Origin of the sequence: Bradyrhizobium sp. JYMT SZCCT0428, from assembly GCF_018131075.1 — a bacterium.
Classification (GTDB): domain Bacteria; phylum Pseudomonadota; class Alphaproteobacteria; order Rhizobiales; family Xanthobacteraceae; genus Bradyrhizobium.
Genome location: NZ_JAFCLS010000038.1, coordinates 1 through 83,287 on the forward strand (window position 1 = coordinate 1; position 83,287 = coordinate 83,287).

Annotated in this window: 76 protein-coding genes, 1 tRNA gene and 4 pseudogenes; 34 read left to right on the top strand and 47 right to left on the bottom strand. The window is 60.3% G+C overall.

The features are described from left to right. Positions 1 to 211 precede the first annotated feature (211 nt). The 3 genes and pseudogenes from JQ575_RS31080 to JQ575_RS45040 all read left to right on the top strand — a co-directional run. Positions 212 to 478, top strand: a pseudogene (locus JQ575_RS31080) (DUF1214 domain-containing protein); the annotation flags it as partial. Between the two features lie 196 nt (positions 479 to 674). Further along, entirely contained in the window at positions 675 to 950 is a 276-nt protein-coding gene (locus tag JQ575_RS31085; RefSeq protein ID WP_212037001.1) for a hypothetical protein, read from the top strand. A gap of 80 nt (positions 951 to 1,030) precedes the next feature. Further along, on the top strand, positions 1,031 to 1,129 hold the full coding sequence (locus tag JQ575_RS45040; RefSeq protein ID WP_312016054.1) for a hypothetical protein: 99 nt from the start codon (positions 1,031 to 1,033) through the stop codon (positions 1,127 to 1,129). Here JQ575_RS45040 and JQ575_RS31090 read toward each other — a convergent pair. Beyond that, entirely contained in the window at positions 1,126 to 1,392 is a 267-nt protein-coding gene (locus JQ575_RS31090) for a hypothetical protein (RefSeq protein WP_212037002.1), read from the bottom strand. The genes JQ575_RS45040 and JQ575_RS31090 overlap by 4 nt on opposite strands. A gap of 379 nt (positions 1,393 to 1,771) precedes the next feature. Between JQ575_RS31090 and JQ575_RS31095 the strand changes: the two genes are divergently transcribed. Beyond that, complete coding sequence (locus JQ575_RS31095; RefSeq protein WP_212037003.1) at positions 1,772 to 1,951, top strand: hypothetical protein; 180 nt, start codon at positions 1,772 to 1,774, stop codon at positions 1,949 to 1,951. Between the two features lie 2,391 nt (positions 1,952 to 4,342). Here the strand turns inward: JQ575_RS31095 and JQ575_RS31100 are convergent. Continuing rightward, a complete protein-coding gene (locus JQ575_RS31100; RefSeq protein ID WP_212037004.1) occupies positions 4,343 to 4,519 on the bottom strand; it encodes a hypothetical protein in 177 nt (58 codons plus the stop codon). A gap of 196 nt (positions 4,520 to 4,715) precedes the next feature. Here JQ575_RS31100 and JQ575_RS31105 point away from each other — a divergent pair, with 196 nt between their 5' ends. Continuing rightward, complete coding sequence (locus JQ575_RS31105; RefSeq protein ID WP_212037005.1) at positions 4,716 to 5,006, top strand: hypothetical protein; 291 nt, start codon at positions 4,716 to 4,718, stop codon at positions 5,004 to 5,006. A 326-nt stretch (positions 5,007 to 5,332) separates the two neighbouring features. On the opposite strand, the gene JQ575_RS31110 is transcribed toward JQ575_RS31105, so the two are convergent. The 8 genes from JQ575_RS31110 to JQ575_RS31145 all read right to left on the bottom strand — a co-directional run bounded on the left by JQ575_RS31110 (position 5,333) and on the right by JQ575_RS31145 (position 11,426). Next, positions 5,333 to 5,545, bottom strand: coding sequence for a hypothetical protein (locus JQ575_RS31110; RefSeq protein ID WP_212037006.1), 213 nt, complete (start codon positions 5,543 to 5,545; stop codon positions 5,333 to 5,335). A gap of 873 nt (positions 5,546 to 6,418) precedes the next feature. Beyond that, a tRNA-Arg gene (locus JQ575_RS31115) sits at positions 6,419 to 6,495 on the bottom strand. A 218-nt stretch (positions 6,496 to 6,713) separates the two neighbouring features. Next, entirely contained in the window at positions 6,714 to 8,270 is a 1,557-nt protein-coding gene (locus tag JQ575_RS31120; protein ID WP_212037007.1) for a heme peroxidase family protein, read from the bottom strand. Positions 8,271 to 8,475: 205 nt separating this feature from the next. Continuing rightward, entirely contained in the window at positions 8,476 to 8,745 is a 270-nt protein-coding gene (locus JQ575_RS31125) for a hypothetical protein (protein ID WP_212037008.1), read from the bottom strand. A gap of 220 nt (positions 8,746 to 8,965) precedes the next feature. Then, positions 8,966 to 9,934 (bottom strand): tripartite tricarboxylate transporter substrate-binding protein, encoded by a 969-nt coding sequence (locus tag JQ575_RS31130; RefSeq protein WP_212037009.1) that lies wholly within the window; start codon positions 9,932 to 9,934, stop codon positions 8,966 to 8,968. Between the two features lie 46 nt (positions 9,935 to 9,980). Then, a complete protein-coding gene (locus JQ575_RS31135) occupies positions 9,981 to 10,352 on the bottom strand; it encodes a cupin domain-containing protein (RefSeq protein WP_212037010.1) in 372 nt (123 codons plus the stop codon). 46 nt (positions 10,353 to 10,398) lie between these two features. Beyond that, a complete protein-coding gene (locus tag JQ575_RS31140) occupies positions 10,399 to 11,037 on the bottom strand; it encodes an RraA family protein (protein WP_212037011.1) in 639 nt (212 codons plus the stop codon). Further along, entirely contained in the window at positions 11,034 to 11,426 is a 393-nt protein-coding gene (locus JQ575_RS31145; protein ID WP_212037012.1) for a hypothetical protein, read from the bottom strand. The genes JQ575_RS31140 and JQ575_RS31145 overlap by 4 nt, the downstream gene beginning before the upstream one ends. Before the next feature lie 133 nt (positions 11,427 to 11,559). Between JQ575_RS31145 and JQ575_RS31150 the strand changes: the two genes are divergently transcribed. Beyond that, positions 11,560 to 12,177: a hypothetical protein gene (locus tag JQ575_RS31150; protein WP_212037013.1), complete on the top strand. Its 618-nt coding sequence runs from the start codon at positions 11,560 to 11,562 to the stop codon at positions 12,175 to 12,177. 196 nt (positions 12,178 to 12,373) lie between these two features. On the opposite strand, the gene JQ575_RS31155 is transcribed toward JQ575_RS31150, so the two are convergent. Both JQ575_RS31155 and JQ575_RS31160 read right to left on the bottom strand, forming a co-directional pair. After that, entirely contained in the window at positions 12,374 to 12,580 is a 207-nt protein-coding gene (locus JQ575_RS31155; protein ID WP_212037014.1) for a hypothetical protein, read from the bottom strand. 72 nt (positions 12,581 to 12,652) lie between these two features. Further along, positions 12,653 to 13,654, bottom strand: a complete 1,002-nt coding sequence (locus JQ575_RS31160; protein ID WP_212037015.1) for a 2-dehydropantoate 2-reductase — start codon at positions 13,652 to 13,654, stop codon at positions 12,653 to 12,655. Positions 13,655 to 13,804: 150 nt separating this feature from the next. Between JQ575_RS31160 and JQ575_RS31165 the strand changes: the two genes are divergently transcribed. Continuing rightward, positions 13,805 to 14,407 (top strand): YidB family protein, encoded by a 603-nt coding sequence (locus tag JQ575_RS31165; protein WP_212037016.1) that lies wholly within the window; start codon positions 13,805 to 13,807, stop codon positions 14,405 to 14,407. Between the two features lie 60 nt (positions 14,408 to 14,467). Then, positions 14,468 to 14,746 (top strand): GlsB/YeaQ/YmgE family stress response membrane protein, encoded by a 279-nt coding sequence (locus tag JQ575_RS31170; protein WP_212037017.1) that lies wholly within the window; start codon positions 14,468 to 14,470, stop codon positions 14,744 to 14,746. Between the two features lie 147 nt (positions 14,747 to 14,893). Here JQ575_RS31170 and JQ575_RS31175 read toward each other — a convergent pair whose 3' ends face one another. Then, a complete protein-coding gene (locus JQ575_RS31175; RefSeq protein WP_212037018.1) occupies positions 14,894 to 15,676 on the bottom strand; it encodes an SDR family NAD(P)-dependent oxidoreductase in 783 nt (260 codons plus the stop codon). 280 nt (positions 15,677 to 15,956) lie between these two features. On the opposite strand from JQ575_RS31175, the gene JQ575_RS31180 reads away from it, so the two are divergent. The 3 genes from JQ575_RS31180 to JQ575_RS31190 are packed head-to-tail and all read left to right on the top strand — an operon-like array spanning position 15,957 to position 19,074. Next, positions 15,957 to 17,021 carry an acyl-CoA dehydrogenase family protein gene (locus tag JQ575_RS31180; protein ID WP_212037019.1) on the top strand — a complete coding sequence of 355 codons (1,065 nt, stop codon included), beginning with the start codon at positions 15,957 to 15,959 and terminating at the stop codon, positions 17,019 to 17,021. A 34-nt stretch (positions 17,022 to 17,055) separates the two neighbouring features. Further along, positions 17,056 to 18,216, top strand: coding sequence for an acyl-CoA dehydrogenase family protein (locus JQ575_RS31185; RefSeq protein ID WP_192736508.1), 1,161 nt, complete (start codon positions 17,056 to 17,058; stop codon positions 18,214 to 18,216). Positions 18,217 to 18,255: 39 nt separating this feature from the next. After that, positions 18,256 to 19,074, top strand: coding sequence for an enoyl-CoA hydratase/isomerase family protein (locus JQ575_RS31190; protein WP_212037020.1), 819 nt, complete (start codon positions 18,256 to 18,258; stop codon positions 19,072 to 19,074). A gap of 169 nt (positions 19,075 to 19,243) precedes the next feature. Here JQ575_RS31190 and JQ575_RS31195 read toward each other — a convergent pair whose 3' ends face one another. The 4 genes from JQ575_RS31195 to JQ575_RS31210 all read right to left on the bottom strand — a co-directional run bounded on the left by JQ575_RS31195 (position 19,244) and on the right by JQ575_RS31210 (position 24,426). Further along, on the bottom strand, positions 19,244 to 21,358 hold the full coding sequence (locus tag JQ575_RS31195) for an acetate--CoA ligase family protein (RefSeq protein ID WP_212037021.1): 2,115 nt from the start codon (positions 21,356 to 21,358) through the stop codon (positions 19,244 to 19,246). Between the two features lie 164 nt (positions 21,359 to 21,522). Further along, the gene (locus JQ575_RS31200; protein WP_212037022.1) at positions 21,523 to 22,287 is read right to left on the bottom strand and encodes a hypothetical protein; all 765 of its coding nucleotides are present in this window, start codon (positions 22,285 to 22,287) and stop codon (positions 21,523 to 21,525) included. A gap of 11 nt (positions 22,288 to 22,298) precedes the next feature. Then, positions 22,299 to 23,093 (bottom strand): enoyl-CoA hydratase, encoded by a 795-nt coding sequence (locus tag JQ575_RS31205; protein WP_192736504.1) that lies wholly within the window; start codon positions 23,091 to 23,093, stop codon positions 22,299 to 22,301. Between the two features lie 127 nt (positions 23,094 to 23,220). Then, positions 23,221 to 24,426, bottom strand: a complete 1,206-nt coding sequence (locus tag JQ575_RS31210) for an ABC transporter substrate-binding protein (protein WP_212037023.1) — start codon at positions 24,424 to 24,426, stop codon at positions 23,221 to 23,223. A gap of 506 nt (positions 24,427 to 24,932) precedes the next feature. Between JQ575_RS31210 and JQ575_RS31215 the strand changes: the two genes are divergently transcribed. Further along, the gene (locus JQ575_RS31215) at positions 24,933 to 25,655 is read left to right on the top strand and encodes a thermonuclease family protein (RefSeq protein WP_249167017.1); all 723 of its coding nucleotides are present in this window, start codon (positions 24,933 to 24,935) and stop codon (positions 25,653 to 25,655) included. 27 nt (positions 25,656 to 25,682) lie between these two features. After that, complete coding sequence (locus JQ575_RS31220; RefSeq protein WP_212037025.1) at positions 25,683 to 27,179, top strand: M48 family metalloprotease; 1,497 nt, start codon at positions 25,683 to 25,685, stop codon at positions 27,177 to 27,179. A 164-nt stretch (positions 27,180 to 27,343) separates the two neighbouring features. Here JQ575_RS31220 and JQ575_RS31225 read toward each other — a convergent pair whose 3' ends face one another. The 7 genes from JQ575_RS31225 to JQ575_RS31255 form a co-directional block, all read right to left on the bottom strand. Continuing rightward, positions 27,344 to 27,637 (bottom strand): hypothetical protein, encoded by a 294-nt coding sequence (locus tag JQ575_RS31225; RefSeq protein WP_212037026.1) that lies wholly within the window; start codon positions 27,635 to 27,637, stop codon positions 27,344 to 27,346. A 255-nt stretch (positions 27,638 to 27,892) separates the two neighbouring features. Next, entirely contained in the window at positions 27,893 to 28,348 is a 456-nt protein-coding gene (locus JQ575_RS31230; protein ID WP_212037027.1) for a host attachment family protein, read from the bottom strand. A 333-nt stretch (positions 28,349 to 28,681) separates the two neighbouring features. Continuing rightward, positions 28,682 to 29,488 carry a CarD family transcriptional regulator gene (locus JQ575_RS31235; protein ID WP_212037028.1) on the bottom strand — a complete coding sequence of 269 codons (807 nt, stop codon included), beginning with the start codon at positions 29,486 to 29,488 and terminating at the stop codon, positions 28,682 to 28,684. A gap of 444 nt (positions 29,489 to 29,932) precedes the next feature. Then, entirely contained in the window at positions 29,933 to 30,271 is a 339-nt protein-coding gene (gene fdxA, locus JQ575_RS31240; RefSeq protein ID WP_192736497.1) for a ferredoxin FdxA, read from the bottom strand. A gap of 162 nt (positions 30,272 to 30,433) precedes the next feature. Then, entirely contained in the window at positions 30,434 to 30,703 is a 270-nt protein-coding gene (locus tag JQ575_RS31245; RefSeq protein ID WP_212037029.1) for an RNA-binding S4 domain-containing protein, read from the bottom strand. A 76-nt stretch (positions 30,704 to 30,779) separates the two neighbouring features. After that, a complete protein-coding gene (locus tag JQ575_RS31250) occupies positions 30,780 to 34,322 on the bottom strand; it encodes a helicase-related protein (RefSeq protein WP_212037030.1) in 3,543 nt (1,180 codons plus the stop codon). Positions 34,323 to 34,862: 540 nt separating this feature from the next. Next, the gene (locus tag JQ575_RS31255; RefSeq protein WP_409364841.1) at positions 34,863 to 35,711 is read right to left on the bottom strand and encodes a DUF3108 domain-containing protein; all 849 of its coding nucleotides are present in this window, start codon (positions 35,709 to 35,711) and stop codon (positions 34,863 to 34,865) included. Positions 35,712 to 36,070: 359 nt separating this feature from the next. On the opposite strand from JQ575_RS31255, the gene rpmB reads away from it, so the two are divergent. Beyond that, on the top strand, positions 36,071 to 36,379 hold the full coding sequence (rpmB, locus tag JQ575_RS31260; RefSeq protein ID WP_192736494.1) for a 50S ribosomal protein L28: 309 nt from the start codon (positions 36,071 to 36,073) through the stop codon (positions 36,377 to 36,379). 226 nt (positions 36,380 to 36,605) lie between these two features. On the opposite strand, the pseudogene JQ575_RS31265 reads toward rpmB, so the two are convergent. Together JQ575_RS31265 and JQ575_RS31270 are read right to left on the bottom strand one after the other, a co-directional pair. Further along, positions 36,606 to 37,032, bottom strand: a pseudogene (locus JQ575_RS31265) (T6SS phospholipase effector Tle1-like catalytic domain-containing protein); the annotation flags it as partial. Continuing rightward, the gene (locus JQ575_RS31270) at positions 36,957 to 38,591 is read right to left on the bottom strand and encodes a Z1 domain-containing protein (protein WP_212037031.1); all 1,635 of its coding nucleotides are present in this window, start codon (positions 38,589 to 38,591) and stop codon (positions 36,957 to 36,959) included. The gene JQ575_RS31270 and the pseudogene JQ575_RS31265, both read right to left, overlap by 76 nt. A gap of 40 nt (positions 38,592 to 38,631) precedes the next feature. Between JQ575_RS31270 and JQ575_RS31275 the strand changes: the two are divergent. Together JQ575_RS31275 and JQ575_RS31280 are read left to right on the top strand one after the other, a co-directional pair. Then, positions 38,632 to 39,387, top strand: a pseudogene (locus tag JQ575_RS31275) (phospholipase effector Tle1 domain-containing protein); the annotation flags it as partial. Positions 39,388 to 40,559: 1,172 nt separating this feature from the next. Next, positions 40,560 to 41,681 carry a DUF2336 domain-containing protein gene (locus tag JQ575_RS31280; protein WP_212037032.1) on the top strand — a complete coding sequence of 374 codons (1,122 nt, stop codon included), beginning with the start codon at positions 40,560 to 40,562 and terminating at the stop codon, positions 41,679 to 41,681. Positions 41,682 to 41,830: 149 nt separating this feature from the next. On the opposite strand, the gene JQ575_RS31285 is transcribed toward JQ575_RS31280, so the two are convergent. From JQ575_RS31285 to cobS, 7 genes are all read right to left on the bottom strand, one after another. Then, the gene (locus JQ575_RS31285) at positions 41,831 to 42,931 is read right to left on the bottom strand and encodes an LLM class flavin-dependent oxidoreductase (protein ID WP_212037033.1); all 1,101 of its coding nucleotides are present in this window, start codon (positions 42,929 to 42,931) and stop codon (positions 41,831 to 41,833) included. Positions 42,932 to 43,168: 237 nt separating this feature from the next. Beyond that, complete coding sequence (locus JQ575_RS31290; RefSeq protein WP_212037034.1) at positions 43,169 to 44,281, bottom strand: NADH:flavin oxidoreductase/NADH oxidase; 1,113 nt, start codon at positions 44,279 to 44,281, stop codon at positions 43,169 to 43,171. Positions 44,282 to 44,382: 101 nt separating this feature from the next. Then, on the bottom strand, positions 44,383 to 45,345 hold the full coding sequence (locus JQ575_RS31295) for a tripartite tricarboxylate transporter substrate binding protein (protein WP_212037035.1): 963 nt from the start codon (positions 45,343 to 45,345) through the stop codon (positions 44,383 to 44,385). A gap of 71 nt (positions 45,346 to 45,416) precedes the next feature. Beyond that, the gene (locus JQ575_RS31300; protein WP_212037036.1) at positions 45,417 to 46,487 is read right to left on the bottom strand and encodes an esterase-like activity of phytase family protein; all 1,071 of its coding nucleotides are present in this window, start codon (positions 46,485 to 46,487) and stop codon (positions 45,417 to 45,419) included. A gap of 4 nt (positions 46,488 to 46,491) precedes the next feature. Then, on the bottom strand, positions 46,492 to 48,393 hold the full coding sequence (gene cobT, locus JQ575_RS31305) for a cobaltochelatase subunit CobT (protein WP_192736486.1): 1,902 nt from the start codon (positions 48,391 to 48,393) through the stop codon (positions 46,492 to 46,494). Continuing rightward, entirely contained in the window at positions 48,390 to 48,800 is a 411-nt protein-coding gene (locus tag JQ575_RS31310) for a GNAT family N-acetyltransferase (protein WP_212037037.1), read from the bottom strand. The genes cobT and JQ575_RS31310 overlap by 4 nt, the downstream gene beginning before the upstream one ends. A gap of 3 nt (positions 48,801 to 48,803) precedes the next feature. Next, the gene (cobS, locus tag JQ575_RS31315) at positions 48,804 to 49,802 is read right to left on the bottom strand and encodes a cobaltochelatase subunit CobS (protein ID WP_192736484.1); all 999 of its coding nucleotides are present in this window, start codon (positions 49,800 to 49,802) and stop codon (positions 48,804 to 48,806) included. Positions 49,803 to 50,116: 314 nt separating this feature from the next. Here cobS and JQ575_RS31320 point away from each other — a divergent pair, with 314 nt between their 5' ends. Further along, on the top strand, positions 50,117 to 50,779 hold the full coding sequence (locus JQ575_RS31320; protein WP_212037038.1) for a DedA family protein: 663 nt from the start codon (positions 50,117 to 50,119) through the stop codon (positions 50,777 to 50,779). Here JQ575_RS31320 and JQ575_RS31325 read toward each other — a convergent pair. Then, positions 50,772 to 51,986 (bottom strand): citrate synthase family protein, encoded by a 1,215-nt coding sequence (locus JQ575_RS31325; protein WP_212037039.1) that lies wholly within the window; start codon positions 51,984 to 51,986, stop codon positions 50,772 to 50,774. The two genes, JQ575_RS31320 and JQ575_RS31325, sit on opposite strands and share 8 nt — an antisense overlap. A 73-nt stretch (positions 51,987 to 52,059) precedes the next feature. Here JQ575_RS31325 and JQ575_RS31330 point away from each other — a divergent pair, with 73 nt between their 5' ends. Further along, positions 52,060 to 53,151 (top strand): citrate synthase/methylcitrate synthase, encoded by a 1,092-nt coding sequence (locus tag JQ575_RS31330; RefSeq protein ID WP_212037040.1) that lies wholly within the window; start codon positions 52,060 to 52,062, stop codon positions 53,149 to 53,151. 166 nt (positions 53,152 to 53,317) lie between these two features. Here JQ575_RS31330 and JQ575_RS31335 read toward each other — a convergent pair whose 3' ends face one another. Beyond that, the gene (locus tag JQ575_RS31335) at positions 53,318 to 53,974 is read right to left on the bottom strand and encodes a J domain-containing protein (RefSeq protein WP_212037041.1); all 657 of its coding nucleotides are present in this window, start codon (positions 53,972 to 53,974) and stop codon (positions 53,318 to 53,320) included. Between the two features lie 108 nt (positions 53,975 to 54,082). Between JQ575_RS31335 and JQ575_RS31340 the strand changes: the two genes are divergently transcribed. The 4 genes from JQ575_RS31340 to pyrF all read left to right on the top strand — a co-directional run bounded on the left by JQ575_RS31340 (position 54,083) and on the right by pyrF (position 56,575). Continuing rightward, on the top strand, positions 54,083 to 54,361 hold the full coding sequence (locus tag JQ575_RS31340) for a BolA family transcriptional regulator (RefSeq protein ID WP_212037042.1): 279 nt from the start codon (positions 54,083 to 54,085) through the stop codon (positions 54,359 to 54,361). Positions 54,362 to 54,394: 33 nt separating this feature from the next. Beyond that, a complete protein-coding gene (locus JQ575_RS31345) occupies positions 54,395 to 54,910 on the top strand; it encodes an AAA family ATPase (RefSeq protein WP_212037043.1) in 516 nt (171 codons plus the stop codon). A gap of 198 nt (positions 54,911 to 55,108) precedes the next feature. Continuing rightward, a complete protein-coding gene (locus JQ575_RS31350) occupies positions 55,109 to 55,504 on the top strand; it encodes a hypothetical protein (RefSeq protein WP_249167011.1) in 396 nt (131 codons plus the stop codon). Between the two features lie 168 nt (positions 55,505 to 55,672). Next, a complete protein-coding gene (gene pyrF, locus JQ575_RS31355) occupies positions 55,673 to 56,575 on the top strand; it encodes an orotidine-5'-phosphate decarboxylase (protein WP_212037044.1) in 903 nt (300 codons plus the stop codon). Between the two features lie 22 nt (positions 56,576 to 56,597). Here the strand turns inward: pyrF and JQ575_RS31360 are convergent, their stop codons facing one another. The 3 genes from JQ575_RS31360 to JQ575_RS31370 form a co-directional block, all read right to left on the bottom strand. Then, positions 56,598 to 57,944, bottom strand: a complete 1,347-nt coding sequence (locus tag JQ575_RS31360; protein ID WP_212037045.1) for a hemolysin family protein — start codon at positions 57,942 to 57,944, stop codon at positions 56,598 to 56,600. Between the two features lie 64 nt (positions 57,945 to 58,008). Beyond that, positions 58,009 to 59,151 carry a 3-dehydroquinate synthase gene (gene aroB, locus JQ575_RS31365; protein WP_212037046.1) on the bottom strand — a complete coding sequence of 381 codons (1,143 nt, stop codon included), beginning with the start codon at positions 59,149 to 59,151 and terminating at the stop codon, positions 58,009 to 58,011. Then, the gene (locus JQ575_RS31370) at positions 59,148 to 59,822 is read right to left on the bottom strand and encodes a shikimate kinase (protein WP_212037047.1); all 675 of its coding nucleotides are present in this window, start codon (positions 59,820 to 59,822) and stop codon (positions 59,148 to 59,150) included. Before JQ575_RS31370 ends, aroB begins: the two co-directional genes overlap by 4 nt. A 189-nt stretch (positions 59,823 to 60,011) precedes the next feature. Between JQ575_RS31370 and JQ575_RS31375 the strand changes: the two genes are divergently transcribed. The 5 genes from JQ575_RS31375 to JQ575_RS31395 all read left to right on the top strand — a co-directional run bounded on the left by JQ575_RS31375 (position 60,012) and on the right by JQ575_RS31395 (position 65,552). Beyond that, on the top strand, positions 60,012 to 60,158 hold the full coding sequence (locus JQ575_RS31375; protein ID WP_209839018.1) for a histidine kinase: 147 nt from the start codon (positions 60,012 to 60,014) through the stop codon (positions 60,156 to 60,158). A 17-nt stretch (positions 60,159 to 60,175) separates the two neighbouring features. Beyond that, complete coding sequence (gene xerD / locus JQ575_RS31380) at positions 60,176 to 61,168, top strand: site-specific tyrosine recombinase XerD (protein ID WP_212037063.1); 993 nt, start codon at positions 60,176 to 60,178, stop codon at positions 61,166 to 61,168. 186 nt (positions 61,169 to 61,354) lie between these two features. Next, on the top strand, positions 61,355 to 62,317 hold the full coding sequence (locus JQ575_RS31385) for an acetyl-CoA carboxylase carboxyltransferase subunit alpha (protein ID WP_212037048.1): 963 nt from the start codon (positions 61,355 to 61,357) through the stop codon (positions 62,315 to 62,317). 259 nt (positions 62,318 to 62,576) lie between these two features. After that, positions 62,577 to 64,094, top strand: a complete 1,518-nt coding sequence (locus JQ575_RS31390) for a L,D-transpeptidase family protein (protein WP_212037049.1) — start codon at positions 62,577 to 62,579, stop codon at positions 64,092 to 64,094. 1,206 nt (positions 64,095 to 65,300) lie between these two features. Beyond that, positions 65,301 to 65,552: a hypothetical protein gene (locus JQ575_RS31395; RefSeq protein WP_212037050.1), complete on the top strand. Its 252-nt coding sequence runs from the start codon at positions 65,301 to 65,303 to the stop codon at positions 65,550 to 65,552. A 151-nt stretch (positions 65,553 to 65,703) separates the two neighbouring features. Here the strand turns inward: JQ575_RS31395 and JQ575_RS31400 are convergent, their stop codons facing one another. Together JQ575_RS31400 and JQ575_RS31405 are read right to left on the bottom strand one after the other, a co-directional pair. After that, complete coding sequence (locus tag JQ575_RS31400; protein ID WP_212037051.1) at positions 65,704 to 67,092, bottom strand: ATP-dependent endonuclease; 1,389 nt, start codon at positions 67,090 to 67,092, stop codon at positions 65,704 to 65,706. 77 nt (positions 67,093 to 67,169) lie between these two features. Beyond that, positions 67,170 to 67,982: an HNH endonuclease gene (locus JQ575_RS31405; protein ID WP_212037052.1), complete on the bottom strand. Its 813-nt coding sequence runs from the start codon at positions 67,980 to 67,982 to the stop codon at positions 67,170 to 67,172. Between the two features lie 91 nt (positions 67,983 to 68,073). Here JQ575_RS31405 and JQ575_RS31410 point away from each other — a divergent pair, with 91 nt between their 5' ends. Together JQ575_RS31410 and JQ575_RS31415 are read left to right on the top strand one after the other, a co-directional pair. Continuing rightward, complete coding sequence (locus JQ575_RS31410) at positions 68,074 to 69,324, top strand: hypothetical protein (RefSeq protein ID WP_212037053.1); 1,251 nt, start codon at positions 68,074 to 68,076, stop codon at positions 69,322 to 69,324. A 352-nt stretch (positions 69,325 to 69,676) separates the two neighbouring features. Next, positions 69,677 to 70,717 (top strand): alpha/beta hydrolase, encoded by a 1,041-nt coding sequence (locus JQ575_RS31415; protein ID WP_212037054.1) that lies wholly within the window; start codon positions 69,677 to 69,679, stop codon positions 70,715 to 70,717. 55 nt (positions 70,718 to 70,772) lie between these two features. Here JQ575_RS31415 and JQ575_RS31420 read toward each other — a convergent pair whose 3' ends face one another. Beyond that, entirely contained in the window at positions 70,773 to 71,210 is a 438-nt protein-coding gene (locus tag JQ575_RS31420) for a DUF6641 family protein (protein ID WP_249167012.1), read from the bottom strand. A 689-nt stretch (positions 71,211 to 71,899) separates the two neighbouring features. Between JQ575_RS31420 and JQ575_RS31425 the strand changes: the two genes are divergently transcribed. Beyond that, complete coding sequence (locus tag JQ575_RS31425) at positions 71,900 to 72,439, top strand: YetF domain-containing protein (RefSeq protein WP_312016055.1); 540 nt, start codon at positions 71,900 to 71,902, stop codon at positions 72,437 to 72,439. Positions 72,440 to 72,602: 163 nt separating this feature from the next. Here JQ575_RS31425 and JQ575_RS31430 read toward each other — a convergent pair whose 3' ends face one another. The 5 genes and pseudogenes from JQ575_RS31430 to JQ575_RS46220 form a co-directional block, all read right to left on the bottom strand. Then, positions 72,603 to 73,589, bottom strand: coding sequence for a L,D-transpeptidase (locus tag JQ575_RS31430; protein ID WP_212037066.1), 987 nt, complete (start codon positions 73,587 to 73,589; stop codon positions 72,603 to 72,605). A 1,101-nt stretch (positions 73,590 to 74,690) separates the two neighbouring features. Then, positions 74,691 to 75,802, bottom strand: a pseudogene (locus JQ575_RS31440) (lytic transglycosylase domain-containing protein). A 532-nt stretch (positions 75,803 to 76,334) separates the two neighbouring features. Continuing rightward, positions 76,335 to 76,841, bottom strand: a complete 507-nt coding sequence (locus JQ575_RS31445) for a hypothetical protein (protein WP_212037056.1) — start codon at positions 76,839 to 76,841, stop codon at positions 76,335 to 76,337. Positions 76,842 to 77,200: 359 nt separating this feature from the next. Beyond that, the gene (ligD, locus tag JQ575_RS31450) at positions 77,201 to 78,085 is read right to left on the bottom strand and encodes a non-homologous end-joining DNA ligase (protein WP_212037067.1); all 885 of its coding nucleotides are present in this window, start codon (positions 78,083 to 78,085) and stop codon (positions 77,201 to 77,203) included. Positions 78,086 to 78,182: 97 nt separating this feature from the next. Then, positions 78,183 to 78,569 (bottom strand): hypothetical protein, encoded by a 387-nt coding sequence (locus JQ575_RS46220; RefSeq protein ID WP_312016056.1) that lies wholly within the window; start codon positions 78,567 to 78,569, stop codon positions 78,183 to 78,185. Between the two features lie 389 nt (positions 78,570 to 78,958). Between JQ575_RS46220 and JQ575_RS31460 the strand changes: the two genes are divergently transcribed. The 4 genes from JQ575_RS31460 (at position 78,959) to JQ575_RS31475 (ending at position 81,786) form a co-directional block, all read left to right on the top strand. After that, the gene (locus JQ575_RS31460) at positions 78,959 to 79,132 is read left to right on the top strand and encodes a DUF3072 domain-containing protein (RefSeq protein ID WP_249167014.1); all 174 of its coding nucleotides are present in this window, start codon (positions 78,959 to 78,961) and stop codon (positions 79,130 to 79,132) included. Between the two features lie 283 nt (positions 79,133 to 79,415). Continuing rightward, positions 79,416 to 80,513 carry an MBL fold metallo-hydrolase gene (locus JQ575_RS31465; protein ID WP_212037057.1) on the top strand — a complete coding sequence of 366 codons (1,098 nt, stop codon included), beginning with the start codon at positions 79,416 to 79,418 and terminating at the stop codon, positions 80,511 to 80,513. 20 nt (positions 80,514 to 80,533) lie between these two features. Next, the gene (locus tag JQ575_RS31470) at positions 80,534 to 81,109 is read left to right on the top strand and encodes an SCO family protein (RefSeq protein WP_249167022.1); all 576 of its coding nucleotides are present in this window, start codon (positions 80,534 to 80,536) and stop codon (positions 81,107 to 81,109) included. A 332-nt stretch (positions 81,110 to 81,441) separates the two neighbouring features. Continuing rightward, a complete protein-coding gene (locus JQ575_RS31475) occupies positions 81,442 to 81,786 on the top strand; it encodes a response regulator (RefSeq protein WP_212037058.1) in 345 nt (114 codons plus the stop codon). Between the two features lie 1,219 nt (positions 81,787 to 83,005). Here the strand turns inward: JQ575_RS31475 and JQ575_RS31480 are convergent. Further along, a partial coding sequence (locus tag JQ575_RS31480) for a hypothetical protein (RefSeq protein WP_212037059.1) occupies positions 83,006 to 83,287 on the bottom strand: 282 nt, incomplete at its 5' end.

Here is an 83,287-nt window from a genome sequence, read left to right on the forward strand (position 1 = left end):
TCGGCGTAAACAAGAACCAGCTCCTAGCTTCTGATTTCACATTTACATAGTTTCGGCCATGTTTTCATGGCTATAAGCAAGCCACGGGGCAATTCTTGAAGTCGCAATCCGTGAAAGCCTGCGGGAAAGTAACCGCCACCGCGTCTGGAAAGAGGACGCCTTCAAGGTGTCGCGGGCGGCGGATCAGATTTTCGGAACGCAAACTGACGATGACAACCAGACTCGCTCGATGTTGCAGACGCCCCAGCGTTACCCGCGCGCGGGAAGCCAGACGTATCCTTCACCTGCCGCCGTTGCGGAAGTGGACGGCTCGACGACGATCTTTTTCGGCCCAACTAAGCATGCCGCAGCGAAGGATGGCAACTGGATACAGACCACCCCTGGCAAGGGTTGGTTCACCCTCCTTCGCCTCTACAGCCCGCGTGAATCGTTCTTCACTAAGGCTTGGCGGCCCACGGAAATAACGTTGGTCCGCTGAGCCGATGCACAAATACAAGTCCCGGCCAAAGATAAGCTTGGCCGGGACGCAGCATAACGCTGACGAGTGCCACCTACGATTCCTGCAAGCTCGCACGCCAGCAAGATAAGGCGAACTGGCTTAAAATTGCTGAAGAGTGGCAAAAGCTGGCCGAGGAGGTAGATGCGGCTACTGCGACACGCAACGGGTCGAACAAATGAACCGGCTTCGTCGATTCCTCGAAAAAGTGTCGTTTGGCCAATCGCCCTCTCGTGTGGCTTACGCAACGAGCACGGCGGCTTTATCCAAATTGCTGCCCGATGCCGAGTGGACTGAAGATACAACTTTCAACGCAGGCGATGCAATTCTCGCTGATCCCACTCTAAAGAAAGTTTACAAGGAGGCGATTTTAAATGGGTGCGCCATGACGGAGGGGAAAATGGACTACCTTTTTTGTCGCGACCAGCACCCGGCTATCTGGTACCTTGGCTGAAACTTCAGCCGCGTCGCCCTAAGAGAGTTTTGAATACGTGATCGAGTTTCCAAATCCCAGTCGATCGGACGCGGCGCGCCGTGCATTTCTGGGGCTACGATAGCGCTAGCGAGGCCTCGTTTTTTATAAATGAAGACGCTTTGACCAAGACGCTAGCCTTGATGAGGCCGGGTTCTTAAGTGCTTTTGACGCGAGCCGCGATTTGATTATTGTCGCTGCCGCCAAAAAGTATGTCAGGAACACTCAGGGTTCTTACGAACTTGTCGCCAATGATTTTTGAACTGGATCGGCCCGCGCTAGCGGCTCGACGGATGTCGTTGAAAAAACTCACGTCCATGGATTGACGATCCTCTAAACCGTCTACCGCGAGGTTGAGAAAGTCATCCCCAACAGCAATCTGTGGCGCCGCGCCGATTAGCTTTGCCCATTCCCAGTACGACACGGACGCTTATTCCAGCCGGCATTATGGCCGCACCGGATAATGATAAATCGGTCATCACAGGTAGGCGCGGCCGCGCATAACGCCCTTCGCTTTACCGTCAACCGCCAGTTTTCATTTTGCCCACGTGATTGGTCAATTTCATTCAAGACCAACCTCGCGAATCCATAATATTCCGGGCGTTCAAATAGCATTTCAGTGATGTGCCAAGTCACGTAGAAAAATGCACCTCCAATAATCGCGATCCACTAGTTCCGCCCAAAGGCGCAAGTCCATGCGGTGACTGTGATCGGCATCACGGTCGCGGCAAGAGCGACTAGTTAGGATCGCTAATTGGGGAGGCGGAATGGGTCCGCCCTCAACTAGCCATGGAGACTGACAAATGCACGTTGATAACCAGCAGACTTCACTTACCGAAGCCGAATTAGACCAAGTGAACGGCGGCGGTTTTATCCTGGCAGAGATAGGGGTCGTCCTCGGTCTTGCGATAACTGGCGGCATAGCTGCCGGCATCATTTACACGGACAACGTAGGGACTCTAAAAGGCGGCTTGCATCGTTAACGTTGATGCGCAGCATCAACGTTGTTCTCGATATCCGAAAAGGACGTAAGCTACAACTTTCGTTTACCTCCGATGCTTGATCAGTAGAGGCAAGGTTCAAGCCCGCCCCTTCACGCCCGGCGTGTTTTCTCCTTGCCCGGCGAGGTTAGCCTGATACTTGTGGCCCTCACGCGGCCAGAGCAATGTTCACTTTCCGCACTTCGCGCCGCCCTAACCGGCGGGGCTTATTGCACGGAATTTTGCCGGAACGTCTGTGACTGCCCGGCATTGTTTTAGCTTGCGGCCGCGTGGCCCCGGCGCTGAAAGTGACGTTCAACCGGGTTAGGATTTCTTGGCCACGGGAGAAGCACGATGAGCAGGATGCGCTGGCCGATGATGCCCGCCTTTGTTGCGATGGCCGTTATGGCTCTTTTGTTAATTTCGGGGCCGTGGAGTCCGAGATTAGTCGAGAAGGATCCGGCCGGTACGGCTGTTGCCGATGTTGGCGGTCCGCCACGACCGTTAGCGCCGGGAACTCCGATTACTCCCACTGCGTCTGTACCTGAAACTACCCGATAACGGCTACGAACCGGCGGTCACCGCAACGTTGCCCCCCAAGTGACGGGCCGCTCCCGAGGGCTCTCTTTTTCCCGGCCCGCCGGTTCACGCCAGCGGATTTCTCTCCAGGGGTTTGGATATGCTCTCTACGGCCCACACGCGGGCCGTAGCGATGATACCTCTCGACTTAGCCCCGCCCCACCGGCAGGACTTTTTCTTGGGACGCACGCGCAACGCCGCGCCAGCCGAATATGTTGGCTGGGCGGCGTTGGCTTAGGTACTGGGCCCTGAAATCCCCCAGCGTCGTTAGTTCGCTGCGAGCGTGCTGAGGGTTCGATAACAGGTCCGTGAACGAGGTGAGACGCCCGCGGGCCAGTTGCCGCCTGTTCCCCAAGTAACAGCCGCGCCGGCTGAGGGATCTCTATGGAGACGACATGGGAGAAATGGATCGCCGCCACAGAGGACACCGCGCCATGAAATACGATCAACTCAACGACGAACAACTTTCCATCATTACTGGCGGCACGCCCCGAAACGGGGCCGCGGAAACCCCAGGAACGGCAAGGGCACCGGTGGCGGCGACGGACTAGGATGGCTTCGCAACTTTATAAGTGCGGTCGATAAAGCTCTGCGGTTTTGAATGCAGAAGCTGTCTGACGGTCCCGCCGGCTGGCTTTCTCAAGTTTGTGACATGAGTCACGGAAGGCCCTTGCTCCGAATGTCATAGTTCGCGTGCGCTGACCGGCGCACTTGATCTTAAACCTGTTCATTCGGGAGACATCACAATGACCACTCTGAAAAGTGCGATTAAGAACAATCTCCTTTCGGACCCCTGGACGCGGTCGCGGGCGGTCTGAATCCGCAGCCGCTTCCGCCGCGCTGGAATTCACTCAGCAACTTCTCTCACTTCGCGATCAACCAGCACTTCTCGCTGCCCTCTTTCAGCTTCCTGAAGTTCCGCTAGTGCATCGCGGAGCCCGCCGGTTATTCACGCCGGCGGGTTTTCTCCTTGCCCGACGAGGTTAGCCTGATACTTGAGGCCCTCACGCAGCCAGAGCAGTGTTACTTTATTGTTTGTTTGATTTTGCGTCGGGGGCGGGCGGGGTTGTCGACACGCTGCTGCCCTGGCCTTGACCTACGGTCGGACGGTTGGGGAGGTTGCGGTACTAGCGGCGCTTCCGCTCCCGCTGGAGCTACCGCTGGAACTTGCGCTGCCACTTGAACTTGCACTGCCACTTGAACTAGCGCTCCCGCCCGAACTGGCACTGCCTTGCGCGTTTACCAAAGATGTAGAAGCAAGTAGAGCGGAAAAGGCGACTGCGGCGATCCTGTTCATCTTCGGAATCCTTTGATGAGAGTCACGAGTTAACTGACATGTGCCCTGGTATGTTCCGGTCTCGCCGGGCCGCCCTGTTCAATTAGCGGCAATTCGAAAACCCGCCGGTTCCCACTGGCGGGTTTCTCTTTTGTTACCTAGTTTCCACGCATGCCAGACGATGACCAAGACATCCGCCGATCGCTCGCCAGAGCGTTCGACCGAGCGTGGGAAACCTACTACCGCTCCGGGCGGGTGACATTCAATCAGGATGTCGCTCGGACTGAATTGGCAAGGCGTCTTGTGCAGCTTTCGAAACAGGGCATTCGGGACGAAGGAAGCCTCACCAGAGCTGGACTGAACCATCTGTGTCAGCTCCCGCCCGACGGCGGGAAGATCGAACCGTAGCTGCGGCCTGACGTGGGATCAGGCCGCCTCTGGAATGGCCTCGGGTATGGCCGCAGTGATGGCGCGCAGGCGTCGCGCGAGGGTGGCGACCGTGACCTTGACGTTGTCACGTCTTGCCACCAGGGTCCGTGCTAGCAGGAATACCGATGGTCGAAAATGTCAAAGACCTGTGAGCGTTCCTCCTCCGCGGCGATATCGCCATCCAGCAGACCGATGGTGCGGTCGAGATCAGCCAGCAGGATTCTGATCACCCTGGCTTCTCGGATCGCTATTGCACTGGCTGTTTCAGTATGACGCTGCTTGTTCACTGGCGGCTCCCGGAGACCTGGCGTCAATGCCAAGTGGTTTAGGCTAACGATCGCAAGAACCTTGCCAGTTACGGTAACCGCCGATTAACCGTTCGCGGGCAAACTTGCCGGTGACCTTCTGGTGGTCACAAGTAAACGCGTAGGAGCCGTCGCTGTGGGCATCAGCGGCGGCTTTTGCATAGGACTGGGGACGGGAGTGACAGGCGCCGAGCTTAAGAAGCTACGCGAGGACCTTGGCGAGGCGATCGGCCGGCTGCTGAGTGTTAGCGATATGGCCAAGCTTTGCGGTCTCCCGCCGGAGAGCGGCGGCGGCACAATTCTCGAGTGGGAAAACGGCTACGGACCGATTGGCCCAGTAGAGGCGCTTTTGTCACTACTGGCAGCCGGCTCGGATCATTACCCGATCGGCGAGGAAATCATCAGCGAGAGCGACGCCGCCTTTTATCGGTCGATGATGCGGGCCGCGATCATTCGCCGGATCAGTTAAACGCCAGCCTCAGGCGCCGGCAACCTTCGCTAGCCGGTGCGATAGGCGTCCAACGCGTGAGCCAGGAAAACACCTAAGCTGAGGAAGGCCAACACCGCTGCTACGACCTCGGTCACCGGCGGCTCCCCTGGGTCACTGCCATGCCAACGATGGCGGCGGTGAGGAAGTGGCGATAAATCGCATTGAAGATGGAGTTTAGCATGGTCGGTCCCCCGTCGTTTGATGACGAGAGGATGGGGCCGATTTGTTTCCAGGTGATTGCGCGGCGGGGTGGAAAGGTTTGGCGCGATTGGCGAGACGTTGAAAACCGTCGGCGATCTTCGCCGTCAGTCCATGGTCGGGAAGTTCCGGATCACAAATGAGATCTGACCGTCCGGCAGTTGCCGCCACTTCTCGATGACAGGGGTGAAACCGCTCTGCGGTGCCTGATCAATAATTTCGCGGGCCTTGCTACGAGCCGCCGCAAGCGGCAACGTGAATGTTTCTGACAGCCGTTCGCCGGTCATGCGGTCGGCTAAATCACGGGGGCGAACTAGCATGTCGGAACTCCAATCCACGGGCCGCGGACATCTGACCGCGAACTAAAAGTAGGCAATCGACCGCAGTCATCTTGTCCCCGCTTTCCACTGGGCGAGCCAGCAAAAAATAGGCGTATGCCGACATGCATTTTTGCTTTTCCCCTTGCGATACGGTTGCAATTAAAAAGCCAGTGGACTGCGGTGCAAGGCCCGTGCACATCCCCAGCACATCATGAGAGCAAATTCGCAAGACGTCATTCCGTCATCGACCACGGGCGCCCAGCGTAGAAATCAGTAACGCTATGGCGATCAAAGCTACTCTCATGATCCTGCCCCTCAGCCTAGTCTTTCGCAGTTACCTTCGGAGATTGCATCACGCCGCGCTGAAAAAGCAAAGACCCCGAAAATTGGAGCCACGCCGTGGAGTTGGAATGGCAGTTTCGTTGAGCCCTGGGAATACCGGGCCTGCAGGCGCTCGGGGGCGGGAATCGATCAATGTAGCGACGGAGATTAGGCGCTAACGATACGCGATCGAAGATCGCCTGAAATGAAGTAGGTAGCTTACCCAGTGCTTACCGCACTTCGAAACGGTTCCGCCAGAATAGAGAACACATTGAATTCATTGGCGCTCCCTAGGGGAATCGAACCCCTGTTTCAGCCTTGAGAGGGTCATGCCCTGATCCACCAAACCATGCGCCACTCGCGTGAATCGCCGTTGCAGGGCGCATCAACCGAATATCTCGCCGGGCTGTTTATCGCATACCAATAAGAGCAAGTGACCGCAGGAGCAGTGCGGTCCGTCGCCAGTCAGTGGATTGTTGCCCCTGCTGTTGCCCCTACGTCAAAATGGCGATATTGACAGCTGCCACACCGAAACTAAACCATTGATTTAAATGGCGATCCCGGCATGACTCGAACATGCGACCTACGGTTTAGGAAACCGTCGCTCTATCCGGCTGAGCTACGGGACCGCGAACCCACCGAACAGGCAGGCTTCGCGATTCCATACCAGAGCGGAAGCCTGATCGCCAGCCTGCGATTGCACCGCGATTTGGAACGCGCAACCGCTGGATTCCCGGTGATTCTGCCGCCTGGAGCCCCGTTCCGAGGGAGTCGGAACGGGGCTCCAGATTCTTGTTTTGACGCGATTTCTTGACGCAAAGCGGACGCCACTTCGCTGGAGAACGCTCTACACCGTCGAAATGCCGTCGATCGGGCTGATATCGCCGACGAACCGCAAGAGGTCAGCCATGGTGAATTCGCCCGGTGTCTTCGACGGCAGCGTCGGCTTCCAGTTCTTGCCCTTGAGCCACAGATACGACTGGTGGTCGCCATGCACGAGGCCGACGAAGACTTCGGCGATGATCGTGGCGCCGACCGGTCCGAGTTTTTCGCCGCCGCCGCGTTGCTCGGCCTCTTTCAGGATGTAGTACCACAGCGGGGTGTGCTCGTGCAGGCCATGCTTCTTCGCCACCGCGCCGTCGGTACCCTTGGCGATCTCGGTCGAAGTCAGCGGGTTTTTGATCCGCATCGCCTTGGCGACATCCTGTCCCGACGGCAATCCGAGCAGCACGCCGCGCTTCAAATTGCGGAACGGCAGGCTGCCGCCGCCGCCCGGCAGCGTATGCAGTTGCGGCACCACGAACGGATCGAGCTTGCGCGAGGGATTGAGCCTGACGTCAGCGGGATTGGTGGCCAGCACTTCATGGTAACGCCGCCAGTCGATGATCCAGTTGCTGGACAACAGCGGGATCGGTAGCGGCGGCACCGGCGGATTGGGCGCGAGATCGCCGATGATGCCGCCGGACAGACCGGTGAAGCTGAACAAGAGTTCGAGTGAGGCCGGAACGATTCCGCCAGGACCGGGCGTGAAGATACGGTTGTGGCTGTAGACCTCGCGCACCATGCTATGGCCGAGCCGGTAGGCGGCCGCGGAAAACTCGACCGGCATATAGGGTGTCTTCTTGAAGCGGTAGAAGCGGCGCCCCTGTTCGAGGATTTTCGCAACGATACCCTTTTCGGTGATGCGCTCGACGAAATCGTGCAGCACCATCCACTGATAGTGCCAGGTCACGATCTGGCGGGCCTCCGCAAAGATCTCGCCAACCGGCGTTCCCTTCGCCGCCAGTTGATCGCACACCTTGTTGTGGAATTTCAGCATCGCCAGATGGGTCTGCGCGACCACGAGGTTTTCGTCGTTACGATGGTCGCCGATCAGCGCAAAGCCTTCAGGATTGCGCGGCAGATCATTGCGAGGGGTGATGGTTACATTGCCGGCCGGCACACTGATGGTCTTGCCGATCAGAAGTTTCGGACCAGGCGTCTTGCCGTCGAGGTCGCCGGGATTGCGCGCGTAAAGCTGCCGGCTGCCATCCGGACCAAGGCCATAGACATTGTCCAGATCGAGCGCGGGCGTGCGGAAATTTTCGACCGCGTTGGGATCGGATTCCTTCTCGCCGAACGACGTCAGATCGAGCGTGATGTCGTGATCGACGAACTGCCCGAGATAGGTGAAGCCGGCCGGCACCTTGGTGTTGTTCCCGGCGGGGTCGCCGGGGTTCGGGTCTTTCATCGCGTCGGCGAGTTCCTGCAGCGGCTTGTCATCGACCGCCAGCGGCTCCAGGGTCGGAAACATCCGACCGAACATGCCGGGATCGTCATGCCCGGAAAGCGTATCAAGAAATTGTCGTGTCGGATGACGGCCAGCTTTGCCATGGCCGGGCTGGACATTCACTTCTGTTGCCATCACGTTTCTCCAATCAGGAAAATGCTGCGAGGAGAGGGGCGCCAGTTGAGTCGTCTCAGTTCCTTAAAATACCATTCGAAATTTCAGCATTGCCCCTCTGGGTGAGTGACATCAGCTATAATCCCATAGATTGTGGCAGATTGTTGCGTGGTTCACACTTCGCCGCGAAGTTTGCTGCGTCAATAGCGCTCAGGGTCACTAGCGCTCAGGCGATTTCGAACTCTTTGCGGATTTCGGCGTCGGTGTAGAAGCAGATGCCGCCGTCGAGATCGTGGACCAGCCACTCACCGAGATAGACGATCTGCGCGCCGCTCCGCCGCTCGTGTCGAAGCTCGAGCTGTCCGTCGTCGCTGCGTTGAAGCGAGCAGCTCGACTGCACCCAGTTCGGCCATTCGTAGAGCGGCTGCCCGGTGAACTGCCAGGCGATCAAGGCCGTATTGCTGGGACGGGGCTTCAACGTGAGTGTGCTGTTCACAACGATCTCCGAAACGGTGACTTTTCGTAGCCTGACAACGCGCGGTAGCCATAAAGGTTGGGCGCGGTTCCCGGAACTTCGCCACGAGTCGGCCGCTTTTCCTATGCGTCTTTGGGATAGGTCCGGAATCATACGGGCACGTTGCGGCAGGCGCCGCAGCCGACCTGCCGGGCGGCCGCCGGACTGCGTCCCGAAAAATCAGGAGGATGAGAACCGGTCCCTACGCCTTGATGTTGTTCTCGCGCACGACCTTGCCCCATGCGCTGACCTGCTTGGCGAAGAACGTGCCGAAATCCTTGGCGTCGGCCAGCAGCAGCGTCATTTGCTGCGTCTCGCGCAGCTGCGCCGCGACCGCGGGCTCGCTCAGGATTTCGCGGACCGGCTTCGCGAGGCCATCGATGACATCAGGCGGCGTACCCTTGGGCGCAAAAATGCCCCACCAGGCCAGCGTCTCGGAATCGGGGTAGCCGGCTTCGATCCCCGTCTGCGTGTCCGGGAGCGATGGCATCCGCTCGCGTCCCAGCTGCAGGATGGGACGAAGCGTATTGGTCCCCAGCTGCGCCATGATCAGCGCCGCCGATCCCGCGATCAGGTCGACATGTCCGCCGAGCACGTCGTTCATGGCCGGTCCGCCGCCGCGATACGGCACATGCGTGATTTCCACGCCGGCCTGCTTCGCGAGCATCGTCATCGCCAAATGGCCGAGGGTGCCGATGCCGACGGATGCGTATTTGATCGAGCCTGGCTCCTTTTTCGACGCGGCAACGACATCGGCAAACGTCTTGAAGGGCCGGCCGGCGTTCGCCGCGATCACATAGGGCGCGGTGCCGACGAGAAACACCGGCATCAGATCCTGCTCGACGTCGACCTGCGGCTTTTCAAGAATGGATGGGATCACCGCGTGAGAATCGAAGGTCACGAGAAACGACGAACCATCAGGCGGGCTCTTGGCCACCTGCGCCGCGCCGAGCGAACCGGCGGCGCCCGACTTATTCTCCACCAGCACGATACGGCCGAGCTTGGTTTGCAAATGAGACTGCAGCAGCCGCGCCAGCGCGTCAGTGGAGCCTCCCGGCGGGAATGGCACCACCAGCGTCATGTTCTTCGCCGCTTGCCCCAAGGCCAGCGACGGCGCGAAGGTGAATGCGGCCGACGCCGCCAGCATCGACCGTCTCGTGATCTTCTTCATTTCTCTCCCCCTGATTGTTGCTGCGTTTGTTTTTTGTTTCGCAGGTCTATTGATTACCGAAGCCCGATCCCGGCTTTTTGTATTCCGGCCGCGGCGGACTGAAGATATCGAGCACGCGGGCGCCCTCCGGCCCGGCGCGCATGGTGTGCGGCACGTTTCCCGGCGTGCGCCAGAAATCGCCCTTCTTCACCGTAATCTCCTCATCGCCCTGCACCCGCACGGCTGAGCCTTCGAGCAGCACGCCCCATTGCTCCTCGGGGTGATGATGCAGGGTGCCTTGCGAATGCGGCGCCAGCGTCACCACCGACAGCATGGCCTGCTCGCCGGCGAAAATGCGCGTGGTGAGACCCGGCGCGAGATCGCGAAACAGACCGTCATCCGGGTTGTCCAGATTGTGAAACTCGTCCCTCTGACTCATCGTCGCTTCCTCAACGTCAGTTGTCCCAATGTCCGTTGCGTCTCGATCATGATTTGCCGTAGGAGCCCTGATAGCGGCCTTCGCGGATCGCCACCAACGTTTCCTCTTCTCGCCTGGTCTGGGCGCGCACGGCCTCGAGCAACGAAGGCGCGATCGCAGCCGGAAAGGACACCACGCCGTCCTCGTCCCCCACCACGATATCACCCGGCGATATCACCGACCCGCCGATCGAGACCGGCACATTGATTTCGCCGGGGCCGCTCTTGTAGGGGCCGCGATGAATAACCGAACGGGCAAAGCACGGAAAGTCGGACGCGGCGAACGCGGCAACGTCGCGGATCGCGCCGTCGATCACATAGCCCGCTGCACCCCGATACTCGGCAATGTTCTTCATGATCTCGCCGACCAACGCCCGGCTCTCGTCGCCGCCGCCATCGACCACGATCACGTCGCCGGGCCCTACCAGTTCGAGCGCCTTGTGAATGGCCAGATTGTCGCCAGGCCGGGTGCGGACGGTAAAGGCAACGCCCACCAGCCTGCCGCTGCGATGGAACGGCCGCAGCCCCACGGCGCCCGGCAGCCGGGCAAGGTTGTCGCTGATAATCGATGTCGACGCGCTCCTGAATGCCTCGATCAGGTCAGACGCCGGCTTTGGCACGCTATCCATGGCAATGGTGACGCTCATGCAGTTGGTTTCCCGTGATGCTTCTTCTTGTTCGCGGACATCTTTGATAGCGCCAAACCCAGGCAATCAAATACCTTTTTGCACAGATTGATATGCCCAAATTCTATTCCAATGGGTATTGCATCGGGTTCGCGTGAACTCGCCGGGAAATCCGGCGGCGGATCGAACGGATTTTCATCGGATGTGAGCTCGCGCCCTTCGTTGTGCACGATGTTCGCGCGAAACCGCACCGGACCGGCGCTGGGAATAAATGGCAAAGTCCTGCCACAATGCATCAACAGGGGTGACTGCGGCGCAAGCCGCCTCCGGCCGGCTTCCGCCCAATGGTCCAAGCCCCTTTCGCGTTGAATTTCCAGACTAAATTCCAGCGAACCGCCGGTGAGTTCCATCGATCGCAGGCAAGAAACCAGTGCTGGGAAATCGCGAGGTTCCGGGGGTGACAAGGCCTCTCAAAATGGCGACAATCCGTTTAATCCATGACCGCAAATCAACTTTGGAACTCACGTTGAGGAAACTTCGTCCGTGATTGCGTTACCATCATCGCTGCTCGCTATCGCAGCCGTCGCCGGCCTCGTCGTGCTGGGCCCGGTGCATGCGCATGCGCAGTGGTGGCGCGGCACGCCGGTCGATTTCGAATCTTGCGCTGACGCCGCCGAGAGGGCGAAGACCAAGGAAGACAGGACGTCAGCGCTTGCCGAATGCAACGCGAAGTTCGCCGGCCGCCGCAAGCCTGGCGGGGGCTACACCTATTACGACTTCATGCAGGACCGGACCTTCGACATCGCGGGGCCCAACCCGACGCCGGAAGAGCAGAAGAAGATCGACCAGCAATATACCGCCTATCTCGAAAGCCAGCGCCGCAGCAGCATCGCGGCGGCCTTGACGGCCAAGCAACAACAGCAGCAGGAGCAGGAATCGCAACGCAGCGTGCAGCAGGTGGCGTTGCGAACCGAAGTCGAAAAAATCCCGGTGCCGGTGGCAAGCCCGGTCAAGCAGGCCGCGCGCATCAAGGCTTCCAACTGCAAAAAAGATTCCTTCTCCTGCGAATGGCCGCGACTGTCGCAAAGCATCGACGATCTGAAGAAGCTGTTCGGCGCGACGCCGAGCAACCCGACGCCGAGCAAGCCGAAGCGGGGCTGACTTTCTTACCTCGCCCCGCTTGCGGGGAGAGGTCGGATCGCATCGCAGATGCGATCCGGGTGAGGGGGGTACAGGTCCCTCAACTTGCATCAGCATTCGTGGATAGATGCCCCTCACCCCAACCCTCTCCCCGTAAGAACGGGGCGAGGGAGAACTCCTGTCAATCCGTCATCACCATCGCATCAACAGCACCAGTTCACCGGGCTCGCTTGCTCCGGCGCAGCGGCTTCGTCACTGGCGCGACCGCTCTATGGGCCCGCGCCGCGGCGGCCCGCTGCTCCTGCAGTCGTGCCTCATAGCCCGGCGACGGCGTCGCAACGGGCGGCACGGCATACGCGGGAAGCACGGATACAAAGCCGAGAACGGCGGCGATCGCCAGAGAGGCTGTTCGTGTCGGTTTCATGCCGCTTCTCCCAGTGAACGCTCCAGGCAAAATTCGCGCAGCACCGGCGCCATTTCATGGCAACCCGTCGCTTCAGCTGCGGATCTGATCCGGTGTCAGCCCCGGCGAACCCTGGCCGGCGGCCTCGGCTTTGCGGATCAGTTCGACGACCCGGCGCGACAGCGGCACGTCCAGCCCACGCCGAGCGGCAATCTCGGTGATGACGCCCTGAAAATAGTCGATCTCGGTGCGGCGGCCGCGCTGCAGATCTTCCCACATGGAGGAGCGCGCCTCGGGATCGATCTTCATCGTCCGCCCCAGCACGGCTTCGAAGATCATATCCGGCAAACGCAATAAAGGCGGCAACCAGCCTGCCGGCAGCGGCGTCGGCGAAACCGGTTTGATGCCCTCTGCGCGCATCGCCGCCAATCCTTCCGTCACCTGGTCCGCAAACAACCGCCGCCAAGGCCGCTCCGCGAGTTGGCGGCGCAGCGGCAGATCGGCCAGCGCATTGAGCGCGTTGTTCAGATTGAGCAGCAGCTTGCCCCATTGCACGCCGTCGATATTGCCGGTCGGGCGCATGTTCAATCCGGGCACTGAAAGCTTTTCGGCGGTACCGGCGGCGTCCTGTTCGATCGCGATGTCGCCCGACGTCGCGCGATGAAACCGCCCTTCGCCTGCCGTGACCACATTGAACGGCACCATGCCGCCGAGCACGCGCCGGCCGGGCAAGCGATTGCGCAGCACCGCGGCATTGCCGACGCCGTTCTGCAGGCTGACGACAATGACATCTGATGGCGCGTGCCGTGCGATGATATCCGCCATGTCAGCGGTGTCGGCGCTTTTGACCGTGACCAGCACAACGCCAGCATCCGCAAAGATCGACGGATCATCCGACAATTTCAGCGCCTTCGCTTCGATCGTCCGGTCAAAACCTTCAAAGCTCGTCGGCCGCAGGCCTTTGGCCTCGATCTCGGCGATCACGCGCGAACGTGCCAGCAATGCGACACGGCGGCCGCCGGCCGCCAGCATGCCGCCGACGAAGCAGCCGATGCTGCCCGCGCCCGCCACGCCAATCGTTCGGCCTGCGTTCATCTTCAAGTGTCTCTATTGCCGGCCCTTCGATAGCAGAACCGGCACCCGGTGCCTATCGAAGGCGCAACCGCTTGTCCGGGCGCGCCTTGTAACCGTCATGGGCCACCGTTATGTTTCGCCCGGGGGCTGACCACGCTGCAGGAGACGACCATGGGTTTACTCGACATACTCAACGGCATGCAGAACGGCCCGCGCGGCCCCGGCAATCCGAACGCGCAATCGGACAGCAAGGAGGGCATGTCGCCGATGACCATGGCGATCCTGGCCCTGCTGGCCTGGAAAGCCGTGAAACATTTCGGCGGCAGTCAGCCCGGTGCAGCGCCCTCGGCGCCTTCTGCCCCGCCGAAACTGCCCGGCAACGTGACCGCAGGCCTGCCCGGCGGCCTGGGCGGCGCTGCGGGTGGAGGCGGTCTCAGCGATATGATGAAGGGCGGCCTCGGCGGCTTGCTCGCGGGCGGCGCCGCCGGCAGCATCCTCAGTGGCGGTCTCGGCGACCTGCTCAAGCAGTTTCAGGAGAAGGGCCAGGGCGACGCGGCGAGTTCATGGGTCAGCAACGGCCCCAACAAGGACATCGCACCGGGCGATCTCGCCAGCGCGCTCGGCGCCGACCAGATCGAATCGCTGACCTCGCAGACCGGCATGTCGCGCAATGATCTGCTGCAGGGTCTCAGCCAGTATCTGCCTGACGTGATCAATCACCTGACCCCGGACGGAAGGCTGCCGGACGAGAACGAAATCTCAGGCCGGCTTTGATACCGCGGCGCGCTCGCGCGCCGCATTCTCCCTCATAGAACATTGCAAAGGACCATCGCCATGGGTGGCATTATCTGGGTCATCGTCGTCGGCTTTGTCGCCGGAATTATCGCGCGCCTGCTTTCGCCCGGCCCCAACAACCCGAGCGGCTTCATCCTGACCACGGTGCTCGGCATCGTCGGCGCGTTTCTCGCGACCTTCATCGGCCAGGCGCTGGGCTATTACAGCCCCAATCAGGGCGCCGGCTTCATCACCGCCACTGTCGGCGCGCTGATCGTGCTGTTCATCTGGAACCGGCTGGTGGCCAGCCGCGTGATTTCGGATCCGGGTAACAGATAGAAAAACTATCCGTCGTCCCGGCGAACGCCGGGACCCATACTCCGCGACCGTCATTGTTTGCAGAAGGTCTCTAACGCCGGAGCTCTTACAGCAACGTCACGGCGTATGGGTCCCGGCTCAAGGCCGGGACGACAAATGATTGCATCCTCACAAAACCAAATGCATCCCCGCGTCCATGCGCACGAATTCGCCGGTCATCTGTCCCGACGCCGGCAAAGCGAGGAAGCAGACGAGCTGCGCGATATCGTCAGCCGTTGAGGCCGTCTTCAGCGGCACCTTCGCGATCACCGAATCCCGCACCGCCTTGGCGCCGGCCTCGCCGCGGCCCTTGGTGAACCAGGGCGTATCGATGTAGCCCGGGCATACCGTATTGACGCGGATCAACGGCGCCAGTGCGCGCCCCAGCGATTGCGTCATGGTGTTGAGCGCGCCCTTGCTCGCGGCATAGGCCACCGACGAGCCGCCGCCGGAAATGCCTGCTACCGACGACACGTTGACGACGGCGGATGCCCGCCCGGAGGCCTTGGCACCCGCTTCGAGCTGCGCGCGCGCGGCGCGGATCATCTGGAACGGGCCGATGGTGTTGACGGCGTAGATGCGCTGGAAATCTTCCGCCGTCAGATCATCCATCTTGTCGTGCGGCACGTGCTTGGTGGTGCCGGCATTGTTGACCAGCACGTCAAGCCGTCCCCAGGCTGCGGCGGCCGCGGCGATCTTCTTGCAGTCCTCGTCGCGCGAGACGTCGCCCTGCACCACGATGACTTCGGCGCCCGCCGTGCGGCAGAGGTCAGCGGTCGCTTCGGCCTCGGCCTTGCTGTTGGAATAATTGACGACGATACGCGCACCGCCCTTGGCCAGAATGGCCGCGGTCGCAGCCCCAAGGCCGGATGCCGAACCCGTTACGATCGCGCACAAACCATCCTTCGACATCCGCATTTCCTCTTTTTGTTTTGAAACTTTGTTCGAACCGTCCATTTCCGCGTCTACCATATCGTGCGGCAAGGTCCCTGCAAATCGGGGAAGTCCGTTGCGCGGAATTTATTCTTCGCCTGTCGATCTGTATGCCGCCGCCGCAGGCAGCCCTGCGGGCAGCGCTTGTCAGGGCTATGGCTTTTCCGCATCATAAAGCGCAAGAAAAGACTGCACCCAAGCTTGGCGGAACAGCCGGGCCCAGTGCCAATAAGCTGTGCCAATCAGGATGAGGAACGCTGTGGCGGAGAGTGAGAACATCGTTGCCGAGACCGCGGAGAAGATCTTCGCCGATCTCGCCGACGCCCAAACCATCAATCGCGACAAGAATGGCGCGTGGAAGGCCCCGCTTTGGCAGGCGCTGAGCGAGTCCGGCCTGCCGCTGTCCTGGGTGCCGGAGGATTGCGGCGGTTCGGGCGCGAGCCTTGCCGAAGGCTTTTCCGTTCTCAGCGCAGCCGGACGTTTTGCGGTCGCGGTACCGCTGGCGGAGACCATGCTGGCGGGATGGCTGCTGGTGCAGGCGAAAATCTCCTCGCCCGACGGCGAAATGACGGTCGCACCCGCAAGCCCGAAGGACCGCATCACGCTCAACGCCGATGGCAGCCTGTCCGGCAAGGCCCGCGGCGTGCCGTTTGCGAAGGCCGCCAAACATATCGCGGTGATCGCCGGCGATGCCAAGGGTCTATCGATCGCGCTCGTCGATGCCGGCAAATGCCGGATCGATTCCGGCCTCGGTCTCGGCGGTGACCACAGCGACACCGTGACCTTCGACAAGGTGCAACCGGTCACGACCAAGCCGGCGCCGAAAGGATTTGAGCAGACCCATCTGATGCTGATGGGCGGCGTCGCACGTAGCTTGCAGATCGCGGGCGCGCTGGAATCGATGCTGGAAATTTCCGTGCGCTATTCCAACGAACGCGTCGCCTTCGAGAAGAAGATTTCGAAATTCCAGGCGGTGCAGCACAATTTGGCGCGGCTCGCCGGCGAGTCGGCAGCGGCGCTGGCCGCGGCGACCTCGGCCGCGGATGCCATCGCCAACGCCACTTCATTCAACGACGAAGTGTTCCTTGAAGCCGTCGCGGCGAAAATCCGTTGTTCGGAAGCAGCCGAAAAGGGCGGCGGCATCGCCCATCAGGTGCATGGCGCGATCGGCTTCACCATCGAGCACATCCTGCATCGCTATTCGCTGCGGGCGCTCGGATGGCGCGACGATTTCGGCTCTGAAAGCTACTGGGCGGTCGAACTCGGCAAGCTTGTAGCTAACCGCGGCGCCGATGAATTGTGGCCGCTGGTGGCCTCGCGCTGATTCTCATAACCGTTTGCCTGCATAGAGACGCACCATGACCGCAGCCCTCCGTTTCGATCCGATCCGCCTGCCGCCCGAATGCGAACAGCTTCGCAAGGAAGTGCGCGCCTTCCTCGCCGAGGAGATCGCCGCCGGCACCTTTGATCCGCACCAGCCCAACCGCGAAGACACCGACGCGCCGGAATTTTCCCGCCGGGTCGGCGCCAAGGGCTGGCTCGGCATGACCTGGCCGAAGAAATATGGCGGCCATGAGCGCTCGTTCCTCGAGCGCTATGTGGTCACCGAAGAGATGCGCGTCGCCAACGCGCCGACGCGGCGCTTCTTCGTCGCGGACCGTCAGAGCGGCCCGGTGCTGCTGAAATACGCGCCCGAGAACATCAAGATGGACATCCTGCCGCGCATCTGCCGCGGCGAGGTCTGCTTTGCGATCGGCATGAGCGAGCCGAACTCGGGCTCCGACCTGTTCGCGGCCAAAACCCGCGCCACCAAAACCGACGGCGGCTACCTGATCAACGGCACCAAGATCTGGACCTCCTCGGCCCACATCGCCGACTACATGATCGCGATCTTCCGGACGTCACCGCCCACGAAAGAAAACCGCCGCCACGGCCTGACGCAGTTTCTGGTCAAGATGAAGCAGCCGGGCATCGAGGTGAACCCGATCCAGCAGATCACCGGCCAGTACGAGTTCAACGAGGTTGTTTTCACCGATTTCTTCGTCCCCGAGGATCACGTGCTTGGCGAAGTCGACGGCGCCTGGAAGCAGGCGACCTCCGAACTTGCCTATGAACGCTCGGGCCCCGAGCGTTTTCTGGAAACCTATTACGTGCTGACCGAACTGGTCCGCGCGGTCGGCAAGAACCCGGACACCCGCAGCGCCGAGGGCATTGGCCGGCTGGTGGCGCAGTTGCACACGATGCGGCGCATGTCGGTGTCGGTGGCGGGCATGCTGCAGGCCGGCAAGGAGCCGGTGGTGGAAGCCTCCATCGTGAAAGACATCGGCACGGTATGGGAGCAGGCGCTGCCGCACCGGGTGCGCGATCTTGCGGCGTTCGTCGAGGAAACCGCCACCAACCGCGAGACGCTGGAAAACCAGCTTTCATTTGCGATCAAGACCGCACCAAAACTGACGATCCAGGGCGGCACCACCGAAGTGCTGCGTGGCATCATCGCCCGCGGACTTGGCTTGCGCTAGCGCGCAACTTGGCTTGCGCTCATTCAACGAGGAAACAAAATGACAAAATACACTGATATCGGCGTCGAGAAGCACGGCCATGTCGGCCTGATCGAAATCCAGCGGCCGCCGCTGAACTTCTTCGACATCTCGCTGATCAACCAGATCGCGGATGCGCTGGAGGAGTTCGACAAGGATATCGAAATCCGCTCCTCGGTGCTCGCCGCCCAGGGCAAGGCGTTCTGCGCCGGCGCCAATTTCAGCGATCCGAAGCGGCAGGAGCAGGAAGCCGCCGAGGCGGCAGCAGCCAAAAAGGGCGATCCCGCCGACAGCCTCGGTTCGATCAACAGTCTCTATCTGCACGCGGTGCGGATCTTCCGCGCCAAGAAGCCGGTCGTCGCGGCCGTGCATGGCGCAGCCATCGGTGGCGGCCTCGGCCTTGCGGTCTCTGCGGACTTCCGCGTCACCTGCCCCGAAGCGCGCTTTGCCGCCAACTTCACCAAACTCGGTTTTCATCCGGGCTTCGGGCTCACCACGACGCTTCCCGAACTGGTCGGCAAGAACAACGCCGAGCTGATCTTCTACACCAGCCGCCGCGTGACCGGCGAGGAGGCCACCAGAATGGGCCTCGCCAATATCTGCGTGCCGCAAGATCAGGTGCGCACTGAAGCCATGAAGCTCGCAGCTGAAATCGCCGAATGTTCGCCGCTCGGCCTGCTCTCGACCCGCGCCACCATGCGCGCCGGTCTCGCCGACCGCGTGCTGGCCGCGACCAACCACGAGCTCGCCGAACAATCGCGCCTGCGCGCCACCGAGGACTTCAAGGAAGGCGTCAAGGCGACGGCCGAGCGAAGGGTCGCGAACTTCAAGGGGCGGTAGGCTCTTAGACAGCGTCGTGGGCGCGCACCGCTCTCTCAACACGTCGTCCCGGCCTTGAGCCGGGACCCATACGCCGTGCACTCTCGGTGAGAGTACCGGCGTTAGATACCTTTCAAGACAAATACGGCCGCGGCGTATGGGTCCCGGCGTTCGCCGGGACGACCCGTTGTTAGTTCTTGCGTATGGCTAACGCATCGACAACCGTCACGCCCTGCCCCTCGGCATGCACCAGCACCGGATTGATCTCGATCTCCGAAATCTCACTCGCATGCTGCGCCGCCAGTACCGACAGCTCTGATATCAATCGCGACAATGCCGCCACATCGGCCTTCGCGGCGCCACGAAACCCGTTCAGCAGCGGCGCTGCTTTCAGAGCTCCCAGCATCGCTGTCGCCTCCTCAGCACTCACCGGCGCCGGCCTGTAGATCACATCGCGAAACAATTCCGTGGTGATGCCGCCGAAGCCGACCATGATGACCGGCCCGAACACCTTGTCGGTCAGCGTGCCGACGATGATCTCGACGCCCTTTCTGGCCATCGGGCCGACCAGCACGCCCTGGATCGCAGCATCTGGCCGGTGTTTTCGCGCGTTGTCGAGCAGCATGCCGTAGGCCGTAAACGCCTCGCCCTTGGTCGTGATGTTGACGCGGACGCCACCGACCTCGCTCTTGTGCGGAATGTCGCGCGACTGGATTTTCATGACCAGCGGGAAGCCCGCGCGGGCGATCGCGGCATCCAGTTCGGCGCGCTCCGTCGCCAGCATTTCGTCCGGCAATGCAATGCCGGCGTCACGCAGCAGCGACTTGCTGTCGAATTCCGACAGCGCGGTCGATTTCAGATGCGCGGATAGATCGCGCGGCGGCAATGCCGCCACATCCGCCGGCGGCGCCAATTTGAAATTCGCGAATTCGACCAGCCGCCGCATCGCGACGCCGACATGCGTGAGGCCCGACAGCACCACGACGCCGGACTTCGCGAGTTCTCCGCGCGCGAACGCCGACGGCAGCGTGTAGGAATAGAACACGATCGGCTTGTTCTGCGCCGATATCACCGGCTTCAGCTCGGCCTCCTTGAACCACATCCGCACCTCGCTCGACAGCGACAGCACCACCAGGATGGCGTCGACTTCGTCGGAGACGGCGAGCAGATCGATGGTCTTCTGCAGGCCGCCGCTGCTGACGCCTTGCGCGGTAACATCGACCGGATTGCCCGCGGCGCCATAGGACGGCATCCACTTCCTGATTTCACTCTGAACTGACGGCGACAGTTCCGGGACTTTGAGGCCTTGCATCGAGACCGTATCGGCGCCCCAGATCCCGCCGCCGCCGGACACGGTCAGCACTGCGACGCGGTCGCCCTTCGGCAGCGGATTCGTCGCCAGCACCGCCGCGATCGTCACGGCCTCATCGAGATCGTTGGAGACGATGAAGCCATATTTGGCGAACACCGCGTCATAGGCAGCCGACCATCCGGCCATGCTGGCGGTGTGCGAGGCCGCCGCGCGCTCGCCCGCACCGGAACGCCCGACCTTTGTCACGATGACGGGTTTTCGCATCTCCGCGGCGCGGCGCGCGGCGGCGAGAAATTTGTCGACGTCGCGGATGCCTTCGATGAACAGCAGGATCACGTCGGTGGAAGGGTCCTGCACCATGTAATCCAGAAATTCGCCGGCGCCGAGATCGCTTTCATTGCCGGCGCTGACGCAATAGCTGATCGCAACGCCGAGCGCCTTGGCGCGATGCTTGATGGCAAAGCCGATGCCGCCGCTTTGCGCCACAATGGCGATCCGCCGTGTGGTCGCGACCAGCGGCACATGACCCGGCTTGACGTCGACCGTCGGGCTGAAGGTGGCCGCGACCTTCTGCACTTCGCTGAGGAAACCCTCGGCATTGGGACCTGAAATCCGCATCCCGGTGCGCTTCGCGATCGCGACGATCTTGTCCTGCATGACAGCGCTGTCGCCGCCTTCCTCGGCAAAGCCCGAGGAGATGATGACGGCATTCCTGACACCGACCGCGGCACACTCCTCCAGCGCGCCCACCACGGCGCGGGCGGGAATGATGATGATGGCGAGATCGACCGGCGCGCCGATCTCGGCGATGGTCTTGTAGCATTTCAGCCCGTCGATATCGGGATAGTTCGGATTGATCGGATAGATCCTGCCCGGGTATTCGTTCTTCCGCAGCATCGACAGCAGCCGCCCCGGAATCTTCTCATGATCCCGCGAGGCGCCGATCAGCGCGATGCTGTCGGGTGCGAAGAAGCTGTCGAGCGGATGCGGCATGGGGTGGTCCTATGTCTCCGTCATGGCCGGGCATAGCCGTCTGAAGGACGGCGTCGCTTCGCTCGCCTATGCCCGGCCATCCACGTCTTTTCTTGCTGCTGGACCTTAAAGACGTGGATGCCCGGGACAAGCCCGGGCATGACGACTGGGTGAACGCGCGTCAATCACGCGGTAAGGTTAAACCTCACCCCGCACAGATCAAACCCGTCGCCTACCACCTTGCAGCCCTTCGCCCTGGCCGCCTCCCGCACCTTGGCGATATCGGCCACCTTGAACGTCAGCCCGCTCATCAAATCGGCAGGCCCCTTGACGAAGTGGAAGCTGGCATTGGGCAGTTTCAGCTCCGGCTCGCCCTTCGCGTTCTTGCTGCCGGCGACGCCGATGATCTTGCCCCAATGCGCGGCCAGCACCTCCGGTTCCGGACTTTCCATCTCGACGTCGGTTAGCGCGAGCGTCACGTCCTTGGCGATCGACTTCAGCCAGTCGGGACCGGCCGGCGGATAGGTTCCCAGAATGTCGTCGCTGCCTTCGGTGTGGTTAAATTCGATGAAGGCGGCGCGGCAATCGCGCGGGTGCAGTTGCACGCCGTGATACGGCGCGTGCGTGATCACGTTCGCGGTGCGCACGCCCATCTCGTTCGCGCGCCTGCCGTATGCATCGGGGTCATCGCAGCAGAAGATCGCCATATAGCCGCCGCGGCCGCCATTCTTGTCGATGAAGCGCCCCGCCGCCGTACCCGGCTGGAACGGCGCCACCACTTCGAGCAGGATCGTGTCGACCGGCAGCAGCGCATTCTCCAGGCCGTATTTGGCGACATTGCCGTCGCGGAAGCACTCGTTCAGCCCCATGATCCCTGCAATATCCGAAATCACGGGCTCCAGCTTCGGCGCCACCAGGCAGATCTGCCGCAGCCTCATATAGCCGGCCATTTCCAGCCCCCTCAGTGGTTCTGGAACACGGGCTTGCGCTTCTCGACGAACGCCTTCGCCGCTTCCTTGTGATCGAGGGTCTCGCCCGAACGCGAATGGTGGATCGCCTCGGCGTCAAAGCATTCTTCCAGCGACATCGTCTCGGCGTTGTTGATGTTGCGCTTGATGTAGCCGAGCGTGATCGACGGGCCCTGCGCCAGCGACAGCGCCAGATCATACGCGACCGCCTCGACCTCGGCGTCGGGCACCACCTTGGTCACCATGCCGAGGTTGTAGGCTTCCTGCGCACTGAGCACCGGCGAAGTCAGATACAATTCGCGCGCCTTGGCGCTGCCGAGCATTTGGGTGAGGAAATACGTGCCGCCGTAGTCGCCGGACAATCCGACCTTTGCAAACGCCGTCGTGATCTTGCAGGACGCGCTGGCGACCCGAAGGTCGCAGGCGAGCGCGATCGAGAGCCCGGCGCCGGCCGCGGCGCCGTCGACCTGCGCCACCACAGGCTTTTGCATCTGGTGCAGGATGCGCGAGACTTCCATGCCGCGGCGGAGATTGACCATCTTGGCCTCGAACGACAGCGGCGCCCGGCCCTCCGCCATCGATTTGACGTCGCCGCCGACGCAGAACGTGCCGCCGGCGCCCTTCAGCAGCACCGCGCGCACCTCGTGATCCTCGGCCGCGCGCCGCGCCGCCTCGACGAGCCCGCGCGTCATGTCCGGATTGAGCGCGTTGCGCCGGTCGGGACGGTTCATGATGATGGTGAGCAAGCCCTGGTCGAGCTGCTGGAGGACCATTTCGTTCTGGCTCATGTGCGGGTTCTTTCGTGGTTATTGGTTGGCTCTCTCGACGTCATTGCGAGCGTAGCGAAGCAATCCATGTCTCGGCATAACGGATAGATGGATTGCTTCGTCGCTTACGCTCCTCGCAATGACGGGGCTATTTTTTAACCAGCGGACATCGCGACAATTCCAGCGACTGGAATGCCTCATTGCCGGGAATGGTCGCCAGCAGCTTGTAGTCGTCCCAGCGGCCTTTCGATTCCGACGGCTTCTTGACCTCGAACAGATACATGTCGTGCACCATGCGGCCGTCCTCGCGGATCTTGCCGTTCCTGGCGAACATGTCGTTGATCGGCGTCTCCTTCATGATTTTCATGACGGCCGCCGAATCGGTGGTGCCCGCGGCCTTCACCGCCTTGAGGTAATGCGTGACGGAGGAGTAGACGCCGGCCTGCGCCGACGTCGGCACGCGCTTGATGCGCTCCATGAAGCGTTTTGAGAACGCGCGGGTATCGTCGTTGAGATCCCAGTAGAACGCTTCGGCAAGCAGCAGGCCCTGCGCGGTTTCCAGCCCGATGCTGTCGATATCGGTGACAAAGGCGAGCAGCGGCGCGACCTTCTGGCCGCTCTTCATCAATCCGAACTCGGCGGCCTGCTTGATGGCGTTGATGGTGTCGCCGCCGGCATTGGCGAGGCCGATCACCTTGGCCTTGGAAGACTGCGCCTGCAGCAGGAACGAGGAGAAGTCGGAGGTGTTGAGCGGATGCCGCACGCTGCCGAGCACCTTGCCGCCGGACTTCGTCACGACATTGGCGGTATCCTTTTCCAGATCGTGACCGAACGCATAGTCCGCGGTCAGGAAGTACCAGCTGTCGAGGCCCTGCTTGACGGAAGCCAGGCCGGTCACATTGGCCTGGCCGAACGTATCGAACACGTAGTGGACGGTCAGGGGACCGCAGGCTTCGTTGGTGAGCCGGATCGAGCCGGGGCCGTTGAAGATCACGATCTTGTTGCGCGTCTTGGCGATCTCGCCGGCGGCCAGCGCGGTCGCGGATGCCGCCACGTCAAACAGCATTTCGACGCCCTGATTGTCGAACATGTCACGGGCAATGTTTGCGGAAAGGTCGGCCTTGTTCTGGTGGTCGGCCGCGATGATCTCGATCTTGCGGCCGAGCACCTCGCCGCCGAAATCCTCCACCGCCATCTTCGCCGCATATTCGCTGCCGGGCCCGGTGATGTCGGCGTACAGGCTCGACATGTCGAGGATGCCGCCAAGCTTGAGCGGCGGCTTGGCCTGCGCCAGCGCAGCCGTGCTCGACATCGCCAGAACAGCGGCGAAAATGCCTGTGATAACCCGCTTCATGAAGGCCTCCCTTTTTCTTGCGTGCCGCATTACCTGCGGCTTTGAATTTCACTCGGCGCGATCATGCCGCATGGCACCCATAGCGGCAAGGCGCGTGCGAAGCGTGTCTCGCATGCGTTTTTCCGTTAAGCGGAATGGGATCTCTTGGTAGGGTTCGTCATGGCCGGGCTTGTCCCGGCCATCCACGTCTTCCTTCGCGCACAAGCAAAGACGTGGATGCCCGGCACAAGGCCGGGCATGACGACGTTGGTACCAGGCGCTATTTCATTGATCTCTTTTTGCGAGACTCTGAGGACTTGCAAAGCAGCATCTCGAAGGACGAAGCCAGAGAGGACCACCGCGGCGGCCTCATGGTTCGACACGGCGCATGCGCGCCTCCTCACCATGAGGATTGATGATGCGCTATGATGCCAACACAAGGAGCCGACACCAACGGTATGAGACGCGTGGACCAAAACCGTCACAGTTCGCACATCGCGGTCATGCTGATATGTGGCTTGGCCGTCATGGCCACCACTCCCGCCAACGCCGCCGGCTGCATCTTCGAACCGCAAGGCGAAGGCCGCGTCGCCGCCGTGATCGACGCGCGCAGCTTTCGCCTCGATGACGGCCGCGAGGTCCGCCTCGCCGGCATCGTGCCTTCAGCCCCGGACAAGAGGAACGGCGCGGCAGCCCTGTCATCGATCGTCACCGGGCACGATGTGACGCTGCGCGGCGACGACGACGCCCCGGACCGGTATGGCCGCCAGTCCGCCTTCGTATTCCTGCCGGGTTCCGAGACGACAGTACAAAGCGAACTGCTGCGCCGCGGCGAGGCACTCGTTTCGGCCGAAATGGCCGACAAGGACTGCGCCGCGGAACTGGCGGCCGCCGAGGCCGAGGCGCGGCACGTCAAAAGGGGAACCTGGGCCGATCCGGCGGCCATAAAAAACGCGGAAAGTCCCGGCGATATTTTGGCCGGGATTGGGCGCTTTTCGGTGGTCGAGGGCAAGGTTTTGTCCGTGCGGCAGGCAGGGGCAACGACCTATCTGAATTTTGGCCGGAACTGGACTCGGGACTTTGCTGTGACTATTTCAAGGCGCATGATGCCGGCGTTCGAGGCGGCCGGGCTGTTGCCTAAGTCCTTCGAAAATCGACGAATTCGTGTCCGCGGCTATGTCGAGGCGCGGGGTGGGCCACGGATCGACGTGCTCCGGGTGGGACAGATTGAAGTACTCGGCGGGAATTAGCTCGTTTCAAAAGAAGAGTGGGCTGACGTGACGAAGCGTTCAGGATGGCGCGAGGGAAGTACAGGCCGCGGCCTTTTGGCTGCGCCGGCCGTGCTGTGCGCTGCTTTGACGCTGTCGGCCTGCGGCAGTGTCGGCGGCCGGTTCGAGACCGCCTCGCCGACGACGACCACGTCGCCCGCCAAACCGAACCGCACCGTGGCGCAGACTCCGGCGAGCGAGCGCGAGCATGAGCGCATCCTCTCCTCCTATGGCGGCGCCTATGACGATCCGAAGCTGGAAGCGCTGATCAGCAAGACCGTCGACCGGCTGGTCGCGGCCTCCGACCGTCCCGACCAGGCCTATCGCGTCACGATCCTGAATTCCGGCGCGGTCAATGCGTTCGCACTGCCGACCGGCCAGCTCTATGTGACGCGCGGCCTGATCGCGCTCGCCAGCGACACCTCGGAATTGTCCTCGGTGCTGAGCCACGAAATGGCGCATGTTCTGGCCAAGCACGCCTCGATCCGCGACGACAAGGCAAGGCAGGCCGCCGTCGTCACCCGCGTCGTCACCGACATGAGCAACGACCCGGATCTGACCGCGCTGGCGCTTGCGAAAACGAAACTGACGATGGCGAGCTTCTCCCGCGCCCAGGAGTTCGAGGCCGACGGCATCGGCGTCGGCATTTCGGCGCGCGCGCATTTCGATCCCTACGGCGCCTCGCGCTTCCTGAGCGCGATGGAGCGCAACGCGGCGCTGAAGGCCGGCAAGACCTCGCTCGACCCCCGCGCGCAGGACTTTCTGTCGTCGCACCCGGCAACTCCGGAGCGCGTGCAGAATGCGCAGAACTCGGCCCGGCAGTTCTCGTCGCCGGAAGGCGGCGAGCGCGACCGCGAGACTTATCTCGCCGCGATCGACAACATCGTCTATGGCGAAGACCCCAGCGAAGGTTTTGTGCGCGGGCGGCGCTTCCTGCATCCCAAGCTCGGCTTCTCGTTTGCCGCCCCCGACACCTTCACGCTCGACAACACCGCACAGGCCGTGATCGGCGTCCGCGAAGGCGGCACGCAGGCGATGCGCTTCGACGTGGTGCGGGTGCCGGCGGAGCAGTCGCTCGGCGATTACCTCAATTCCGGCTGGATGGAAGGCGTCGAGAAGGCCTCGACCGAGGACCTCACCATCAACGGCTTCCCGGCGGCGTCGGCCTCGGCGAGTGGCGACCAGTGGCAGTTCAAGGTCTACGCGCTGCGCTTCGGCAGCGACGTCTACCGCTTCATTTTTGCTGCCAAGCAGAAGACCACCGAAAGCGAGCGCAACGCGCGCGAGACCGTCAATTCGTTCCGCCGCCTGACGCTCGAGGAGATTCAGGCGGCACGTCCGTTGCGCATAAAAGTCATCACCGTGCAGCCCGGCGACACCGTGGAATCGCTCTCGCACCGCATGTCCGGCGTCGACCGCCCGGCCCAGCGCTTCCGCATCCTCAACGGCCTCGACGGCAACGCCCAGGTCAAGACCCGCGACCGCGTCAAGATCGTGGTGGATTGACGCGCGACTTGTCCGCCGTAGCTCGAAGAGCGAAGGCGGAAAGTGCATTCGGTCTCGCCAGCGAAGCGCAAATCGTCGGGCGTCATTGCGAGCGGACGGCATCGGCATAGCCGATAGATGGATTGCTTCGTCGCTTCGCTCCTCGCAATGACGGATGACGCGCCTCAGTGCCTGCTCGGCTCAAGCACCACGACCAAGCCCGTCATTTCCGGCTCATGCGGCCTCAGACTTGTGAGCGTCGCATCGCTCCAGTCGGCGAGACTGACGACTTCGCCGCTTTGAGCCTCCGTCTCCGGCGCCCCGGTGGGTTCGAGAACCTTGAGGCCGCGGGTATCCAGAAAGAACGTGTGGTCTCCGAACAGATTGTTCAGCTGGGGGACCGCCGGATGATCGTCGGGAAGAACCTCGGCCTGGAACTGGCTCAGGGTTTGTTTAACCTGTGTCGAGCTTAACTTCATGATCTGCTCCTTCTAGTGCGCGATTTTGGTCTGTCTCGGTGTGTTCCCCTCCTTCTGCTCCCGCGTGCATCAGAAGAGCCCGAGGCAAGGCAAATCCAGTTCGTTCCCGGGCGTGCGATCGTGGATGGGGTGCAGCCGAGGCTCGGTTTGTTGCCGGCCGCATGCCTCGAATGAATCCGCGCAGGAAACGTTCCCGCCATCACGGCAAATTTCCAGAACGCCTTCGACTCGCGAGCGCGCTCCAGCGCGCACCGCTCAAGCGGCAATAAGCCGCTCGATTTCGACCACCGGATGCGATGTCAGTTCCTTTGGAATTTCCGCGATCACGCGCGCGATGACCTCCGCGTGGAGGGCCTTGCGAAGATTGCCCAGCACTTTCGGCGGGGCGATAATGACAAGCTTCTGGAATAGATTGGCGTGGGCATGGCGATACAGCGCGTCGGCAAGCTCGCCGGCAAATCGCTCCTCGGCAATGTGGTGCCAGTCTGTTTCTTCCATGGCGCTCCGGCCCACACCAACACTTGCATTGGAGCGCCCCGGACGATCGGTACCCTGCTCGCGGGTCGGCGGATTGTCGCGCTCGATAATGCGTTCGACGACTAGCCGAACCTGATGCGCGGTGCCTTTGTTGCGCAGGAAGAGCGCCTTTTGACCGTCGCCGACCAGGATAAGCGCGTTGTGGGGAATTTGCGGTGTGAGTTCCGTGGCCATTCTTGCTCCAATCGCTTGCGTTGAATGACAACGCCGGAGCCAAGATAGGTTTCCGCAAGGAGCTCCCGGCGTCGGCATCGACATTCGCGTCAAATGCACACGTCGTTTCTGGTATCCCTCACACTGTCGTCCCTGCGAAAGCAGGGACCCATAGCCGCCGATGGCTGTATCGCGCTGAGCTGGAGCCACAGCGTATTCCGACAACACGCAGTCGTGGCTATGGGTCCCCGCGTTCGCGGGGACGACGTGTTGATAGATTTTCGGCCAATCACAAAAAACAAAAAGCCCGGTCTTTCGACCGGGCTTTTCGCAATTCAATCTTTGAAGCGTAGCTTACGCCGCCTCGTCCGCAACGGCAGCATCGTCACCGTCGGCATCGGCTTCATCACCTTCACCGTCAGCTTCGCTGCCGGCTTCGGTCTTGGCGCCGCGACGCGGGCTCTTGGCGAGCTGGCTCTCGATTTCCTTGACCGCTTCGGTCTCCGTCGAATGCTGGACGACGGCGATTTCGCGCGACAGGCGATCGAGCGCCGCTTCATAGAGCTGGCGTTCGCTGTAGGACTGTTCGGGCTGCGATTCCGAGCGATAGAGATCGCGCACCACTTCGGCGATCGCAACGATGTCGCCCGAATTGATCTTTGCTTCGTATTCCTGCGCCCGGCGCGACCACATCGTGCGTTTGACGCGTGCGCGGCCCTTGAGCGTCTCGAGCGCCTTCTTGACCAGTGCCGGATCGGACAGCTTGCGCATGCCGACATTGGCGACCTTGGCGGTCGGCACCCGCAGCGTCATCTTGTCTTTCATGAAATTGATCACGAACAGCTCAAGCTTGGCGCCTGCGATCTCCTGCTCCTCGATCGCCAGGATCTGGCCGACACCGTGAGCGGGATAGACCACGAATTCATTGGCCTTGAAGCCCTGACGCTGGGTCACGACCTTCTTCGGCTCCTCCACGCGCGGGGCGGCGGCCTTCGGGGGCACCACGGCGGCCTTCGGCGCCGCAACAGCGGCCTTGGGCGCAGCAACGGCAGCCTTGGGAGGAACGGCGGCGGCTTTGGGGGCAGTCTTGGCGGCGACCTTCGAGGCAGTGGCCTTCGAAGCCGTCGCTTTCGCGGCGGTTTTTGCAGTCTTGTCAGGCATTGAGCTTCTTTTGTTTTTCGAGGACTTTGTGGCCGCAGCCTTCTTGGCTTCCTTTACAGAAGCTTTGGCACGGCCTTTGGTTGCGCTGCGGCTGGCCGCGGCGGCTTTTTTCGAAGTCGAAGTCTTTGAAACACTCTTTTTACGCGTTTTCTGTGACACAGCCTGCGCGCGGAACTGCCACGCCCCTGTTCGATGTTTTTTACGGGACCACCGGGAGGGCCTAAGTTACGCAAGGCCGGATCCGGCTTGTAATGTGCCCAATATAGCACATTTTCCGCAAAAATCAATGATTTACGCCCTGTTTCGGACCTTCTCAGGGACCTTTCGGTCATAAGTCCGTCAACAAGGTTAAATCGGCAGGCTGTGTATGGGTCTGGTGGCCCCGAATTAGGTTCAAATTAGGTCCGGAGCGTTCTCACTGGTCTGGAAGGGTGATCCGGCGAATCAGTCTCCGCTACCGGGTTCCTTGGAAAAATATTTCTCGAACTTGCCTTCCACACCCTCGAATTCTTTCGCGTCGGGCGGCTGGTCCTTCTTCTGGGTGATGTTGGGCCAGGCCTTGGCGTATTCGGTGTTGACCTCGAGCCACTTCTCCAGGCCCGGCTCGGTGTCCGGCTTGATGGCGTCGGCGGGACATTCGGGTTCGCAGACGCCGCAGTCGATGCACTCGTCGGGATGGATGACCAGCATGTTCTCGCCCTCGTAGAAGCAGTCCACGGGGCAGACCTCAACGCAGTCGGTATATTTGCATTTGATGCAGGCATCAGTGACGACGTAAGTCATCCATAACTCCGAAAGAATTGGCTCCGAAACGATCAACTTTTTCCGGGGTTTGCGTAGCGCATGAACTGCGCAGCCGCAAGGGAAGAGCAAGGCAACGACAAGCAGGCCGCAGCGCCGGAGAGCTTGGGTCTTCAAGCGCCCGACGGGCTCGTTGGCAGATAGTCATTCCCTGCGGTTCTGCAAATCCTCGTAAGTTACGCGCGCGGCCGCGGCATCGCCCCGCCGCTCGGCAAAGCCTGCGACTTTCAGCACCCGCACCGAATTGTCGAGCCCGATGGTGACGACGTCGCCGAGTTTCACGGCATGTCCCGGAGCTTTCTCGCGCACGCCGTTGATGCGGACGTGGCCGGCCTCGACCAATGCGGCAGCGCTTGTGCGGGCCTTCACCACCCGCGCATGCCACAGCCATTTATCGAGACGCTGTCGCTCCAATCAACCTGCTCGAACGTAGCGCTTTCAAGCGAAGTGGGTACCGGTTCGCGTGAAGAAAACGCGTCAAAAAATAAGTCTAGCGATCCTTGTTGCCGGCGAGCTGTTCCTTCAGCGCCGCCAGTTTTGCGAACGGCGAATTGGGATCGATCGGCCGGTCGCGCTCGCGCGGCGCGGCGCTGGTGGCGTATTGCCGATGCGACGGACCAGAGTCGCGCTTGTCGCGGCCGCCCTTGTCACGCCCGCCGAAATCGCGGCCGCCTTTATCGCGCCCGCCACCCTTGTTGCGGTCACCCTTGTTGCGATCGCCGCCGAATTTCTCCGGACGACCACCGCCCTTGTTGTCACGGCGGTTGTCATTGTCGCGGCCCTTGCCTTCAAAGCGCTCGCGCGGCGGACGGCTGTCGGCACGCGCCTCCTGCGGCGCGCCCTCGGCCGGCGGCGTGGCGTTGGCATCAACAGGCGCGCCTTCGCGCGGCTTGCGGAACTCGTTGTGACGGCGGCCGCGGCGATGACGCTGCTCGCGTCCGGGCGCTGCGGCCTCGCCGCCTTCACCGGCGGCAGCCGCGGGCGCAGCGCCGTCCTGCGGAGCTTGCGCGCGACCTTGCTGATGGCCGTGACGACGCTGGCGGTTGCGGTCGTGGTGCGGACGGCGTTCTTCCGAGCGGCCACCGGGCCGCCAGACTTCCACCATTTCGGGCACGACAGGCGCATCGGGCTCAGCGGCAGCTTCTGTTGGTGCGGCGTCCGCAGGGGCGGCGTCGCTGGCGACGGTCTCGGTCGTGGCTTCAGCGGCAGGCGCTTCTTCAGGCGCAGCAGCCGCTTCCGCGACCGGCGCTTCCACGACAGGTGTTTCCACAGGCGCGGGCTCTGCGGCGGCTTCGACAACGGGTTCAGCTTCCGCCGCGGGCTCTTCGGCCGGCGCCGGCGCGAGCGTGACCTCCGGCAGCAAGGCGGCCGATGGCGCGGGGTCGCCGGAGACCGGCTGGGCGATGGTCTCGTCAGCGGTCTGCGCGGGCGCTTCCGCCGCAGCTTCCACCGGGGCGTCTGCCGCGGCTTCGGTCGGCGCCGCCGCATCGGTCACAGCCTCAGCGCCCTCAACAGGCGCGGCTTCCACCACCACCGGCTCAGTCGCCGCGACCGGCTTCGGCGGCAGCGGCGCACGGCGCTCGGAGCGATAGCCGAGCGCGCGCAGGATCGAGGCGAAATCCTCGCCGGCCGATCCCGTCAGCGAGGTCATCGCCTGCGTCACCACAAAGCTGCGGCCATCGAACGCGCCGGCGGGCTTTTCGCCCGGCGAACTTTCGCGCCAGGCCAGCGCAGGCCGAATGAGATCGGCAAGACGCTCCAGAATATCGACGCGCACCGCACGCTCGCCGCACTGGCGATAGCCGAGCACGCGATAGGCGTCGCGCGCCAGCGCCTTGTCGACCGCGAACGAGGTGCGGCCGCTTGACGCCAGATGCTGCGCGCCCGACAGCGCCGACATATCGACATTGTCCTGCTTCTCGGCCCACAGCAGCGAGGCGAGAGAGCGCGCGGCAGGCTTCAACAGACCCGGGAAATAGATGTGATAGGCGCCGAAGCGCACGCCGTATTTGCGCAGCGTCGCGCGCGAGGGCTGGTCGAGATCCTTCATCTCGGCGGTGATCTTCGAACGCTCGAGCACGCCGAGCGCCTCGATCAACTGAAACGCGATGCCGCGCGCGATGCCGGTGATGTCCTCGGCCTTGGCAAGCCCGAACAGCGGGCCCAGCAATTTCTCAATATGCGTTTTGAGCCACAGATCGAGCCGCGTCTGCACGGCTTCGCGCGCCGCGCCATTGAGGCGATCGTCGGAAATGATGCGCAGGCGCGGATGCAGCGCGTCGTCGGCCGCGACCAGTTTCGCCACCGCATCGCCGGTCCAGCGGATGGTGCCATCTGACGTCAGCACGAAGGCGTCGTCGGGCGCTGCGGCGAGTTTCTCGGCGCGCGTGTCGATCTCGCCGGCCAGCACCTGCTGTGCTGCCGCCTGCAACGCCTTGGCGTCGCTTCCGGCCTCCGCCGCATCTGGTGCAAAGGTGAATCCGTCGAGGCGGCCGATCACATGGCCTTCAACGATCACTTCGCCGGTCTTGCCGATTTCCGTATTCAAAACACTGTTCTCCCGCAGGCGGCGCATCAATACACTGGTACGGCGGTCAACGAAACGCTCCGTTAGCCGATCATGCAGCGCATCGGACAATTTATTTTCGACCTCGCGCGTGATCCCCTGCCAATGATCGGGGTCACCCAGCCAGTCCGGCCGGTTGGCGACGAAGGTCCAGGTGCGGATTTGCGCGATCCGGCCCGACAGCGTGTCGATATCGCCGGTGACGCGGTCGGCCTGGTCGACCTGGGCGGCGAACCATTCGTCGGGAACCCGGCCCTTTTTCATCAGGAATCCGTACAGCGTGGTCACGAGTTCGGCATGGGCGGCGGGCGCCAGGCGCCGGTAATCCGGGATTTGGCAGGCGTCCCAAAGCCGTTCCACGGCCGCCGGCCCGTGGGCCATCTCCCGCACATCGCCGTCGCGTGCCGCATGATCGAGCACGCGCAGATCCTCCGCGATTGGCGCGCGCGTGAGCACTTCGTGCTGCGGCGAGAGCGCCAGCGAGACCTGCAGGCTGCCGAGCGAGGCGAAATCCAGCTTGGAATTGCGCCACTGCAGCATTTTGACGCTATCAAACGTGTGGTTCTGCAGCGCGTTCACCAGTTCCGGCTCGAACGGCGCGCAGCGGCCGGTGGTGCCGAAGGTGCCGTTGCGCGTGGCGCGGCCGGCGCGCCCCGCGATCTGTGCAAACTCGGACGGATTCAGGCGGCGGAACTGGTAGCCATCGTATTTGCGGTCGGACGCGAACGCGACGTGATCGACGTCAAGGTTCAGGCCCATGCCGACAGCGTCGGTGGCGACGAGATAATCGACGTCGCCGTTCTGGAACATCTCGACCTGCGCATTGCGTGTGCGCGGTGACAGCGAGCCGAGCACGACAGCCGCGCCGCCATGCTGGCGGCGGATCAACTCCGCAATGGCGTAGACTTCATCGGCCGAGAACGCGACGATCGCGGTCCTTCTCGGTTGCCGCGTGATCTTGCGGTCGCCGGCGAATTCGAGCTGCGACAATCTGGGACGCGTGACGATCGACGCGCCCGGCAGCAGCCGCTCGATAATGGGCCGCATCGTCGCGGCGCCCAGCAGCAGCGTCTCGTCGCGGCCGCGGCGGTGCAGGATGCGATCGGTGAAGACATGCCCGCGTTCGAGATCCGCCGCGATCTGGATTTCATCGACCGCGAGGAACGACACGTCGATGTCGCGCGGCATCGCCTCCACCGTCGACACCCAGTAGCGCGGGTTCTTCGGCTTGATCTTCTCCTCGCCGGTGATCAGCGCGACGCTCTCGACACCTGAGCGAGCCACGATCTTGTTGTAGACCTCGCGCGCGAGCAGCCGCAGCGGCAGGCCGATGATCCCGGACGAATGCCCGAGCATCCGCTCGATCGCCAGATGCGTCTTGCCGGTGTTGGTCGGCCCCAGCACCGCGGTAACGCCGGCGCCGGGAGCGCGTTCATGTCCAAACGTGGACGAGTAGGAGAAAGCCATAATTTGCAGGTGTTTCTTTTATTTTTCGCCGTCATTGCGAGCGCAGCGAAGCAATCCATCGCGCTACAAAGGAAAGTATGGATTGCTTCGTCGCTTCGCTCCTCGCAATGACGGAAACCGTCGGTTTGTGTGTCAGTTTGCGACGGTGATGCGGTCGCGGCTTAAGCTCTGGAACGAGTCTAGAACGAATCGCGAAGGAATCGCTGACTCTTACTTAAACTGGCTTCGTTCACCGCAACATCCAGCGTTAGCGCTCATGATGCGGCACTAGATCAAGTTTGCCGGTGCTCCACAAGGCAGGGTTTTCAAGCGAATTCCTTTAAAATTGAGAGGGCTCGGAGTCGAATCAGAAGCGGTGAAGAGTCAATGGGATTCATCTTCATGAGTTGCATCGATCTCGCCGCGAGCGACAGTGCGCTACCTCCCCCCTTGCGGGGGAGGGCGGGGAGAGGGGTGGCCAAAAGCGAGACTGCCCGTGAGAACCCCTCTCCCCGACCCTCCCCCGCAAGGGGGGAGGGAGCGATAGAGCGCGCTGCTACATCACTGCGTCTTCGCCACCCGGGGCGGCGCGGCCGTTGTGACAAAACTCGTGGCTTCCAGCATCGCGGGGCCGAACGGGGTCGGGATCGTCATGCGGAATGGAACCAGGATGCGCGTGCCTGCGATCGGCACGAAGGCGATCTCGATGTTGCGCTGGGCGGCGAGGTGCTTGATCACGGGCCGATCGGGGATATAGCCCGCAATCGGCGTGAAATAGACCGAACAGACCACGGCCGGCCCATGATAGCCGCGCTCGGCCTTCACGTTTTCCATGCGCTTGTAATCGAGCTTGAGGTCGTAGCGCAGCCGGCCATCGAAGATGCCGGTACCGGTGCGGCAGGCCTCCGGCGACAGCGGATCGGCCGTTCCGGGCACGCGGATCATCGCGCCCGTCATCGGATCGAGCACGTTTTTCCGATGCGCTTCGGTGACGACGATGCGGTCCGGATCGACAGGCGGTTCCGGATCGATGGAAAAATCCTTCACCCCGCCGTTTGCGATCACGAGGCGGACGGTCTCGGACTTCTTCGAACTCGTGGTGGTCGCGGTATAGGCGTTGGCGACCAGCGCGCCGTTGACAACGCGGCCCTGCGAGGCGCCGGAACCCTTGCCGCCCGAAAACGCCTGCAGCAGGCCGGTGGAACCGCCCTGCGCGGAGGCGGAAAACGCGTCATCGCCGATTTCGATGGTCCAAGTGCCCTTGCCGACGGGAATGCCCGCCAGCGACGCCTCGTAATGGGCATCGAGCCGGCCCTGCGCGGAGGCTTCCAGCGGCGCCAGCCACAGCAGTACGCCGGCCGCAAGACTGCCCAACAGGCCGAAACGATGCGAAATGGCACGTGTGGTCACGTAACTGACGGTCCTGCTGGCGCGAGCTCTTGCTTATGTAGTCAGAAATATCCGGCAAACAACGCGTAGTGGCCTCCTCGCGGTGGCTCAATCCGCGGGGAACAGAGATGTCGGCGGGGATTGCGCCCTTTATATGGTCCTAACGTCTTGATATCCTTAAACCCTTGTAATGGCTTCCAAACCGGCAATGCCGGCTTCTTAAGAGTGCGCAAAATCTTAAGCGAAACCCCGCAAAACCTTGACGCCTAGGGCCTGTCGCCCTATACGTCCGCGGTTCCTGGAAATGGACATGATTTTGGACCCCCGCGCGGCGCCATGATGCGCTGCCAGGTTGCGGGGATGGAAGAGGATTTTGTGCGATGTCTCGGCGCTGCGAACTGACGGCCAAGGGCCCGCTGGTGGGTAACAAGGTGAGCCACTCGAACATCAAGACCAAGCGGCGCTTCCTGCCGAACCTGGTCAACGTCACCTTCATCTCGGACGCGCTCGGCCGCAACGTGCGCCTGCGCGTCTCGACCAACGCGCTCAAGAGCGTCGACCACAATGGCGGCCTCGACGGCTATCTTCTCAAGGCCAAGGCCGACGTGCTGTCGCCCCGCGCGCTCGATCTCAAGCGTGCGATCCAGAAGAAGGTCGGCAAGCCGGAATACGTGAAGAAGGCGAGCTAGGGGTTTAGCTCCGCTTCAACGCGGGCTTTAGAGTTTTGAACGGCTGGGTCGAAGGACCTAGCCGTTTTTGTTTTGTTGGGATCAACGCGCACCCGCAGCCTTGCTGCAACGCCGATGCGCGCGAACTGCGCGGCGTTGTCGAACGGCGAGGGCGGCTCGGCATCCTCGGCGGCGGCGGCGTCAACGCGCCCCCTGTATTTGGCGCGCAGCTTCGGCGCCTCGTCGCTGGAGAACGCCTTGTAGGCGATCAGGCCGCTGCCTGCGAGATTGGCCTGCTCTTCCGTGATCAGGCCGATCTTGTGAATCAGCCCCGCCAGCACCCGCACGGTGTAGGCGCCGCGGGAAAAGCCGAACAGGTAGATCTGGTCGCCCTCGCGCCAGTTCTGCACCAGGAAGCAATAGGCCGCCAGCACGTTGTCATCGAGCCCATAGCCGGTGGCGAGCCCCAGGATGGCGTTGAAGTTCTGCCTGAGCCGGTGCCACGTGTTCGGCCGCGCCAGCGTGCCGACGCCGGGATCGTAAAACACCAGCTGCCGGGGCTCGGTCTTCTCGGTCTTGCGCAGGCAGCGATAGAGCTTCAGCACATTGGAGATGTTTTCGGAAATCTCGTTGCCGGTGCCGTCGCAGCAGATGACGATGTTTCTGGAATCCATGAGGGTGCCCCGGAGAGATGCGAGTGTAGGCGCTTAAGGCACGCTAGGGGATCATTGCTTTCCTTGATAATCTGCTCGACTTCGGGGGAGTAATCAAAAATGGGGAACGTCATTTCCCCTTTATCTAAGAGCACGTTTGCCTTGTCGATGCTGCTTGACGCTACGGCTGCGATGCGTTGATCCGCGAGCCAAACCGGAGATCCCTTCTTCGTCTTGATTGCTTCCAGTGCGAGTCTGTGAAAAACGAAGCAGCGTTGCCAATCGAGATACAACGGCTCGGGGATTGTCAGCTCAAAATGTGAAAGATGTTTTTTGCGCGATCCAAACATTCGTGCGCGCTGAATATAAGTATCTTGCTGTATTTTGTGCTTTGAATCTCGTGTGAAAAACATGGACAGCAAATTGTCGAATGTCACTCCGCGCGAAACAATATTGCCTCCGATAATAAACGTGAACATCGCAGCAGGTGACGTGGCGGATTTGAAATCGACGTTCTTGTCCCTCTCGCTGTTCATAATGATTGTGGTGGTCTGATCGCAATTTCGGACAATATAGCCAAGAATTCGACCGGCTTGTTCAACCCCGTAGAGTTTGGCAGCAATTTTGTCGAGTTCGTGTGTGTAGGTCTCGAATTTTTTCGAATGCACATCCGACAAGGCATTCATCACATCATCGATCGGCTTCTTATCCGATTTATGGTCGAGTTTCTTGCCGCTCGTATGAATCAGCATCGAAAAATTTTCGTCGGCGCCTGTAGATAAATTTAAAGCCGCTGCGCGAACGAGAAATCGAAAAATTGCTTTCCGCAGATACTTGGGGCTGTCGTCGGTGTCAGGCAGGGTTTGGAGCGAGAAGGTTACGTCGGTATCGAGTGGGAAGAAAACGTCTTGGCCGGTGTAGGCTTCATGCGGCGGAAAATTGACCCATTTCTCATTGTCATTATCAAAAGTGTTGTTGAGGTCCAATCGCGCGGGTGTTGCAGTCACACCAATGTAAATTCCATCATTGCTAATGAGCTTCTTTATTAGCGCGTTGATGCTAGTTACGTCACCTTTATTGATTAGGGCATTGGGTGTTGCAAAGTCAGCCTCATCGTCGATGACGACCTTTTCACGAACTCTCTCGAGCTTTTGGTTTAGCTTGGTGAGATCACTTGCGTTCTTTTTGCAAAAGACAACGTGATAACCGGTCGCGAACGAGTATTCGGGATCGATGACGTCAGAAAAATTGCGCGCCGCTGGCGAGAGATTGGATCGCTGAAAACGATCGAGGTTTTGCTGAAGTAGCTGCACGCTGTCGTTCAGCAGGTGGATAATGATGCGGTTTCCGTCGTCGAGAAGCTTGGCGGTAAGACAGATCATCATTTCCGTCTTGCCGCTCTGCGGTTCGCCGTAGATAACGAAAGAATTCGTTTCTGCTTTGAGCGTGTCTTCCGCACTAGATACGGCCGTCTCGATGCACGACGTCTGTTTGCCGAGCTTTTTGAGGCGATTTAGCTGAGCCTGATATCGGTCACGCTGAGTCGCGATTACTCGCAGATCGTCTACATTGAAAGCCAACTATTCCCCCTAAGTTGAACTCCATATTCGTTCGATCATAGCGAGTATCACCTCGGCGCGCTGGCCCGTCATCCGCTTCGTCGGCGTCTGGGATACGGTGGCGAGCGTCATCGTGCCGCGGCCCGACCGGTTCTATCTCCCGAGCCTGGAGGAACTGGCCTGGACGCTGCAGAACCCGAGCGTGCAGATTTTCCGCCAGGCGATCTCGATCGACGAGCGGCGCTGCATGTTCCGCCTGAAGAAGTGGGACGCGCCGCAGACCTACAAGCCGGTCCGCTTCAACGACATCAAGAACGCGCCGCAGGATATCCTGCAGGTTTGGTTTTCAGGCGTGCATGCCGATATCGGCGGCGGCTATCCCGAAAAGCAATCCGGCCTCTCCAAATATCCGCTGCTCTGGATGATCGACGAGGCCGAGAAAGCCGGCCTCAGGTTCAACCACGCCAACGTCAACCAGCTCGCCTGGGGCTATCAGCGCAAGAACAGCCCGTTCTCCTATGTCGCGCCTGATGTGCGCGGCGAGGTGCACAATTCGCTTGTTGGCGCATGGTGGATTCTCGAATTCCTGCCGAAGAGCGCGAAGTACCGGGAGTGGCCGAAGCGGCAGGTGTATTTCGGGTTCTACATTCCGGATGCGGAGCCAAGGGTGATTCGGGAGGGCGCGGTTGTGCATGAGTCGGTGGTGAAGCGGATGGCCGAGGTGAAGGATTATCGGCCGGTGAATTTGCCGGAGAAATACGAGACCTGGCCGATGCCGGTGAAGGCGGAAGCGGTGGAGATGCCGGCGGAGGTGTGAGCCCGAACGCGCGCCAAGTGAAAGGCGCGTTCCCTCCCCCCTTGCGGGGGAGGGTTAGGGAGAGGGGTGGCGGCAGCGGGACTGCCGGTGTGACGCTTTCCCTATCCGCGCGTGCGATGGCGAGACGACAGCAATCCATCAGACACCGCCGATGACGCCACCCCTCTCCCCCGCCCTAAGAGCGAGCTTCGCTCGTCTCGACCCCGCAAGGGGGGAGGGAGCGACCGTTCGGGCGGCTCGATCGGCGTCATTGCGAGCGAAGCGAAGCAATCCATGGCGCGGCATAGCGGCTATGGATTGCTTCGTCGTTTGCGCTCCTCGCAATGACGTTTTGCCGCGGCAAATTGACCCGACGGGCAGATCACTTCTGTTTTACGGAAATCATGTCAAGCCCAAAATTTCCGAAAATCAAAAATAATCCTCTTCCCTTCCACCCCAAATCACCTGCACATCAGTAGTCATCCCGTCCCACTCAGAGGGGCGTCGGCCGTCGTCATGACGAGGGACGGGGATGCGGTGGACGCTGACGTTGCGATTGACGGTCGCGGCTGAGGCGTACGGTGAAAGCGTGTGGTCCTGGCGCCCGTAACGGCGTCAAGCTCTGAGGAAGCTAACGCTTCCGAGGGGTGACGGTGGCAATAGAGGCCGTCTCACCGGGGAGAGCGCGTCATAAGCCGTAAAGCCACTGCGCAGGGAATGTCGGATGTTCTCCGCTGCCCTGTATGCTCATGTGCCGCTTTTTTAGCACAGAACGCACATGAGACCGCGGGTGCAGCGCGCATCCGGCATTCCCTGCGCCCTCTGGATTTTCGGGGGCGAACGATTTGAACAACCCGGGCGAAACCTGCCGCGGGAATGTAGAGGTGTGTTTGCCACCACTCGCGCCGCACGGACGGTCGGCTCCCTCCCCCCTTGCGGGGGAGGGAACGGAGTTGGGCTCGCAATGACAGCAGTGCAAAAATCCTACCCCACCTTCACCATCAGTGCGCCGCCAAACGCGGCGGCCCAAATCTCCGTAGTTTCACTGAGTAGCTCGCCCAATGGATTGCTTCGCTTCGCTCGCAATGACGGTGAGAGGCCGGCCCAACATCCCGAATTTTACCGACTGTTCAGCTATTCACCATACCCTTTTCGCCTGTGCCAGAATTGGCTTCGAACGCTCAGGACGAGCGATGCTAGAACAATCCATCGCCGATGAGGTCGAGGCGGCCATCAAGGCCGGCTCGGCGCAAAAACACCTCGAGACCTTTCGCCGCGTCACGGACCTGTTCCTGACCTCGGCCGACGGCTTCAATGGCGAACAGATCGAGCTGTTCGGCGACGTGCTCGAACGGCTGATCAGGACCATCGAGCTGCGCGCCATCGCCGACGTCAGCGCGCGCATCGCGCTCGCCGAAATGAGCAACCAGCTCGCGTCGGTGAAGCAGGCGCCGCATGCCGTGATCCGCCGCCTCGCCCACAACGAGGATATTTCGGTCGCGGCGCCCGTGCTGACCGAATCCGCGCGGCTGTCCGCGGAGGATCTGGTCGAGCTCGCGCAGAGCAAGAGCGAGGCGCATCTCCTGGCAATATCCGGCCGCTGGTGGCTCGCCGAGATCGTCACCGACGCGCTGCTGGCGCGGCATTATCCGAGCGTCAGCCGCAAGCTCGTCGCCAATCCCGGCGCCAAGGTTTCCACGAATGGTTTTGCGGTGCTGCTGGCGCAGGCCGAACACGATCCGGAGCTTGCGGTCGAGACCGGCATCCGCGTCGACCTGCCGGCGCATATCAGGCGGCAATTGCTGCGCGACGCCACTGAAGCCGTGCGCACGCGGCTGCTGTCGCGCGCGCCGCCGCATCTGTTCGAGGAAATCCGCGGCGCGATCGCGGCCGCCGCCGACGGCGCCAGCCGCGAAATGTCCCGCGTGCGCGATTTTGCCTCCGCCAAGCGCTACGTGACGCTGCTCGCCAAGAACGGCCAGCTCAACGAAGGCGCGCTGATGAGTTTTGCCAGGCAGCGCAAATACGAGGAGACGGTGGCAGCACTCGCCGAATTGTCGCGCTCCGGCATCGACGTCATCCGCCCGCTGATGCAGAGCCTGCGCGACGAAGGCCTGCTGGTTCCCTGCCGCGTTGCGGGGCTGAGCTGGGAGACCGTCGCCGCCGTGCTCGACAGCCGTTTTGCATCAGGGAATATGGGCCCGCACGAACTGGCGCAGGCCAAATCGCAATACGCCAAGCTGACGCTGGACAACGCACAGCGCATGCTGCGGTTCTGGCAGGTGAAGGCGACCGATGCACCGGGGGTAAACTGAGGGATGCGCCAAAGCGCATCCGTCATCCCGGGATGGTCCGAAGGACCAGACCCCAGGTGCGCAATTGCGCACCGGGGGATCTCGAGATTCTCAGGTGCGCAATTGCGCACCAAAGTTCGATGCTACGCATCGCCCCGGAATGACAATCGTCACGCCGCGCGAATGAGACTCGCGTCGAGGTGCTTCAGCCGCGGCATCACTTCCTGCTTCAGCAGGCGCAGCGAATGGTGCCACGCTTCCGGCTTGTGCTTGTAGTCGAAGCCAAAGACCAGCAGCGTGCCGAAGCCGCCGACCTCGTGATAGATCTTCTCGATCTTCTCGGCGCAGGTTGCAGGCGAGCCGACGATCCAGTTGCGCTTCGCGCAATAGTCGGCGGTGACATCCGAGTCAGGCACGTCGGGCGCGTGCTTGAGGTAGTCCTTGAAACCGAAATGCCCGAGCAGGGGGAGAAAATACTCGGTCATCATCCGGCCCATCATGTCGCCGACCGACAGCCGCCAGGCCTCCTCGTCGGTATCGGCGATGAACACCTCGCGCACCAGCCGCCAGTCCTGCCGGTTCGGCTTGCGGCCGGTCTTGGCGGCGCCGATCTCCACCGATTCCCAGTGGCTGCCGACATAGGCCGGGTTGAGGTTGAGGCTCATCGGGATATAGCCGCGCTCGCCGGCGAGCTTGAGCGTATCCGATCCCTTGGAGAGGCCGGCGACGCCGATCGGCGGATGCGGCGCCTGCAGCGGCTTGAGGTGGGGCTTGAGGAAGTCGAACATCACGTCGGGCTTGTTCACGGTCCAAAACTTGCCCTGGTGCGACCACGGCGCGTCCTCGGTCCACATTTTGAGGATGATCTCCAGCGCCTCGCGGGTCATGTCGCGGTTCTGGCCGGACATGCCGTCGACGTTGAACATCGCCCAGTCGCTCGGCAGGCCCGACGCGGCGACGCCGAAGTTCAATCGGCCGCCGGAGAGATGGTCGAGCATCGCGACGCGGTTGGCGAGTTCGGCGGGGTGGTGATAGGGCAGCAGGAAACCGCCGGGGCCGAGGCGGATATTTTTGGTCTGCAGAAACGCCTGCGCGAGGATCAAATCGGGCGAGGGGTGCGGCTCCCAGGGCGCGGTGTGGTGTTCGCCGATCCAGGCTTCCTGATAGCCGAGCTCATCGAGCCATCGTAGCGTCTGCAAGTCCCAGTCGTGACCCTCCTTCAACCCGCACTCCGGCGGATGGGACGGCATCGTGAAATATCCGATCTCCATGGGGCGTCCTCTCGCTGTTTTTTCAAAACGCGTCTGTCGCGCGCAAGCGAGAGCATAGCACGCCGGGCGTGTGGCCGAGATATGACGAATTCGTCAGGCAGAAATTCGCGCGGCGTCATCGTCATTCTGGGGCGATGCGAAGCATCGAACCCGGAATCTCGAGATTCCCCGATGCGCATTGCGCATCTGAGGTCTGGTGCTAGCGCACCATCCCGGAATGACATTGCGAAGAGTCGCTTACCGCGTGCCGAACGTGGTGGCGCCGAACAGCGCCTTTTGCGTCGAGGGTTGCGAGCGCCAATATTGCGGCGGTGCAAACACTTCGCCGCCGAGTTCGGCGGCGGCGTGCCAGCCCCAGCGCGGGTCGTAGAGCATGCCGCGGGCCAGCGCGACCATGTCGGCCTTGCCGGAGGCCACGATCTCCTCGGCCTGTCTGGCTTCGGTGATCAGTCCGACCGCAATCGTCGTGAGGCCGGTCGCCTGCTTGATGGCCTCCGCGAACCGCACCTGATAGCCGGGGCCGAGCGGAATTTTTTGCAACGGCGAAACGCCGCCCGACGACGCGTCGATCCAGTCGACGCCGCGCTGCTTCAACGCCTTGGCATATTCGATGGTCTGCGCCAGATCCCAGCCGCCCTCGACCCAGTCGGTCGAGGAAAGCCGCAAGCCTACCGGCTTGTCGTGCGGAAACGCCGCGCGCACTGCGTCGAACACTTCGAGCGGAAAGCGCATGCGATTCTCCAGCGACCCGCCATATTGATCGGTGCGCTGGTTGGAAATCGGCGACAGGAATTGATGCAGCAGATAGCCATGGGCGCTGTGCACCTCGATGGCGTCGATGCCGAGCCGCTCGGCGCGCCTGGTGGCAGCAACGAACGCATCGCGCACGCGGACAAGACCCGCGGCGTCGAACGCCTTTGGCGGCGTCTCGCTCTCCTTGTGCGCAATCGCCGACGGCCCTTCCGCCTGCCAGCCGCCTTCGGAAACCGGGATCAGCTGGCCGCCGTCCCACGGCGTGTGGCTCGACGCCTTGCGGCCGGCGTGGGCGAGCTGGATCATCACGGCAGCCTTGGAGCGCTTGCGCACCGAGGCCAGGATCGGCTTCAGCGCCGCCTCGTTGGCGTCATTGTAGAGGCCGAGGCAGCCCGGCGTGATCCGGCCGATCGCCTCGACCGCCGTTGCCTCGATGCAGAAGATCGAGGCGCCCGACAGCGCCAGCGAGTTGATGTGCGTGAAGTGCCAGTCATTGGCGTCGCCATCATCAGAGGAATACTGGCACATCGGCGCCACCATGATGCGGTTGGCGAGCTTCAGGCCACGCAGCTGGATCGGGGAAAACAGGTTGCTCATGGGGATTCCTGGGGGATATCCGGACCGGGGGAAAGCATGCTGGCCTCCTCTGTAGCGAGCCGCCCCCTTCCCCTCAACCCGCCGCCGGCGCAACCCTCCCCTTACGGTTTGATTCCGGCGGCCTTGATCAGCTCAAAATTGGCCGCGATCTCGCGCTTGAGGAGTGCGTCCATCTCGCCGGGGGTCATCGGCATCGGCTCGATGGCGAGCTTTTTCAGGCCCTCCTGCGTCACCGGATCAGCCAGCACCTTGGTGCCCGCCGCATGCAATTTGTCGACGATCTCGCGCGGCGTCTTCGACGGCACCAAGACGCCAAACCAGATCGCGCTGTCGGCATCCTTCAATCCGACATCGACCGGGCTCGGCACATCGGGTAGCTCGGTGGCGCGTTTGGCCGTCGACACCACGAGCGCGCGCACCTGGCCCTGCTGGATCAACGGCAGCGCGGTCGCCAGCGGACAGAAATAGAAGTCGATCCGGCCGCCAAGGATATCGGCGATCACCTCGCCGCCGCCGCGATAGGGAATGTGGGTGGCCTCGAAGCCGGCGGCGAGGCGGAATTTTTCGGAACTGATATGGACCGCGCTGCCGATGCCGACCGAACCGTAGGAGATCGATCCGGGCTTCGCCTTGGCGTCCGCGATGAAATCCCCGATGGTTTTCCACGGACGCGAATTCGGCACGATCATCACATTGGCGGTGGAGCCGATCATCAGCACCGAGGCGAGGTCGCGCGCGGCATCGAAGGCCAGATTCGGAAAGATCGCCGGTGCGATCGTCAACGCGTTGGAATTGGAGAGAATGCTGTAGCCGTCCGGATCAGCCTTCGCCACCAGGCCCGACCCGACCGTGCCGCCCGCGCCGGCGCGATTCTCGATCACGATCGGCTGGCCAAGCTCAACCGCCAGGCGATCGAACAGCAGCCGCGGCACGACGTCGGCCGCGCTGCCCGCGCCAAAGGGGATGGTCGCCTTGATCATCCGGGTGGGCCAGGTTTCCGCCTGCGCAGCGAAACCAGAGAAAACGATCGAAAGAATGAAAACTACGCGAATGGACCTGGTCATCAAATGCTCCGGTTTCACTGCCCGCATCGCTGCAAGAACCGTTCCGCAAGCAGCGCTACTCCCCGCCTGCCTCAATCCACCAGCGTGAACTGCAGCAGCAGATTGCGCTGGATCATCGAGAAATTGTCGTCGGAGATCAGCGTCAGCACCGTATCGCCCTCGTCGGTCACATGGGCGTCGATGCCTTCCAGATTGTCGATCTCACTGCCGAGATCGGCGTTGAAGATCGTGGGACCATCGATCACAGCGCCGGGGGCGATCGAGTTGGGCGCGATGCGCCGGATCCGGACGCCGATGCCGCCGAGCATGGAAAATTTGCGCTCCAGCAACAACAGCTGCCCCGAGGGCAACAACACCGCGTCGCTGACGTCGAAATTCTCGGTGCGGCGGATGCTGAACTGGCCGGGCGTCTTGCCGCCGATCAGGAAGGCCATGATGTTACCGTCGGCGTCGAGGCCGCGCTCGGAGATCGCGACCAGCGTCCCCGCCAGGGCAAAGCCCTTCGGCACCATCACCAGCGCCTCGAGCCCCTTGTTGAACGGCAGCTTGCGCGCCGCCGGCGGCAACGGCAGCGGCTCGCCGAGCGAGCGCGTAAAACCCTTGGCGAAATCGAACCGCAGTATCTGATTGACGCGTTCCAGGCTGACATAAACGTAAGAACCATCGAGTGCGATCGCCTCGGTATCGTACCAACCGCGCGCGGTGATCGGCTTGCCATCGGGACCGAGTATCGGCGACGCTTCGACATCGTCGAGGCCGGTCATCTCGCGGCCCTTGTAGACGATGCGGCCGGTAAACCAGCCGCCCTTGTCGCTGATGGCGATGAAGCGCTCGCCCTTGGCATCGAGCCGCAGCCCCGACAGGCCGCCGAAGCCGCGAAACCGCGAGGTCAGAATCAACCCGCTGCGGTATTCCAGCGAGCCAAACCGCACATGTGAGCGGTCGCGGGTATCGAACGACGGTAGCGGCCTTGCATTGACCTCGATCGAGACCGGCGCGGTGACCGAATATTCATCCGGGATTGCCGGCTTCGGCGGCCGCTGAACTGCGGTCTGCGCATGCGCGATGGCCGGCAGCGCCACGGCCGAGAGCCCCGCCGCTGCAGTTGTCAGAAAGCGACGGCGGCTCACCGGTGCGCGCATACTCTCAGGAATGCAGACGGCGTGGCCGGCGCGTTGTCGTGGGCGCGGCGCCGTGGGTCTCGCTGAAGAGCTCGGCAAGCTTTTCGGTGATGGCGCCGCCGAGTTCCTCGGCATCGACGATGGTAACCGCACGGCGATAATACCGCGTGACGTCGTGACCGATACCGATCGCGATCAGTTCGACCGGCGAACGGGTCTCGATCTCCTCGATGATGTGGCGCAGATGCCGTTCGAGGTAATTGCCCGGATTGACCGACAGGGTGGAATCGTCGACCGGCGCGCCGTCGGAAATCATCATCAGGATCTTGCGCTGCTCGGGACGTCCGAGCAGGCGCTTGTGCGCCCAATCCAGCGCCTCGCCGTCGATATTTTCCTTCAAAAGCCCCTCGCGCATCATCAGCCCGAGATTTTTCCGCGCGCGGCGCCAGGGGGCATCGGCGGATTTGTAGATGATGTGACGCAAATCGTTCAGCCGGCCGGGATTGGCCGGCTTGCCGGCGGCAAGCCACGCCTCGCGGGATTGCCCGCCCTTCCAGGCGCGCGTGGTGAAGCCGAGGATCTCGACCTTGACGCCGCAACGCTCCAGCGTCCGCGCCAGAATGTCCGCACAGGTCGCCGCCACCGTAATGGGACGGCCGCGCATCGAACCGGAATTGTCGAGAAGCAGCGTCACCACGGTGTCGCGGAAGGTCGCTTCCTTCTCGTGCATGAACGAGAGCGGGTGATAGGGATCGGTGACCACGCGCGACAGCCGCGCCGGGTCGAGGATGCCTTCCTCAAGATCGAACTCCCAGGCGCGGTTCTGCTGCGCCATCAGGCGGCGCTGCAGCCGGTTGGCGAGCCGGGCGACGATGCCCTGCAGATGCGCAAGCTGTTTATCGAGATAGCTGCGCAGCCGTTCCAGTTCGTCATGGTCGCAGAGATCCTCGGCCGCGATCACCTCGTCGAACTTCGGCGCGAAGGCGTGATATTCCGGCCCGCGCGGTTCGTTGGCGCCGCGAGAATTCGGCCGCGTCGCCTCGCCCGGGGTCTCGTCGTCGCCGAGCTCGCCATCATCGAACGTATCTGACGTGGAAGCCTGCGCGCTTTCCATCGCGCTCTCCGACATCTCGTCGGTCGAGGCCTGGGCCTGATCGGCGCTCATTTCCTGTGCGGCGTCAGAGTCGGGCGAACCTTCGGCGCCGGACTGGTCGTTCTCGCCGTCCTGATTCTCCTCGTTGTTCTCGTCGTCATCGGCATCAGCGTTGCGGTCGTCGCCAAGGTCGAGCGCCGACAGCAGATCGTGTACGAGGTCGCCGAACTTGGCCTGGTCCTCGGTAACGCGGCTCAACTGATCGAGGCGCGCGCCGATCTTGTCTTCCAGCACCGGACGCCAGAGGTCGACCATCTTCTTTGCCGCCGTCGGCGGCGCCATGCCGGTCAGCCGTTCGCGCACCAGCATCGCCAGCGCATCCGACAGCGGCGCGTCGGCGCGGTCGGTGATCTCGTCGAATTTGCCGCGATGGAAATGATCGTCGAGCATCGCGGTGAGGTTTTTCGCGACACCGGCCATCCGCCGCGAGCCGATCGCTTCGACACGCGCCTGCTCGACCGCCTCGAACACGCCGCGCGCCTGCGGATTGCCCGGCATCAGCTTGCGGTGGACCTTAGGATCGTGACAGGCGAGTTTCAGCGCGATCGAATCGGCATGGCCGCGCACGATCGCGGCATCGCGTTTCGTCATCTTGCGCGCGGGTTCGGGCAGCCGGGCCTTGCCCGGCGCAAGGCCCGGACGTTCGGCCGCGAACGTCACTTCGAGTTCGGGGGCTCTTGCGATCGCGCGCAGGCACGACGTCACCGCGCGCTTGAACGGCTCGGTCGGCGCTTCCTTGGATCCAGTGCGGAATTTGGAGTTGGATGTGCTCATAGCGCTTTCGTGAACCAATGGCGCGTCACGCCTTCAGGATAACCTTCGATCGAACCGAATTCCTCATAGCCGCAGGCGCGGTAGAAACCCGGCGCCTGAAAACTCATCGTATCGAGATAGGACCGCGTGGCCCCAAACCGTCTCGCTTCGTCTTCAATCGCCTTGATCAGCTTTGTTCCAAAATCCTTGCCGCGGAGTTTCTGCTCCATCCAGAAGAGCTGTATGAACAGCACCGTGGTCCAGACCTCACCGACAATCCCGCCGACGATCTTGTCGCCTTCGCGCAACGAGATGGCGAGGCGCTTGTATTTCTGCTTCCCCATCTTCTCGGTGTTGTAGCCGATCAATCCGCCGAGCACCGCCTTCTTGGTCTTTCCAATGGTGCGCTCGACGGAAATGGTTGGCATGGGCTAGCTGAGCGCCACGTTGACCGAACTCTCGGCCAGCTCCGCATTGAAGCAGCGCTGATAGAATTCAGCCACCAGCGGCCGTTCCAGCTCGTCACACTTGTTGAGGAAGGTGACGCGGAACGCAAAGCCGATATCGGAGAAGATGTCGGCGTTCTCTGCCCAGGTGATCACCGTACGCGGGCTCATCACCGTCGAGAGGTCGCCATTGGCGAACGCGTTACGGGTGAGATCGGCGAGCCGCACCATCTTGTTGACGATGTCGCGGCCTTCCTGCGTGCGATAGTGCTTCGCCTTGGCGAGCACGATTTCGACTTCCTCGTCATGTGCCAGGTAATTCAGCGTGGTGACGATCGACCAACGGTCCATCTGACCCTGGTTGATCTGCTGGGTGCCGTGATAGAGGCCCGACGTATCGCCGAGACCGACCGTGTTGGCGGTCGAGAACAGGCGGAACGACGGGTGTGGCTTGATCACCTTGTTCTGGTCGAGCAGCGTCAGGCGGCCGGAGACTTCCAGCACGCGCTGGATCACGAACATCACGTCGGGACGGCCGGCGTCGTATTCGTCGAACACCAGCGCGATGTTGTGCTGCAGCGCCCAGGGCAGAATGCCGTCGCGGAATTCCGTGACCTGCTTGCCGTCACGCACGACGATGGAGTCCTTGCCGACCAGATCGATACGGCTGATATGGCTGTCGAGGTTGACGCGCACGCAGGGCCAATTCAGCCGCGCGGCGACCTGCTCGATATGGGTCGATTTACCGGTGCCATGATAGCCGGTGACCATGACGCGGCGGTTGTGGGCGAAGCCGGCAAGAACCGCGAGCGTGGTGGCGCGATCGAAGCGGTAATCCGAATCGACTTCCGGCACGTGCGGGTCGACTTCGGAATAGGCCGGCACTTCAAGATCGGTATCGATCCCGAAAACCTGCCGCACCGATACCTTCATATCGGGGATACCGACGGGCTCTTGAGTTTTGGTCATGGCGGCGGTCGTCATCAATCCTCCGAGGTCCCGGGCGTTCCCGAAACCAGATTTGTTGAATGGCTGCGGATGGGTGCTGGCTGCGAACCTAGCAGAGAGCAACGGCCGGCAGAAGCCCGCGACGCAATGAAAGTTCCGCTGCCTTATCATTGAGATAGGCACTGAACTCGATTTTTGGAGGGCAGCTCTGCGAATCACGCCGTACTTTTGCCCGGCGGCCGGGCCAGCCGCCCCGGAACCGGCGTGCCTAGGGACGGCCCTTCCCGGCCCCCTGGCGAGTTGTTAGGTCTGGGCCATCAGGCAAACCACGCGACCGCATCGGGAATTTTGTGGCCTCCTTCCTCGATCCTCTGATCGCTTTTGTCTCGGCCCATCCGGGGCTTGCCTACCTGACGCTGTTCCTCGCCGCCCTGCTGGAAGCCGTTCCGGTGATCGGCTCGCTGGTGCCGGGATCAACCATCATCCTCGCCTTGAGCGCGCTGGTCCCGGGCGGCGAACTGAAATTGTGGGCGGTGCTGGCGGCGGCGATTGCCGGGGCCGCACTCGGCGACGGCACCGCGTTCTGGGTCGGCCATCGCTCGCAGCGCGAGATTCTCAGTGTCTGGCCGCTGAAGAACTACCCCGCCGTGGTGGCGCAGAGCGAAGCCTTCTTCCAAAGCCGTGGCGCGCTTGCGGTGTTCTTTGCGCGCTTTGTGCCGCCGATCCGCGCCTTCGTGCCGGTCACGGCGGGCGCGCTGGGCATGCCGCCGCTACGGTTTTACGGCGTGAATATTCCGGCCATCCTGGTCTGGGCGATGGCCCATGTGCTGCCGGGCGTATTCGCGGTCTCGGCATTGCACGAATATTTCGGGCTGCCGCATCATCACGGCACGGCCAAGCATCTCTGGATGCTGGCGGTGCTGGGCGGTGCACTGGTTGCGGCGCTTGTGATCTGGATCATCCGCCGGCGCCAGGGCGGCGGCGTGATCGAGCCGGCCAGGCCGGTCAAGTAAGCCGGGCGCGTCCCGGGGCGGGGCCGACATAGCGCGCACGCGGGCGGATCAGCCGCTCCTGGCGCAATTGTTCGCTCGCATGCGCGATCCATCCGACCGTGCGGGCCATCGAAAACAGCACCAACTCATGGCCCGGCGGCAGGCCCAGCGTGTGCACGAGCACCGCCAGCGCATAGTCGATATTGACGAATTCGCCGGTCGCTTCCGCAATGCGTTCCGGGATTTCGTGGGTCAGTTTGCGCTCTGCGCCCGAGCGCGCCAAAGCCTCCAGCAAGGCCTGCGCGCGGGGATCTCCGAATTTGTAGACACCATGGCCGAAGCCCGCGAAACGTTCGCCCAGCGCCACCCGTTCGCGAATCAGGGGCGCGACGTCGCCCTTGGCCAGCGTCTTGAGCAACTGCGCCGCCAGCACGCCGGCGCCGCCGTGCTTGGGACCTTTCAGGGCAACGAGGCCTGCGATCATCGCGTCATAGAGGTTTAGGCCGGTCGACGCCGCGCAGCGCACGGTGAAGGTCGAGGCGTTCAATTCATGATCCGCCAGCAGCACCAGCACGCGGCGGATCAGATCGGCGGCGTGCTTGTGATCGGGCGCCCATGCCCTGGCGATCTGCAGGTGCAACGGCTGCGGCGATGTCTTCGCGTTCAGCATGGTCGCGACCACCAGACGCAGGATGCGGCCGCCGACCATCGCGCGTCCCTCGGGCGCGCGGGTAAAGGCGCGCGGATCGGCAACGGCCGCGAGCGCCAGCACCGCAATGGCGCGATCGATCGCGTTGGCGCCGCGGGTGGCCTCGGCCACCGCGCGCATTTCATCCGAGATCGACGGGCAATTGTCCGGAGCGAACGGATCGACGCCGGTGACGTCCCACAACAGCGTCGCGGCGTGTTCGAGCGTATCGCGCTCGGCGAGGTCGACGCAGTTCACGCCGCGATAAATCGGGCCGTCCTCGGTGATGGTCGCGATCGCCGAATCCATGACAGGCAAATCCGCATCGAAACTGCGCATCCCGCGCGGCTCGGGCGCCGGCGCCCGCCGCTCCTTGAGCGTGCGGACGTCCTCGGCCCGGTAGCGATGGCTGCGCGAATCGGCCGACGGCTCGGAGCGGATCAGGCCGCGGCTGACATAGGCGTAGAGCGTCGCCTGCGAGATCGCGAGTTCGGCGGAGGCCTCGCGGGCCGAGAGATAAAGGCCGGCGGATTTTTTCATATTGATTTACATAATCAAGATTGATCAATCTGTCGAGAGGACCGACCTTTGCGGTGCACAAAGGAGATCCATCATGAACATGCAGCTTTCAAAGACCCCGATCGGCCTCGATGGCGTCCCCGCCGCCGAAACCGTGCTGAGCCATGTCGATGGCGAGCACGGCGAACTGATCATTGCCGGCGAGCGCGTCGGCGAACTGGCCCGCAAGACCGGGTTCGAGGGCGTGACCGCCCGGCTCTGGAGCGGCGGTACCGGCCAGCCGGTCGGCGAGGCCGCGGTGCGTGCCGCACTTGGCGCGGGTCGCGAACGCGCCTTCGCCCGGCTGCCGGAACTGCTCGGAATCACGCGAGGCCTGTCGATCGTCGATGGTTTCCGCGCAGCCATCGCGGGGCTGCGCGCGGAAGCGGGACTGACGCACGAGGCCACCATTGTCGGCGCATTTCCTGTCATCGCAGGCGCGCTGGTGCAGCGCGCCAAAGGCAATGATCCCGTGCAGCCCGATCCGACCGCGAGCCATGCCGCCGACACGCTGTCGATGATGCTCGGCCGCAAGCCCGACGCGCGCGAAGCGGCGGCGCTCGATGCTTATTTCGTCACGGTGTGCGACCACGGCATGAACGCCTCGACGTTCACGACGCGCGTCATTGCCTCGACCCATGCCGATCTGTTTGCGGCGGTGACGGGCGGCTATTGCGCGCTGACGGGGCCGCTGCATGGCGGCGCACCGGAGCCGGTGCTGGAAATGCTCGACGCCATCGGCTCGAGCGAACGCATCAAGCCGTGGGTCGACAGCGCACTGGCGCGCGGCGAGCGGCTGATGGGCTTTGGTCACCGCGTCTATCGGGTGCGCGATCCCCGCGCCGACGTGCTCAAGGGCGCGATCGAGCGGCTCGCCGGCGGCGGCATGGATCTGCCGTTTGCGGGCGAGGTCGAGGCCTATATCCGTGATGCGCTGAAGCGGAAAAATCCGGACCGTCCGCTCGACACCAATGTGGAGTTTTTCACCGCGATCCTGCTCGACGCGCTGAAAATCCCGCGCCAGGCATTTACGCCGATCTTTGCGGTGGCGCGCGCCGCCGGATGGACCGCGCACGCCCGCGAGCAACAGCGCACCGGGCGGCTGATCCGGCCGAGTTCGGCGTATATCGGCCCGATGCCGGGGTGAGAGGGCGAGTTTGGAGGGCAACAGCGGAGCCATTATCTCCGCTGTCGTCCCTGCGAACGCAGGGACCCATAACCACAAGGGGTTATTGTTTAAAGAAGGTATCGGCCAGCGCCGCCGTAACGCACGGCCACGGCGTATGGGTCCCTGCGTTCGCAGGGACGACGGCTCACGCGCCGCGCACGACGGTCTTGAGATAATTATACGCCTTGATGATCTCGATCAGGCGATCCTCGGTGGAGCGGTCGCCGCCATTGGCGTCGGGATGGTGCTGCTTCACCAGCAGCTTGTATTTTGCCTTCACCGTTTCCAGCGTCGCATCGGGGCCGAGACCCATCACCTGCAGCGCCTTGCGCTCGGCGTTCATCACTTTTCGGGTTTCGGGCTTGGTCTCGCCGGCAGCGCCTCCCGGACCAGGCCGCCAACGGCCGCGGCCGTTGAGCTCCGAGAACATGCTGAACGGATCGGAAGCGGCGTCGATATCGGGCTCGGCGCCGGCCTTGCCCTTCTTGCCGCCATTGGCGCCCATCTTCCAGGTCGGGCGATGGCCGGTCAGCGCATCCTTCTGGTAGCGCGCGACTGAGTCGGCGCTCATGCCCTGGAAGAAATTGTAGCCCTGATTGTATTCGCGGACGTGGTTGAGACAGAAGTGCCAGTACTCTTTCGAGTTCTCGCGGCCCTTGGGCGCGCGGTGCGGGCCCTTGTTCTTGCACTCCGGCCATTCGCACATGGCGGATTCTTCGCGCGCCGCAGCCTGCTGCTTCGCGCTCAGCTTGTTGGGCTTGATGCGAATGGAGTCGAAGAATTTGGATGAATCGATTGGCATGGCTGACTTTGACTACGCAATGCCCAAGGCTTCAAGTCTTGACATTGCGAATACCTCTGTTCCGATCTGGCATTGACGAAAAACGGTCCCGGACGTAATGCCGCCGTCATGAGCACCAAGGACGATATCATAAACAAGTTGCGTGAAACTTTCGCACCCGAAAGCCTCGACGTGACGGACGAATCACATCTGCATGAGGGCCATGCCGGCCACAGGCCGGGCGGCGAGACGCATTTCCGGGTATATATTGTGTCGCCGGCCTTCGAAGGGAAGAGCCGGATCGAACGCCATCGCATGGTCAATGCGACGCTCGAGGCGGAACTGAAGGGGTCCGTGCACGCGCTGGCGATCAAGGCGCAGGCACCCGGGGAAACTACGGGCCGCTGATTATATCGCCCCTGCCACAGATATAAGCGTCCGATGACCACGCTGAAGCTCATTATTTTGGCCGGGCTTCCCGGTTCCGGGAAGAGCACGCTGGCGGAAGGGCTTTCGCGGCACTTTTCGCTGCCGCTATTGTCGGTCGATCCGATCGAGGCGGCGATGTGGCGCGGCGGCCTCTTGCGGGATCAAACGGGGATCGCGGCCTATGAGGTCGCACAAGCCCTGGCAGCAGAACAATTGCGGCTGGATCATTCCGTCCTGATCGACGCCGTCAATCCGGTCGAGGCCCCGCGCGCGGCGTGGCGAAAGCTTGCGGCAAAATATCGCGCGGATTTGAAGATCATCGAATGCATCTGCGTCGACTCGGCGATCCACCGCCGCCGAATCGACGCCCGTATCCGCAATATCGACGGGATGGCCGAGGTCGACTGGGCCAGGGTCGAACAACGGCGCGCCGAATACGAGGCGTGGACCGATGCAAGGCTGACGCTGGATACCTCGGCGGAGCCGCCGGAACGGTTGCTCGCGGAAGCGATCCGCTATCTGGCCTGAGCGCACGCCATGGCGAAGCGAAGATCGGCCAAGGACGGTGGCAGCGCATTCATCTTTGTGAGACAATCAGTCGCGCGGTGGTGCGGTTTCCATGAGAACGCGGGGTCGGACTGAACCCCGGATGCCATCGCCATGTGATGGGGTCGTCCGATGCGCTATTGGGCACATCAGGGGTTGGCGGCAGCCGTTGCGGCGTTGATGGCCACGTGTCCCATCAAGGCTTTCGCGCTCGACATGCCCGGTCCCGCCGCTCAGGAGGTGCTGGTGAAAAGCATCCTGGTGACGCTGAACGACGCGGTCGCCGCTGACAATTTCACCGTCCTCCACGCCAAGATCTCAAAACCGTTTCGCGAGCAGTTCCCGCCGGACAAGCTGCGGGCCGTGTTCAAGGACCTGGTCGAGAAGCACGCCGTGTTCGACGCCGTGGTGGCGCAAAAAATGATTCCCGACGAGGACGCCAGGATTGACGAGCAAGGCGTGTTGAAACTGAAAGGCCGTTTCCAGACGGCGCCAAAGCAGGTGAAATACCAACTTGGCTTCATCGAATCCGAAGGGACGTGGAAGCTCAGCGGCGTTGCGATCGATATTGAATAGGATTTTCCAATAATGCGCAGCCACCAAGCGGAATGAATACGACGAAACCGCAAAGGGCTTCGTGCCGGGACAATAAGCGGTGTGAAACTCGAACTTCATTCCCCTTGGCCCGCGGAGAATGTTATTCGGACGCTGCGGTGACGGTATCTTCTTCCGGAAAGGCAATCGATGGACGCTCCTTCATGGATTGAGCTGGTCGAACACAACGTTGCCAGATTTGGCGACCTCGTCGCCGGCATCGACCCTTCGCATTCCGACATCCCGGAGTTTTTCGGCCACGACAGCGGCTGGATCGACCGGTTCGTCAACTTCACGATCGAATCCATCGAGGGGCGCATCGGCTTCGTCAAATTCCAGTCGGCTTATTTCGAAGCATGCGGATTGACCGGCCTCAGCGCGCTCGCTTCCGGAATCAAGAAAGCTAAGGCCGCAGGTATCGGCGTCATTCTCGACGCCAAGCGCGGCGATATCGGCGCCACCGCCGCCGCCTACGCCCGCGCCTATCTTACCCCGGCTTCCGCCGGCGGCAGCGGCGACTTCGAAGCCGACTGCCTGACCGTCAATCCCTTGATGGGCCCGGACACGCTCGAACCTTTCGTGGAATGCGCGAACCGCTTCGGCAAGGGACTTTTCGTGCTCTGTCGTACATCAAACCCCGGCGCTGGCTGGCTGCAGGACAAGATGACCGGCAATCGCCTTGTTTCCGACCGCCTCGCCGATCTCATTGCCGCGATGGGAGCCAACGCCAACAGCGCCTCCCGTTTGAATGCGGTGGGCGCCGTGGTGGGCGCGACCGTCCCGCATGAAGGCCGGCGTCTGCGCCAGTTGCTGCCCCGCTCGATCATCCTGGCGCCCGGCCTTGGCGCGCAAGGCGGCGATGCTGCGGCCATTCACTCATTGCGTGGCAGTACGCCAGGCGACCTGCTGATCCCGGTATCGCGCGGCCTGACGCGGGTAGCGGATCGCGCCATTTCCGCAGAAGATTATCGAGCGCTCATCATTGGCAGGATCGACGACTTCAAGGCGGCGATTGCCTATGACTATCTCGGAAATCGCGCCATCCCGGCTTGACCGCGGGTCCCCGCGTAACGCTCTAAAACGCCGTACCCGCCCGCCTCGGCTTCTGTTCCTCGGCCTCGCGCGGCACCGGCACGATCCGCAAGGCGGTGATGCGGTTGCGCTCGCGGCGCAGCACGCGGAAGCGGAAGCCGTGGAACGTAAAACTCTGGCCGCGCTCGGGGATCGAACGCGCCTCGTGAATGACGAGACCCGCGATCGTGGTCGCCTCCTCGTCGGGCAGATGCCAGTTCATGGCGCGGTTGAGATCGCGGATCGGCACCGAACCATCGACCACCACGGAGCCGTCGGGCTGGGCGCGGACGCCGGCCACCACCACGTCGTGCTCATCGGAAATGTCGCCGACGATTTCCTCCAGAACGTCTTCCAGCGTCACCATGCCTTCGACTTCGCCATACTCGTCGACGACGAGCGCGAAGTGGGTCTTGCGGCGGCGGAACGCCTTGAGCTGTTCGGACAGAGGCCGCATCTCCGGCACGAACCAAGGCGGCAGCATGATGGCCGCAACGTTGATACGCGAGGTATCGCCCTCGGAGGCGCGGATCGCGCGCAGCAGATCCTTGGCGTGCAGCACGCCGATGATGTTTTCAGGTTTCTCGCGCCACAGCGGGATGCGGGTGTATTCGGTCGCCAGCACCTCGCGCACCAGTTCGTCCGGCGGCAGATCGGCATTGATCATCACCATGGCGGTGCGGTGGACCATGACATCAGACACGGCAAGGTCGCCAAAGCGGAACACATTGTGGATGTATTCGGCCTCGCCGCTTTCGATGCCGCCGTGCACGGCCGATTCCTCCACCAGCCCCTCGATCTCGGAGTCGGTGAGGATCTCATGCTGTGAGGATTCCTGCACGCCGAGCAGGCGCAAGATTCCGCGTGACGCGCTGTTGAGCAGCCAGTTCAGCGGCCAGAAAACCAGATAGGACAAATAGAGCGGATACGCGATCCATTGCGAAACCGGCATCGGCTGCCGGATCGCCAGCGTCTTCGGCACCTGCTCGCCGATCACGATATGCAGCGAGGAGAACACCAGAAAGCCCGCCGTGAACGACACGAAGTGCAATGTGGCTTGCGACATTCCGAGCGGGATCAGCAACGGCTCGAGCAGCGCCGAAACGGTGGGCTCGCCGACCCAGCCGAGGCCAAGCGAGGCCATGGTAATGCCGAGCTGACAGCACGCGAGATAGGCCTCGATGTTGCCCATCATGCTGTGCAGCAGGCGCGCGCCGAACCGGTCCTGCTCGACCATCGCCCTGATGCGAAACCCGCGGCTCTTCACCAGCGCAAACTCGGCCGCCACGTAGAACGCGTTGGCGGCGAGCAGCAGGAACGCAAGCAGCAGGTTGAACGCGGTCGAACTCATGCCTGCCTCGCGACGGCACCAGGCCCGCGCGACGGCTCCATGATGCGCCCTGACAGTCCCGTTCTCATTCCGACAGCTTCTGTTGCAGGAAGGCGCGAACCGATGCCGGTTCGACGTCGTTTGCGATCACCGCGCGCCCCACCGCCTCCAGCAGGATGAAGGTGAGCTTGCCGCGCTTGACCTTCTTGTCCTGCGCCATCAGCGCCATCAGCGTATCGGCATCCGCCAGCCCTTCCTGGGCGAAGCCGGCGATGTCCTGCAACCGGGTCGGCAGGCCGACCGAAGCCAGATGACGCTCGACGCGCGCGGCGTCGGCTGGCGAGATCATGCCGAGGCTTGCGGAAAACTCCGCCGCCAGCACCATGCCGACCGCAACGCCCTCGCCATGGAACAGGCGATCGGAAAAGCCGGTTGCGGCCTCCAGCGCGTGACCAAAGGTGTGGCCGAGATTGAGCAGCGCGCGTTCGCCGGTTTCGCGCTCGTCGCGCGACACGATCGCCGCCTTGGCGCGGCACGAGGTGGCAATCGCATGCTCGCGCGCCGCGCTGCCGGAGAAGATGCCGGAGTGGTTGGTCTCGAGCCAGGCGAAGAAAGCTTCATCACCGAGCACGCCATATTTGGCGACTTCGGCATAGCCGGAGCGGAACTGGCGCGGCGACAACGAGTCCAGGACGGAGGTATCGGCGATCACAAGCACCGGCTGATGAAACGCGCCGAGCAGATTTTTTCCCTGCGGCGAGTTGATGCCGGTCTTGCCGCCGACGGAAGAATCCACCTGCGCCAGCAGCGAGGTCGGCGCCTGCACGAAATCGACCCCGCGGCGCAGGATCGCCGCCGCGAAGCCGGCGAGATCGCCGACGACGCCGCCGCCGAGCGCGATCACGAGGTCGTTGCGCTCGATTTTGGCTGCGATCAGCGCCTCGGAGACCTTCTCCAGTCCGGCGTAGGTTTTCGACCCCTCGCCTTCCTCGACGATGACATGCGACGTCGGGATGCCGGCCGCGGCCAGCGACGCTTGCGCCGCTTCGAGCCAGTGCTTGGCAACGGTGCGGTCGGTGACGATGGCGGTCCGTACGCCCGGCCGCAGCGCGGCGACGCGCGCGCCAAGAGTCTGCAGTACGTCGCGGCCGATGATGATGTCATAGGCGCGGTCGCCGAGCGCGACGTCGACGGTGATGGAATCGGAATGTTTCAGGGGTGCCGTCATGAGGTAGCGCTTATCCCGTCCGTTGTAGCCGTTACTGTCGTCGTTGACTCTTTAATCGTTGACTCCTGGGCCGGCGGCGCGACGACGCCACACAGCCTGCCACGCAAGGCGTCCAGGCATTCATCGACAATCCGGTCATGCGGCACGTCGCGCGACAGGATCGTAAGATCAGCCCCCTGATAGACCGGCTCGCGGGCTTCGAGCAGGCGGGTGACCGTCGCGACCGGATCCTCGGTCTGCAGCAGCGGCCGGTCGGCGCGACGCTTGACGCGCTTCATGATCACGTCGATGTCCGCTTTAAGCCAGATCGACACCGCTTTGTCGGCGATCCGCTTGCGGGTTTCCTCGCGCATGAAGGCGCCACCGCCGGTCGCGATCACCGCCGGCCCACCCTCCAGCAGGCGGGCGATCACGCGCGCTTCGCCGTCGCGAAAATAGGGCTCGCCGTGGGTTGCGAATATCTCCGGGATGGTCACACCGGCATGGGCCGCCTCGATCTCGATATCGGCATCGAGGAATGGCAGCCGCAGCCGGGCCGCCAGCCGGCGGCCAATGGTGGATTTGCCGACGCCCATCATACCGACGAGCACGACCGAACGCCGCCCCAGTGCCGCCGCGATCTCGGCCTCCTGGGGGGTGCTTGCTGGTGCCGGTAAGGCGGTCTCGGGCATCCCAAACTCTGTCATCAGCGGATTTTCCGCGTTTCTGCGCCACCTATACTACCCCCGCCGATACCCATGCCAGAGACTCTTGCAACGCCAAGGGGAACATGTAGGTAGTCAGGCGCGTCCAACCCCGATGATTTCAATGGTTAATTCGCGGCCCAAAGTCACTTTCAAGCCCGCCCTCAAGGCGCCCTGATGCCCAGTCTGTTCCGCTTTTTGACGGTGGTCGGCATTATCGCCGGGATCGGCTATGGCGTGGTCTTCGCACTGGCGAATTTCGTCAATCCGAAGCCACGGGAGATGATCGTGACGATCCCTCCGGATAAGTTCCTCAAGAAATAGGCGCTATGGTCTCAAGGATGGGCCCCAGGAACACTTCCAAGACCACTTCGAAGACCACCTCGAAGACGAATTCAGACCAAAAGCTGACCAACCTGTTCCTCGACATGCTCGCGGCGGAACAGGGGGCGGGCGACAATACGCTCGACGCCTATCGCCGCGACCTTACGGATTTTTCCGAATTTTTGGGCCGTACCGGCCAAAGTTTTGCCGGTGCCGAGACCCAGACGCTGCGCGATTATCTCGCCGACCTCGACACGCGCGGCTTCAAATCGTCCAGCGTGGCGCGCCGGCTGTCGGCGATGCGGCATCTGTTCCGCTTCCTGCTCAACGAACGAATCCGCAGCGATGATCCCGCGGCGATTCTGTCCGGTCCAAAACGCGGCCGCAGCCTGCCCAAGGTACTGTCGATCGCGGATGTCGACCGCATGCTGACGCGGTCCAAGGAACTCACCGAAACCGACGCCTCGCCTCAGCAGCGGCTTCGCGCGCTGCGGCTGCATTGCCTGCTCGAAGTGCTCTACGCCACCGGCCTGCGCGTTTCCGAACTGGTGGCGTTGCCGCTGTCGGCGGCGCGCCGCGACGCCCGCATGATCGTGGTGCGCGGCAAGGGCAACAAGGAACGGCTGGTACCGCTGAACGAGGCGTCGCGGCAGGCGATGGCCGATTATCTCGCCGCGATGGAAGCGCTGAAGCCCGAGAAGAAGAAAAACGCTCCCGCCTCGAAATGGCTGTTTCCCTCCTTCGGCGAAAGCGGACACCTGACGCGACAGCATTTCGCGCGCGACCTCAAGGAGCTCGCATCCGCCTCGGGGCTGGCGCCGCGGCTGGTCTCACCGCATGTGCTGCGTCACGCCTTCGCCAGTCACCTGCTGCACAACGGCGCCGACCTGCGCATCGTGCAAACGCTGCTCGGCCACACCGATATTTCGACCACGCAGATCTATACCCATGTGGTCGAGGAGCGGCTCAAGAGCCTGGTGCGTGACCTGCATCCGCTGGCGGAGAAGTAGACTTCCGCGTATCCAGCAAGTATCCGCCTTGACTTCGACGCCTTCTCCCCCGAAACAGCCTCACGCTATCGCTACCCGCCATGGGCCTCCGCCCAGACCGTCAGCTAAATCGTTGAAGAGACTAATCTTCTTTCTCAAAGACGAAACCACTTCGCCCGCAGCTAAGTTCCTCCCTATATTGGTTTGATGCCGGATCAGATGCGCAGCTACCTCGACTTCGAAAAACCCGTCGCCGAACTCGAGGCCAAGGTCGACGAGTTGCGCGCGCTGGCCGCGACCGGCAGCGACATCGGCGATGAGATTGCGCGAATCGAGGACAAGGCGTCGCAGGCGCTGACCGACCTCTATGCCAGCCTGACGCCGTGGCAGAAGACGCTGGTGGCGCGCCATCCGCAGCGGCCGCACTTCACCGATTTCATCAACTCGCTGATCACGGAATTCACGCCGATGGCGGGCGACCGCAAGTTCGGCGAGGATGAAGCGCTGATGGGTGGCTTCGGCCGCTTCCGCGGCGAAGCCATCTGCGTGGTCGGCCAGGAAAAGGGCGCCACCACCGAAAGCCGCATCAAGCACAATTTCGGCATGGCGCGCCCTGAAGGCTATCGCAAAGCCGTTCGCCTGATGGAGCTGGCCGACCGGTTCGGCATCCCCGTGCTGTCGATCGTTGATTCGGCCGGCGCCTATCCCGGCATCGGCGCCGAGGAACGCGGACAGGCGGAAGCCATCGCGCGGTCCACCGACGCCTGCCTGTCGCTCGGCGTACCCAATGTCGCGATCATCACCGGCGAGGGCATGTCCGGCGGGGCGATTGCGATCACCACCGCCAACCGCGTGCTGATGTTCGAGCACGCGATCTACAGTGTGATCTCGCCTGAAGCGGCGTCCTCGATCCTGTGGCGGGACGGCACCAAGGCCCAGGAAGCCGCCACCAGCATGAAGATCACCGCCCAGGACATGCTGCGATTCGGCGTCATCGACCAGATCCTGAAAGAGCCCCCCGGCGGCGCCCATCGCGATCCCGCCGCCATCATCGCCGCCACCGGCGACGCCATTGCCCAGGCCTTCAACGACCTCCGCAACCTCGATGCGGATGCGGTGCGCAAGCAGCGGCGGCAGAAATTCCTCGATATCGGCCGCAAACTGGGCTGAACGGGCTCGATTCCCTGCCCAAAGCGGCAGGCCCGATCGCAGAATCGCCGATTTTTCGCCAAATCGTTGAATTTAGCCGCAATTATGCCCCGACCGCGTTCTTTATGGTCTGTTGACCATGCCCGCCAAGGTACCGGCTTGTGCGGCGGGTTCGAGTTGCGACAAATCGGCCTAAAGGGTAAGATTTTATACATCGGCTTCAGGGCATGACGCTGTGGTTGGGGTGCGAAAATCGCCCGATGGGTGTGGAGCTTAGCTTTTGATTTATCGCTCGCTGGTACGCGCGCTCGTCACGTCGGCTGCCCTCGCGGCCGGCGTTTTGCTGACTGGCTGCAACAGCGACGAGATTTCGCTGGCCAACAACGCCAAGGCCAACCAGCCGGTGCCGCCGAAACTGATCCAGGCCATGGTCGAAAAGGACATGGACCTGAACTCGCCGATTCTGGTCCGGATCTTCAAGCAGGAAGCCGAACTCGAAATCTGGAAGCAGGATCGCGCCGGGCGTTTCGCGCTGCTCAAGACCTATCCGATCTGCCGCTGGTCGGGCGATCTCGGACCGAAGGTCAAAGAGGGCGACCGTCAGGCGCCGGAAGGCTTCTACTCGATCTCGCCGGCGCAGATGAATCCGCAGTCGGCCTATTATCTGTCGTTCAACACCGGCTATCCCAACGCGTTCGACAAGGCACTCGGCCGCACCGGATCACAGCTGATGGTGCATGGCGATTGCTCCTCGCGCGGCTGCTACGCGATGACCGACGAGCAGATCGCGGAAATCTATTCGCTGGGCCGCGAATCCTTCTTCGGTGGCCAGAAGTCGTTCCAGCTGCAGGCCTATCCGTTCAAGATGACGCCAATCAATATGGCGAAGCATCGCAACAATCCGAACATGCCGTTCTGGCGAATGATCAAGCAGGGCTACGATCATTTCGAGGTGACGAAGCACGAGCCGAAGGTCGATTTCTGCGAGAAGAAATACGTGTTCGACGCCATCAGGGCGCCCAACGCCACGCGCGACCCGGCGTTCGACGCGTCGGGAAAATGCCCGGCCTACGCGATATCAGATGAAGTCGCCGACGCCGTGCGCGAGAGGCAGCAGGCCGAGGCCGCTGAAACCGCCAAGCTGATCTCGAAGGGTACGCCGGTCGCGCGGCTCAACACCGGCATCGACGGCGGCATGCACAAGATCTTCGCCGCGCGCGTTCCCGAAGCCAGCACCGGGCTCTCGGAAGGCGGCGACAGCCAGGGACTGGCGGCGCTCTCGCTGGCCCGCGCCCCCGGCACCATCCCCTCCCACGTCAACCCGCCGCGCGCGCCTTCCGACAATCTCCTGCTCGGCGCGCCGCAGGAGCCGAAGCTTGCTGCCGTCGCCAGCGCGCCAACGGCCGGACCGACAGCCTCGACCCCGGCCCCGACACGGGTCGCGAACGCCGTGCCGGCCACCCAATCCGACGGATGGTTCTCCAGCCTGGCCCGCAAGGTAGGCATTGGCGGCGGCGATGCGACCGCGAGCACCTCGAGCACACCGCCGCCCGCGCCGGCGAAGCCGAAGGTTACTGAAGCCAAGCGGTCCGAGCCAGCGCCGCGCGCAGAGGCTGCGGTACCGAAGGCGTCAGCGCCGAAGGCCGAACCCAAGCAAGCCGCAGCCCGGCCGCCGCTGAAACCGTCGGTGACCGATACCGCGGCTCCAGCCGCCGCGGCGGCTCCCGCGCAGGTCGCCGGATCGGCGCCGATCGTCTCGTCGAACTCGTTCGAGAGCCGCTTCGGGGCGGTGAAGTAAATCGCTGTCGTCCCGGCGAAGGCCGGGACCCATAGCCACCGATCTCAATGTTGCGCGAAATTAGTGGGGCTTTGGTCCCATCCATAACCAACATTCGTGATTATGGGTCCCGGCCTTCGCCGGGACGACGATAGAGGTGCCGTCAGCGCACGACGACAAGCAGCTCAGCCGTATTTGCCGTGACAATGCTTGAACGCTCACGGCAAGTGAATTTCCGGAGCGTCATCAGTAGCTTTGCTGCCTTGAAATTTGCGTGTCAATCATTTGTCAATCAGGCAGCCTTTTCTGCTGTGCTTTCCTGCCTCAACAACCTCCCCAGCTCTACGAGCCTCGTCTGTGCGTTCTGTTGTTTCGCAGTGTTTCGCAGCGCCCCAAATATTTGAACGCATCGTCGGGCTTCGTCGTGGGCTGCCGGGCTTGTACAGGGGCAGTGCGTTGGTTGCGATCCAGATTTCACCGGTGAAAATGTGGATGGCTTGATGATGATGGTAACGTCGCTGGCCAAACAATCGAATTGATCGAAATGCCATTAGACGTAGCGGCTGAGTGGTGGGCGTTCCATTTGGAACGGTGTGGGTTTCTTGCGGCAGTTAGACTTTTTGTTGGTCAGCACGTCCATTCCGCTGACGCACTGCATAAATAGGCAGACTGTCCCACAACAGCCTTGGATACCAAACCTGTCGAGCTAGGCACACGCCGCAGAAATTCAGTTAGGGTGTCAATCAAAATCGAGGTGGACGAGTCACAAGCGAACGGTAAATCATTCCGTTTGCACGATGAGGGCAACGCAACACTGCGACCCTCAAGGATGTAGATGTCGGCCAATTGGCTCTACAGACCTAGCGTTGAGAACTGAACGTAAACGGGAGATCGCTCAACCGCCCCGTACCAGCAATGGCGATTCAGATTGGCGTGTGTCGAAGGTCTCTTCGAATCACTTTGGCCTGCTCGGCTGAAGTGTGAGCGGAAGGAGAGTTTGGTGGTTCACTAATAAGGTAACGAAGTGTCGCCGCAGGCGACGTGTAGATGTAATGATGACGGTAACGATGGTGGTGATGGACATTGGTAACACCACGGTTGTTTCGGTCCATCGAAGTAGACCAAGGCCACTAAGAGCTTCGCAGCGGCTACGCCGCTTTCGGGTGGTGATGTTGGTCTTAATATACGGTTTGGCCCATGCCATAATCGAAATCTAACCTACACCAGATGGACGAGCGCAGCGAGTATCGCCGCCAGGCGATCGTTGGTGGAGAATTTGGTATTGATGCCAACGATGGTGATTATGGCGACGGTGGCCATTGCTGGCACACCACGAATGCTTCGCCTATCGAGGTACACGAAGGCCAACAAGAGCTTCGCAGCGGCGAAGCCGCTTACATCGGTTGGAAGTATCGCTCGGAGCCGAAGGTAATCGAAAACCCCGTTACAATATTGGTCCCAATGGTCCTATCGGATTGACCTATACATTCCAATAGCAAGGTAACGAGCGAAGCGAGTATCGCCGATAGGCGATTGTGGGTGGTGCTCGCCTCTGAAAAGTTCGACCCGTTTTGCGTTACTGCCTACTATTCTGAGACGGCATCCCTAGAGCGTCAGGAGCAGAACGGAGCTACGATCTTAGAAACGCTTCACACTCACTCAGCAACGCATTCCATTCGGCCATATATTGTTCCTTGATTTGCCAGCGCTCATCAAAGATGCCCTCCACGCCGTTATCGAGCTTATCCCTGATGTCGGGAGTTGGCAGTTTACGCAACCACACCTGTTCGTCATCAAGGAATTCCAAGCTGCACTTTTTGAAGGCCAGTACTCCTTCTGGATCGCCGTCGAATATAGCGGCTGCCCTGATGCCCAGTTGACGTGCCAAACGAAGCCATCCGCCAATAAGAGATGCACCCCCAGCGCCGTAACCGAAAATCTCGATGTCTGGTAGAGTATTCTCCTGCACGTAATTGGCTATTATGTGAGCATCTTCCTGCCCTTCAACGAAGAGTGTCCCTCGGGAGAAAAACACTTCTCTAGCGACGACATCGTACAGCTTTCGGTTCTTCTTCTCGTCGGCTACCTTTCCAATATCCCTGATCGTCTCCCGTGACAGGGTGGTTAGCTGTGTACCGTCGTGCTTGACGAGATTAGCCCTGTAAACTTTCGCACCTGACTGAATATCTTGCCAAGAGACGAAGTGAGGCGAGTGGGTACTTATAACAATCTGTCCAGTCTTTGCCAGCTTGCGCAATTCTTCATACAATCGCCTCTGCGCTTGTGGATGGAGTGAAAGCTCGGGCTCATCGAGCAATAAGATGCTTCCCCGCTTGAAATCGTAGAGAGCATAAGCCAGACGGAAAATATTCGAGACACCGTCTCCCACCAATCCAATTCTATGGGAGGCGCCCGAAACGCTCTTATAGGAGATAAAATCCTGATCTCGGTTATCGATGGTCCAATCTTCAATAGTAGGCTCGAATTTAGTCAAGAGCTGCGTAAATTCCCTCTTTGATGACGCCGTTATTTCAATTAGTGCCATCGAGGCACCAAAAGCCGCATCAACATAGAATTCTTGTTGGCGCAGATTGTTGTAGAAGCCAGTTTCGTGCTGCTTTTTGTGATCCTCGCCGAATTGATGCGCATGAAATCGGTCGTTCCAAGGGCGCCGTGCTGGCACATAGATGATATCGTTGCCAATCCCGAAGGCCCATTTTCCTTCCTTCTTCAGGCGAGCAGCAGAACCCCTGCCACTCACGCCGATTTCGAAATCTTTGTCGTTTTTACCCTTCAGCGTGATCTTAAGAGCCTGGGCCCTTCTATCATCGGATCCGGCAACAAAGACGTCATCGTCAGAAACAAGATGCCGAATTGTTTTCAAGACAGTCGACTTACCACTGTTGTTCGGTCCGACAAGTACCGTCAGCCCTGAGCCGTTCGCTGGGTCTGCAAACTCAACTTCCTGAGAACTCCCAAACCCCCGATAATTTGCAATCTCTATAGATTGTAGAAGCATACGAACGATTTCCTGATCAGAGTCGGTTTCGTATCCCTGGATGACCGTTGATCATTGTTTGATCAATTGTTGCCATCTCAGCGAGGCTCGATGGTCACCATTCGATCCAAAAGAGACGAATTGTAAATGTCTCCATCAGCGCCGGCATGCACATGTCGATGGCAGTTTGGACACAAGGCGATCACAAAAGCCGGGTCATCAGGACCGCCATCACTTACCCGTCGAATATGATGCGGCTCGAGATAAGGACTACCATCTTTCCGACTGAAGGGAGCCGGTGACCCACATCCCTCGCAATTGCCAAGCGCACGAGCTAGCACATAGTTGCGTACATCTTGGCTTCGCTGATACACATTTCGTACGACCGTTGTGACGTCTTGGTGCCCAACAATTACGGCCGCCTTTGCGAGCGCTCTGAGTTCCTCAAGTGACTCAGCCAAATTGACTGTAGCGACGCCATCTTCCGTCTTTTCGACCACGGCGGTCAGCGGCCTTAGCTCGAACACTATGGCAGATCGCTCGTTACCTTCTCGATCGGGCGCTCTTTCGAGATGGTGCGTCTCATAGACCATCTCAGTTGCAAAGCGCAGCCCCTCATTCGTTTTTCGGAAGAGAAGCAGACTCTTTCCCTCCGCGGAATGAGACGCAATTGCCAAGTTGCCCCGTTGCAGTGTCATATCGCCGACTTGGCCTTCGCCGAAATACTCGAATACGCCATCCGCTCGTGTTCGATCGGCGTACCCGTGCGACAGTCCCTCTTCTCCGGTGACAATGATCACCAAGGGATGCTGCACCGGCGTTATAATGCCGCCTTGCTGCTGGCCGCCGAATTTGGAATGAATATCCGATCGTCGATTGTAAACTTTGCCTTCTTCAAAACCCCAACTCATATGCCTCTATCCAATTTCGCATAGCGATCCGAAGAGAATGATACTACAACTTAAGCGGTAAGACACAACCGGCTTTTCGGATGGTAGTCAGATGGGCGATAAGTTTAGCTGGGTCAGAGGCTACAGCCGAAATCTAATACTAAGTAAGATCGCTGCCACCCGCAAAGTAAACGACGATCGATGCTCATTTTCACCGGCTCAGGAATATGATTACTGGCTCGCAGTGCTTCGGTCGGCCATCCGATCTAAAGATATCTCCGATCTCGACAGGCGACGTTCGATTGTGGCGGCATTGTCGGACGCTTCTTTAAACCTCAACGACCCTGATAACTTCTTAGCTCGATGCGAGCAGACCTACCTCGCACTATCTACTACCCTGGACTCTGAATTCGTTCTCTACACGACAGTGACCTACAGTGGTCCGAAATTGATCGACAGCCTAGGTGACGGAAAGAGCAGGATCGTCTGGCAGCCAAAGGAAGGCCCATTCCTAAGAAATGCAGTCGCCGCACGGCAAAGTCTCTCATCAAAGCGGCACCATAGAAAAATTCCAGGTGACGATAATCTTAACCCACTTCTTGCGTTTGTATCTGCTCGGGATGTCCTTAGTGCATTCGAGGCAGGGATTTACGCTATCGATCGATTCCGTGGCCTGCTGAACTGCATGATGAATTTTCAACATCAGCTGAATCCATTTGCCACATTTTCTTCTCCTCACGCTGTCAATTCAGTCCGGTTAGGGCCTTTTCATACTTTGCACAGGACTGATGGAAGTCTTGCGACTGAGACGTTTTGGTTTGTACCGCAATGGATGCATGAGGCTCCTTCAGCAAAATTCGAAGACCCAAAGGACTATGGCAGAGAGTTAAGGAAGTGGTGGAAAAAGTTGAACGCTAATCCTCTGGAGGCGATGATATCGGATGCGTTGGTGAAGTATTGTCGAGGAACGGACGCTCATTTGCATGACGAGCTATTGCTTGGCACTTGGCGGTCGCTCGAAAGAATCGCCGGCACAGATAACTACGACTTGTTGATTGATAGGATCATACGGATCTTTCCAAATCCCGAAGAGATTCGGCAAGTCGCAAACCATCTCCGCCATCGCCGGAATGCTTCAGTGCATTCAGGGAGCGGTGACACACGGGAGGCTCACGTTATCGCCTACCAAGTAGAGCAACTTGCTCGAAGAGCAATCTTCTTTTGTTTGGAATATGGGAATAAGTTCCGAGACCAGAGCGGGCTGCAAGAATTTCTCGATATGCCGTTCGAGTTGCCACGGATTGAGGAACGTGACCGAATATCGAGGTTTTTCACACGGTACCGGGCACAACTAAATAATTAACAACCGAAGCGACTGCGGCGCCAATAGGCAAAAGAAATCGCTTCCCTCGCTTCAATCTAACGCTCACCAGGGACAGGCCCCCCTTCGCCGACTTCAATGGGTCGAGAATCCGCTAGCCCGGACCTTTGATCAACGCATTAAATAACGCCCGGCTGCTTTTTCCATCGTTCCCACAGCGGGCAATCGACGGCTTGCCCTTCTCGAATTCGATGCGCTTCGATCCAACATCAGGGTTATTATTGGCGGCCTTGGCTCACAACCGAATAAAGCTAACAAGTGCTCTTGCCATACGGGGAGACTGGCCTAAGCTTCACTCCACCTGAGCTTTAGACCCAGGACACCGGAGGGGTACATGACTCAAGGGTATCGTTTAATCGGTCTTGCGGCAGCAGTTTTGTTAAGCACCTCGGCATTCGCTCAGTCGCCTAAGCTGGTCACAGAAGAAGCGATGGTCAAAACAGTTGACCCCGGAATCGAAATTTATGTTCGAAATAAGCGACCGGCGGATATGGCGACGTTCAGGCCAGAGCAGACTGTCCTGTATGTACACGGAGCTACTTACCCCTCCGAAACTGCATTCGATCTGAAACTAGATGGCCTGTCGTGGATGGAATACATCGCTTCTCGTGGCTACGATGTTTGGCTGCTGGATGTGAGAGGATATGGTAAGTCAACCCGCCCGCCAGAAATGGCCGATAAACCTGACGCCAACGGGCCCATTGTGACCGGGGAAACAGCTGTCAAAGACATCGGAACCGCCGTCGATTACATCTTGCAGCGTCGTAACATTCCCCGGTTGAACCTGCTCGGTTGGTCTTGGGGTACGACCCTAATGGCTACCTACACCACTGCGAATGCATCGAAAGTCGACCGTCTGGTCCTGTATGCACCTGCTTGGATTCGACAAACCGCATCACTTGTACAAGGTGGTCCCGGTAAGCTTGGCGCATACCGAACAGTGACGAGAGAGCAATCCAAGGAGCGCTGGTACACCGGAGTTCCTGCGGACAAAAAGGATTCTCTGGTACCCACCGGCTGGTTTGAGGCATGGGCTGATGCGACATTTGCAACCGACCCAGTCGGCGCTGCGGCCAATCCGCCAGTGCTTCGTGCTCCAAATGGAGTCGTTCAGGACGGCCAGCAGTTCTTCGGTGTGGGAAAACCGTATTATGACCCCGCCAAAATAACGGTACCGACCCTTCTCGTCCATGGCGAGTGGGATAGGGATACGCCGCCATATATGGCTCAAACGCTCTTTCCTCTCCTGGTGAATTCCCCTGGGAAGCGGTACGTCGCCTTAGCTGAGGGAACGCACACCATCATCATGGAAAAGAACCGCCTCAAGCTCTTTGAGGCGGTTCAAGCATTCCTTGACGAAAGCCGTAAGGATTAGTGGATCAATGGCTGCCGACGTTCTCGGTGGGTCGCCGTTGCCGGCAGCCGTTTTCCTACGCCACCTTACGTGAAGGTATCGGCCTTCCGAATTTGCTAGATTGCTTCAACTGCTCGTCAAGCTCGCCACCTCGCACGGCCTTGATCAACGCATCGATCACGCCCGGCAGCTTCTCCAGCGTACCCACAGCGATGGCCGCCTTGCCCTTCTCGAACTCGATGCGCTTCGATCCGACTTTCACGGTCATCACGTAACCGCCGTTCGGATCGGTCTGCCACCATTTTGAGGTGCGGATAGGCTTCTCGATCAGCACCTTCTCGCCGCCCTCCTTGTGCTCCCATCGCTTCACTCGTCGTACGAATGTGGGGTCGGCCAGGAGCGCCTTCTGGTCTTCAAGCCGAGAGACGATGCGCTCCCGCTTGATGACGACGGGATCGTTGCTGACTTTGGGCTGAGGCACGAAGGTAAACGACTTAAGGATTGGGGTCGACATGTTGGGCTCCTGCTTGTTGGACGGGATAGTCGCAGAAGCCGATCTACAGCCGTCAGAAAGAAGGTCGAGCCGGAAAAGGGTGATGCAGAGCCAAAAAGGCTGGACGCTTGATCACCGGGCACAATTGGGAACTTTGTAGAGCTAGCTGCGTCGACTCTCGAACGTCCCTCGAACCGTGCAATAGAGACAACGGTGTTTAGTTGGTTCAAGCCAAATAGGCAGCGAGAGACGATCCAGCAGGATCGCAAGCACCTTGAGGCCAGGGCTCGACGCCTGTTGAAAAACTACCTGTCTGCGGATGGCCCATCGAAAGCTGCAATATACGAACTGGTCGCTGGAGCTTCTGCAGGGTGCCAGCCAGATATGTCTGACCCGAAGCTAGAGGGCGTGCGGCTCGCACAAGCCTCTGCCGATGTTGCCCTCAAGGTCGTTAGGATGCGTGAGCATCGAGCAATCGCAGACAACGACCAACTAGCGCAGTTGATCACTGATGCTTACGCCACGGTAGCCATTGCATATCGCCGTGCCTCCGCCGCCTACACGGTTGATGATGACATGCAAAAGCTAGGGACTGCGGCTGTGCACCTGCTTACCATCGCAACGTCATATATAGCCGGCAAAGGACAGTGCGCACGAGTGACGACGGACTATGCTCTTCTCTGTTGAAACATTGCTACTACGAGGACCCCGTGGACAAACTACTCCTAATCGAATGGGCCGAGCTAATAATTCCGACTCATTCGGTTGCGGAGATGATGTTGCGGGGCACAGTCATGTACCTATCGCTTTTCATCATTTTACGGTTTGTGATGGTGCGTCAGACCTCAACCATCGGGATTGCCGACATTCTCGTTATCGTCGTAATAGCCGATGCCGCACAGAACGGATTCTCTAAAGAATACAAGTCGATTTCCGAGGGAATCGTTCTGGTTCTCGTGTTCTGGAATCTGTTTCTGAATTGGATCAGCTACCGCTTCAAAGTTTTTGAGCGGCTTTTATCTCCCCCGCCACTTGCGCTCATAAAACATGGCAAGATGAATCGTCGCAATATGCGCCAGGAGTTTATAACCGAAGAAGAACTACGGGGTCAGTTGCGCCTGCAAGGAATTTCAGAACTCGCCGAGGTTCGAGAGGCTTGTTTGGAAGCTAACGGTGAGTTGAGTGTCATTAAGACAGACTCGTCGAAGGAAAATTCGAAACCTCCAAAGTCAAAGGCGAAGCCCAGCTGAAGGAATTCTTTCTTTGGTTGGTCGGAATTCCCATTCCGTTGATCATACTCATCCCGCTAATGCGTTAGTTGCTAGTCAAAGCCAACAACAGCTCTAGCGGAAACGATGGAGCCCGGCCCATGGCCCGGCTTTTCTTAGGCGAAATCAGAAAGGGCTCAACCGGCTAGCTCTTCCGAGCGTCGCCATCGATGAACTCGACCGGCGTTCCTTTCTTGACGATCTTGCCGAGCCAAGCCGCATCCCAATTGGTTAAGCGGACGCAACCGTGCGATTCGGATTTACTTATCTTGCTAGGGTTGGGCGTGCCGTGAATGCCAAAGCCTTCCGCAGAGAGACCGATCCAATGCGTCCCGACAGGATTGTTTGGTCCCGGCTCAATCGTGAAGGGCTCCTTTGATTTAACGCCTTTGAATTTGTAATTGGGATTATAGCGATAAGTCGGATTGGCGTCGGTTGAAGTTATTTTGAGCGTTCCAGCGGGTGTCGGTTTCTCGTCGCTACCAATGGAAGCCGGAAAGAATGCGACGAGCACTCCTTGATCGTCGAAGGCTTTGACCGACTGCAGCGATTTGTAGACTTCGATTCGACCGATGTTGGGTTTAGACACCCGGTCCAAAACGTTCGCCACCGAAATGGTCTCCCCCACTTTGTCGAAATGCTTCCCAGGATTCAGCGACACCAGTAAGCTTTCGCTCATATGAAAGCGCTCTGCGATAGCCTCCCGGGGGCTAGTGTAATTGAGGGCCTTGATATTCTTCATGTCTTCCAATTTCGTAGGTAGACGTTTTAGGAATGGACCCTTGGTATCGCTCTCGGTGATTTTATATTGCGTGATTACTGGGTCTTCGCTTGTTGCGACAAGTTTTGTCCAAAGCTCGGGTGTCAAAGACTGACCGGTCGGCAATCCATTTGCTTGGGCGAAGGCGTTTAGAGCCTTTTTCGCATTGTCGCCAAGCTTTCCGTCGATCTCGCCAGGCGAGAATTTGGCTCGATCTAAAAGAATAGTGGCCTTAACAACAGTCGGGTCGGCTTTGTCCTTGTTCACTTTGGACGTGAACTCTGCGCTATTGACGCTTTGCGCATCAAGACCGCCAGCTATAACTGGCAAGATTATGCAAATCGAAAAAGCTGAAGCTAACAGATAGCGCATTACGTGCGGTGTCCACCACGAGGCTTCCGAATTGGACCGAGCTGCCTTTTGGCCCAGTGTCTCGGCACCCAGTTTTAAAACGGTGCTCATGGCTTTTTGAAACAGAGGCCAACCGTGGGTGACGACGGGCATTTGGCTCCGTCGGGGGCACCACCATTGGGACAGAAAACTGACACCAAAACCTCAGTGGATTCGCACGCCACTTGGCCATCAAGTTGGACGAGTCGAACTGAGGTACCTGGATCACCTTTTTCGCCCTTTTCTCCCCGATCACCTTTGTCTCCCTTGCCGGGATCGCCTTTATCGCCCTTTTCGCCTTTGTCCCCCTTTTCGCCTTTCTCCCCCTTTTCACCCGGAGCGCCTTGCGGCCCTTGAGGACCCTGAGCGCCCGTCTGACCTTGGGTGCCTGCCACACCCTGAATCCCCTGTGCGCCTTGAGGGCCCGCCGGTCCTTGTGGTCCCGGGTCGCCCTTGGGGCCGGGGTCTTTTCCACACGCAGCAAGTGATAGCGACGCTCCGACAAGCATAACGGCGAGCAATCTCATGGTGCGCCCTTTGGATCAGTGAATGTCATTGAAGCCACAATGCGGCGACCGGAACCTTGGTTCCGTGCACTCACCATTGTTCTGAAGGCCAAGTCTCCAAGAGCGGTGCTCGATATGCAATCCGAGGTCCGGCTGCTCGCCGGGCGACTTTCCGCTTAGAACGCACATTGCGTTTCGAGGCAGGCTGGACCGTAACCAATTCGGCAAAAGAGTTGTGAGCATTTGGGGAAGAACGTGGAGGCTCTGCTATAGCGACGGCGGGCTGGGGCACGATCGTTGGCAGGCTGGTGTCATACACGACCTTTTCGGGCCACTTATGACTGGACGTTATCCTTATAATCGACTTGTCAATCCGACCTTCCCGTCCAAATGACGATGTACGAGGAGGAAGATAGAGGTCTGCAATAAAAAGAAGCGCTATCAATGCGCTTCCGACTCCGAGCAAATAGCGTCCAAATGGCACTTCCGATTACCAGTCAAGAAAAGAGCAATGGAGAGGTCGTTTTTATAAGATACCATTGCTCGATTGGTTCCGAGGCCGCCATCTCTTCGAAGCTTAGCGGCCAGATGCTGATGCCAACCGGACAACTGGCTTTTTGGTGGATTGGGACTTATGGCGAGAGGCCAAATGAACTACTTTCAATTTTCTCGACTTGGCTTCTGCCATATGAGACGGCGTGGGACGCCTCGCAGTTAATCTTGAAGCGGCTCGGGCTGCGCTTAGTCTCGCTTCCACCTCATCTGCATCAGCCTTCCGCAGCATCTCGCTAACGGAAGAGGTGAGTTTGACGGGGATTTCAGCAACCTGGTCGCGCTTAGACTTCGATAGCCCACCGACTCCACCACATGGCGCTAGTCGTGGCAGGTCTGTTGGTACAGAGACTATCTTTGACTCTGTTATCCAATCTTCTGCTTTGTTGCCTGTGATAATTTTCACGTAAGCACGTGTTTCCTGAGGCAGCGGCCCACGGCGTGACAGCCATTTCTCGATTCTACCGCCTCCCGCATTGTAAGCCGCCGCAGCGAGCCCAAGATTTCCAAACCGAATATGAAGCTTACGAAGGAATCTTGCCGACGCCGGAATGGCCTGGAGGGGTCCAAAGGATCGCTTAGCCCCTCTTCGGCAGCCGTCTGGGGCATGAACTGTGCTATGCCTCTCGCTCCTGCAGAACTCACTACTTCAGAGCGAAATCTACTCTCCTGCCACAGAAGGCGTGCGAAAAAGCTAACGGGAATCCCGCTTTCCTCTGCTGCATCTTTTATCGCTTCACACAGTCGGCTTGTCGGGGATGTAGCTTCATCTCGAGACGAGACGCTGTTGAAGCGGTCATAGTCGCTTGGGTCGACGATGGGTACAGCATAATGCTTCGAAGCAGGGTCCGGAAACGTAGAGCTAATAGGAGCGCCTACATGTTCCGTGACCTCCTTTGGATGTGCTTCTGGAATGTTGGAAGCTCCGACAAGCGAACCTGCCCACATCTGGGCGTCGGAACTTTCTTGACCAAAATCCACGATAAAAACGAAGGCAGCAGACAAGGCGGCGGCGAAATAGCGTCGCATTAAATCCATCCGTTGGGAGATGGCGCTCGCATAGGGGCTAGATGTGGAGATTTGTGGGGCGAACTGCGGCAATGCAGTGAATAGGAAATCATTTTGACGATTTCCCATCTCGCGGCTCTCGTGCTCGGAACCGATCGAACCGGGAAAACGTGGCAATCTGGGCCTTTGGCTAGGCTTCAGAAGGCAGTCTGGACAAATGTTATGCCTTCCCAGGGCGGCGGCAGAATCGCCTCGCCAACCCGGGAACAATCGGTAATGCAAGGTATTTTAGACGGACGGTGTTGAATGCTTTGCGCTACTAGCAAAGCTCGGCTTCGCATGAGCTGTCAGAATTTGCGAGCTCCTGAACTTGTTTGGATTAGGAAGTTCAGATGGAGGGCTGCCATCGTTACCGATGTACGGGGGCCGACAATGACCCGGAAGCGAGCGCTTGTAATGATGGCCAGTTTGGTTATTGCGATATTGTGTGGATTCTTCGGCTTGAATGAAAAGTTTCGGATGGAGGCCAAGAACGGCCCCGCATCAACAATTGGCAGATCCGGAGACTTCAAGTCACCGGGTGGAACTCCCGAAGCAAGCGAGCGGCGCCGCATATAAAATGCGTTGGAGACCGAGTACCCGCCAAGAAGGTTATTTCATATCAGTCCTCGTGCGTAGTCGTATGTGACGTGGCCATGGTGAGAAGATGGACGGCTGCGGTCCCCAATTGCTGCATTTCCTTATCCTCCACATAGACCCCAGTCGCACGCTGGTAAGCAATAGCCACCGTGGCGCAGGCATCAGTGACGAAGTTATCAACACGTTCGTCTTGGTGTAACCGGCCCGCGCGATCCAGAACCAATTGAATCGCCGCTCGTGACGTATTCTCCGCAATGCGAGCATCATCTATGTCAGTTCGGGATAGACTTTCGCCCTGGTGGCAATTTTTGCTTACGTCTTCGACCGCACGATAAAATTGATGCTTTCGTGCTTCATCTGCTTCCAGATAGCTTTTCAGAAAACGCCGGGCCCGCTCCTCAAGGTGCTTGCGGTCCAATCTTACCTTCTTACGCCGCTCACGGGCTTCCGAGTTGAACCAACCAAACATCGAACGCTCTCCGCGAATCCCCTCGTCACGATAAGCTCTTGCCTGGATAATCTCTACCATGAGTTTGCGGCTTCAAGGACTTCGCCGAGACGAACTATGAAGCTCCGTGAGTTATAGACCGCGGCAGTCTTTTTACCTCCGACGGGACATCGAGCAACTTTGCGGTTCGGATGGGAGCCGAAGTTTTCGACCAGGCTGCGGCTGGGACAGGGCTCCAAGGTCAAGGCGGCGAACCGGCTGTGCCTCCCGATTATGAGGGCACACTACTCACATCGATCTCGACACGTGCATCTATCCGTTCTGAACGATTGCATTCGCAGCGCATGCCGGCGCCGCATTGACAACCCCTTCCTTCATCTGTCCATGCCAAATGCGGATGGTTTTCGCACACCCAACCCAAACCAAAGCAGATAGGACAGTTACGGTTTATCATTTCGGGAAAGTCCTTTGAACGAACCCTGCCTCAGCAGGCCCTCCGACGTGATGTCTCGATACTCAACGTCGGCAGAGAATGTCGGTTCGACCCAGGTTGCCTTGGGGTTCTTGAACGACTTCGTTAGTTTCGATTTCGGGCTGACGACTGTATCGAGCTGCTTTCGGATTTGGCTGGATACGGTTCGGGACCATCCCGTCCCTACTTTTCCCATGTAGACCAGTTCTTTGCCTTCTTGCCTGCCAAGGTATAGAGCCGCAACACCCGTAGGGTCCTTGACGAAACCCACTACGGGAAACTTCCCCTTCTGCACTGTCTTGATTTTCAACCAGGCTTCTGTCCGTTCCGATCGGTAAGGCGCTTGGGCGTTCTTGGAGACAATCCCTTCCCAACCTAGTTTGGCGGCATGATCGAACATCTCTTGACCGTCTCCTGTCAGATGTTCGCTATAAAGAACCGGCATATCGACATCGTTCTCGCCGAGAAGATCCGCCAGCATTCCTTTGCGTTCGATCTGTGGAACCTTGCGAAGGTCACCATCACGCCAGAGAAGATCGAAGGCGTAAAAGACCAGCCGATCCTGCCCTCCGGCTGCTAACTCAGCTTGGAGTTCGGAAAAGTTAGTTCTGCCTTCATGGATGACCACCACCTCGCCGTCGATGATGGCTTGGCCGGGAATGTCGAAGGCACCAGCGATGAGAGAGAAGCGCTTGGTCCAATCCAGCCCGTTGCGGGTGTAGACTTTCTTTCTGCCGCTGTTGATATGAAGTTGAACTCGGTATCCATCGTATTTGATTTCGTGAATCCAATGTTCTCCCTTGGGCGCTTTAGCCTTCAAGGTCGCAAGCTGGGGCTTAATGAACCCCGGCATCTCAATACGCTTTGACACAAACGCTACTCACGCAAAGCCCGCCGAAGCTGAGCAACGGCGGGCAGTTTACTCATACTTCTCCCACGAGTCCCAACGCTCAAGGGACGTCGCCGTTCCTCCGACTGCCGCCGATGCGTTGCGGTTTATCCAGGAAGTAAGACCGGTTGCCCGTGGCTGCTTCTGCGTATTGGTCAATCGCCACGATGATCGCTTGGACGTGCTGGTAACACCAGCCTTGCCGAGTGGCGAGACGGCGGGTCTCTGACAGTGACTTCATCCAAGGCGGATTATCCTCCTTTTCGTCGTACCACTTCAGGTGTTCGGACGGCATTTCTTCTCCGCAACATTCCAGCTCCGCCCGCTTCCGCAACAGCAACAGCTGCGCAGCGGCATCATCAAGGCTTGCGTGCTTGAGCTGGCGAACCGTCGAACCCAGTTCGAGAAGTTCGCCACGAAGCTTCAGTATCTCCATTTCATCGGACACGTTTTTCCTGGAGCGCTAGCTGACGCTTCGCCGACGGGCAGCTACTGGTCTTGGAGATGCTATAGGGCGACGGGGTATGAAGATGCTATTGACCAAGATGGGCTCCCGGTCGCCCAGCCGAGCCCGCTCATCGACGAGCAAGCTCATGGCAGCACGCATCACCATGATTTCTCCGGCGATCTCGGAGCATTCCTCATCCCGGTTTATCTGATCATGCATAATGGCTTCCGCTTGAAGCATGCTCACCCTTAAGGCTCTGATTTTCTTTCGAATTTCTAGAATGCGGTTGTCCATAGCTTCACCTCGCCAACTGAAGAGCTAACGTGAACAAAGAAAGAACAAACTTCAAGTGAAGAATGCGGACAATCGCAAAATGTTTGGGAAGTTCCATGGCCCGCCTACCACACCAGATCGATGCTCCGATGAGCCCACGCCAGCTGGCTACTTTGCGCACCCTCAGTGCCGAGGCCTACCAGCCCAAGCTATTTCAGCCGAACTTAACGTCAAAGGAAGCCGAGCGACGGATTGCGGCCCTGAAGGCGGAGATCGAGCTGGCCAATTAGTTCTGAAGTTCAGAGAGCCGGGTTTGGACCCTCGGATCTGATGCGTATGTCCATGAAGATGCGCTAGCGGCAAGGATCTAAGCGACCGCCTGGATGAGGTGTCGGACGGGAACGCTAATAGAAGCAGGCAGGCCTCGGCTAAGTACTTCTACTCACCACCACGTTCAATCACTAAGAGATCGAATGCCTAGGCAGCCTTCCCGACATTGCTCGTCGAGCTCGATTGACGGCCCCTCCACTGGCGTTAAGCTGCCGTAGAACAGCGGAGGGGAATACCATGAGGATGGGACGCCGTGAATTCTTGAGAACGTCGGCCGCACTGGCAGCGGCTTCCGCAGCGAATAGCTTCTCATGCTTTGAAATTGCCAGCGCTGCGCCAATTGAAGTGCCGACGGTAGACAAGCTCGCAATACGTGTCTTGGTAGACTCCAGTTACGATCTTTTCTTTCGTCCTGCGGAGACGAATGGAGTAAAGGTCTCTCCGCCACCACGTTTGTCCGATTACCGTCGTTCCTTGCATAATGAGTGGGGATTATCGCTCTGGCTTGAGTCGGAACGTGGATCCGAAAAGCGCACAGTAATGCTGGACTATGGATATACTCCAGCGGTGCTCCTCAACAACATGGACTTGGTTGGCGTCGATCCTTCGAAAATTGATGCGCTAGTCGTAAGCCACGGTCACTACGATCATTTCGGTGGACTGCTTGCTTTGTTAGATAAGCATCGCAATGTAATGCCATCCGAGCTGAAGCTCTACGCTGGTGGGGAGGACAACTTTTGCCACCGCCTTAGCGGCAATGCTCAACAGGGCTTTGGCGATTTTGGTCGTCTCGATCGTGGTGAACTCGCATCGAAGAAGGTCACAACTGTACTGGCTGAAAGCCCGACCCTTATTGCCGGTCACGCCTTCACTACAGGCAAGATCAAACGAACGTCGATAGAACGAGTACTGCCAAATTCATCGGTCGACTATACGAAGGAAACTGCTGGTTGCGATTACGGCCATTATACAGCAGCCGAACTGCAGGGAAAAATCGTGCCAGACGAGCATGTTCATGAGCATGCCACGTGCTTCAACGTGAAAGATAAGGGGCTCGTGGTCATTTCCTCCTGCGGCCATGTCGGCATCGTCAATTCCGTGCGTCAGGCCCAAGAGGTATCAGGTGTCACTAAGGTCCATGCGATAGTTGGCGGCTTCCACCTTGGCCCCGCACCGAAGGATTACCTGACCCAGGTGGTTGGTGAAATCAAGAAGCTGGAGCCCGATGTACTTCTCCCGATGCATTGCAGTGGGCTTAATTTCGTTGCAGAGGCCCGAGTGCAAATGCCCAACAACGTACTGGTCACAACGACTGGCAGCCGCATAACGTTCGGCGTGTGAGACCCTTCGCTTTTGCATTGATGCTTTTCTTGGCGTTACCGCTTCCTGCGGTAGGCGCCCAACAACGCTCCGCTGCCGAAATCATGGATCTTCTTATGTGGGGCCGCGAGCCTGTGGGCGGTCCCTTCAGCCTAATCGATCATACCGGCAGGCGCCGAACCGATGGGGATTTCCGAGGCAAACTATTGTTGATCTATTTTGGCTTCACGTACTGCCCAGACATTTGCCCTACGGATTTGCAAAATATCGGGCTTGCCCTCGACCAGTTAGGTCGAGCAGCGGATAAGGTCCAGCCGCTGTTCATTACGGTCGATCCTGAACGAGATACAGCTGAGCATCTTAAAGAGTACATGCCGCTGTTTCATCCCCGATTAATTGGACTAACAGGTGGCACGTCGGCAATCCGAGCGGCCGCCGACGTCTACAAGGTCTATTACGAGAAGGTGTCTACTAAAGGCGATGATTATACTGTCGATCACACGGCTTTCATCTACCTGATGGGGGTCGATGGGAGTTACGTAGGTTTCTTTCCGCCCGGCACGTCACCTGAACGCATCGCTGAAACACTGCGTAAGCAATTAGAACAACATCCTTAGACCCGCTCCGCTTAACATACAACGGAGCAGACATGGTCGGGTTTGAGGAGAATGGCACTCCCGTGGTGGAGATAACGCTTCGCTCAACAAGGTCCATGAAGAGGGGCCATGTCGTCCGCAAGGTTCGCCAGTGTTTCGACAAAGAGGAAGGTTAGAAATTATGATCACTGAGATTGCACAAATCGAAATTAAGCAGGGCACCGATTAGTGAATTGCCAGCGCCATGCACCCACATCGTGGTGCTCTTCTTGAATCAATACCTCAAACAACTCCATTTCGCTTGGTGAACAAATTCTATTACGAAGGATTAGCCTCGACAGCTGGAGGCGAGAATGTCGAACTTCGTGGCTTTAATCGTGGAGGATGATGCCTTCCATCGAGAGTTACTCGCCGATCTTTTTAGGGATCATGGGCTTGAAGTGGTTGAATGCAGCACTGCCGAAGCCGCTGAACTCGTTTTAGTAACGACAGGTACCGAGCTCATCGCGTTGGTGACAGACGTGAAACTAGCTGGTGATATGTCCGGCGTTCAGCTGGCCGAGTATGCTAAACGCAAATTCCCTCGCCTCAACGTGGTGCTGATTTCCGGGAATGATCCGCCCTACATTCCACTCGGTACACGGTTCTTGCTTAAGCCATACCCTACCCAGGATTTATTAGAAGCGGCACTCGGCTGAAAGCCGAGCGCCTTCAAAGCATCGAGAGCGAACTCTCGACTAATGCCGACCGACTGGATTTGTTTCCAGGACCACCACGGCTCTTAAGTTATCAGGACCACTGATTAGCCGATATCTTATCCGAAGAGGCCGCCTCAGCTGAGGCGGCCTTCAATACAGCGCCAGCACGACAGCGAGGCACATTATTAGTGTCGCTGTGCTCAGCGACACATAGACTAGGGCCTCTTCCTTGCGCTGGTCTAAATCGTCCATGAAGTGACTATGCCGGGGGCGCTGCATTGTTCCGGCACTCGCCGATGCGAAATAGGCCACTAACGAAAATGCCCGGCTCGAAGGCCGGGCAATTCGAGGGGCGAAGAAATCAAAAAGCCGAGTACCATCCTGGATTGGCAACTCCCTGAGGCTATTTTCCCAGACCCATATTTGTCTGTCCGCCACCCGACTCTGTAATCAATATGTCGGGAACAAGTGGCACTGACTTTGCGTTGAGGTCGCATGTCTGGAGTGAGACGACCCAGACATATCAAAACGGCCTCAGCGCCCACCCCGATAGGGCGCTGAGGCCGTTGCTTTTGGAACTTCCCAACTCCAGAGTCTCCCGGCTTCATGCCCCCTGAAAGCCACCGGGAGAAAACCCCAAATGGATTGGCGGCTCTAAGGGTGTCTGCTGGGGACGTCTGCGAGGGATTAGGCCGCCCGTCGAACGCTTCATCGAATGAAAGAGGCCCCAACTGAGGCGGCCTTACTCCTTATTGTCGGCCCAGGTTTGCTGCCCGCACTTGCACTTGAACATACGGACGGTTCGGCCACTGAGGGAGTCCAGCATCGTCCGCACGAGGGCGGGCTTCTCCCCACAGGAGTCGCACAAGCGAACCGGATTGGGGTTGTAGCTGGAAAAGACTTCGTTCTTGAACTCGGCGCTCATGCTTCGCTATCGGACGACCGCGCTAAGTTACAAAGTGGACATCGGTTCCTTCGGCGGGATACCCCGATGAGGTACCCCTAAAGGGTACATGAACATACCGTAGTCTTTCGGCGTACAGGTCGCGGCAGAAGTGTGCGGCGGCTGTTCATAAAGATGAACGAACGCATCCGTTCATCTTCGTTAAATCCAAACTAGGCCAATGCGATTTTCAAAATTAAGCCACTGAGGCTGGAAGGCCAGTACCCAAAGCGTTTATGAGGACAAACGTCGAACGTCGGAGCTTCAGCGAAATCGTCAATCGCCCAACCTCGTTGCAAAGACAGCGGCTATTGCCTGCTTGCCGTAATACTTGGATGATCTGGACCGACGTACCCATGTTGCGGGCGACTTCGAATACACCGATCCCGTTGCGCAAGGCTTCACTGCGTAAAAATGTCGGAAGCTATAGATCGAGTACTTCTCGCCGAAGCTACTCCGCTGCAGACCCGCCTCCTTGAGCGCCGCACCTAATTGATCGATCAGTGTAATGATCCGGGATTCATCGGGCATCGCCAGCAAATATCCCGTCGTATTTTC

Bases quoted from the DNA above. Each gene is read 5' to 3' on its own strand.
- JQ575_RS31085 (WP_212037001.1), top strand. From the start codon at position 675: ATGAACCGGCTTCGTCGATTCCTCGAAAAAGTGTCGTTTGGCCAATCG.
- JQ575_RS31095 (WP_212037003.1), top strand. From the start codon at position 1,772: ATGCACGTTGATAACCAGCAGACTTCACTTACCGAAGCCGAATTAGAC.
- JQ575_RS31110 (WP_212037006.1), bottom strand. From the start codon at position 5,545: ATGCTAGTTCGCCCCCGTGATTTAGCCGACCGCATGACCGGCGAACGG.
- JQ575_RS31120 (WP_212037007.1), bottom strand. From the start codon at position 8,270: ATGGCAACAGAAGTGAATGTCCAGCCCGGCCATGGCAAAGCTGGCCGT.
- JQ575_RS31130 (WP_212037009.1), bottom strand. From the start codon at position 9,934: ATGAAGAAGATCACGAGACGGTCGATGCTGGCGGCGTCGGCCGCATTC.
- JQ575_RS31135 (WP_212037010.1), bottom strand. From the start codon at position 10,352: ATGAGTCAGAGGGACGAGTTTCACAATCTGGACAACCCGGATGACGGT.
- JQ575_RS31140 (WP_212037011.1), bottom strand. From the start codon at position 11,037: ATGAGCGTCACCATTGCCATGGATAGCGTGCCAAAGCCGGCGTCTGAC.
- JQ575_RS31145 (WP_212037012.1), bottom strand. From the start codon at position 11,426: ATGGAACTCACCGGCGGTTCGCTGGAATTTAGTCTGGAAATTCAACGC.
- JQ575_RS31155 (WP_212037014.1), bottom strand. From the start codon at position 12,580: ATGAAACCGACACGAACAGCCTCTCTGGCGATCGCCGCCGTTCTCGGC.
- JQ575_RS31160 (WP_212037015.1), bottom strand. From the start codon at position 13,654: ATGAACGCAGGCCGAACGATTGGCGTGGCGGGCGCGGGCAGCATCGGC.
- JQ575_RS31165 (WP_212037016.1), top strand. From the start codon at position 13,805: ATGGGTTTACTCGACATACTCAACGGCATGCAGAACGGCCCGCGCGGC.
- JQ575_RS31170 (WP_212037017.1), top strand. From the start codon at position 14,468: ATGGGTGGCATTATCTGGGTCATCGTCGTCGGCTTTGTCGCCGGAATT.
- JQ575_RS31175 (WP_212037018.1), bottom strand. From the start codon at position 15,676: ATGTCGAAGGATGGTTTGTGCGCGATCGTAACGGGTTCGGCATCCGGC.
- JQ575_RS31185 (WP_192736508.1), top strand. From the start codon at position 17,056: ATGACCGCAGCCCTCCGTTTCGATCCGATCCGCCTGCCGCCCGAATGC.
- JQ575_RS31190 (WP_212037020.1), top strand. From the start codon at position 18,256: ATGACAAAATACACTGATATCGGCGTCGAGAAGCACGGCCATGTCGGC.
- JQ575_RS31195 (WP_212037021.1), bottom strand. From the start codon at position 21,358: ATGCCGCATCCGCTCGACAGCTTCTTCGCACCCGACAGCATCGCGCTG.
- JQ575_RS31200 (WP_212037022.1), bottom strand. From the start codon at position 22,287: ATGGCCGGCTATATGAGGCTGCGGCAGATCTGCCTGGTGGCGCCGAAG.
- JQ575_RS31205 (WP_192736504.1), bottom strand. From the start codon at position 23,093: ATGAGCCAGAACGAAATGGTCCTCCAGCAGCTCGACCAGGGCTTGCTC.
- JQ575_RS31210 (WP_212037023.1), bottom strand. From the start codon at position 24,426: ATGAAGCGGGTTATCACAGGCATTTTCGCCGCTGTTCTGGCGATGTCG.
- JQ575_RS31215 (WP_249167017.1), top strand. From the start codon at position 24,933: ATGGCCACCACTCCCGCCAACGCCGCCGGCTGCATCTTCGAACCGCAA.
- JQ575_RS31225 (WP_212037026.1), bottom strand. From the start codon at position 27,637: ATGAAGTTAAGCTCGACACAGGTTAAACAAACCCTGAGCCAGTTCCAG.
- JQ575_RS31230 (WP_212037027.1), bottom strand. From the start codon at position 28,348: ATGGCCACGGAACTCACACCGCAAATTCCCCACAACGCGCTTATCCTG.
- JQ575_RS31235 (WP_212037028.1), bottom strand. From the start codon at position 29,488: ATGCCTGACAAGACTGCAAAAACCGCCGCGAAAGCGACGGCTTCGAAG.
- fdxA (WP_192736497.1), bottom strand. From the start codon at position 30,271: ATGACTTACGTCGTCACTGATGCCTGCATCAAATGCAAATATACCGAC.
- JQ575_RS31250 (WP_212037030.1), bottom strand. From the start codon at position 34,322: ATGGCTTTCTCCTACTCGTCCACGTTTGGACATGAACGCGCTCCCGGC.
- rpmB (WP_192736494.1), top strand. From the start codon at position 36,071: ATGTCTCGGCGCTGCGAACTGACGGCCAAGGGCCCGCTGGTGGGTAAC.
- JQ575_RS31280 (WP_212037032.1), top strand. From the start codon at position 40,560: ATGCTAGAACAATCCATCGCCGATGAGGTCGAGGCGGCCATCAAGGCC.
- JQ575_RS31285 (WP_212037033.1), bottom strand. From the start codon at position 42,931: ATGGAGATCGGATATTTCACGATGCCGTCCCATCCGCCGGAGTGCGGG.
- JQ575_RS31290 (WP_212037034.1), bottom strand. From the start codon at position 44,281: ATGAGCAACCTGTTTTCCCCGATCCAGCTGCGTGGCCTGAAGCTCGCC.
- JQ575_RS31295 (WP_212037035.1), bottom strand. From the start codon at position 45,345: ATGACCAGGTCCATTCGCGTAGTTTTCATTCTTTCGATCGTTTTCTCT.
- JQ575_RS31300 (WP_212037036.1), bottom strand. From the start codon at position 46,487: ATGCGCGCACCGGTGAGCCGCCGTCGCTTTCTGACAACTGCAGCGGCG.
- cobT (WP_192736486.1), bottom strand. From the start codon at position 48,393: ATGAGCACATCCAACTCCAAATTCCGCACTGGATCCAAGGAAGCGCCG.
- JQ575_RS31310 (WP_212037037.1), bottom strand. From the start codon at position 48,800: ATGCCAACCATTTCCGTCGAGCGCACCATTGGAAAGACCAAGAAGGCG.
- cobS (WP_192736484.1), bottom strand. From the start codon at position 49,802: ATGACGACCGCCGCCATGACCAAAACTCAAGAGCCCGTCGGTATCCCC.
- JQ575_RS31325 (WP_212037039.1), bottom strand. From the start codon at position 51,986: ATGAAAAAATCCGCCGGCCTTTATCTCTCGGCCCGCGAGGCCTCCGCC.
- JQ575_RS31330 (WP_212037040.1), top strand. From the start codon at position 52,060: ATGAACATGCAGCTTTCAAAGACCCCGATCGGCCTCGATGGCGTCCCC.
- JQ575_RS31335 (WP_212037041.1), bottom strand. From the start codon at position 53,974: ATGCCAATCGATTCATCCAAATTCTTCGACTCCATTCGCATCAAGCCC.
- JQ575_RS31340 (WP_212037042.1), top strand. From the start codon at position 54,083: ATGAGCACCAAGGACGATATCATAAACAAGTTGCGTGAAACTTTCGCA.
- JQ575_RS31345 (WP_212037043.1), top strand. From the start codon at position 54,395: ATGACCACGCTGAAGCTCATTATTTTGGCCGGGCTTCCCGGTTCCGGG.
- JQ575_RS31350 (WP_249167011.1), top strand. From the start codon at position 55,109: ATGGCCACGTGTCCCATCAAGGCTTTCGCGCTCGACATGCCCGGTCCC.
- pyrF (WP_212037044.1), top strand. From the start codon at position 55,673: ATGGACGCTCCTTCATGGATTGAGCTGGTCGAACACAACGTTGCCAGA.
- JQ575_RS31360 (WP_212037045.1), bottom strand. From the start codon at position 57,944: ATGAGTTCGACCGCGTTCAACCTGCTGCTTGCGTTCCTGCTGCTCGCC.
- aroB (WP_212037046.1), bottom strand. From the start codon at position 59,151: ATGACGGCACCCCTGAAACATTCCGATTCCATCACCGTCGACGTCGCG.
- JQ575_RS31370 (WP_212037047.1), bottom strand. From the start codon at position 59,822: ATGCCCGAGACCGCCTTACCGGCACCAGCAAGCACCCCCCAGGAGGCC.
- JQ575_RS31375 (WP_209839018.1), top strand. From the start codon at position 60,012: ATGCCCAGTCTGTTCCGCTTTTTGACGGTGGTCGGCATTATCGCCGGG.
- xerD (WP_212037063.1), top strand. From the start codon at position 60,176: ATGGGCCCCAGGAACACTTCCAAGACCACTTCGAAGACCACCTCGAAG.
- JQ575_RS31385 (WP_212037048.1), top strand. From the start codon at position 61,355: ATGCCGGATCAGATGCGCAGCTACCTCGACTTCGAAAAACCCGTCGCC.
- JQ575_RS31395 (WP_212037050.1), top strand. From the start codon at position 65,301: ATGGACGAGCGCAGCGAGTATCGCCGCCAGGCGATCGTTGGTGGAGAA.
- JQ575_RS31400 (WP_212037051.1), bottom strand. From the start codon at position 67,092: ATGCTTCTACAATCTATAGAGATTGCAAATTATCGGGGGTTTGGGAGT.
- JQ575_RS31405 (WP_212037052.1), bottom strand. From the start codon at position 67,982: ATGAGTTGGGGTTTTGAAGAAGGCAAAGTTTACAATCGACGATCGGAT.
- JQ575_RS31410 (WP_212037053.1), top strand. From the start codon at position 68,074: ATGGGCGATAAGTTTAGCTGGGTCAGAGGCTACAGCCGAAATCTAATA.
- JQ575_RS31415 (WP_212037054.1), top strand. From the start codon at position 69,677: ATGACTCAAGGGTATCGTTTAATCGGTCTTGCGGCAGCAGTTTTGTTA.
- JQ575_RS31420 (WP_249167012.1), bottom strand. From the start codon at position 71,210: ATGTCGACCCCAATCCTTAAGTCGTTTACCTTCGTGCCTCAGCCCAAA.
- JQ575_RS31430 (WP_212037066.1), bottom strand. From the start codon at position 73,589: ATGCGCTATCTGTTAGCTTCAGCTTTTTCGATTTGCATAATCTTGCCA.
- JQ575_RS31445 (WP_212037056.1), bottom strand. From the start codon at position 76,841: ATGGTAGAGATTATCCAGGCAAGAGCTTATCGTGACGAGGGGATTCGC.
- ligD (WP_212037067.1), bottom strand. From the start codon at position 78,085: ATGCCGGGGTTCATTAAGCCCCAGCTTGCGACCTTGAAGGCTAAAGCG.
- JQ575_RS31460 (WP_249167014.1), top strand. From the start codon at position 78,959: ATGGCCCGCCTACCACACCAGATCGATGCTCCGATGAGCCCACGCCAG.
- JQ575_RS31465 (WP_212037057.1), top strand. From the start codon at position 79,416: ATGGGACGCCGTGAATTCTTGAGAACGTCGGCCGCACTGGCAGCGGCT.
- JQ575_RS31470 (WP_249167022.1), top strand. From the start codon at position 80,534: ATGCTTTTCTTGGCGTTACCGCTTCCTGCGGTAGGCGCCCAACAACGC.
- JQ575_RS31475 (WP_212037058.1), top strand. From the start codon at position 81,442: ATGTCGAACTTCGTGGCTTTAATCGTGGAGGATGATGCCTTCCATCGA.